The 114438-nt window shown below is 61.8% G+C and carries 100 protein-coding genes, 2 tRNA genes, 2 pseudogenes and 1 riboswitch (2 of these 105 cut by a window edge); of the genes and pseudogenes, 66 read left to right on the top strand and 38 right to left on the bottom strand.

Translation table 11 applies throughout. From position 1 onward, the window contains the following. From L9B60_RS09175 to L9B60_RS09165, 3 genes are all read left to right on the top strand, one after another. Positions 1-33, top strand: the final stretch of a protein-coding gene (locus L9B60_RS09175; protein WP_249678172.1) for a glycosyltransferase family 2 protein. Its footprint begins 873 nt before the window's first position; 33 of the gene's 906 nt are visible here — the last part of the coding sequence; the start codon falls outside the window, past its left edge; the stop codon is at positions 31-33. Between the two features lie 32 nt (positions 34-65). Beyond that, positions 66-1514, top strand: a complete 1449-nt coding sequence (locus L9B60_RS09170) for a hypothetical protein (RefSeq protein ID WP_249678171.1) — start codon at positions 66-68, stop codon at positions 1512-1514. Positions 1515-1731: 217 nt separating this feature from the next. After that, positions 1732-2706 carry a glycosyltransferase gene (locus L9B60_RS09165; RefSeq protein ID WP_249679694.1) on the top strand — a complete coding sequence of 325 codons (975 nt, stop codon included), beginning with the start codon at positions 1732-1734 and terminating at the stop codon, positions 2704-2706. A 36-nt stretch (positions 2707-2742) separates the two neighbouring features. Here the strand turns inward: L9B60_RS09165 and L9B60_RS09160 are convergent, their stop codons facing one another. Next, the gene (locus L9B60_RS09160; protein ID WP_249678170.1) at positions 2743-3399 is read right to left on the bottom strand and encodes a protein kinase family protein; all 657 of its coding nucleotides are present in this window, start codon (positions 3397-3399) and stop codon (positions 2743-2745) included. A gap of 128 nt (positions 3400-3527) precedes the next feature. Here L9B60_RS09160 and msbA point away from each other — a divergent pair, with 128 nt between their 5' ends. The 4 genes from msbA to hldE all read left to right on the top strand — a co-directional run bounded on the left by msbA (position 3528) and on the right by hldE (position 9155). Then, positions 3528-5348, top strand: coding sequence for a lipid A export permease/ATP-binding protein MsbA (gene msbA, locus L9B60_RS09155; RefSeq protein WP_249678169.1), 1821 nt, complete (start codon positions 3528-3530; stop codon positions 5346-5348). Beyond that, entirely contained in the window at positions 5342-6238 is an 897-nt protein-coding gene (locus tag L9B60_RS09150; RefSeq protein WP_249678168.1) for a GNAT family N-acetyltransferase, read from the top strand. The genes msbA and L9B60_RS09150 overlap by 7 nt, the downstream gene beginning before the upstream one ends. A gap of 6 nt (positions 6239-6244) precedes the next feature. Beyond that, positions 6245-7642, top strand: coding sequence for a PIG-L deacetylase family protein (locus tag L9B60_RS09145; protein WP_249678167.1), 1398 nt, complete (start codon positions 6245-6247; stop codon positions 7640-7642). Between the two features lie 91 nt (positions 7643-7733). After that, entirely contained in the window at positions 7734-9155 is a 1422-nt protein-coding gene (gene hldE / locus L9B60_RS09140; protein ID WP_249678166.1) for a bifunctional D-glycero-beta-D-manno-heptose-7-phosphate kinase/D-glycero-beta-D-manno-heptose 1-phosphate adenylyltransferase HldE, read from the top strand. A gap of 50 nt (positions 9156-9205) precedes the next feature. Here hldE and L9B60_RS09135 read toward each other — a convergent pair whose 3' ends face one another. The 4 genes from L9B60_RS09135 to L9B60_RS09120 form a co-directional block, all read right to left on the bottom strand. Continuing rightward, complete coding sequence (locus tag L9B60_RS09135; RefSeq protein ID WP_249678165.1) at positions 9206-10171, bottom strand: metal ABC transporter ATPase; 966 nt, start codon at positions 10169-10171, stop codon at positions 9206-9208. A gap of 50 nt (positions 10172-10221) precedes the next feature. Continuing rightward, positions 10222-11034, bottom strand: coding sequence for an aldo/keto reductase (locus L9B60_RS09130; RefSeq protein WP_249678164.1), 813 nt, complete (start codon positions 11032-11034; stop codon positions 10222-10224). After that, entirely contained in the window at positions 11031-12206 is a 1176-nt protein-coding gene (locus tag L9B60_RS09125) for an NAD(P)/FAD-dependent oxidoreductase (protein ID WP_249678163.1), read from the bottom strand. Before L9B60_RS09125 ends, L9B60_RS09130 begins: the two co-directional genes overlap by 4 nt. Before the next feature lie 67 nt (positions 12207-12273). Next, positions 12274-12606, bottom strand: coding sequence for a DMT family transporter (locus L9B60_RS09120; RefSeq protein ID WP_249678162.1), 333 nt, complete (start codon positions 12604-12606; stop codon positions 12274-12276). A gap of 88 nt (positions 12607-12694) precedes the next feature. On the opposite strand from L9B60_RS09120, the gene L9B60_RS09115 reads away from it, so the two are divergent. Further along, on the top strand, positions 12695-13585 hold the full coding sequence (locus L9B60_RS09115) for a LysR family transcriptional regulator (RefSeq protein ID WP_249678161.1): 891 nt from the start codon (positions 12695-12697) through the stop codon (positions 13583-13585). 18 nt (positions 13586-13603) lie between these two features. After that, complete coding sequence (gene waaA, locus L9B60_RS09110; protein ID WP_249678160.1) at positions 13604-14881, top strand: lipid IV(A) 3-deoxy-D-manno-octulosonic acid transferase; 1278 nt, start codon at positions 13604-13606, stop codon at positions 14879-14881. A 95-nt stretch (positions 14882-14976) separates the two neighbouring features. Here the strand turns inward: waaA and L9B60_RS09105 are convergent, their stop codons facing one another. After that, a complete protein-coding gene (locus L9B60_RS09105; protein WP_249678159.1) occupies positions 14977-16407 on the bottom strand; it encodes a TolC family outer membrane protein in 1431 nt (476 codons plus the stop codon). 134 nt (positions 16408-16541) lie between these two features. Beyond that, positions 16542-16647, top strand: a riboswitch (TPP riboswitch). Positions 16648-16800: 153 nt separating this feature from the next. Here L9B60_RS09105 and thiC point away from each other — a divergent pair. Continuing rightward, positions 16801-18690, top strand: a complete 1890-nt coding sequence (gene thiC / locus L9B60_RS09100; protein ID WP_249678158.1) for a phosphomethylpyrimidine synthase ThiC — start codon at positions 16801-16803, stop codon at positions 18688-18690. Positions 18691-18868: 178 nt separating this feature from the next. Beyond that, positions 18869-20158, top strand: coding sequence for a putative hydroxymethylpyrimidine transporter CytX (cytX, locus tag L9B60_RS09095; RefSeq protein WP_249678157.1), 1290 nt, complete (start codon positions 18869-18871; stop codon positions 20156-20158). On the opposite strand, the gene L9B60_RS09090 is transcribed toward cytX, so the two are convergent. After that, positions 20127-20873 (bottom strand): RsiV family protein, encoded by a 747-nt coding sequence (locus L9B60_RS09090; RefSeq protein ID WP_249678156.1) that lies wholly within the window; start codon positions 20871-20873, stop codon positions 20127-20129. The genes cytX and L9B60_RS09090 overlap by 32 nt on opposite strands. A gap of 202 nt (positions 20874-21075) precedes the next feature. Between L9B60_RS09090 and L9B60_RS09085 the strand changes: the two genes are divergently transcribed. From L9B60_RS09085 to L9B60_RS09045, 9 genes are all read left to right on the top strand, one after another. Beyond that, entirely contained in the window at positions 21076-21693 is a 618-nt protein-coding gene (locus tag L9B60_RS09085) for an NUDIX domain-containing protein (RefSeq protein ID WP_249678155.1), read from the top strand. After that, positions 21684-22136: a DUF1249 domain-containing protein gene (locus tag L9B60_RS09080; RefSeq protein WP_249678154.1), complete on the top strand. Its 453-nt coding sequence runs from the start codon at positions 21684-21686 to the stop codon at positions 22134-22136. Before L9B60_RS09085 ends, L9B60_RS09080 begins: the two co-directional genes overlap by 10 nt. Positions 22137-22305: 169 nt before the next feature. Continuing rightward, positions 22306-23112, top strand: a complete 807-nt coding sequence (gene cpdA / locus L9B60_RS09075) for a 3',5'-cyclic-AMP phosphodiesterase (RefSeq protein ID WP_249678153.1) — start codon at positions 22306-22308, stop codon at positions 23110-23112. Between the two features lie 104 nt (positions 23113-23216). Beyond that, entirely contained in the window at positions 23217-23825 is a 609-nt protein-coding gene (locus tag L9B60_RS09070) for a YqiA/YcfP family alpha/beta fold hydrolase (protein ID WP_249678152.1), read from the top strand. A gap of 39 nt (positions 23826-23864) precedes the next feature. Further along, positions 23865-25769 (top strand): DNA topoisomerase IV subunit B, encoded by a 1905-nt coding sequence (gene parE, locus L9B60_RS09065; protein WP_249678151.1) that lies wholly within the window; start codon positions 23865-23867, stop codon positions 25767-25769. Further along, positions 25769-26752, top strand: a complete 984-nt coding sequence (locus L9B60_RS09060) for an esterase-like activity of phytase family protein (protein ID WP_249678150.1) — start codon at positions 25769-25771, stop codon at positions 26750-26752. Before parE ends, L9B60_RS09060 begins: the two co-directional genes overlap by 1 nt. Next, positions 26749-27270 carry a retropepsin-like aspartic protease family protein gene (locus L9B60_RS09055; RefSeq protein ID WP_438866080.1) on the top strand — a complete coding sequence of 174 codons (522 nt, stop codon included), beginning with the start codon at positions 26749-26751 and terminating at the stop codon, positions 27268-27270. The genes L9B60_RS09060 and L9B60_RS09055 overlap by 4 nt, the downstream gene beginning before the upstream one ends. Positions 27271-27280: 10 nt before the next feature. Beyond that, entirely contained in the window at positions 27281-29539 is a 2259-nt protein-coding gene (parC, locus tag L9B60_RS09050; protein WP_249678148.1) for a DNA topoisomerase IV subunit A, read from the top strand. 176 nt (positions 29540-29715) lie between these two features. Then, positions 29716-30423 carry a PqiC family protein gene (locus L9B60_RS09045; protein WP_249678147.1) on the top strand — a complete coding sequence of 236 codons (708 nt, stop codon included), beginning with the start codon at positions 29716-29718 and terminating at the stop codon, positions 30421-30423. Positions 30424-30490: 67 nt separating this feature from the next. Here the strand turns inward: L9B60_RS09045 and L9B60_RS09040 are convergent, their stop codons facing one another. Then, positions 30491-31378 carry a dihydrodipicolinate synthase family protein gene (locus L9B60_RS09040; protein ID WP_249678146.1) on the bottom strand — a complete coding sequence of 296 codons (888 nt, stop codon included), beginning with the start codon at positions 31376-31378 and terminating at the stop codon, positions 30491-30493. A 42-nt stretch (positions 31379-31420) separates the two neighbouring features. Then, entirely contained in the window at positions 31421-32203 is a 783-nt protein-coding gene (locus tag L9B60_RS09035) for an aldolase (protein WP_249678145.1), read from the bottom strand. 104 nt (positions 32204-32307) lie between these two features. On the opposite strand from L9B60_RS09035, the gene L9B60_RS09030 reads away from it, so the two are divergent. After that, entirely contained in the window at positions 32308-32856 is a 549-nt protein-coding gene (locus L9B60_RS09030) for a helix-turn-helix domain-containing protein (protein ID WP_249678144.1), read from the top strand. Positions 32857-32861: 5 nt separating this feature from the next. Here L9B60_RS09030 and L9B60_RS09025 read toward each other — a convergent pair whose 3' ends face one another. Continuing rightward, entirely contained in the window at positions 32862-34397 is a 1536-nt protein-coding gene (locus L9B60_RS09025; protein WP_249678143.1) for a histidine kinase, read from the bottom strand. Positions 34398-34530: 133 nt separating this feature from the next. On the opposite strand from L9B60_RS09025, the gene serB reads away from it, so the two are divergent. Beyond that, positions 34531-35748 carry a phosphoserine phosphatase SerB gene (serB, locus tag L9B60_RS09020; protein ID WP_249678142.1) on the top strand — a complete coding sequence of 406 codons (1218 nt, stop codon included), beginning with the start codon at positions 34531-34533 and terminating at the stop codon, positions 35746-35748. 81 nt (positions 35749-35829) lie between these two features. On the opposite strand, the gene L9B60_RS09015 is transcribed toward serB, so the two are convergent. From L9B60_RS09015 to L9B60_RS09000, 4 genes are all read right to left on the bottom strand, one after another. Further along, on the bottom strand, positions 35830-37623 hold the full coding sequence (locus L9B60_RS09015) for a cyclic-di-GMP receptor FimW-related protein (RefSeq protein WP_249678141.1): 1794 nt from the start codon (positions 37621-37623) through the stop codon (positions 35830-35832). A 153-nt stretch (positions 37624-37776) separates the two neighbouring features. Beyond that, the gene (gene asd / locus L9B60_RS09010; RefSeq protein WP_249679693.1) at positions 37777-38646 is read right to left on the bottom strand and encodes an archaetidylserine decarboxylase; all 870 of its coding nucleotides are present in this window, start codon (positions 38644-38646) and stop codon (positions 37777-37779) included. Between the two features lie 3 nt (positions 38647-38649). Continuing rightward, the gene (locus L9B60_RS09005; protein WP_249678140.1) at positions 38650-39465 is read right to left on the bottom strand and encodes a rhodanese-like domain-containing protein; all 816 of its coding nucleotides are present in this window, start codon (positions 39463-39465) and stop codon (positions 38650-38652) included. A gap of 46 nt (positions 39466-39511) precedes the next feature. Beyond that, the gene (locus tag L9B60_RS09000) at positions 39512-41050 is read right to left on the bottom strand and encodes an HDOD domain-containing protein (protein ID WP_249678139.1); all 1539 of its coding nucleotides are present in this window, start codon (positions 41048-41050) and stop codon (positions 39512-39514) included. 129 nt (positions 41051-41179) lie between these two features. Between L9B60_RS09000 and motA the strand changes: the two genes are divergently transcribed. Continuing rightward, entirely contained in the window at positions 41180-42031 is an 852-nt protein-coding gene (motA, locus tag L9B60_RS08995) for a flagellar motor stator protein MotA (RefSeq protein ID WP_249678138.1), read from the top strand. Positions 42032-42034: 3 nt separating this feature from the next. Continuing rightward, entirely contained in the window at positions 42035-43078 is a 1044-nt protein-coding gene (gene motB / locus L9B60_RS08990) for a flagellar motor protein MotB (RefSeq protein ID WP_249678137.1), read from the top strand. An 86-nt stretch (positions 43079-43164) separates the two neighbouring features. On the opposite strand, the gene L9B60_RS08985 is transcribed toward motB, so the two are convergent. The 4 genes from L9B60_RS08985 to rsgA all read right to left on the bottom strand — a co-directional run bounded on the left by L9B60_RS08985 (position 43165) and on the right by rsgA (position 46293). Beyond that, positions 43165-43653 (bottom strand): toll/interleukin-1 receptor domain-containing protein, encoded by a 489-nt coding sequence (locus L9B60_RS08985; protein WP_249678136.1) that lies wholly within the window; start codon positions 43651-43653, stop codon positions 43165-43167. Next, positions 43653-44615: a caspase family protein gene (locus L9B60_RS08980; protein WP_249678135.1), complete on the bottom strand. Its 963-nt coding sequence runs from the start codon at positions 44613-44615 to the stop codon at positions 43653-43655. The genes L9B60_RS08985 and L9B60_RS08980 overlap by 1 nt, the downstream gene beginning before the upstream one ends. Positions 44616-44625: 10 nt before the next feature. Then, positions 44626-45027 (bottom strand): TIR domain-containing protein, encoded by a 402-nt coding sequence (locus L9B60_RS08975; RefSeq protein ID WP_249678134.1) that lies wholly within the window; start codon positions 45025-45027, stop codon positions 44626-44628. A gap of 234 nt (positions 45028-45261) precedes the next feature. Continuing rightward, complete coding sequence (rsgA, locus tag L9B60_RS08970) at positions 45262-46293, bottom strand: small ribosomal subunit biogenesis GTPase RsgA (RefSeq protein WP_249678133.1); 1032 nt, start codon at positions 46291-46293, stop codon at positions 45262-45264. Positions 46294-46395: 102 nt separating this feature from the next. Here rsgA and orn point away from each other — a divergent pair. Beyond that, a pseudogene (gene orn, locus L9B60_RS08965) lies at positions 46396-46939 on the top strand (oligoribonuclease). Here the strand turns inward: orn and L9B60_RS08960 are convergent. After that, positions 46936-48237, bottom strand: a complete 1302-nt coding sequence (locus tag L9B60_RS08960) for an aminotransferase class I/II-fold pyridoxal phosphate-dependent enzyme (protein ID WP_249678132.1) — start codon at positions 48235-48237, stop codon at positions 46936-46938. The pseudogene orn and the gene L9B60_RS08960 overlap by 4 nt on opposite strands. A gap of 28 nt (positions 48238-48265) precedes the next feature. On the opposite strand from L9B60_RS08960, the gene L9B60_RS08955 reads away from it, so the two are divergent. From L9B60_RS08955 to L9B60_RS08940, 4 genes are all read left to right on the top strand, one after another. Further along, positions 48266-48961 (top strand): glutamine amidotransferase, encoded by a 696-nt coding sequence (locus L9B60_RS08955; protein WP_249678131.1) that lies wholly within the window; start codon positions 48266-48268, stop codon positions 48959-48961. Between the two features lie 544 nt (positions 48962-49505). Continuing rightward, complete coding sequence (locus L9B60_RS08950; protein WP_249678130.1) at positions 49506-50411, top strand: diiron oxygenase; 906 nt, start codon at positions 49506-49508, stop codon at positions 50409-50411. 327 nt (positions 50412-50738) lie between these two features. Beyond that, entirely contained in the window at positions 50739-51530 is a 792-nt protein-coding gene (locus tag L9B60_RS08945; RefSeq protein ID WP_249678129.1) for an iron-sulfur cluster-binding domain-containing protein, read from the top strand. Between the two features lie 81 nt (positions 51531-51611). Then, positions 51612-52223 carry a trimeric intracellular cation channel family protein gene (locus L9B60_RS08940; protein WP_249678128.1) on the top strand — a complete coding sequence of 204 codons (612 nt, stop codon included), beginning with the start codon at positions 51612-51614 and terminating at the stop codon, positions 52221-52223. On the opposite strand, the gene queG is transcribed toward L9B60_RS08940, so the two are convergent. Next, the gene (queG, locus tag L9B60_RS08935) at positions 52205-53278 is read right to left on the bottom strand and encodes a tRNA epoxyqueuosine(34) reductase QueG (protein ID WP_249678127.1); all 1074 of its coding nucleotides are present in this window, start codon (positions 53276-53278) and stop codon (positions 52205-52207) included. The two genes, L9B60_RS08940 and queG, sit on opposite strands and share 19 nt — an antisense overlap. A 66-nt stretch (positions 53279-53344) precedes the next feature. Between queG and L9B60_RS08930 the strand changes: the two genes are divergently transcribed. The 13 genes and pseudogenes from L9B60_RS08930 (at position 53345) to L9B60_RS30670 (ending at position 68296) form a co-directional block, all read left to right on the top strand. Further along, positions 53345-54844 carry an NAD(P)H-hydrate dehydratase gene (locus L9B60_RS08930; protein WP_249678126.1) on the top strand — a complete coding sequence of 500 codons (1500 nt, stop codon included), beginning with the start codon at positions 53345-53347 and terminating at the stop codon, positions 54842-54844. Next, entirely contained in the window at positions 54832-55302 is a 471-nt protein-coding gene (tsaE, locus tag L9B60_RS08925) for a tRNA (adenosine(37)-N6)-threonylcarbamoyltransferase complex ATPase subunit type 1 TsaE (RefSeq protein ID WP_249678125.1), read from the top strand. The genes L9B60_RS08930 and tsaE overlap by 13 nt, the downstream gene beginning before the upstream one ends. A gap of 17 nt (positions 55303-55319) precedes the next feature. Continuing rightward, positions 55320-56732 (top strand): N-acetylmuramoyl-L-alanine amidase, encoded by a 1413-nt coding sequence (locus L9B60_RS08920; protein WP_283780586.1) that lies wholly within the window; start codon positions 55320-55322, stop codon positions 56730-56732. Next, positions 56729-58627 carry a DNA mismatch repair endonuclease MutL gene (mutL, locus tag L9B60_RS08915; RefSeq protein WP_249678123.1) on the top strand — a complete coding sequence of 633 codons (1899 nt, stop codon included), beginning with the start codon at positions 56729-56731 and terminating at the stop codon, positions 58625-58627. Before L9B60_RS08920 ends, mutL begins: the two co-directional genes overlap by 4 nt. A 2-nt stretch (positions 58628-58629) precedes the next feature. Further along, positions 58630-59601, top strand: a complete 972-nt coding sequence (gene miaA, locus L9B60_RS08910) for a tRNA (adenosine(37)-N6)-dimethylallyltransferase MiaA (RefSeq protein WP_249678122.1) — start codon at positions 58630-58632, stop codon at positions 59599-59601. A gap of 94 nt (positions 59602-59695) precedes the next feature. Continuing rightward, entirely contained in the window at positions 59696-59956 is a 261-nt protein-coding gene (hfq, locus tag L9B60_RS08905; RefSeq protein ID WP_136478409.1) for an RNA chaperone Hfq, read from the top strand. Positions 59957-59968: 12 nt separating this feature from the next. Further along, positions 59969-61270: a ribosome rescue GTPase HflX gene (gene hflX / locus L9B60_RS08900; protein ID WP_249678121.1), complete on the top strand. Its 1302-nt coding sequence runs from the start codon at positions 59969-59971 to the stop codon at positions 61268-61270. A gap of 96 nt (positions 61271-61366) precedes the next feature. After that, positions 61367-62542 carry an FtsH protease activity modulator HflK gene (gene hflK / locus L9B60_RS08895; RefSeq protein ID WP_249678120.1) on the top strand — a complete coding sequence of 392 codons (1176 nt, stop codon included), beginning with the start codon at positions 61367-61369 and terminating at the stop codon, positions 62540-62542. Beyond that, positions 62542-63411 carry a protease modulator HflC gene (gene hflC, locus L9B60_RS08890; RefSeq protein WP_249678119.1) on the top strand — a complete coding sequence of 290 codons (870 nt, stop codon included), beginning with the start codon at positions 62542-62544 and terminating at the stop codon, positions 63409-63411. The genes hflK and hflC overlap by 1 nt, the downstream gene beginning before the upstream one ends. Before the next feature lie 276 nt (positions 63412-63687). Next, complete coding sequence (locus tag L9B60_RS08885; RefSeq protein ID WP_249678118.1) at positions 63688-64875, top strand: ATP phosphoribosyltransferase regulatory subunit; 1188 nt, start codon at positions 63688-63690, stop codon at positions 64873-64875. Between the two features lie 54 nt (positions 64876-64929). Further along, on the top strand, positions 64930-66222 hold the full coding sequence (locus L9B60_RS08880; protein WP_249678117.1) for an adenylosuccinate synthase: 1293 nt from the start codon (positions 64930-64932) through the stop codon (positions 66220-66222). Positions 66223-66334: 112 nt separating this feature from the next. After that, positions 66335-67390 (top strand): annotated as a pseudogene (locus L9B60_RS30675) (methyl-accepting chemotaxis protein); the annotation flags it as partial. Between the two features lie 21 nt (positions 67391-67411). Next, positions 67412-68296, top strand: coding sequence for a methyl-accepting chemotaxis protein (locus L9B60_RS30670; RefSeq protein WP_438866133.1), 885 nt, complete (start codon positions 67412-67414; stop codon positions 68294-68296). Positions 68297-68378: 82 nt separating this feature from the next. Here L9B60_RS30670 and L9B60_RS08870 read toward each other — a convergent pair whose 3' ends face one another. The 4 genes from L9B60_RS08870 to L9B60_RS08855 all read right to left on the bottom strand — a co-directional run bounded on the left by L9B60_RS08870 (position 68379) and on the right by L9B60_RS08855 (position 71489). Beyond that, positions 68379-69947 carry an ABC transporter permease gene (locus L9B60_RS08870; protein WP_249678115.1) on the bottom strand — a complete coding sequence of 523 codons (1569 nt, stop codon included), beginning with the start codon at positions 69945-69947 and terminating at the stop codon, positions 68379-68381. Beyond that, positions 69947-70972, bottom strand: coding sequence for an extracellular solute-binding protein (locus tag L9B60_RS08865; RefSeq protein ID WP_249678114.1), 1026 nt, complete (start codon positions 70970-70972; stop codon positions 69947-69949). Before L9B60_RS08865 ends, L9B60_RS08870 begins: the two co-directional genes overlap by 1 nt. A 164-nt stretch (positions 70973-71136) precedes the next feature. After that, a tRNA-Leu gene (locus L9B60_RS08860) sits at positions 71137-71223 on the bottom strand. A 179-nt stretch (positions 71224-71402) separates the two neighbouring features. After that, positions 71403-71489 (bottom strand) — tRNA-Leu (locus tag L9B60_RS08855). A 227-nt stretch (positions 71490-71716) separates the two neighbouring features. Between L9B60_RS08855 and rnr the strand changes: the two genes are divergently transcribed. The 11 genes from rnr to L9B60_RS08800 all read left to right on the top strand — a co-directional run bounded on the left by rnr (position 71717) and on the right by L9B60_RS08800 (position 88482). Then, the gene (gene rnr / locus L9B60_RS08850) at positions 71717-74365 is read left to right on the top strand and encodes a ribonuclease R (protein ID WP_249678113.1); all 2649 of its coding nucleotides are present in this window, start codon (positions 71717-71719) and stop codon (positions 74363-74365) included. Continuing rightward, on the top strand, positions 74362-75108 hold the full coding sequence (gene rlmB, locus L9B60_RS08845) for a 23S rRNA (guanosine(2251)-2'-O)-methyltransferase RlmB (protein ID WP_249678112.1): 747 nt from the start codon (positions 74362-74364) through the stop codon (positions 75106-75108). Before rnr ends, rlmB begins: the two co-directional genes overlap by 4 nt. 288 nt (positions 75109-75396) lie before the next feature. Then, positions 75397-75822 (top strand): 30S ribosomal protein S6, encoded by a 426-nt coding sequence (rpsF, locus tag L9B60_RS08840; RefSeq protein WP_249678111.1) that lies wholly within the window; start codon positions 75397-75399, stop codon positions 75820-75822. Positions 75823-75850: 28 nt separating this feature from the next. Then, a complete protein-coding gene (gene rpsR / locus L9B60_RS08835) occupies positions 75851-76081 on the top strand; it encodes a 30S ribosomal protein S18 (protein ID WP_008368574.1) in 231 nt (76 codons plus the stop codon). 36 nt (positions 76082-76117) lie between these two features. Then, positions 76118-77008, top strand: coding sequence for a YybS family protein (locus tag L9B60_RS08830; protein WP_249678110.1), 891 nt, complete (start codon positions 76118-76120; stop codon positions 77006-77008). Positions 77009-77027: 19 nt separating this feature from the next. Continuing rightward, entirely contained in the window at positions 77028-77474 is a 447-nt protein-coding gene (gene rplI, locus L9B60_RS08825) for a 50S ribosomal protein L9 (protein ID WP_004883587.1), read from the top strand. Positions 77475-77592: 118 nt separating this feature from the next. Further along, on the top strand, positions 77593-78990 hold the full coding sequence (gene dnaB, locus L9B60_RS08820) for a replicative DNA helicase (protein WP_249678109.1): 1398 nt from the start codon (positions 77593-77595) through the stop codon (positions 78988-78990). A 131-nt stretch (positions 78991-79121) separates the two neighbouring features. Further along, positions 79122-81425, top strand: a complete 2304-nt coding sequence (locus tag L9B60_RS08815) for a YgiQ family radical SAM protein (protein ID WP_249678108.1) — start codon at positions 79122-79124, stop codon at positions 81423-81425. Between the two features lie 302 nt (positions 81426-81727). Then, positions 81728-85012 (top strand): transglutaminase family protein, encoded by a 3285-nt coding sequence (locus L9B60_RS08810; RefSeq protein WP_249678107.1) that lies wholly within the window; start codon positions 81728-81730, stop codon positions 85010-85012. An 87-nt stretch (positions 85013-85099) separates the two neighbouring features. Continuing rightward, positions 85100-87586 carry a circularly permuted type 2 ATP-grasp protein gene (locus L9B60_RS08805; RefSeq protein WP_249678106.1) on the top strand — a complete coding sequence of 829 codons (2487 nt, stop codon included), beginning with the start codon at positions 85100-85102 and terminating at the stop codon, positions 87584-87586. After that, the gene (locus L9B60_RS08800; protein WP_249678105.1) at positions 87586-88482 is read left to right on the top strand and encodes a transglutaminase family protein; all 897 of its coding nucleotides are present in this window, start codon (positions 87586-87588) and stop codon (positions 88480-88482) included. Before L9B60_RS08805 ends, L9B60_RS08800 begins: the two co-directional genes overlap by 1 nt. On the opposite strand, the gene L9B60_RS08795 is transcribed toward L9B60_RS08800, so the two are convergent. Beyond that, entirely contained in the window at positions 88479-89066 is a 588-nt protein-coding gene (locus tag L9B60_RS08795; protein WP_249678104.1) for a cytokinin riboside 5'-monophosphate phosphoribohydrolase, read from the bottom strand. The two genes, L9B60_RS08800 and L9B60_RS08795, sit on opposite strands and share 4 nt — an antisense overlap. A gap of 241 nt (positions 89067-89307) precedes the next feature. Here L9B60_RS08795 and azu point away from each other — a divergent pair, with 241 nt between their 5' ends. Then, entirely contained in the window at positions 89308-89754 is a 447-nt protein-coding gene (gene azu, locus L9B60_RS08790) for an azurin (protein WP_249678103.1), read from the top strand. On the opposite strand, the gene pncB is transcribed toward azu, so the two are convergent. After that, complete coding sequence (gene pncB / locus L9B60_RS08785; protein WP_249678102.1) at positions 89755-90960, bottom strand: nicotinate phosphoribosyltransferase; 1206 nt, start codon at positions 90958-90960, stop codon at positions 89755-89757. It lies immediately after the preceding gene. A gap of 501 nt (positions 90961-91461) precedes the next feature. On the opposite strand from pncB, the gene L9B60_RS08780 reads away from it, so the two are divergent. The 6 genes from L9B60_RS08780 to L9B60_RS08755 all read left to right on the top strand — a co-directional run bounded on the left by L9B60_RS08780 (position 91462) and on the right by L9B60_RS08755 (position 98029). Next, positions 91462-92601, top strand: coding sequence for an ABC transporter substrate-binding protein (locus tag L9B60_RS08780; RefSeq protein WP_249678101.1), 1140 nt, complete (start codon positions 91462-91464; stop codon positions 92599-92601). Between the two features lie 171 nt (positions 92602-92772). Next, positions 92773-93687 carry an ABC transporter permease subunit gene (locus tag L9B60_RS08775; RefSeq protein ID WP_249679692.1) on the top strand — a complete coding sequence of 305 codons (915 nt, stop codon included), beginning with the start codon at positions 92773-92775 and terminating at the stop codon, positions 93685-93687. A gap of 2 nt (positions 93688-93689) precedes the next feature. After that, the gene (gene livM / locus L9B60_RS08770) at positions 93690-94973 is read left to right on the top strand and encodes a high-affinity branched-chain amino acid ABC transporter permease LivM (RefSeq protein WP_249678100.1); all 1284 of its coding nucleotides are present in this window, start codon (positions 93690-93692) and stop codon (positions 94971-94973) included. Then, the gene (locus tag L9B60_RS08765; RefSeq protein WP_249678099.1) at positions 94970-95845 is read left to right on the top strand and encodes an ABC transporter ATP-binding protein; all 876 of its coding nucleotides are present in this window, start codon (positions 94970-94972) and stop codon (positions 95843-95845) included. Before livM ends, L9B60_RS08765 begins: the two co-directional genes overlap by 4 nt. Then, positions 95842-96558 carry an ABC transporter ATP-binding protein gene (locus tag L9B60_RS08760; protein ID WP_249678098.1) on the top strand — a complete coding sequence of 239 codons (717 nt, stop codon included), beginning with the start codon at positions 95842-95844 and terminating at the stop codon, positions 96556-96558. Before L9B60_RS08765 ends, L9B60_RS08760 begins: the two co-directional genes overlap by 4 nt. Before the next feature lie 703 nt (positions 96559-97261). Next, positions 97262-98029 carry an SDR family oxidoreductase gene (locus tag L9B60_RS08755; RefSeq protein WP_249679691.1) on the top strand — a complete coding sequence of 256 codons (768 nt, stop codon included), beginning with the start codon at positions 97262-97264 and terminating at the stop codon, positions 98027-98029. 221 nt (positions 98030-98250) lie between these two features. Here the strand turns inward: L9B60_RS08755 and L9B60_RS08750 are convergent, their stop codons facing one another. From L9B60_RS08750 to L9B60_RS08720, 7 genes are all read right to left on the bottom strand, one after another. Then, complete coding sequence (locus tag L9B60_RS08750; RefSeq protein ID WP_249678097.1) at positions 98251-99339, bottom strand: AGE family epimerase/isomerase; 1089 nt, start codon at positions 99337-99339, stop codon at positions 98251-98253. Between the two features lie 118 nt (positions 99340-99457). Continuing rightward, positions 99458-100030 carry a HupE/UreJ family protein gene (locus L9B60_RS08745; protein ID WP_249678096.1) on the bottom strand — a complete coding sequence of 191 codons (573 nt, stop codon included), beginning with the start codon at positions 100028-100030 and terminating at the stop codon, positions 99458-99460. 134 nt (positions 100031-100164) lie between these two features. Beyond that, entirely contained in the window at positions 100165-100779 is a 615-nt protein-coding gene (ureG, locus tag L9B60_RS08740; protein WP_249678095.1) for an urease accessory protein UreG, read from the bottom strand. Between the two features lie 12 nt (positions 100780-100791). Further along, entirely contained in the window at positions 100792-101466 is a 675-nt protein-coding gene (locus L9B60_RS08735) for an urease accessory protein UreF (protein WP_249678094.1), read from the bottom strand. Further along, positions 101463-101963, bottom strand: coding sequence for an urease accessory protein UreE (gene ureE / locus L9B60_RS08730; protein WP_249678093.1), 501 nt, complete (start codon positions 101961-101963; stop codon positions 101463-101465). Before ureE ends, L9B60_RS08735 begins: the two co-directional genes overlap by 4 nt. 152 nt (positions 101964-102115) lie before the next feature. Next, positions 102116-102748 (bottom strand): TetR family transcriptional regulator, encoded by a 633-nt coding sequence (locus L9B60_RS08725; protein WP_249678092.1) that lies wholly within the window; start codon positions 102746-102748, stop codon positions 102116-102118. Between the two features lie 102 nt (positions 102749-102850). Then, the gene (locus L9B60_RS08720) at positions 102851-103327 is read right to left on the bottom strand and encodes a phage infection protein (protein ID WP_249678091.1); all 477 of its coding nucleotides are present in this window, start codon (positions 103325-103327) and stop codon (positions 102851-102853) included. A 330-nt stretch (positions 103328-103657) separates the two neighbouring features. Here L9B60_RS08720 and L9B60_RS08715 point away from each other — a divergent pair, with 330 nt between their 5' ends. Beyond that, positions 103658-105736, top strand: a complete 2079-nt coding sequence (locus L9B60_RS08715) for an AsmA family protein (RefSeq protein WP_249678090.1) — start codon at positions 103658-103660, stop codon at positions 105734-105736. A 130-nt stretch (positions 105737-105866) separates the two neighbouring features. Here L9B60_RS08715 and L9B60_RS08710 read toward each other — a convergent pair whose 3' ends face one another. Continuing rightward, a complete protein-coding gene (locus tag L9B60_RS08710) occupies positions 105867-106397 on the bottom strand; it encodes a ferritin-like domain-containing protein (protein WP_249678089.1) in 531 nt (176 codons plus the stop codon). Positions 106398-106527: 130 nt separating this feature from the next. Beyond that, a complete protein-coding gene (osmE, locus tag L9B60_RS08705; RefSeq protein ID WP_249678088.1) occupies positions 106528-106872 on the bottom strand; it encodes an osmotically-inducible lipoprotein OsmE in 345 nt (114 codons plus the stop codon). A 123-nt stretch (positions 106873-106995) separates the two neighbouring features. Here osmE and L9B60_RS08700 point away from each other — a divergent pair, with 123 nt between their 5' ends. After that, complete coding sequence (locus L9B60_RS08700; protein ID WP_249678087.1) at positions 106996-107886, top strand: esterase/lipase family protein; 891 nt, start codon at positions 106996-106998, stop codon at positions 107884-107886. On the opposite strand, the gene L9B60_RS08695 is transcribed toward L9B60_RS08700, so the two are convergent. Then, positions 107867-108751 carry a DMT family transporter gene (locus L9B60_RS08695; protein WP_249678086.1) on the bottom strand — a complete coding sequence of 295 codons (885 nt, stop codon included), beginning with the start codon at positions 108749-108751 and terminating at the stop codon, positions 107867-107869. The two genes, L9B60_RS08700 and L9B60_RS08695, sit on opposite strands and share 20 nt — an antisense overlap. A 125-nt stretch (positions 108752-108876) precedes the next feature. On the opposite strand from L9B60_RS08695, the gene L9B60_RS08690 reads away from it, so the two are divergent. Then, entirely contained in the window at positions 108877-109179 is a 303-nt protein-coding gene (locus L9B60_RS08690) for a PsiF family protein (protein ID WP_249678085.1), read from the top strand. A 100-nt stretch (positions 109180-109279) separates the two neighbouring features. Next, on the top strand, positions 109280-110290 hold the full coding sequence (locus tag L9B60_RS08685) for an AI-2E family transporter (RefSeq protein ID WP_249678084.1): 1011 nt from the start codon (positions 109280-109282) through the stop codon (positions 110288-110290). A 97-nt stretch (positions 110291-110387) separates the two neighbouring features. On the opposite strand, the gene L9B60_RS08680 is transcribed toward L9B60_RS08685, so the two are convergent. Beyond that, positions 110388-111653 carry an Hsp70 family protein gene (locus L9B60_RS08680; RefSeq protein ID WP_249678083.1) on the bottom strand — a complete coding sequence of 422 codons (1266 nt, stop codon included), beginning with the start codon at positions 111651-111653 and terminating at the stop codon, positions 110388-110390. Positions 111654-111912: 259 nt separating this feature from the next. Between L9B60_RS08680 and cbpA the strand changes: the two genes are divergently transcribed. Together cbpA and L9B60_RS08670 are read left to right on the top strand one after the other, a co-directional pair. After that, a complete protein-coding gene (gene cbpA, locus L9B60_RS08675) occupies positions 111913-112872 on the top strand; it encodes a curved DNA-binding protein (protein ID WP_249678082.1) in 960 nt (319 codons plus the stop codon). A 2-nt stretch (positions 112873-112874) separates the two neighbouring features. Beyond that, positions 112875-113180 (top strand): chaperone modulator CbpM, encoded by a 306-nt coding sequence (locus L9B60_RS08670; protein ID WP_249678081.1) that lies wholly within the window; start codon positions 112875-112877, stop codon positions 113178-113180. A 66-nt stretch (positions 113181-113246) separates the two neighbouring features. On the opposite strand, the gene ureC is transcribed toward L9B60_RS08670, so the two are convergent. Then, on the bottom strand, positions 113247-114438 hold the 3' portion of the coding sequence (ureC, locus tag L9B60_RS08665) for an urease subunit alpha (RefSeq protein ID WP_249678080.1). 509 nt of this gene lie beyond the right edge of the window; only the last 1192 of its 1701 coding nucleotides appear in the window; its start codon lies beyond the right edge, outside the window; the stop codon is at positions 113247-113249.

Below are 114438 nucleotides of genomic sequence, written 5' to 3'. Positions count from 1 at the left end.
CGCAAGGTTTTGCGCCTGTTGGTTAAATCGTAGGCCGTGCAGGCAACGGGTATCTGGAGATAAGGGTGCACGAACTTTTTTCCCGGCTGAAAGGGTTGTCCCCGGTTCGGCTGGCTTTTTTTGGCAGCTTGCTGCTTTCCCTGGTGGCAGTGCTGGGCACCAGCGTCATCGATCGCGACGCTGCGCTTTACCTCACGATTGCCCAACGGATCATCGAGCAAGGCCCGCAGGTGGCCTTCCAGATATTCGATTGGCCGTGGTTTATTTTCCTGCTGGTGGGCACCCATTCGCTGTTGCACCTGCCGCTGTTGCTGAGCGCTACCCTGTGGTGCGCGCTGTTCATGGCCGGTACCTGCGCCTTGATGGTCGATATCGTGCGCCAACGGGTACCGGCGGCCAGCTACTGGGCCTGCCTGGTGGTGCTGGCGATGCCGGCGTTCAACCAGTTCCGCTATGACATCTTGCGCGAATTCGGCTTCTGGTTCTTCTGCGTGCTGGCGCTGTGGCAGGCCATGCGCTGGCAGGCCAAGGGCGGCTGGCTGCAGGCGCTGCTGATTCACCTGGCCATTGCCGCGGCGGCGCTGTTCCGGCTGGAAGCCTTGATGTTGCTGCCCGCGTTGCTGGCCTGGCAACTGTTGGGGGTGCGCGACGGCCACTGGGGGCGTATCCTGCAATTCGTTGCCTTGCCCGCTCTGGGGGTGGTTTTGGCGGCGGCGTGGCTGTTCAGCCATGGGGGCGTTCACTCCGGGCGCGTCGGCGTTTACTTGAATATGCTCGACCCGCATCAGGTGCTGGGGGCGTTCAATACCTTGTCCGAGCAGTTCGGCAACAGCCTGGTCAACAAGTACTCGCGGGACGAAGCCGGTCGCATCGTCTTCTTTGGCTTGCTGGCCTCGTTGTTCATCAAGTTCGTGATGGTGTCAGGCCCCTTTGCCGCGCCGTTCCTGTACCGGCGCAGTTGGGCTGCGGTACGTGTCTATGGGCGTGAGTTCCGCCCGTTGGCGCTGGCCGCGTTGTGTTACGTGATTGTGTTGATGTTGTTTTATTTGCGCGAACAGTTTCTCAATTCACGCTACGTGAGTTTTTTGAACCTGCTTGCAGTACCGTTGGCAGCTGTCGCGCTAATGGTGTTTGCCGAGCGTTTTCCGCGCCTGGGCAAGGCCGTCGTGGTGCTGGCACTGTTGGTCATGACCGACAACGTGCTGACGCTGGGGGCACAAAAGACCCATTACGTGCAGGCGGGCCATTGGCTGGCCGAGCATGTAGAGGCTGCAACACCGGTTTATTATGATGATGGGCGCATTGCCTATTACGCAGGTCGGGGGTACGTAGTACCCACCATTACCCGCGAGGATGCAATGAGCCCGGCGCATGTCGGGGAGTATCGTTACTTCCTGGTCGAGGCGCGTGGGGATGAGCCATGGCTGCAGGCCTGGCTTGCCCGGGAACACAAGCAGGTACTGGAACATTATGCCAATCGCAAAGGCGCCACGGTGCTGGTGATTGGCGACTGAGCGCTCGGACGCCCTGAAGTGAAAAGGCCGTGAGCGATCCAAGGGTTGTTTCGCCGGCTAATACAATTGCGTCTGCAGGAGCTGAGCGCTTAGAGAGAGTAAGTTGATGTCAGGACTCGATGGTTTTGCATTCAAAGGGAATCATGAACAGGCCCAGGAACATCATCTGGCTGGCAGCCGCCCCGTGCAAGGCGAGCAGCTCGCGGGGGACGTTGCAATGAAGGTCATGTTGCTGGTGATGGATGAGCAGAGAGTCATCCTCGACCACCTCTACGAGGTGCTCCAACAGCATTGCGGGCAGTGCGACATCTACCGCCTGAGCAAGGCCCAGCAGAAAAACCTGGGCAGGTTTTTCCGCGCCAACGATTACCAGGCCTATGACCGGGTGGTGGTGTTCGCCCGCCTGAAATGGCTGATGGACCAGGTGTCATTGCTCAAATGCATTCCGGGGCTGGTGTTCGTCGAACATGACGCGTGCCAGAACTACATGCAGTTCAGCAAGTATCAGGGCAAGTACACCTCGTTTTATCGCCAGTTGCCATCGGCCCGTGTGCTGTGTTCCGGCGCGGTGGTGGCGCGGCGCCTGCGTGAAGACGGCATCGACGCGGTGTTTGTCTCCAAGGGCTATGACGAGCAGATGCTGCAAAACCTGCATGGGCCGCGCGACGTGCCGCTGGGGTTTATCGGCAGCCTCAAGGGCGTCGCCTATACCGAGCGCTTGCAGATGCTCAACGGCATCGCGAAAAGCACCAGCCTGGCCATTACCCGCACCAAGTCTGGCAACCCTTACCGGGATGCCATCAACCGTATCCAGATCTTTGTCAGTGCCGATACCGGCATGGGCGAGTACATGATCAAGAACTTCGAGGCCATGGCCTGCGGTTGCATGTTGGTGACCACCGACCAGGGGCAGGAAGAGGTCTCGCAGTTAGGCTTCCAGGACATGGTCAACGTCGTGCTGTACCGCACCGTCGACGAGGCCGTGGCCAAGATCAAGGTGCTGCAGGCCGACCCGGCCCTGATTCAGCGCATCGCCCAGGCCGGCCAGGCACTTGCCGAGGAGCGCTACAGCTTTTCGGTGGTGGGCAAGCAGTTGGCCCAGTCGGTCAGCTTGCCGGTACGCCCGCGCCCGGCGCTCAGCCTGTTGCAGCGGCTGTGGGTGCGGCTGCGCTACCAGTTGGCCGTCAAGTAAGCGCCAGGCGTTGCTCGCGTGCTTGCGAGCAGCGCTTCAGCAGAACAACTCCTGCAAGCGTTCCATCATGCCCGGCCGGCTCGAGCGTGGGGCCAGGGCTGCCTGATAGGCGGCCAGGAAGGTCTTGCCTCCATCATCGCCGAGCAACCAGCGGTAATCCTGCTCGTAACGCATCAAGTGACGGAAATTGCGCAGGCGCCGACGGATGGTCAGGGGGCTGCGTTGGCACTTGAGGTCGGCAATGTCGATCAGCCCCAGGCGCTGCTCCGGGGTGATTACCACGTTACCCAGGTGCAGCGACCGAAAGTAAACGCCGGCGTCATGCAGTTGCGCGACAAAGCCACCCAGGCGGATGCGCAGCACCGCGGCCAGTTCGGGCTGGTCGATCAAGTGGCGCACGGTGTCGCCGGCCAATGGCTCGTAGTACACCGCATCGCGTTCGATGCTGGCGATGCGGTACACCGCCAGGATGTCCGGGCAGGGGATATCGCGCTCCTGCAGGGCCTTTGTATTGTCGGCGAAACGCTGAGCGTAAGGGTACAGGGCGGCCGAGGTGAGCAAGCGCTTGCGGCGAAACAGTTTCAGGAAACGGCCATCACGCAATTGCAGCACTTTGTCCCCGGAGCCATCGGCTTCCAGCACGTTTGCGCCTTCGCGCAGTGCCAAGTAGGTGCTGTGATCGAGTGGTTGCATGCGGTGTCCCCGGATAGAAGCCGCACATCTTACCCGAACTGAACGTTTCTGGGCTGTTACCAGCTTCATTCGAGGGGCCTGGGGGGTGTGATATCATCTTTCTTTTTTACAGTCATGTATGGAATCCGATGAGCAGTCCTGACCCTCGCGCCCAATCCACGCTGAAGATCTACCTGCGCCTGCTGACTTATGTGCGCCCCTACATCGGCATGTTCATGCTCAGTATCGTGGGCTTTCTGATTTTTGCATCGACTCAGCCGATGCTGGCCTACATCCTCAAGTATTTCGTCGACGGGCTTTCCAACCCCGAGGCCAGCCTGTTCCCCAACAACCCCTACCTGGCCCACCTGCAGCTGTTGCAGGCGGTGCCGCTGATGATCGTACTGATCGCGGCCTGGCAGGGCGGTGGTTCGTACCTGGGCAACTTCTTCCTGGCCCGGGTTTCCCTGGGCCTGGTGCACGACCTGCGGGTGGTGCTGTTCAACAAGTTGCTGGAGTTGCCCAACCGCTACTTCGACAACCATAACTCTGGCCACCTGATTTCGCGTATCACCTTTAACGTGACCATGGTCACCGGTGCCGCCACCGACGCCATCAAGGTAGTGATCCGTGAAGGTATGACCGTGGTATTCCTGTTCGGTGCCCTGCTGTGGATGAACTGGCGCCTGACCTTGGTAATGCTGGCGATCCTGCCGTTGATCGCGGTGATGGTGAACAGCACCAGCCGTAAGTTTCGCAAGCAGAGCAAGAAGATCCAGGTGTCCATGGGCGACGTGACCCACGTGGCCTCCGAAACCATCCAGGGCTACCGCGTGGTTCGCAGCTTTGGTGGCGAGGATTACGAGCAGAAGCGCTTCCTGGATGCCAGCCTGGGCAATACCGAGAAACAGCTGAAGATGACCAAGACCGGCGCGGTGTACACCCCGATGCTGCAATTGGTGACCTACTCCGGCATGGCCATCGTGATGTTCCTGGTGCTGTACCTGCGCGGTGATGCTTCTGCCGGGGACCTGGTGGCCTACATCACCATGGCCGGCCTTTTGCCCAAGCCAATCCGCCAGCTGTCCGAAGTCAGCTCCACCATCCAGAAGGGCGTGGCCGGTGCCGAAAGCATTTTCGAGCAACTGGACGAGCCCGCCGAAGTCGACAACGGCAGCGTCGAGCGCGACAACGTCAGCGGCCGCCTGGAAGTGCGCAACCTGAGCTTCCAGTACCCGGGCACCGACAAGTTGGTACTGGACGACATCAGCTTCGTTGCCGAAGCCGGGCAGATGGTGGCCCTGGTCGGCCGCTCGGGTAGCGGCAAGTCGACCCTGGCCAGCCTGATACCGCGCTTCTACCAGCACGAGCAGGGTGAAGTGCTGCTCGACGGCGTCGAGATCCAGGACTTGCGCCTGCGCAACTTGCGCCGGCACATCGCCCTGGTTACCCAGGCCGTCACGCTGTTCAACGACACCGTGGCCAACAACATCGCCTACGGCGACCTGGCCGGTGCGCCGCTGGAACACATCAAGGGTGCAGCGGCGGCGGCCTACGCCGATGAGTTCATCGAGAAAATGCCCAACGGCTACCAGACCCTGGTCGGTGAGAACGGCGTGCTGTTGTCCGGCGGCCAGCGTCAGCGCCTGGCGATTGCCCGTGCGCTGCTCAAGAATGCACCGCTGTTGATCCTCGACGAGGCCACCTCGGCGCTGGACACCGAGTCGGAGCGCCATATCCAGGGCGCGCTCGACGAAGTGATGAAGAACCGCACCACCCTGGTGATCGCGCACCGCCTGACCACCATCGAGAAAGCCGACCTGATCCTGGTGATGGACCAGGGCCGGATCGTCGAGCGCGGCACCCATGCCGAACTGCTGGCCATGAACGGTTACTACTCGCGTCTGCACGCCAGGCAATTCGAAGAGGGCGGCGACGCCCAGCCAGAGCACGCGGTCGACCTATGCTGAGGGCGTTGCGCGGTTGGCGTGAACGTGGCTGGACAGCAATTGACCCACAGACCTACGCAGACACCTGGCAGCGCCTGGGTGGCAGCGTGGCGACCCACCCCCAGGTGGTTGAGCGCCTGGCCGGCCTTGCGCAGATCCCGGTGCGCTACCTGGGTTGGGTGCAGGGCGGTGAAATCGTCGCCGCCTTACCCTGCTGGGGCCAGCACCTGGCACTGTCCAAAGACGTGCTCAAGCGCCACGGCAAAAAAGGCCTGTTCGACCTGGGCAATGCCGAGATCATCCTGCCGGTGGCCGAAGGCGTGCAGGTGCCTGTGCGCCAGCGCGCGCGTTATGTGTCCGAGCTTAACGCCAATGTGGTCAGCACCCTCAAGCCCCAACCCGAAGGCCTGGCCTTGGCGCGCTTGCCGGAAGACTACTCAAAGAAGTTTCGCTACAACCAACGCCGCGAACAGCGGCTGCTGGAAGAGGCGGGCGGTGCCTTGCAGCCCATCCTCGATTTTACCCCGGCAGAGCTTGCGGCCATGTACGCCGACCTGTTCCAGCGCCGCTGGAATTTCGAAGCACCCGGCAAGGCGCACCTGGCCCAGGTGTTCGAACTGATGCGCGAGTTCATGACTGGCTCCGTGGTGATGCTCGAAGGCGCGCCAGTCGCGATCCAGATCTTGTACAAGGTCGAGGCGCCAGCTTGGGTGTCGCTGGAATACATCAACGGCGGCGTCGACCCGCAAAGCCGCGAGTTCAGCCCCGGCAGCGTGTTGAGCTTCGTCAACACCCAGCAGGCGTGGGAGGCTGCCCGGGCACTGGGCAAGCCATTGCGCTATTCCTTTGGCCGTGCCGACCGTGAATACAAAGACCGCTGGTGCCACACGGTGCCGGTCTACCAGGTGTAATTGCCCATGAGCGACCGCAAGCAAGCTTTGCTCAAGGCCCACCGCCGGGCCAAGCGCCTGACCCTGATCGGCGCGCTGCTGGTGCTGGCGTTGCTCGGCACCTTCATTGCCTGGTGGCTGGTGCCGGTGTTGCTGGTGCTCGGCTGGGTGGCCCATGAGGCGTGGTTTGCCGACCATCTGTTCTACCGCCCCGGTGATGACTATCACTACCGTTTTCCCGAGGGTACGCCCCAGCAGACGGTCAGCCTCGGCACGGTGCTTGGCCTCAGCCAGCCCCTGGCTGAAGGCGAGACACTGATCCTGGAGTTGAGCCTCAAGACCACTTGGCTGGGCCGCTGGATCGACCCTTACGTGCAACTGGGCGATGACCGGCAGGAGTTCGAGCGTGGGGTTGCCGGGCGCCGCTACCTCAACCTGTCCGGGCAGCGCGATGCCCTGGTTGCCGGTGCGCTCGGTGTGCGCGGCGTGTTTTGCAGGTTGCCCGGCAGCGCGCAGTTGTACGTCTTGAGCAACCCGGACCACGCCGGGCGCCGGGTGATGGTGCTGGCACCCCATGCCGATGATGCCGAGTTGGCGGCTTTCGGGCTTTATAGCCGCAGCGCCGAAACCAGTATCGTCACCCTCACCCAAGGCGAAATCGAGGCCCAGGATTACCAGGCGCTGGGGCTGGATAAAGCCCAGGCTGCACGCCTGAAGGGCCGCCTGCGCAGTTGGGACAGCCTGGCGGTGCCGCTGTGGGGCGGGGTGCCGGCCAGCCGTTGCGTGCAGTTGGGTTATTACTGCCTGCAATTGCCGGCCATGGCCGCTGCGCCAGGCACGGCATGCGGGTCTCGCGAGTCGGGCGAGGCGGACGTACGTACCGTACGCCAGCACAACCCGCTGCCGCTGCCCGCCGATGCCGACGGCCAGCCCACCTGGCACAACCTGGTGGCGGACCTGGTGGCGTTGCTCGAGCATTTCCGCCCGCAGGTGCTGGTTACCCCCCACCCGCAACTCGACCCCCACGCCGATCACGTCGCTACCACGCAAGCGTTGCTGCAAGCAGTAGCGCAAAGCCAGTGGAAGCCGGACACCGCCCTGTTCTACGCCAACCATTTGCACGACAACGACCGCTGGCCCATGGGCCCAGCCGGCACTGGCATTGCCTTGCCACCGGCCATCGAGCCGTTGCCGGCCGATGCCCTGTGGAGCCCGCTGTTGTCACCTGCGGTGCAATTGGACAAGGCCATGGCCTTGGGCATGCAGCACGACCTGCAAGGCAAGCGCCCTTTGAAGAAGCGCATCCGCCGGTTGATCCAGCAGGTATTGGCCGGGCGGCGTTGGCCGGCCACTGGCGAGGACGAGTTTTTCCGCAAGGCAGTGCGCCGCCATGAGTTGTTTTGGGTGCGACGGCTTTCTGAATGATAGGACCTAGGCTCTGCTTCACCGTGCTCAGACTGTAGCGAACCCTGTGCTAATATCGCGCCCTTGTTAATTTTTTGTATGTGGGTTGCCCATGAAGTTGTCCATGCCGCGATTCGATCAAGCCCCTGTTCTGGTGGTCGGCGATGTCATGCTCGACCGCTACTGGCATGGCGGTACCTCACGGATTTCGCCGGAGGCCCCGGTGCCGGTGGTCAAGGTCGAACAGATCGAGGATCGCCCAGGCGGCGCGGCTAACGTTGCCTTGAACATTGCAGCCCTTGGCGCACCGGCCTCCCTGGTCGGCGTCACCGGCCAGGACGAGGCTGCCGAAAGCCTTGCCAACAGCCTGGAGGCTGCCGGCGTGCGCGCCATTTTCCAGCGCATCGCCCACCAGCCGACCATCGTCAAGCTGCGGGTCATGAGCCGCCACCAGCAATTGCTGCGCATCGACTTTGAAGAGCCCTTCGCCACCGACCCGCTGGCGCTGGGCGCCGAAGTGGACGGCCTGCTGGAGGGCATCAAGGTGCTGGTGTTGTCGGACTACGGCAAAGGCGCGTTGAAAAACCACCAGAGTCTGATCCAGGCCGCCCGTGACCGCGGCATTCCGGTGCTTGCCGACCCCAAGGGCAGGGACTTCTCGATCTACCGTGGTGCCAGCCTGATTACGCCGAACCTCAGCGAGTTCGAAACTATCGTCGGTGGCTGCGCCGATGAGGCGGAGTTGGTGGCCAAGGGCGCCAAGTTGATGAGCGAGCTTGAGCTTGGCGCGTTGCTGGTGACCCGTGGCGAGCACGGCATGACCCTGCTGCGCCCGGATCACCCGGCGCTGCACCTGCCTGCCCGTGCCCGTGAAGTATTCGATGTGACCGGCGCCGGTGATACCGTGATCTCCACCCTGGCCGCGGCGATCGCTGCCGGTGAAGACCTGCCCCATGCCGTGGCGCTGGCTAACCTCGCCGCTGGCATTGTCGTGGGCAAGCTGGGTACCGCCGCCATCAGCGCCCCGGAACTGCGTCGCGCCATCCAGCGCGAAGAGGGTTCGGAGCGTGGCGTGCTGAGCCTGGAGCAACTGCAACTGGCGATCGAAGATGCCCGTGCGCACAATGAAACCATCGTGTTCACCAACGGCTGTTTCGACATCTTGCATGCCGGCCACGTGACTTACCTTGAGCAGGCGCGGGCCCAAGGCGATCGGTTGATCGTCGCGGTCAACGACGACGCCTCGGTGAGCCGATTGAAAGGCCCGGGCCGCCCGATCAACAGTGTCGACCGGCGCATGGCCGTGCTGGCAGGCCTGGGTGCGGTGGACTGGGTGATCAGCTTTGCCGAAGGCACCCCGGAAAACCTGCTGGCCCACGTTCGCCCGGACGTGCTGGTCAAGGGTGGCGACTACTCGGTGGACCAGGTGGTAGGTGCCGACATCGTCAGCGCCTACGGCGGCACCGTGAAGGTGTTGGGGTTGGTGGAGAACAGCTCGACCACCGCCATCGTCGAGAAAATCCGCAGCCGTTGATGGCGGCAGTGCCTGCTTCCCGGGCGAGCCCGGGCAGCAGTGGCACACAACTACTTGTGCAAGCTACCCCGCGCCAAGCGCAGCAGCGCCCGTGCCTTATGGGTCAGGCGGCGCAAGCCAGAGCGGGGTTTCTTGGCTTCGGCCAGCCCTTGTTGGTGCAGCCAGTCCTTCCATTTGATCCGCTCCTCTCGCACCAGCCAGCCCACCTGAGGGGCAAAGCTTTCGGCCAAGTACAGGCCGCGAGTACTGGCGGGCTGCAACTGGTCCTTTTTCAAGGTGTAGAGCTCGGCGCAGGGCTGGCCGTCCTTGAGGGGCATCAGGTACAGGTCGGGTTTACCACGGTCCAGGCGTGCCACCAGCTCCTCTTTTTCCAGGCGCTCGTCGACGTGGAACAGGCTCACCGACTTGGCCTCTTTCGGGATCTCCAGGCGCAGGTCGTAAATCAATTGCAACGAAGCCGTGGGCAAATGCACGTAGGCCCGTGGCCGTTCGATCAGGTTCAGGCTGCCACAGCGCACCGGCCTTGCCGCGCCTGAACGAGGTGTCAGGCGAAAAGGCAGGGCCTCGCGGTAGTGCAGGGCGCCGGTGTAGGGCGCGGGCAGCCAGGTGTCGTTGAAGCGCCCGCCCAGCCAGCCCTCCGGGGTTTCCACCAGGCACTCCTCGGCCACTTCCTGCACGGCGGTGTGCAGCGGCAGGTTCAACTCGTGGGCCGGCACGTAGCCGGAAATCAGCTTGAGCACCACGTCGCCGCGATCCTGGCGGCGCTGGCGCACCAGTACCCAGTAATCGCGGTTCTGCCAGTTCAGGGTCAGGCGTACCGATACGCCCAGGTTGGCCAGCTCCACGGCAAAGCGCTCGCTGTCGGCGACCTCTACCGGCTTGCGCCGTTGCAGGGTTTGCGCAAAGTTGAGCGGCATGCCCACGCTTTGGTAACTCAGGCCTTCGGGGGTGGCTTCGACGAACAGCGGCAGGGTCTTGAAGTTGCTGGGGTTTTTTCTTATCAGCGTTCGCGGCATGTCGGCTCCTTCTTGCGTCGGGGTCGGCCGCGTGGGCGGCTCAGGGCATATCAGCGCCCGCGGATCACGGCCGCAGCGGTGGCCACGTTGTGCGCCAGGTGCAACGGGTTGATGGTACCGACAATAGCACTGGCGACGCCTGGGTGTTCAAACAGCAATTCAAAGCTGGCGCGTACAGGGTCGGTGCCGGGCTGCAAAATCGCATGGCCGCTGGCCAGCGCTTTCTTCACCAGGATCGCTTTGCCGTGTTCGGCAGCGTAGTCCAGTACCGGCTTTTCGCCCTGTTCGTTGAGATTGTAGGTCACCATCGCGCAGTCCCCCTGGGCCAGCGCTTGTAGGCCTCCGGCCACTGTCTTGCCGGAAAAACCATAGCCGCGGATCTTGCCTTCGGCCTTGAGCTGGGCGAGGGCTGCGTACACGCCGGTGTCATTGAGCACCTGCAGGTCGTTGCCGTCGGAGTGCACCAGCACCAAGTCGATAAAATCAGTTTCCAGACGTTTCAGGCTGCGCTCCACGGACAACCGGGTGTGCTCGGCGCTGAAATCAAAACGCGACAGGCCGTTGTCGAATTCTTCGCCCACCTTGCTGACGATCACCCATTCCTGGCGCTGGCCGCGCAACAACGGGCCCAGGCGCTCTTCGCTGACGCCATAGGCGGGCGCGGTGTCGATCAGGTTGATGCCCAGTCGCCGGGCCTGGTCGAGCAGCATGCGCGCTTGGGCATCATCGGGGATGGTAAAGCCGCTGGGGTATTTCACCCCTTGGTCGCGGCCCAGCTTCACGGTGCCCAGCCCCAGCGGCGAAACGCTCAAACCGGTGCTGCCCAGCGGGCGGTGCAGGTCGTGCAGGGTGGCGATGGTCATGGCAGCAGTTGCTCCCAGACGGGAACCGCCTCGGGCGGCTTGGGCAGGGCGGGTAGGGGCCGGTGTTCGCCTGGCTTGATGGCGTCCCGCTCAAGCGCCGCAAACACGCGGTCGGCGAAGTCCGGCACCAGGGCCAGCTTGGTCGGCCAGCCCACCAGCAACGCACCTTTTTCCGCGAGGAAGGCGTTGTCTGGGCGCACCAGGCCGGACTGCGCAGGCTCGGCGCGGTTCACACGCACGGTGGCCCACTGCACGTGGCTCAAGTCGACCCAGGGCAGCAGCCTGGCGACTTCCTGCTGGGCGGTGGTGATCTGCTGCGCCGGTTCGCGCGCCACGCCTTCGGCCTCGGCGATCTCGCCGCCCATGTACCAGACCCATTGGCCATCGGCCGCTGGGTGGGTGGTCACGGTGATGCGCGGTTTCGGCCCGCCGCCCAGGCAGTGGGCGTACAGCGGCTTGAGGCTTGGCCCTTTGGCCAGCACCATGTGCAACGGACGGCGCTGCATGGCCGGCTGTTCCAGGCCCAATGCCTTGAGCAGATCGGCGGTGCCTTCGCCGGCGCTGAGCACCACGCGTTGGGCGCGGATTTCGCGGCCATCGACGCGCAGGCCTATCAGGCGGTCGTTTTCCAACAGCGGTTCGATGGACTGCCCGGCCAGTAGGCTGTCACCGGCCAATTCGGCCAGGCGCGCCAACAGGCTCGGCACGTCGACCACCAGCTCGGCCAGGCGATACACCTTGCCCTTGAAGGCGCGGTCTTGCAGGGCCGGCGGCAATTGGTCGCCCTTGACCTGGTCGACTCGGCCGCGCACCGCCTTGCTGGCGAAGAAGCTGGTGAGGTTGCCCGCCAGGGTGCCTGGCGACCACAGGTAATGGGCCTCGGACAACAGCCGCACGCTGGCCAGGTCCAGCTCGCCAGTACCGGCCAAGGCCTCGCGCCAGCGCCGGGGCATGTCGGCAATGGCCTCCGAGGCGCCGGTGAGGGCGCCATGCAGGGCGTATTTGGCGCCGCCGTGGATAATGCCTTGGGACTTGAGGCTTTGCCCGCCACCCAGGCTCGCGCTTTCCACCAGCACCGTTGAATAGCCCTGGCCGCGCAGGCGCGCATTGAGCCAGAGGCCGGCAACGCCGGCGCCGACGATCAGTACGTCAGTGGAAATTACGGATGGCATGGAGCAACCTCGGTGGCAGATACAAGCGCCCAGTATACAGCCTGGGGCGCCGGTTACCTCGCCTGGGTCAATGCCCGGTGGTTTTCGAGAACAGCTGGATCACGACCACCCCCAGCACGATCAGCGCCATGCCGAGGATCGCCGGCAGATCGAGCTTTTGCCCATACACCACCAGCGCGGCGATGCTGACCATGACAATGCCCATGCCGGCCCAGATCGCATAGGTGACGCCTACCGGGATCACCCGTACCACCAGGATCAGCATCCAGAATGCGATGGCATAGCCAGCGATCACCAGCAGCAGAGGCAAAGGCGTGCTGAAGCCCTTGACGGCCTTCATGCAGGTGGTGGCAATGACTTCGGCGCAGATGGCGATGGCCAGGTAGTAGTAGGCAGACATTGGATGAACCCTCTCGATAGGCTTGCCATTTTAGTGCGTGGGCGGATGGGGTAAAGTGAATACCTATCTATGTGGGAGATAGGTTTCGATGATTGAGCGCTGGAGCCTGGAGCAGATCCGCCTGTTTGTAAAAGTGGCCGAGCAGCGCTCGTTCTCGGCGGTCGCCCGCGAAATGCAAAAAGCCCAGTCGGCGGTCAGCAGCTCCATCGCGATGCTGGAAGATGACCTGGGCGTGAACCTGTTCGAGCGCAGCAGTGGCCGCGCGCCGGTTCTGACCGCCGCCGGCCAGGCCATGCTGGAGGAGGCCCGCGAGTTATTGCGCCAGTGTGAGCGCCTGGACGGCCGGGCCTTGGCATTGATGCGCGGGCAAGAGGCGCAATTGCGCTTGGCGCAGGATGAAGCCATGCCTTATCAGCCGGTGCTCGATAGCCTTGAAGAGTTGGCCGAACGCTACCCGACGGTCGAGGTGCAATTGGCCAGTGGCGCCCAGGGCGAGGTGGCTCGCAAACTGGTGGAGCGCCGCGCCGACCTGGGCCTGCTGTTCCACCATGAACAGATGCCCACCGAGCTTGAGCGGCGGGCCTTGGGCAGTGTCGAGATGGTGACGGTGTGTGCAATCAATCATCCGCTGGCGACCATCAAGCAAGTGACCCGCCAGCAATTGGCCCGGCACCGGCAATTGCTGATCGCCTTCGAACAGAGCAGCTACCCCGGCGGTGACCCGATCAGCCCGCAAATCTGGCGTGCCGACAGTTTTTACGTGATGGCCGAACTGCTGATGCGCGGCTTAGGTTGGGCCTGGCTGCCACGCCACGTGGTGCAATACCCGGCCTACCAGGGCCAGATGGTGGAGCTGGCCAGCGACTGGATACCGCCTGCGCTGGTGGTAGAGTTGGTGTGGCGCCGCGATGAACCCCTTGGCCCTGCCGCGCGCTGGCTGGCCGAACGCTTTACCCTGCATTTGCAGGCCATCGGTTAACCAGTAGACTTCGCCCCCATGAATAGAACCCTCTATACCCTGCTGTTTCATCTGGGCCTGCCATTGGTGGCCGTTCGACTGTGGCTGCGTTCGCGCAAGGCGCCAGCCTATGCCAAGCGCATCGGCGAGCGCTTCGCCTTCGGCCTGCCGGCCTTGCAGCCCGGTGGCATTTGGGTGCATGCGGTGTCGGTAGGCGAAAGCATCGCCGCCGCGCCGATGATTCGTGAGCTGCTGAAGAGTTATCCACAGCTGCCCATCACCATCACGTGCATGACGCCCACTGGCTCCGAGCGCATCAAGGTGATGTTCGCCGATGAGCCACGCATCCAGCATTGCTACCTGCCCTATGACTTGCCATGGGCCGCCGGGCGTTTCCTGGATAAGGCCCGGCCGGTACTGGGGGTGATCATGGAAACCGAGCTTTGGCCCAACCATATCCACCAATGTGCCAAGCGTGGCATCCCGGTGGCGCTGGCCAATGCGCGGCTGTCTGAGCGCAGCGCTCGCGGTTACGCCCGCTTCGCCAAGCTGACCCAGCCCATGTTGGCCGAGATGAGCCTGATCGCGGTGCAGACCGAAACCGAGGCGCAGCGCTTCCGCCAATTGGGTGCGCGGCCGGAATGCGTGCAAGTGACCGGCTCGATCAAGTTCGATTTGAACATCGATCGCCAGTTGCTCGAGCGCGCGGCCCAGTTGCGCGGGCAGTGGCAAGCCACGGCGCGGCCGGTATGGATTGCCGCGAGCACCCACGAAGGTGAGGACGAAATCGTGTTGGCTGCGCACCGGCAAGTGCTGGCGGTGCATTCGGACGCCTTGCTGATTTTGGTGCCACGCCACCCCGAGCGGTTTGATCGGGTGCACGAGCTTTGCCAGGGCTTGAACACGGTACGCCGCTCGACCGGCGCGCCGGTGAACGCCGAACACAGCGTGCTGCTGGGCGATACCATGGGTGAGTTGCTGTTTCTGTATGCCCTGGCCGACAGTGCTTTCGTCGGCGGCAGCCTGGTGCCGACCGGGGGGCACAACCTGCTTGAGCCTGCGGCCTTGTCCAAGCCGGTAATTTGCGGGCCACACCTGTTCAACTTCCTGGAAATCGCCGCGATGATGCGGGACGCGGGGGCGTTGGTCGAGATTGATGATGCGAGCGGCTTGGCCGTGGCGGTGCAGCGCCTGATCGAGTTGCCGCAGGATGCCCAGCGCATGGGCGCTGCTGGCCTTGTGGTGATGAAGGCCAACCAGGGCGCGTTGCAGCGGCTGCTGAGTGCCTTGGCGCAATTGCTGCGCGTACCCTTGTAGGAGCGGACTTATCCGCGAACAGGACGCCGCTTAGTCATTGGCATACCGCGGCGTTCTGTTCGCGGATAAATCCGCTCCTACAGCGGGCGGCGATCTTACTTGGCGGGCTTTAGCAGGTCTTGCGCCGCCTTGGCCAGGTCCGGCGGCAGGAAGTCCTTGTCCGGGTTGTAGTCGGGTTTGAGGTAGCGGGCCAGGTCCTGCAAGTCCTGCGGGCTCAGGGTGCCGGCCGCTTGCTTGAGCCGCAGGTTGTCGAGGATGTAGTCGTAGCGGCTGTTGTTGTAGTCGCGCACCGAACTGTAAAGCTGGCGCTGGGCATCAAGTACGTCGACGATATTGCGCGTGCCCACCTGGTAGCCAATCTCGGTTGCCTCGACCGCGCTCTGGTTGGAGATGATCGACTGCTTGCGCGCTTGTACCTGTTCCACGTCGGTGTTCACCGCGCGGTGCAGGTTGCGGGTATTTTCCACCACCTGGCGGCGCAGGCTTTCGCGTTGTTGCTCGCTCTGATTAAGCCGCTGGTAGGCCTCGCGTACTTGCGAGCTGGTCAGCCCGCCGCTGTACAGCGGAATATTCACCTGTAGCCCGATGCTGCGCTGCGACACGTCGCTGCCGTACACCACGCCCGGCTGCGGGTTGGAAAAACCCAGGTTGTCGTTGTCGCCTTTCTGGTACTGCGCCACGGCATCCACGGTGGGAGCATGGCCGGCCTTGCGCTGGCGCAGGGTTTCCTCGGCCGAGGTCACGCCGTAGTTGCTGGCCAGCAGGTTGAGGTTCTGCTGTGAGGCGGTCTCCACCCAGGCTTTCGCGTCGTTGGGCACTGGTGCCAATACCGGCAGGGTGTGGACGATGCCCTGGATCGAGTTGTAGTTGCGGTTGGTCAGGGTGATCAGCGCCTCGAAGGCATCATCCACCTGGCGCTGGGCGACAATCCGGTTGGCCCGCGCGGTATCGTAGCTGGCCTGGGACTGCAGCACGTCGGTCTTGTCCGACAGGCCCACGTCGAAGCGCTCGTTGGACTGGTCCAGCTGGCGTTTGAACGCTGCCTCTTCAGCTTTGGTCGAGGCCAGGGTGTCCTGGGCGCGCAGTACCGAGAAATAGTCTTCGGCACTTTGCAAAATCAGATTCTGCTCGGTGGCCGAGAGTTGCAGCTGCGCCTGTTCGTCCACGGCTTCGGCGGCCTTGAGCTGGAACCAGCGATCGATGCGGAACACCGGTTGGCTCAGGGTGGCCTGCCAGGAGTTGCCGCTGCGGGTGGCGACCATCCCGGGCTTATCGAATTCGGTGCGGGTATTCTGGATGTTGGCGCCCGCCGACAGGTTGGGCAGCAGGCCGGCACGGGCCTGGGGCACCACTTCGCGCTGGGCGGCGTAGCCTGCACGGGAGGCCGCCAGGTCCGAGTTGTTGTTGGCCGCTTCCTGGTACACGCTGACCAGGTCGGTCTTGTTGGTCAGCGGGCCTTCGGCTGCCCAGGCCAATCCGTTGGTAGCACACGACACGGCGATGGCCAGTGAGAGTTTGCGCAGCATGAGGCAATCCTTGGTGATAAACGCCCAGCGAGTGTAGTTGTACGCACGTTGCGCAACAATCGGGTATTTACGCCTTTTATCGAACGCCATGAATCAACGCTTGGCTTCAGGGCGTCGTGGTGATTAGACTGTGGGCGTTCTTGTCGGGGTGCCTTGCGTTGAGGCTGAGATCGGATAATTCCGGATCCCGTTGAACCTGATCAGGTTAGCGCCTGCGTAGGGAACAAGATTTCTCGTCCTCCCGGCGAGTCCTCTTGTGCTTGGTCCGGGATGTTGTTCGATTTTTGAGCAGCTTTCGAGCACAAAGCACAGCACCGATACCACAGGTGCAATCCGTGCCCTTTCAGGTTCACTCCGACATCCCACTGCTGGATGCTGTCTGGAGAGCCTGTGATGAGTAAACAAGAAAAAAACCTTGCCCACCTGAGCCAATCGGCCAAGGTCGATGAGCAATCGGTACAGCCTTTTACCCGTTCGCAAAAAATCTACGTGCAGGGCTCGCGCCCCGACATTCGCGTGCCCATGCGTGAAGTCAGCCTGGACGTGACCCCGACCGATTTCGGTGGCGAGATCAACGCCCCGGTTACCGTGTACGACACCTCCGGCCCCTACACCGACCCCGCCGTGACCATTGACGTGCGCAAGGGCCTGGGCGACGTGCGCTCGGCCTGGATCGACGACCGTGGCGACACCGAGCGCTTGCCGGGCCTCAGCTCGCACTTCGGCCAGCAACGCCTGGACGATGCCGAGCTGACCAAGCTGCGCTTTGCCCACGTGCGCAACCCGCGTCGGGCCAAGGCCGGCGCCAACGTCAGCCAGATGCATTACGCCCGCCAAGGCATCATCACCGCCGAGATGGAATACGTCGCCATCCGCGAGAACATGAAGCTGGCCGAGGCTCGCGCTGCCGGTTTGCTCAAGCAGCAACATGCCGGCCACAGCTTCGGCGCGAGCATCCCGAAAGAAATCACCGCAGAATTCGTGCGCGAGGAAATCGCCCGCGGCCGCGCGATCATCCCCGCCAACATCAACCACACGGAATTGGAGCCGATGATCATCGGCCGCAACTTCCTGGTGAAGATCAACGGCAACATCGGCAACAGTGCCCTGGGTTCTTCCATCGAAGAAGAAGTGGCCAAGTTGACCTGGGGCATCCGCTGGGGCTCGGACACGGTCATGGACTTGTCCACTGGCAAACACATCCACGAAACCCGCGAGTGGATCATCCGCAACTCGCCGGTACCGATCGGCACTGTGCCGATCTATCAGGCGCTGGAGAAGGTCGGCGGCGTGGCCGAAGACCTGACCTGGGAGCTGTTTCGCGACACCCTGATCGAGCAGGCCGAGCAGGGCGTGGACTATTTCACCATCCACGCCGGCGTGCTGCTGCGCTACGTGCCGATGACCGCCAAGCGCGTCACCGGCATCGTATCCCGTGGTGGCTCGATCATGGCCAAATGGTGCTTGGCGCACCACAAGGAAAACTTCCTGTACACGCATTTCGACGAGATCTGCGAAATCATGAAGGCCTACGACGTCAGCTTCTCGCTGGGTGACGGCCTGCGCCCGGGCTCCATCGCCGACGCCAACGATGAAGCGCAATTCGGCGAATTGGAAACCCTGGGCGAGCTGACCAAGATCGCTTGGAAGCACGACGTGCAGTGCATGATCGAAGGCCCCGGCCACGTGCCGATGCAACTGATCAAAGAGAACATGGACAAGCAGTTGGAGTGCTGCGACGAGGCGCCGTTCTACACCCTGGGCCCGCTGACCACTGACATCGCTCCGGGCTACGACCACATCACCTCGGGCATCGGTGCGGCGATGATCGGCTGGTTCGGTTGCGCCATGCTCTGCTATGTCACGCCCAAGGAACACCTGGGCCTGCCAAACAAGGATGACGTGAAGACCGGCATCATCACCTACAAGATCGCTGCCCATGCCGCCGACCTTGCCAAGGGCCACCCGGGCGCGCAGATTCGCGACAACGCCTTGAGCAAGGCACGTTTCGAGTTCCGTTGGGAAGACCAGTTCAACCTGGGCCTGGACCCGGATACCGCGCGTTCTTACCACGACGAGACCCTGCCGAAGGACTCGGCCAAGGTCGCGCATTTCTGTTCGATGTGCGGGCCGAAGTTCTGCTCGATGAAAATCACCCAGGAAGTGCGTGAGTACGCGGCCAACCAGAAAATCGCCGCGGTGGATGTCTCCGTGGAAGAGGGCATGCGCGAGCAGGCCGAGCGCTTCAAGCAGGAAGGCAGCCAGCTTTACAAGAAAGTCTAGAAAACGATCAACGCCTGCACATCAGGCTGTGGCACGTTGCGACAAATGTAGGGCCGGATTTATCCGGGAATAGGCCGCGCGGGCGGCCGGTGGTGGCCGTTACACGATCGACTGTCGATCGGTAACGCCACTGCGCCGCCGCCGCCAAATTAAAAAACCATCTCCCCCGAGATCCAAATTGAACACACCCAGCCACTACTCCCCGGACCTCGCCGTCCCCACCAGCCAGCGCGTTTTCGGCGCTCGCGACCTGTTTTCCCTGTGGTTCTCCCTAGGCATTGGCCTGATGGTGCTACAAACCGGTGCCCTGCTGGCCCCAGGCCTTGGCTTGTCCGGCTCGTTGCTGGCGATCTTCCTGGGCACCGCCGTCGGCGTGTTGCTGCTGGCCGCCGTCGGCGTGATTGGCAGTGATACCGGCTTGTCCGCCATGGCAGCGCTCAAACTCACGTTGGGCAGCTACGGTGCCTCGGTGCCTGCCATCCTCAACCTGCTGCAACTGATCGGCTGGGGCGCATTCGAGATCATCGTGATGCGCGACGCGGCCAGCCTGCTCGGCGCGCGGGCGTTCAGCGAAAGTAGCTTGTGGGCAAACCCCATGGTCTGGACCTTGCTGTTTGGCGCATTGGCCACGTTGCTGGCGGTCAGCGGCCCGCTGACATTCGTGCGGCAGATATTGCGCAAGTGGGGCATCTGGTTGTTGCTGGCTGCTTGCCTGTGGCTGACCTGGAATCTGTTTGCCAAGGCTGACCTGGCGGCCCTGTGGGCGCGCGCCGGGGATGGCAGCATGGCCTTTGCCGTGGGCTTTGACATTGCCATCGCCATGCCGTTGTCATGGTTGCCGCTGATCGCCGACTACTCGCGTTTCGGCCGTGCGGCCAAAGGCGTATTCGGCGGTACCGTGGTCGGTTTCTTTATCGGCAATTTCTGGCTGATGAGCCTGGGCGTGGCCTACACCCTGGCATTTGCGCCGAGCGGTGACGTCAATGCCTTGCTGATCGCCTTGGCTGGCGCCGGCATGGGCATCCCGTTGCTGCTGATTTTGCTCGACGAGTCGGAAAACGCCTTCGCCGATATCCACTCGGCGGCGGTTTCCACCGGTTTGCTAATCAAGTTGAAAGTCGAGCACCTGGCGCTGATCATCGGCGTGGTGTGCACGTTGATCGCCTGCTTCTCGCCGCTGGCGCAGTACCAGAACTTCCTGCTGTTGATCGGCTCGGTGTTCGCGCCGCTGTTCGGCGTGGTGCTGGTCGACCACTTCATCTTGCGCAAGCGCAGCGCCCAGGTGCAGCAAGTGCCATTGCGCTGGACTGCGTTGCTGGCCTGGCTGGGTGGCATCAGTACCTATCACCTGCTGGCCAACCTCTACCCCGAGGTGGGCGCAACCCTGCCGTCATTGCTGTTGGCAGGGGTGCTGCAGTATGTGCTCGGGCGGGCGATCAGCCGCGGCCCGGAAACAGCTCAGGCTTGATCACGCCGTTCAGGCGCGGGTAGGCGATCTTCAGCTCCGGGTGGCCCATCGCGTAAGGCGCAATGGCGTACACGTCGTACTTGAGGATCACCCCGCCGTACGTCAGGGCAATGTGCGGGGTTTGCTTGAAGGGCCAGGTCTTCACGAAGTCGGCGTCCTGGTCCAGCTTGGCATTCACCAGCCAGCCCCGGTGGGCTTCCTCGGCGGCTTTCCAAAAGGCCGCTTCCTGGCCCGGTACCAGCATGTCCTGCAAGGTCAGCACTTTGTGCTGCTGGCGCGAGTAGTTGATGAAGCCGCGCCCTGGCAGCCCGTGGGCGCCGCCGGTGTCCAGGTAACTGGACACTTCGACCACCACCAATCCGTCATGCTGCTCGCGTACCTTGGCTTGCAGGTAGCTGCTGTTGCGCGCCTGGGCCTGGCTCAGGTACTGGTCTTCGTAGGCCTTGAGCGAGGCGGGCAGCGGCGCGTCGGGCTCGGTGCGGGTCAGTTGCAGCAGGCGACGCTCCACGATCGAGTCCAATTGCGGCTCAGCGGGGAAGTGCACCGTGTCGATGTTCACCAGCGGGCAATCCTGTGCGGCGCAGCCGGGCTTGACGTGTTCCCAAGCGTCGCGCTTGACCTCCAGCGGGGCGCGCAGGTTAGGCTGGAACAAGCTCTGGCAGGCACCCAGGGTCAGGGCCAGGCAGGCCATGGACGTGAATTTCAGGAGCGACATGGTGATCCTTGCGTAGCGGGGCTAAAGATTATCGTGCTTGGACTGTCGGCATCGCCTTCAGTTCGCCACTAAGCTCAATAGTATCGTTTGATACCGGTGCCGCCTATCCCGCAGGTCTCGCCCGTTCCATCTGGGGGGCTGCAATACCGGCACATCACAGTTAGGATGGCGCGAAGCTGCATGGATGGGTAACGAGGTTTTTATGACTGATAGTGCAAATTCTGTCCCGACCAAGGTCGAGATTCTCAAGCGCGAGAACTGCTACAAAGGGTTCTACAAGCTTGATCGCCTGCACCTGCGTCATGAGCTGTTCGCCGGCGGCATGAGCAATGAAATGACCCGCGAAGTGTTCGTGCGCCACGACGCCGTGTGCGTGCTGTGCTACGACCCGCACCGCGATGAGGTGGTGTTGCTGGAGCAGTTCCGCGTGGGCTGCATGGAGAAGACCGCCAACCCTTGGTTGGTCGAGATGGTCGCTGGTCTGATCGACAAGGACGAGCAACCTGAAGAAGTTGCACACCGCGAGGCGCAGGAGGAAGCTGGGCTGACGCTGAAGGCGTTGTGGCCGATCACCAAGTATTTCCCGTCGCCGGGCGGCAGCAACGAATTCGTGCACCTGTATCTGGGCCGCTGTGAAACCGAGGGGGTTGGCGGTTTGCATGGTTTGAAAGAAGAAAACGAAGACATTCGCGTCAGGGTCTGGGCATTCGGTGATGTATTGCAGGCCGTGCGCGACGGTAAAATCATCAACGCGGCAACGATCATCGCCGTCCAGTGGCTGGCGTTGAACCGCGAAGAAGTCAGGGGTATGTGGTCGTGAACCTTTTGCGCGAACGCTATCGGGTCGATCTGGTCGGCTTGCAGGCAGCCTGCGAGGCCAACTACGCGCGCCTGATGCGCCTGTTGCCGGACATGCGGCAAGAGCAACGTTCGCGCAAGGTGGCCATGACCCAAGGTGAGCAGATGCTGGGCGTGCTGACCCTGGAAGTAGTGCTCGCCTGCCCCTATACCACCACGGTCAAGGTGCGCCAGGAACACAGCCTGCCTTGGCTGCCGGTGCCGCAGCTGGAAGTGCAGGTGTACCACGACGCGCGCATGGCCGAAGTGGTCAGCGCCGAACACGCGCGACGCTTTCGCAGCGTGTACCCGTACCCCAATGCGGCCATGCACCAGCCGGATGAAAAAGCCCAGTTGAACCTGTTTCTGGGGGAATGGCTGAGCCACTGCCTGGCGTGTGGGCATGAGTACGAGTACGTGCGCTGATCATCCCCTGGCGGTTTTCAGGGCCTTTTTGCAGGCCTTGAGGTCCGCTGTATCAAACATCAGATTGCGGCTCTTTTGTCTCTGAATGTGCACCACTTCCCGCTCCGCCATTTGCCCCTTGCCCGCAACCCCACCATAATCGGTGCTGAACCCGCGCAAGGAGACGGCATTGCCGAGCCCATCCCCCCAAACATCGGTACTTGTGGTGCAACTCTCGGACAGCCATCTGTTCGCCGAGGCCGAGGGCTCGTTGCTGGGCATGAACACCCGCGACAGCCTGCAGCGGGTGATCGATACGGTGTTGGCCGAGCAACCGGCGATTGATCTGGTGGTGGCCAGTGGCGACCTTTCCCAGGACGGTACGCTGCAGTCCTACCAGGCCTTTCGGGACTTGAGCGCCCGTATCAATGCGCCCGCCCACTGGTTTGCCGGTAATCACGATGAAATGCCGCAAATGGCGCAGGCCGCCGCCGGTGGCGATTTCCTCGAGCCGGTGATTGATGTCGGCGAGTGGCGGATTACCCTGCTCAACTCGGCGGTCTCAGGCTCGGTACCCGGCTACCTGGCCGATGATCAGCTGCAATTGCTGGCGCAATCTCTGAGCGAGGCGCCAGATCGCCATCACTTGGTGTGCCTGCACCATCACCCGGTGTCCATCGATTGCAAATGGATGGAGCCCATCGGTTTGCGCAACCCGCATGCGTTGTTTGACGTGCTCGACCGCTTCCCGCAGGTCAAGGCGTTGCTATGGGGGCATATCCATCAGGACTTCAACAGCGAGCGCAACGGCGTGCAGCTGATTGCTTCGCCGTCGACCTGTATTCAGTTCAAGCCGCGCAGCGAGGATTTTGCCCTGGATGAGCTGGCGCCGGGGTATCGCTGGCTTCGCCTGTTTAACGACGGGCACCTTGAAACCGGGGTTTCGCGGGTGACCGGCCATCAGTTCACGGTTGATCTGACCGGGGAAGGGTATTGAGCGAAATGGCTGATAAATCGTTGCGAATCATCTGAAGGGGCTTCAAATCGCCCACGGCGCGTTAAACTGGGCGTCTTTGCAGCATTGATGATGGAGGCGGCAACGTGTCGGGTTCGATCCTTTATATCCATGGTTTCAATAGCGCACCGGCTTCCAAAAAGGCCACGCAACTGGTCGACGTGATGCAGCGCATCGGCCTGGTCGAGCATTTGCGCGTGCCGGCCCTGCACCATCATCCCCGCCAGGCCATAGCTCAGCTTGAGGCTGCGATCGCTGAACTGGGCACGCCGTTGCTGGTCGGAAGTTCGCTCGGCGGCTACTATGCGACTCACTTGGCCGAGCGCCATGGCTTGAAGGCTGTGCTGATCAACCCGGCAGTCAATCCGCACCAGCTGTTCGACGGTTACCTGGGCACGCAAGAAAACCTGTATACCGGTGAGAGCTGGGAGCTGACCCACGACCACGTTCAGGCATTGGCCGAACTGGAAGTGCCAGCACCTACCGACCCCCAACGTTTTCAAGTGTGGCTGCAAACCGGTGATGAAACCCTGGATTACCGCCGCGCCGAGCTGTTTTACCGGGCGTGCGCCCTGCGTATACAGGCCGGTGGCGACCATAGCTACCAAGGCTTTGCCGCAAGCCTGCCGGCGTTGTTGAGTTTTGCCGGTATCGGGTCTGCCCAGTATCAGGCCATCGATTTTTCCCTGCTGTAACCTTTATTATTTTTCACGAACAACTGACGACGAGAACCCATGGCCACTCCCAGCGCTAGCTCTTATAACGCAGACGCCATCGAAGTCCTCTCGGGCCTCGACCCGGTGCGCAAACGCCCGGGCATGTACACCGATACCACGCGGCCCAACCACCTGGCCCAAGAAATCATCGACAACAGCGTCGACGAAGCATTGGCCGGGCACGCCAAGTCCATCCAGGTGATCCTGCACGCCGACCACTCGCTGGAAGTGAGTGACGACGGCCGCGGCATGCCGGTGGATATTCACCCTGAAGAGGGCGTATCGGGCGTCGAGCTGATCCTGACCAAGCTGCACGCGGGCGGTAAGTTCTCCAACAAGAACTACCAGTTTTCCGGCGGCCTGCACGGCGTGGGCATTTCGGTGGTCAACGCCTTGTCCAATCAGGTGCGGGTCAAGGTCAAGCGCGACGGCAACGAGTACCAGATGACCTTCGCCGATGGCTTCAAGGCCACCGAGCTTGAGGTGATCGGCACCGTTGGCAAGCGCAATACCGGTACCAGCGTATATTTTGCGCCAGACCCCAAGTACTTCGATTCGCCGAAATTTTCGGTCAGCCGCCTCAAGCACGTGCTCAAGGCCAAGGCCGTGCTGTGCCCGGGGTTGCTGGTCAGCTTCGAAGACAAATCCACCGGCGAAAAAGTCGAGTGGCATTATGAGGATGGCCTGCGCTCCTACCTGGTAGACGCGGTGACCGAGTTCGTGCGCCTGCCCGACGAGCCGTTCTGTGGCAGCCTGGCCGGTAATACCGAGGCGGTGGATTGGGCCCTGTTGTGGCTGCCCGAGGGCGGCGACAGCGTGCAGGAAAGCTACGTCAACCTGATCCCCACGGCCCAGGGGGGTACCCACGTCAATGGCCTGCGCCAAGGCCTGCTGGACGCGATGCGCGAGTTCTGCGAGTTCCGCAACCTGCTGCCGCGCGGCCTGAAGCTGGCACCGGAAGACATCTGGGAGCGCATTGCCTTCGTGCTGTCGATGAAGATGCAAGACGCGCAATTCTCTGGCCAGACCAAAGAGCGCCTGTCGTCCCGCCAAGCCGCAGCCTTCGTGTCTGGTGTTGTGAAGGACGCTTTCAGCCTGTGGCTCAACGCCAACCCGGAGCTGGGTAACCAACTGGCAGAGTTGGCCATCAACAACGCCGGGCGTCGCCTCAAGGCCAGCAAGAAGGTCGAGCGCAAGCGCATCACCCAAGGCCCCGCGTTGCCGGGCAAGCTGGCTGACTGCGCCGGGCAAGACCCTATGCGCTCCGAGCTGTTCCTGGTTGAGGGTGACTCTGCCGGCGGTTCTGCCAAGCAGGCCCGGGACAAGGAGTTCCAGGCCATCCTGCCGTTGCGCGGTAAAATCCTCAACACCTGGGAAGTGGATGGCAGCGAAGTGCTGGCCAGCCAGGAAGTGCACAACATCGCGGTGGCCATCGGTGTAGACCCGGGCGCGGCAGACATGAGCCAGTTGCGCTATGGCAAGATCTGCATCCTCGCCGACGCCGACTCCGACGGCCTGCACATCGCCACGCTGCTGTGTGCACTGTTCGTGCAGCATTTCCGCCCTCTGGTGGATGCTGGGCACGTTTACGTGGCCATGCCGCCGCTGTATCGCATCGACCTGGGCAAAGAGATCTACTACGCCCTGGACGAATCCGAACGTGACGGTATCCTCGACCGCCTGGTGGCCGAGAAGAAGCGCGGCAAACCACAGGTCACCCGATTCAAGGGCCTGGGTGAGATGAATCCGCCGCAGCTGCGTGAAACCACCATGGACCCGAACACCCGTCGGCTGGTGCAGCTGACGCTGGACGATTTTGCCCACGCCTCGGAAATCATGGACATGCTGCTGGCGAAAAAACGCGCCGGCGACCGTAAGAGCTGGCTTGAGTCCAAAGGCAACCTGGCCGAGGTGCTGACCTGATGCGGTTGGGGTTGGCAGCACTGCTGCTGATTGCCTTGCCCGCGCTGGCGCAGCCGGTGCCAGAGCTCAAGTTGCTGTCCGAGCACCCGGTAGACGGGATGCGCGGCGGCAACCTGTCGGGCCTTGCGATGTGCGGCGACCGGCTGTGGACCGAGTCCGACCGCGATGACGACCTGATCTACCGGCTCGATACCAGCGATACCGTGTGGAAGGCAGAGAACGTCCACATCGACGTGCCGCCCGTGCCCGACACCGGGCTGCCGCTAATGCTGCGCGCGGTGGGCAAGGCGGCTTCGGTGATCCGCGGTGGGGTGCTGGACTTCGAAGGCATTACCTGCGACGCCAAGGGCAATCGCTACCTGGTCAGCGAAGGCTTTGCCGCCGTGCTGCAGGTGCCAGTGGATGGCGCGCCAAACTGGTTGAAAATCGACCCGAGCGTGATTCAGGAGGCGCACGCCAAAGGCTTGCTGCGCAAGTTCAACGCCATATTCGAAGGCTTGGCGATCAATGCCGCCGGTGACCAGCTGTGGCTGGCAGCAGAGCGCGAACACCGCGGCATACTGTCGGTGCGCAAGCGTGCGGACGGCAGTTGGGGGTGCTTGCCAGGTACCTGCATCCTGTTGAACGAAGGCGGCACGCGCATGCAGCCCTCGCAGTTCCCGACCCCCAAGCTTGCGTCCCGTGATTTTTCCGACGTGTCGTTGTACAAAGGCAAGCTCTATACCCTTGAACGTAATGTCTATCAGATTTGCCGACGCGACGCCAAGACCGCCGTGTTGGAACGTTGCTGGTCTTATGCGGGCGAGCTGTTGACCACGCCTCGGCAATACGCCCAGGAATACGGCCTGGAAGAAGCGCTGGTGATTGATGCCGACGGCGCCTGGGTGGGGGTCGACAATAACGAGGGAGCTCGCAACGACGGCGAAAAACGTCCGATCGTCTGGCGCTTCGCCGCGCCGGATGGTGGTTGGGAGCAGCCTTGAGTTCACCGGTGCCAGGTAGGCGGGCGGGGCGTTTTTTCTTCCTGCTGGCCTGGATCGCCGGCCTGTACCTGGCCACGCGGTTCTTTGCCGGCTGGGAGCAGCGCGAGGAAAACCCCAATCAGGTGGTGGGCTCGCAACATGGGCAGGGTTATGTAGAGGTCAACCTGCTGAGTAACCGCCAAGGGCATTTTGTTGCCGATGGGCGGGTAAACGGGCAGAAAGTGCAGTTTATGGTCGACACTGGCGCCACCTTCGTGGCGGTGCCAGAGCCGGTTGCCAGGCGCCTGGAGCTGGAACGTGGCATGCCTGTTGCGCTCAATACTGCCAATGGCCGTACCCAAGGCTACCAGACGCAACTGGCCAGCTTGCAATTGGGCGACATCACCTTGAAAGGCGTGCGCGCCGTGGTGATGCCTGGCCTGGACGATGAGCAGATTTTGTTGGGCATGAGTGCCCTGAAACAACTTGAATTTACCCAGCGTGGTGGCAATTTGCTGCTGCGCCAGACTACGAAATGATGAGGCCCGCATGAGCGACTCCCTTGATCTCAGCCTTGATGGCGTAGAACGCCGGTCCCTGGCTGACTTCACCGAACAGGCCTACCTCAACTACTCCATGTACGTGATCATGGACCGGGCACTGCCGCACATTGGCGACGGCCTGAAGCCGGTACAGCGCCGCATCGTCTATGCCATGAGTGAGTTGGGTCTGGATGCCGATTCCAAGCACAAGAAGTCCGCCCGTACCGTGGGTGACGTGCTCGGTAAGTTCCACCCCCATGGCGACTCGGCCTGCTACGAAGCCATGGTGCTGATGGCGCAGCCGTTCAGTTACCGCTACACCTTGGTCGACGGCCAGGGTAACTGGGGGGCGCCAGACGATCCCAAGTCGTTCGCCGCCATGCGTTATACCGAGGCGCGGTTGTCGCGCTATTCCGAAGTGCTGCTCAGCGAACTGGGCCAGGGCACTGCCGATTGGGTGCCCAACTTCGACGGTACCCTGGACGAGCCTGCGGTTTTGCCGGCACGTTTGCCCAATATCCTGCTTAACGGTACCACCGGTATCGCCGTGGGCATGGCCACCGACGTGCCGCCGCACAACCTGCGCGAAGTGGCCACGGCATGCGTGCGCCTGCTTGATGAGCCCAAGGCTACCGTCGAGCAACTGTGCGAGCACATCCAGGGCCCGGACTACCCGACCGAAGCAGAAATCATCACCCCGCGTGCCGACCTGCTGAAAATCTACGAGACCGGCCGCGGTTCAGTGCGCATGCGCGCGGTCTACCGCATCGAGGATGGCGACATCATCGTCACCGCGCTGCCGCACCAAGTCTCCGGCGCCAAGGTGCTGGAGCAGATCGCCGCGCAGATGCAGGCCAAAAAGCTGCCAATGGTCGCCGACCTGCGTGACGAGTCGGACCACGAGAACCCGTGCCGCATCGTCATCATCGCCCGCTCCAACCGCGTCGACCTCGATGAGTTGATGCAGCATTTGTTCGCCACCACCGAGCTTGAGTCCAGCTACCGGGTCAACGTCAACATCATCGGCCTGGACGGCCGGCCGCAGTTGAAGAACCTGCGGGCGCTGCTGGTGGAATGGCTGGAATTCCGGATCAATACCGTCCGTCGCCGCCTGCAGTTCCGCCTCGACAAGGTCGAGCGTCGTTTGCACCTGTTGGATGGCTTGCTGGTGGCCTTCCTCAACCTGGATGAAGTGATTCACATCATCCGTACCGAGGAGCACCCAAAGGCGGTGTTGATCGAGCGTTTTGCGCTCACCGACATCCAGGCCGACTACATCCTGGACACGCGCCTGCGTCAGTTGGCGCGCCTGGAAGAGATGAAGATCCGCAATGAGCAGGATGAACTGGCCAAGGAGCAAGCGCGCCTGAAAGCCTTGCTGGGCAGTGAAACCAAGCTGCGCAAGCTGGTGCGCACCGAGCTGATCAAGGATGCCGAAACCTACGGTGATGACCGTCGCTCGCCAATCGTGGCGCGCAGCGAAGCCAAGGCACTGTCGGAAAACGAACTGATGCCGACCGAGCCGGTAACGGTCGTGTTGTCGGAAAAAGGCTGGGTGCGCTGCGCCAAGGGCCATGATATCGACGCCACGGGGCTTTCGTACAAGGCCGGTGACGGCTTCAAGACTGCGTCCAATGGCCGCTCCAACCAGTTTGCGGTGTTTATCGATTCCACCGGGCGTAGTTATTCGGTGGCCGCCCACACGCTGCCGTCGGCGCGAGGGCAGGGCGAACCGCTCACCGGGCGCCTGACGCCGCCGCCTGGCGCAAGTTTTGAGTGCGTGCTGCTGCCCGATGACGAATCGCTGTACGTGGTGGCCTCCGATGCCGGCTACGGCTTTGTGGTCAAGGGTGAAGACCTGCAAGCCAAGAACAAGGCGGGCAAGGCGCTGCTCAGTTTGCCAAACGGAGCCAAGGTGCTGGCGCCGCGCCCGGTGGCTGATCGCGAGCTGAACTGGCTGGCGGCCGTCACAACGGAAGGTCGCCTGTTGATTTTCAAGGTGGCCGACCTGCCTCAGCTGGGTAAAGGAAAGGGCAATAAAATCATCGGTATCCCGGGTGACAGGGTGGCCAGCCGTGAGGAATACGTCACGGATTTGGCGGTGCTTTGCGAGGGCGCGACCCTTGTATTGCAAGCCGGCAAGCGTACTCTGTCGCTGAAGGCTGACGACTTGGAGCACTACAAGGGTGAGCGTGGCCGCCGTGGCAATAAACTGCCCCGAGGCTTCCAGCGGGTCGATGCATTAATTGTCGAAAACGCTGGCTGATGCGATTTAGAGCGGCCGGTCTGGGTTTTTAAGCGCAGATCGACGCTTAAGCGCTGGAGTCATGGCGCATATTCGCGGATGATATGCCCTCTTGAGGCACCAGCGTGGCTGAGTGTCCAGACGAATTCGTTGAGTATCACTGCGGTTAGCCTTGTGGCAACCGCCTGGATGGGATGATGACTGTTCTGCGCCTTCCTTTGGTTTTATTGCTGACCGGCGTGCTAGGCCTGGCGGGGTGCGCGGTGCACCAGCCAGTCTCGCTGTATCAGCTTGATAGCGGTAACCCGGGCCAACCCAAGCAAAGCGCGGGGATGTCCGTGTTGCTGGGCCCTGTATCGGTTGCCGATTACCTGCAACGCGAAACCTTGCTGCAGCGCCAGCCCGATGGCAGCCTCACCGCCGCTACCGATGGCCGCTGGGCGGGTAGCTTGTCTTCGGACATCGATCAGTTGCTGCTGCGCCAGTTGGCCTGGCGGCTGGACAGCCAGCGGGTAATGCTGGCGCCTTCGGCTACCTCCACGACGCCTGACGTGCAAGTGTTGCTGTCGATTACCCGGCTTGACTCGGGTGACAAGCAACCGGCCATCCTGGACGCCCAATGGCGCCTGCTGGATCGCCGTGGCCAGGTGCGTGACAACCGCATCGTGCATCTCGAAGAGAAGCACGACGGTGGCACGGCAGCCCAGGTGCAGGCGCAAGGCGTATTGTTGCAGCGCCTGGCCGAGCAGCTGAGTGCCGCAGTCAAGCCGCTGGCCAACCAGCCACCGCTGGCCGAGGAAGTGCGCAAGCCTTCCCAGGCCAAGGTCAAGCAGGACGAACCAGACAAGCCGAAAATGCCGTTGGCGGCACCGATCCGCACCGATATGGAAGTGTTCCGCTTCTGATATCGACGGCCAAAAAAAGCCCGCAGCGATGCGGGCTTTTTTATGGCAATTAGTTGCCCGGCTATCCTCAACGCAGCTCGTTCAACAGTTCCCAGAGCTGGCGCTGGTCGTTTTCCGCCAAGGCGAACACCGGCAGCCTGGGGTCGCCAACGACCAATCCGGTCAAGGCAAGCCCGGCCTTGATGGTGGCCGGCAGTCCGCCTTTGAGGATGAATTGGAGTAGCGGCAGTTGGCGGTCGAAGACCTGCTGGGCTGCCGGCAGATCGTTATTTTTTACCGCTTGATACAGTTGAATGTTTTGTTGCGGTATCAGGTTGGGGGCGGCGGTACACCAGCCCTTGGCGCCGGCCTTGAACGCTTCGAGGGCCAGCGGGTTGCAACCATTGTAGAAAGGCAGGCGACCTTGGCTCAAGTCGCGCAGGCGATGCATGCGCTCAATGTCCCCAGTGCTTTCCTTGACCATGGTGACGTTGGGCACTGACCGGTAGATATCCATGATCAGATCCACGGACATGTCGGTGCCACTGGTGGCCGGGTTGTTGTACAGCATGATCGGGATATCGATGCTGTCGCCAATGGCCTGGTAATGCTGGCGAATTTCCGCAGGGCTGAGCTTCCAGTAGGACATTGGCAGCACCATCACGGCGTCGGCCCCATGGGCCTGGGCATATTGCGCGCGGCGGATGGTGCTGGCGGTGGTCAGGTCCGAGACGCTGACAATGGTGGGCACCCTGCGTGCCACCTGATTGAGGCTGTGTTTGCACACCAATTGCCATTCCTGATCGCTCAGGTAGGCACCTTCGCCGGTGCTGCCCAGCGGGGCGATGGCGTTTATGCCAGCGGCGATCAAGCGCTCGATGGAGCGGCTCAGGGCGCCGAGGTCAAGCCCGTCGCTTTCAAGGTCGAACGGGGTGACGGTGTAGCCGATGATTCCATGAATGTCTGCAGTAGGCATGTGAGTCCTTTCGGTTTCAAGTAATTGCAAGTAATTGCAAGGTCAGCTAAGGCAGTCGGCGTGTTGCCGCAGGTGGCGCCTGGCCTGGTAGTTGAAGGCGGCGGTTTCGCGTCGCGGCGTACTGACCCAGTCCCGAGCCTCTCGGCCCAATGCCGGCAAGATGGGCCGAATGGTGCCTGCGGCACTGGCCAGTAACTGCAACTGGGCTGCTCGCTCGATCAGCAGGGCAATGCTGCAGGCCTGCTCGACGGTGGCGCCGGTGCTGACCTGGCCGTGGTGCGAGAGCAGGATGGCGCGCCGCTCGCCCAAGGCCCCGGCAATCAGTTCGCCCTCTTCGTTGCCCACCGGAATACCCGGCCAGGCAGCCAGGAATGCGCATTCCTCATACAGTGGCGCCAGGTCCATGTGCGAGATCTGCAGGGGTACCTCCAGCATTGACAGCGCGGCGATGTGGGTCGGGTGAGTGTGGATGATGCACGTCACGTCAGCGCGTGCCGCATAGATCCAGCTATGGAAGCGATTGGCGGGGTTGGCCATGCCCTGGCCTTCGAGCACCTCCAGGTCTTCGCTGACCAGCAGCAGGTTGCTCGCGGTGATTTCGTCGAAACCCAGGCCTAGTTGCTGGGTATAAAAGGTCCCGGGCTGGGGCCCGCGCGCGCTGATCTGCCCTGCCAGGCCAGCGTCATGGCCATTTTCGAAGAGGATGCGACAGGTGAGCGCGAGTTTCTGGCGCAAGGTCCAGCTGTTGCCGGCCAGGGAGCTGCGCATCTGCAGATGGGCGCGTTCAACCAGTTCGGCCTTGGGCGCTTGCATTGAGTGAGCCATATGAAGTCCATTCCAGTGGTACGGGTAAATGACACGAATGAACTTATAGGACACACTGTGTCATTGGCAACGCTTTATCCTCTTGCCGAAGCATTCGGAAAAACATGTCTACTCAATTGAAGATTTTGCGAAAAAAGTTGGGCCTGTCACTGGAGAGTCTGGCTCAGGCGTGCGGCTTGACCAGGAGCTACCTGTCCAAGGTCGAGCGCGGGCTGGCAATGCCGTCGATTGCCGCTGGGTTGAAGCTGGCGAAGGCCTTGAATGTGAGGGTCGAGGAGTTGTTTACCGAAGAATCCGACACCCCGTTGCAGGGCGGCTACAGCTTGATGCGCGAGCAAGACCGTCGCCCGTGGGGGGCGGATGGCCAGGCATCGGCCTATGCGGTACTCGCTCATCAGGTGGGGCGGCGCAACGTGTTGCCCTTCATGGTGCATCCGCCACAGGAATTCCGTGGCTCCTCGTTCAAGGAGCACCAGGGGGAAGAGTTCCTATTTGTGCATGAGGGCTGCGTGGAAGTGGACTTCGGCAGCGAGCGGATCATCCTGCAGCGCGGCGATGCGCTGCAGTTCAATGCACAAAAGCCCCATCGCGTGCGCTCCTGCGGCGATCAGCTGGCACATTTGCTGGTAGTGGTGGAGGCGGGTCAAGACTGACCCGCTTAAACCCGCGCCTCATGCATGCGCGCCAGTTGCCGCTCCAGCATCGAAGGGTATGGCTCTAGCAGCCGCTCCACGCAGCATGCGCCTTCGGGGCTGGCGATCGGGCGAATGCGTGCGCGCTGGCGGATCAGCGGGTCGTCGCTGATCTGCCGCTCCACCAATAACAAGTTACGGCTGTGCTGGGACAGTGCCAGGGCATCCTGGGCGGTTTCGGTCAGCAGCAGGTCGATCTGGCTCATGCCAGCCAGGTTGCTGTCGCCCAGTACCAGGCCCAATTGCAATTGCAGGGTGATGCCGCTGTCGGCCACCTCGATTTGCAGGGCGTGGCCCAAGGCGCGTAGCAACTCGCCGCAGCAGATGGCGTTGGTCAGGTATTCATCACCGCTGGCCTCGCTATTGAACAGCATCAGCGTGCTGCCATCGTTGAGGGTGTGCAGTTCGCTTTCCCACAGCGACGCGGCCTGGTCCAGGCAGTCGCGGTAGCGCTGCAGCAGCTCCATCAGGCGGGCGCGCGGCAGGCGTCGCAGCTGCTCCTGAGCGCCCAGTTGCACGGCCAAGACTGCGCTGTACTGTGGCTGGCTGGGGGCTGGCGGGATGATCACCGCAGGTGCAGGGCTTACGGGCTTGGCCACCGCTGGCGAGTGATCGCGCAGGTCGGCAAAAGGGTCGTCGCCGTCCTCGTCCTCATCTTCCTCGGCATGCAAGATGCGTTTAGGCGCAGGCTTGGCCGGCAGGGCAGGGGTTTCGTCGAAGCTTGGGTCGCGCAGGTTGCGCACCTCGAACACTGGCTCGTCGTCTTCCGGCTCTTCCTCGGCCTCAGGCTCTGGCTCCGGCTCTGGGCGCTTGATGGCGAAGCGGGTATGCAACTGGCGCGCAAGGTCGCCGATTTCATCCTGGCGGTCGGTGGCCGGGGTGTTTTCGTCCAGGTCGCGCAGCCACACCCGCAGTTGCAGCAGGGGCGTGGAGATGTAGCGGCCCAAACGCAAACTGAAGGCCAGGGACAGGGCCAGCAGGATCGCGCTGAGAATGCCCATGCTCTGCAGGCTGATGGTCATCGGCTGCTGGAACTGGTTCATGTCCAGGCTGATGCGCAGTTGCCCGGCCGTCACGTCCTGGAAGGTGATCTTGGTTTCATACAGGCCGCTTGAAGCATCCAGCAAACCGCTTTTGGGGCGGGTGCCGGCTTCGGCCATGATGCGGTTGTCCACGCTGTAGATGGCAGCGTGGGCCACCAGCGGGTTTTTCACCAGGTTATTGAGTAGCACGTTCAGGCTGAGGATGTCGTTGGACACCAAGAGCTCCGTCGCCGACGTCGCCGTCTGCGTGGTCAGGCTCTGGCCAAGGGCATCGGCCTGTTCGTGCATGGCCTGCTTGAACTGCAAACCCATCACGCAGGCATAGATCACCAGGGCCAATGCGACCAGGAAGACGTTATGGCTGGCAATGCGTAATGCGAGCGGTACACGGCGGTGGCGCAGTGCCCGAAAGATCAGCAGGAAGAAGTTGTCGGTTTTGACTGGCGTGGGCCGGTTCACTGAGCTCGGCTCTTTTGTCCGTGAAGTTGCTGCGCAGTATAGCGAGGCACCCCAGTACGGCAAAGCGCTCGCTGTGCCCGATGGTCACTGAAAGTAGGTAGAATGCGATTTTTTCCACGAAACGGGGTGCGCCTTGCGCGAAATCGTCCTGATTAACATCACCGGTGAGGACCGCCCAGGCCTCACTGCGGCCATTACCGGTGTACTCGCCCAAGGCGGCGTGACCATTCTTGATATTGGTCAGGCGGTGATCCACGACACGTTGTCGTTCGGCCTCCTGGTGGACTTTGCCAGCAACGAACAAGCCTGTGCCGTGTGCAAGGACCTGCTGTTCAAGGCCCAGCAACTCGAACAGCAAGTGCGCTTCACACCTGTTGCGCAAGCGGATTACCAGCATTGGGTAGACAGCCAGGGCAAGTCGCGCCACATCGTTACCCTGATGAGCCGCCAGGTCACTGCCGAGCAACTGCAGCGGGTGAGCTCGATCACTACCCGCTACGGTTTGGACATCGACAAGATTGACCGTCTGTCGGCTCGCGTGGCTTTGGATGCGCCCGCTGACCATGGCAAGGCCTGCATCGAGTTTTCCGTGCGTGGCGAACCGAGCGATGGGCAAGCCCTGCGTGCCGAGTTCCTGGGTTTGGCGCAGGAGCTGAATGTCGACATCGGCTTCCAGCAGGACTCGCTGTTTCGCCGCAACCGTCGCCTGGCCGTGTTCGACATGGATTCGACGCTGATCGAGGCCGAGGTAATCGACGAGTTGGCCAAGGCCCATGGCGTGGGTGAGCGGGTGTCGGAAATTACCGAGCGGGCCATGCGTGGCGAGCTGGATTTCCGTGCCAGCTTCAAGGAGCGCCTGGCCCTGCTCAACGGCCTGGACGTCAGCGTGCTGGACGCCATTGGTGCGTCGCTGCGCCTGACCGAAGGCGCCGAAGTGCTGTTTGCCGAGCTCAAGCGCCTGGGTTACAAGACCGCGATCCTGTCAGGTGGCTTTACCTATTTTGCCAAGCAGTTGCAGGCCAAGCTGGGCATCGACTACGTGTATGCCAACGAACTGGAAGTGGTCGACGGCAAGTGCACCGGCGTTGCGATCGAGCCGATTGTCGACGCTCAGCGCAAGGCAGATTTGCTTCGCGAACTGGCCGCGCGCGAAGGTTTGAGCCTGGAGCAGACGATTGCCGTGGGCGATGGCGCCAACGATTTGCCGATGCTGGCGATCGCAGGCCTGGGCGTGGCGTTTCGCGCCAAGCCGCTGGTCAAGCAATCGGCCAAGCAGGCGATCTCGACCCTGGGCTTGGATGGGGTGTTGTACCTGCTAGGCATGCGCGATCGCGACGGCCGGGGTTTATAGGGGTACCGCACTGTTCGGTTCGCGGATGAATCCGCTCCTACAGGTAGGGGCAGAGTTATCCGCGAACCAGGCGCCGTCGATTCAAAGATCGCCCCACAACGAATCGAAATTCTCGCCCGCGACCTGTTCGCCGCTGGCCACCGCCTTGCTGGCCAAAGGCTCCTGGGTCTTGTACTCGAACTGGTTGAAGCTGCCCGTGCCACTGACACGCTTGCCCAGGCTGGCGCGTTTTTCTTCGCCCTTGGTATTGATCATCACCTTGTTGCCTTCCTGAAAGGGCAGGCGCGGGGCAATCATCGAGGCGGGGATATCGATAGCGCGGATTTCCGGTAGCAGCAACCCGCGTAGGTATTGGCTGCTTTCCTGGGCGTTGCGCAACAGTTGCAGCCCGCACGGCTGGGCGTAGGGGGCGACCAGTTCGATGCCCATCTGGGTGCCGCCACTGCGCACTTGGCGAATCCAGCGCACCACGGCAATGCTCCAGCCCTGCGCGGGCGAGTCCTGAATACCGAGCATTTCGCCGGCTTGCAACTGTGCCGGCACCTCCTTGGGCCACGCCAGGCAGTAACCACCGGGGCTGTGGTTGATGATGTTGAGCGCGTGGATCGGAAAGTCCTGCTGGGCATTGGAGGCGCTGGATGCGCCGTCGCCCTGTTCGTTGTGATACTGGATTTCCTCGTAAGGCAGCATGTGCGCCTGGGTCGAGTTTTGCGGCGCATCGAAGGCCAGCGCCCAGGTGCTGCTGTCATCCTTTCGCGCCTGAGGGCTGGCGAAGTTGGCGCTACCCACTTCCGGGCGCCGGAGCACTTCGCTGAACGAACGCTCGCCGCTCAGGTAGTAGTGCAGCGCGCTCATGCCGATGCACACGCTCAGGTTGCCCTGGCCGGGGGCGCGATGGAAGGTGCGTTCGGCCACATCGCCCCAGGCGGCGTTGAGGTGCTGCAACAGGTCGATCGTGAAGCCTTGGGGCACCAGCAACGGCGAGCCGCTGCGCTGCTCGGCAGGCAGTTGCAGGTAGCTGTCAATGGCTTGCACCAGTTTCGAAGGGTCTAGGCCCAGCAGCGAAGTGGCCTGCGCTTCGACAAACAACGACTTGTAGCGTGGTGGGCCGTCGATGGCCGGCGCCACGGCGAACAGGCTGTTATCGTCGCAGGCCGCCTGCACGCGCACCAGCGCGCCCCAGGATTCGAGCACGTCGGCCAGGCGCGCGATCGAGCCTTGGCGCATCTGGTTGCAGCGCGAACTGCCCATTAACAAGGCGGCGGCGTAGGTTTGCTCGATGCTCAGGGTGCGCGCGTGGCTGGCCAGTTCGTCGGGTACCACCTGTTGTTGCAATTGGTGGTGCAGGGCGACTTGATACAACTGATGCAGCTCGCGCCACAGGCCGTCAGGCACCGGGCAGTAGAGCAGGCTGGCGCGGATCAACGGGCCGTTGAGGCAATGCAGCGCACGCTGGATCGCCATGCTCAACAGCGCGGCGCGGTCTTTGGAAAACTTCGGCGAAAGTCGGCAGATGATCTGTTTGTAGCCCACCGCCAAGTGATTTTGCAGTGCCTGGCACAGGTTGGCGACCTTGCGCGCACGTTCGTCGAGCACGATCGACTGGTTCAGGAAATGCCGTTCCAGGTGCTTGCAGACGTAGTACACCTCGGGGCGCAACAGTTCCAGCAACTGCAGGCGGTTTTCGCTGCGGGTGACCAGTTGGTTCAGTTCAAGCAGGCCTTGGTAGAGCTGGCGCGCAGTTTCCCCCAGGTTGGCCTTGGGCAGCGTGGCGATCCAGCGCTTCATGTCGCGCGGGGTGGCTTCGCAGAACGTCAGGCTCAACTGTGACGGCGTCGGTGCGCGCAGCAACAGGTGGGGACTGGAACTGGACATCAAGCGTTTCCTGGTGTTTAACGGGAGTCTCCGACAGCGGGGCGCTGCCTGTATTAGAGTCGAATGGGCGGACTCTAGCAGCATTGTCGGATAGCTGCAGCATTGCGCAATAATAGCCCGGCCAGTTGGCAGCCGGCCGGGCTGGACGCAAGGTCAAGCCTGGTTGGCGTCGCCCATGCGCTGGCCCATGCGCACCGGGGCACCGGCGCTGAGTTCATGGGCCCATTTGATCTGCTCGGGGCCAAACAGCACGATCGCCGTGGAGCCCAACTTGAAGCGGCCCAGCTCCGCGCCTTTTTCAAGATGGATGGGCGCGCGTGCGGCCTCGTCGTAGCGCACGGTCTTGAGTTCGCGCTTGGGTGGCGTGACCAACCCGGCCCAGACGGTTTCCACCGAGGCTACGATCATCGCGCCCACCAGTACCACGGCCATCGGGCCGCGTTCGGTGTCGAACAGGCAAACCACGCGCTCGTTGCGGGCGAACAGCTCCGGGACATTTTCGGCGGTGGTCTGGTTGACCGAAAAAATACGGCCTGGCACGTAGACCATTTCGCGCAGGGTGCCAGCCAGCGGCATGTGCACGCGGTGGTAGTCCTTGGGCGACAGGTAGACGGTGGCGAATTCACCGCCCATGAACGGCGCGGCATTGGCCGGGTCGCCGCCCAGCAGTTCGACCACGCTGAAACTGTGGCCCTTGGCCTGGAAAATGCGACCGTGTTCGATCGGGCCGAGCTGGCTGATGGCGCCGTCGGCCGGGCTCAGGATCGCGCCAGGGGTTGGGTCCAGCGGGCGTGCGTCAGGTTTTAGGGCGCGGGTGAAGAACGCATTGAAATGCTCGTAGGCGGTCAGGTCTTCGACCAGTGCCTGGGACATGTCGACCTGGTAGCGCTTGGCGAACCAGGCGGTAAAGGCATTCTTGAACCAGCGCACGCGGCACTCGGCCACGCAGCCGGCCAGGCGCGAGAGCAGGTGGTGGGGCAGCAGGTATTGGCTGAGTATGAACAAGCGGGATTTCATCGAGATTCCTTAAACTTCTACCGGGGTATCGGGGTGGTTGCCCCACTCGCCCCATGAACCGGCGTAGCCCTTGACGCGCGGGTAACCGAGCGCCTTGGCCACCAGATAAGTAAAGCCAGAACGGTGGTGGGTCTGGCAGTGTGTGATCACTTCCTTGTCCTTGGTGATGCCAAGGTCCTGGAGGATTTGTGGCATGTCCTGGCGAATGCGCAGCGAGCGGTTCTTGTCCATGCCGGCAGTCCATTCGAAATTGACCGCGCCAGGAATGTGGCCGCCCTTGGCTGCCAGCACTTTCTCGCCGGAATATTCCAGCGGGCCGCGGGCATCCCAGATCGCCAGGTCGGCGGCACCCAGGCGGCTTTGCAGGTATTCGCGGGTAGCCGTAGGTGCTTCGCCGAGCGTCAGCGAGACGGGCCCGCCAACCGGTGCCGGCACCTCGGTGGACAGCGCCAGCCCGTCGGCTTGCCAGGCCATCAGGCCACCGTCGACATAGTGGTACTTGGTGTGGCCGATCACGTCCAGCAGCCAGATGAACCGGCCAGCCCAGCCGCCGCCTTCATCGTCGTACACCACATAGACGGCATCCTTGTCGTGCCCCAATTCACCGAACAGCGCCTCAAGCGCTGCCTGGGTCGGCAGCAGGCCGGGCGCCGGTGGTTGGCCCAGTTGCGTGCGCTTGGGGTCGACGAAGAAAGCCCCGGGGATATGCCCGGCTTGATAACGGGCAGGGCTGGTCAGGTCGACCAGGATCAACTCTGGAACGTCGAGACGCGCATGCAGGTCCCCGGTTTCAATCACCAGGGGCAGGCCCGAAAAATCAGCCATGTGGGGTCTCCAGATCTAAAAGAGAGGGGCGATTGTAGCGCAAGGTTCAGGCGCTGCGGTTGGTAAAGCTGGTCAGCGCGCGCTCAATGCATTGCGCGGTTTTACCGAAGGCCTGCACGCTGATCTCCGAGAACGGCCCGCCGCCCTGGTCGGCCACCACCAACATTACCACCCGACCATTGCTGCCCAGGGAACGCAGCAACACGTGGTCACCCTTGAACAGGGCTCGCAGGTTGCCGGGGATCAGCGCGGAAAACTGTGCGTTATTGGCGGGGGTAAGGCGTATCTGCGCGGGCTTGGCCAGCAGGCGTTGCAGTACCGTGCTCTGGCTGATCAGCAGGCTCAGGTTGGCGGCTTCGGGGGGTAACCCGCCGATCTGGTGCACGCGCAGGTTGGTCATGGCCTTGTCGGTCATGAGCATCATCACCCGCTGCATGCCGCAGGCCAGCAAGGCATCACGGGCGTAAGTGGTCAGGTGCATGGCGTTGTTGAAGCGACTCGGCTCCACCAGCAGTTCAGCGCAGTACTTGCGCCACACCGTCAGCGACTCGGCCGAAGGCGGCGGCGCGGGCAGCAGGCCGCGGTGCAGCTTGCGCGAGTCCCACGGCCACAACAGCGCTTCGGCGGGGTGCCACAAGCCGGGTGCGGCGTGGTTGCGCGCGCTTTGCGCGGCCTGTTGGTGCACTTGCTGCTGCAGCTCTTGGAGGGGCATTTGCAGGTACAGGCTGGTCAGGTACTGCCAGCGGGTCATGTGCGGGCTTTCCCAGCCTTGCTGGGCCGCGAGGGCAATACCGTTGGCCAGCAAGACCGTATTGGCCGGTTGCACCAGCCAGCGACGCAAGGCCGGGTCGTCGTCGAGCTTGTGTTGCTGGCGCAAACGATGCTCATTGTCGCGGGCAATATGCAGCACCCCGACCAGTGAGCGTTTCTCTTCCAGCAGCAGGCGATAGCCGTGGCTTACCCAGGCCGGCAAGCGCCACAGCTCGGCCACGGTCTGGCAGATGTTCAGCAGCCGTACGCCGAACAGTTCATTTTCCACCGCGCAGGCGGGCTCGCCTTTGTGCACCACCCGCAACTCCCATTCTTCCAGCAGCTTGGGGTGTGTCACGGCCAGCGGCCAGAGCGGCGATAGGAACAGCAGGCTGCCCCAGTGAATTTCCTGCCATAGCCGCGCCAGGCGCCCGGCGAATAGCCCGTTGGCCTGCTGTGCGGCATGCTGGCTGATCAGTTGCAGTTGGCGCAAGGCCATCGGGATCTCGCTGGTTTCGACGGCCGGTAGGCGCAGCAGCAACTCTTCGGTACGTTTGAGACCCAGCCGGTTGATCGCGATCTCCAGGCTTTCGGCGGGCTCCGCGAGGCTTGCATGGCTATGGTGGTTGGCCTCGCGGATCACACTCAGCACCAGGGCCGGGCTGTTCTGCATGGCTTCGGCGATATCACGCAGCGAGCGACGGCTATCGGCCATGGTGGCACGTACATGATCGTAACTGGCCTGCGGGACGGGCAGGCGCACGCCGTCGAGCAATTTGACCCAGGCTTCAAGGCTTTGCGGTTTTTGTGTTGGCACGATGGCTTCAATAGGCATGCTGTGGGGGCCAAACTGGCTTTTCGCCTTTCTAGGCTATAGTCTGGCGCAGAACTGCCGATAAGTAGAAGAAGAGTTTTAAGAACTTCCGCCCCGTCTTTCACCTCGACCTGTAAGTGCTTCTAACCTATGGCTAAAATTATCGGCATCATCGTCGTATTCGCGAGCGTGCTCGGCGGATACGTACTCTCCCACGGTAAAATCGCGGCGCTGATCCAGCCTTTCGAGGTGTTGATTATCGGCGGCGCGGCGCTGGGTGCGTTCCTGCAGGCCAACCCCGGCTACATGACCATGCACGTACTGAAAAAGTCGTTGGGCATGTTCAAGTCGCGGTTCTCTCACGCCTTTTATATCGAAGTGTTGAGCCTGGTCTACGAGATCCTCAATAAAAGCCGTCGTGAAGGCATGATGGCGATCGAGAGCGATATCGAGGACGCCTCGGCCAGCCCGATCTTCGCCAAATACCCGGTCATACTCAAGGATGAGCGCATGACCGCGTTCATCTGCGACTACCTGCGCATCATGTCCACCGGCAACATGGCCCCCCATGAGCTGGAAGGGCTGTTCGACATGGAGTTGCTGAGCATGAAGGAAGAGCTCGAGCACCCTTCCCATGCCGTGACCGGCGTGGCCGACGGCATGCCCGGCTTTGGTATCGTCGCGGCAGTTCTGGGTATCGTGGTGACCATGGCGTCCCTTGGCGATGGTGACAAGAACGCCATCGGCGGCCACGTCGGCGCGGCGCTAGTGGGTACCTTCTTCGGTATCCTCGCGGCCTACGGCTTTGTCGGCCCGCTGGCCACGGCGCTGGGCCACGATGCCAAGGAAGAAGTAAACGTGTACGAGGCCATCAAGGCCTCGCTGGTGGCCTCGGCCTCGGGCATGCCGCCTTCGTTGGCCGTCGAATTCGGTCGCAAGGTGCTGTACCCGGCCCACCGCCCCAGCTTTGCCGAGCTTGAGCAAGCGGTTCGCGGTCGCTGATCCATGGAAAATAATCAGCCGATAATCATCAAGCGCGTCAAGCGCTTTGGCGGCGGTCACCACGGCGGCGCCTGGAAGATTGCCTTCGCCGACTTTGCCACGGCGATGATGGCGTTCTTCCTGGTGCTGTGGCTGTTGTCTACCGCCACGCCCGAGCAAAAGCTGGCCATCGCCGGCTACTTCCAGGACCCTGTGGGGTTTTCTGAAAGTGGCTCGCCGTACATCATCGACATGGGCGGCACGCCCAAGCTTGCGCCCGACAAGACCCTGAATCCGCAAATCGAGGAAGGCCCGCCCAAGCCTGAGTCGGACAGCAACAAGGTCACCGAGGACCAGGCCGACAAGGTCGCCGAACAGGTCGAGCACGAGCGCCTGGAGTTGCTGTTGCAGGAGCTGCAGAACAAGGTCGACCAGAACCCGCAATTGCAGAAGTTCAAGGATCAGATCCTGTTCGAGATCACCCAGGACGGCTTGCGCATCCAGATCATGGACGCCGAGAACCGGCCGATGTTCGACCTGGGCAGTGCGCGCTTGCAGCCGTATTTCGAAGACATACTGCTGGCCATGGCCGACACGATCAAGGCCGTGCCAAACAAGATCAGTGTCAGCGGCCACACCGATGCCAAGCCGTACGCCGGCCAAGGTGACTTTGGTAACTGGGAGCTGTCGGCAAACCGTGCCAACGCGGCTCGCCGGGCACTGGTGGCCGGCGGATATCCTGATAGCCAAGTAGCGCGGGTGGTGGGTTATGCCTCTTCTTCGCTGTTTGATCGCAAGAACCCGCTGAACCCGGTCAACCGTCGCATCGATATCGTCGTTTTGACCAAGAAGGCCCAACGCGAGATCGAGGGCGAGCAGGGCGCGCCGGATGCACCAGGCGCAGGCAAACCCGCTGCCCCTGGCGCGGCGGCTCCAGCCGGCAAACCGGGTGCTTCAACGGCAGCGCCAGTGGACCCAACGGCGCCGATGCAGCCGCGGGAGTTGCGGCAAAAGCTGAACATCTTCGAGGACGGCACCTTGAAAATGGATGAGCCAGGGAAGCAGTGAAGCAGCTTCAAGTGGCAAGCTACAAGCTTGGAGCAGGTTAGTGCGGTGCCTGCTTTGGGCTTATAGCTTGCAGCTCATAGCTCAATTCAATACCCCCTGCGAATGCGCTCCTTGAGTGTCTTGTGGAACTGGTCAGCGCTGCCGACACCTTTCGCGCTGCCCGCCGTGGCCCGTTCCATGGACTCCATGCCGATCGAGCGCTTGCTGCTTTCGCGTCGATATTCTTCGATGAACAAATCCAGCTCCAGGGTATTGCTCATCTTCGGCCATTTCTCCAGGTACAGCGGCAGCGCCTCGTGCCCCACCTGAAATGAGCTGATGCGTCGGCCACTGATGGTCGCTTCGCCTATCTCGAAGGGCACCCACCACGACTGCGCGGTCGTGTAGGAAATCACTGCCAGCAAATGGGTGCATTCGGTGATGTTGCGGGTAATGACCTCGGTAATGTTGTCGGTGCTTTGCGACTCGGCATCCAGTACATCGAAATAGGTCTGCACATTGAATTGCTGCAGGCGGTTATTGATGCGCGTGGCAAGGTCTCGGTCGGTGTGGCGATAGCTGATAAACACTGGCATCAGAAATGTCCCTTGCTGGCGAGGTCGCGGTAGTAGGCACCTAGCGCCGTCAGGCGGCAGCCGGTGTGGTGTATGGCGGCGAAGTACATGTGTTCGGCGTTCACCGGCTCCACCAGGCTGTGGCGATTGCAGTTTTGCAACTGCGCGAAGACTTCACCGTTGGGCGGGTAGAACACCTTGGTCTGGGTAGGCTCGAAGCTTGGGTCCAACTCAAACACGCTCTCGGCCTCGGGAAACCATTCGGGCAGCTTGCGCAGGGTTTCAACCGGTACCAGCGGGGTTACATCGCGAAGTGAAATAAACCGTGCGACGTTGGTCTTGAACACGGGGCGCTGCTCCCAGGTGTCCAAGGCGTTGTCGACGAAGGCGTACAGGCTGCCCGGGGTGATGGCGCCCAGTACATTGGCCGCGCCGCCGTGCAAGGCTTGCAACAGTAAACTGGTGAATACGCCGTGGCCTGCCCGCTCCTGGGCCAGTTGGGCCTTGCGGCACGCGGTGAGGATGGTGATGCCCTCGCCAATCGCGCTGACACCGCCTTTCAAACCACGGTTTTCACCCGCTGCACCCGCCTGGCAGCAGTCCAGGATAATGATTTTGTTTTTGATGTCGGTGGCCTTGAGGGCCAGGTTCAAGATGTCACTGATGCGAATGCCGTCGCTGGCGTTGCTGGCATCCTGCGGCAGGATCAGGCCTTCGTCGGCGTCATTGTCGAAGTGGCCGTGGCCTGCAAAATACAGCAGCGCCGTGTCGCAATCGCCGCTGAACAGCTCCTTGATGTAGCCGTCCAGCACATTGCGTGAAAGGTCGTTCTCCGCCGTGGTCAAAATCCTGCTCTTGAAGTTCGGGCTGCCGCTGGCATGCCGTCCCAGTACCGAGCCCATTGCGATGGCGTCGTTGTTACAACCCGTCAATGGCGTAATGTTTTTGTAGTTGTTGATGCCGATAAACAGAGCCTTGCGCATGCTTGATCCCTCACGCATGAAGTTTGATGGCGTTGACAATGCCGCTGGTGCTCCAGGCGCACTCGGCGTGGGCGGCCTGGCGCACCGCTTGGGATATGCGCTCGGCGCCGAAGGGTTTGATGGCGATGATCGGCTTGCCGAACCGCCGCGCGATCGCGATTTCCTTGTTGATCCACGTGCTGTAATGGGCGTACATGCCAGCCATGATCAGCACCGCCGAACAGGGTGCGATCTTGGCCGCGATCGCCCGTTCCAGCGCCTCGTCGGTCGGGGCGTCGATGATCGGGTTGTGCGGCGGCACCGAGAAGTTTTTGAAGGCAAAGGTGGGGTGCAGGTCAAGCAGGTTGACCAGGCGATCGTAAGCGTCGGAGTAATTCCAGGAGTGGCTGATGAACAGGTGGTAAGTCGTCATGTTTGACCTTTCATGTACAGGTGAAAGGTTGACGATTGTTCAACTTTGTCGCATGAACAAGGGACTACGTCCGAAATAGACCTGCCCTACAAGCAACGGTAAAAATTCTTACAGAAATTTCCTGCGCACAGCCCTGTTCGAGCGGATTTATCCGCGAACCGGACGGCGCGGTGTATCAGATACAGGGCGGCGTGCTGTTCGCGGATAAATCCGCTCCTACAGGGGGGGCGGGCGCTAGTAAGTATCTTGCGGCAAGCTGGCGATGATCGAGCGGTAGCTGTTCATGCGTTGCTGCTGCACGCGGCCTTCTTCCAAGGCCTTGAGCAAGGCGCAGCCCGGTTCGCGGTCGTGCTTGCAGTCGCGGAACCGGCAGGTGCCGATCAAATCGTTGAACTCGATGAAGCCGGCCTCGACATCGGCGCGGCTAACGTGGCCCAGGCCGAATTCGCGGATGCCCGGGGAGTCGATCAACTCGCCGCCGCCAGGGAAGTGGAACAGGCGTGCAGTGGTGGTGGTGTGCGTGCCTTGGCCAGACAGCTCAGACAGCGGCCCGACCCGGGTCTGCACTTCGGGCAGCAGGCTGTTGACCAGCGACGACTTGCCCACGCCCGATTGGCCGACGAACACACTGATGTGGCCGTCCAGGCGTTTCTGCAGTTGCTCCATACCGTCGCCGTGGTGCGCCGACACTTCCAGCAACGGGTAACCCAACTGGCGGTACACCGCCAGCAAGGCGTTCAGGGCCGGGGCGTTCTGCTCGTCGATCAGGTCGGCCTTGTTCAGCAGCAACAAGGGGTGGATGCCAGCATGCTCGGCGGCTACCAGGTAACGGTCGATCAGGTTGGCGTGGGGTTCGGGCATTGGCGCGAACACGATCACGATCAGGTCGACGTTGGCGGCCACCGGCTTGAGTTGGCCACGGCTGTCCGGGCGGCACAGCTCGGTGTTGCGCGGCAGTTGCGCGACAATCACCCCGATACCCTGGTTGCCTGCGCGCCAGACCACCGTGTCACCGGTCACCAGTGCGGGCAGGTTAGCGCGTAAATGGCAACGGAATACCTGGCCTGCCAGTTCGCCGTCCTGGGCCTCAACCTCCACTTGCACGCCGAAGTGCGCGATCACCAGGCCTGTTTGCTCAGGGCCCAGGTCGCCGCCTTCCAGGGTTTCCAGGGCCTGCGTCTCGCGTTTGGCGGCGCGGGCAGCGCGTTCGCCCTGGATTTTTTCGATGCGCCAATTCTGACGACGGTTGAGCTGGCGTTTGGCCATGAAGGTTCCGGCTTGATTGAAACGGGGTGTGTGGATGAAACGGCAGCGAGTTTAGCACGCCGCGCTAGGCTAAACTGCGCAGCTACGCCGAGGAGCAGAACCATGCAAAACCCACAGAACCTTATCTGGATCGACCTGGAAATGACCGGTCTGGACCCCGACCGCGGACGTCATCATTGAAATCGCGACGATTGTCACCGACAGCGACCTCAATACCTTGGCCGAAGGCCCGGTATTCGCCATCCATCACAGCGATGAAACCCTGGCGATCATGGACGAATGGAACGTGCGCACCCACGGCGGCTCTGGCCTGACCCAGCGCGTGCGCGAAAGCAAGGTCAGCATGGCCGAGGCCGAAGCGCAGACCATCGCTTTCCTGGAGCAATGGGTGCCGAAAGGCAAGTCACCGATCTGCGGCAACAGCATCGGCCAGGATCGTCGCTTCCTGTACCGCTACATGCCCGCCCTGGAAAATTACTTCCACTACCGCTACCTCGACGTTTCTACCCTCAAGGAGCTGGCCGCGCGCTGGGCACCCGAGGTCAAGGACAGCTTCCAGAAAAGCGGCAGCCACCTGGCGCTGGACGACATTCGCGAGTCCATTGCCGAGTTGCAGCACTACCGCAAGCATTTCATCAAGGCTTAGTACACGGCGCGTCTTGGCGCTTGCAGCGCCTTGGCCAAGTCGTGGGCAAAGGCTTGCAGGTCGGTTGCGGTGCCCAGGCTGATACGTATGGCTGGCGGGCTGCTCAGGCGAAACGGTGCGCCGGCCTGCACGGCCCAGCCGGTCGAGGCTAATGCTTGGGTCACCGAGGTTTCGTCCTGCACGGCCAGCCAAATGTGCAAGCCCTCGCCGGCAGTTTGGGCGCTCACGCCCTCTGCCGCCAGTGCATCACTCAAGCGTTGCCTGCGTCCGGCGTAGTCCTCGCTTGCGCGGGCCAGGCATTGCCCGTCGAGCATCTTCTGCCACAATCGGGCTGCCAGCTTTTGCAACAACAAACTCACCCAGCGCGGCCCCAGCGCTTGTTGATTGCGCATCTGCGAAAGGCTGGCCGAGTCTGCGCTGACAAGTGAGACGCGCAGGTCCGGGCCGAGGAATTTGCTGGTCGAGAGCACGTACATCCAGCGCTGCGGCAGTGGTTGGAGGGCCGGCGCCGGCGCGCGGCTCAAGGGCCCCCAATGATCATCCAGCACCACCAGCAAATCCCCTGCGCCGGCCAACGCCGCCGACCACTGCCGCCAGCGTTGCGCATCGAACGAGCGCCCCGTCGGATTGTGTGCACGGGGGGTTAGAATGACCGCGCTGGCATCCGACAAAACTGCCGCCTCAGGCACCTGTGCACCGTTGGCATCGAGTAGCATCGGCACGGCCTTGAGGCGCAAGCTGGCCAGCAGTGCGAGTACGGGCGGCCAGCAAGGGTCTTCGACCAGTACCTTGTGGCCGGGTCGGCATTTGAGCCGTAATGCCCGTTCGATGGCGTCCAGGGCACCGCAGAACACCCCCACGTCAGCGCCCGGCAAATGCTGTCCGGCCATCCATTGGCCTGCCAATGCCAGCAGTGCAGGGTCGTCGCCCGGCAGGTCGTGCCCATTGGGCATGTTCAACTCAGTGAACCAGCTTGCGTCGTAACGTGGCAGCAACTGCGCATCCACATTGCCCGAGGCCACATCGTGCAGGCCCAAGGGGATGGCGGCCTGGCTTTGCGCAGGTATTGTATTTCCAGATATGCGAGTACCCCTTCGACCATCCGTGGTCACCAGGCCGGCATCGCGCAGTGCCTTGAAGGCTGCAGCCACCGTATTCGGGCTGACCCCCAGGGTTTTCGCCAGTGCTCTGACCGAAGGCAGCTGGTAATCGCTGGCCCATTCGCCACTACGGATACTCGCCTCTATTGCGGCGGCAATCTCGACAGCATTTGAGCCGTTTGTTATTAATGTATTCATACATTCACTATATTGTATTGGTACAAAAATGAAAAGCGCGTTGATTATCCGTCACTTGGCATTCGAAAACCTTGGGACCCTTGAGTCGGTGCTGGAGCATCGAGGTTATGAACTGCACACCGTTGATGCGACGCTGGCCGACCTGACGGCTATCGATATCGTCAGCCCCGACCTGGTGGTGGTGCTGGGTGGCCCAATCGGTGCTTTCGACGAGCAACAGTACCCCTTCCTGATGCACGAGTTGGCGCTGGTCAGGAAACGGCTGGACAGCGGTCGGAAAATACTCGGTATTTGCCTGGGCGCTCAGTTGATTGCCCGGGTGCTGGGCAGCCAGGTCGGCTCGATGGGGGTGAAGGAAATTGGCTTTGCCCCAGTCACCTTGACCGAGAAGGGGCAGCGTTCATATTTGGCGCCGCTGGCCGAAGGCTGGCCCGTGCTGCACTGGCATGGTGACCAGTTCCAGATTCCGGTGGGGGCCCAACGGCTGGCGGGAACGGCGATTTGTCCGAACCAGGCATTTTCCATGGGCAGTGCCGTACTGGGTCTGCAATTTCACCTGGAGGTCGACCCTCTCTGCCTGGAGCCTTGGCTGGTCGGGCATGCCGCCGAGTTGGGAGTGGCCGGTATCGAGCCTGTGGACTTGCGTGACCAGGCCCAAGCTTTGGGGGCGCGGCTGGCGCCGATCGCCCAAGGCATATTCTGCGACTGGCTGGATTTGGCATAAGGGGGGGCGGGGTTCATGTGCGCGGGTGTCTCGCTGACGCTGCTAGGGCGGCCTTATCCGCAATGGCCATTGTGCACCTGCCTTACGAAAAAGCCCTAAACCTGGATGAACTCATTGAGTTCGCACGCTTGCCCTTGTGCCCTCCTGCGGGTCAGTAAAAATGAATTAATTCAGAGTGAGGGCTTCGCATGATCAGCAGCGCTGGTGCGAAATAAATATAGAAGGCTGCAATGCCAAGGCTATCTTGAAAGATACTGTGTCGCGCTATGAAAGCGTGCAAGGTTATGAAGTTGAGGTCTTCAAGAAATGTGCTGAAAAGCGCTTGTTGGAATCTACTGGCGAGGGGTTCGGTTGATGTATGCCGAGTCCATTTTTTGAAGGCTTCACTGAAGTTGGCGAAAGTGGAGTTGCAGCTGTAGGAAGGGTCTGAAACTAAGTTTTTGGCGTTGCAGGCAGGAGCTGAGCCGTTAATATAATTGCCACCCCTCGGTAAGCGCAGTCGCTTTATTGGCGGCAGGCCGGGGTATTCGCCAAGGAAGGACGCATGGACAATAATAATGAACGCGAGCAGCAAGATGCCGTAGGTGAAATGCTTCAGAAATTGTCGACGCTTTGGGATACAAGGGCGGCGGTCAATAATCCGAAAACGCCCTATGCAGAGTTGTTATTCGATCCGCTCAAGGCTGACTTCAGTGAGTCACTGCTGCCTTTCCGGCAACATGAGGCCTGGCTCGGGGCGGCCCCTGAAGTCAAGTCAAACTGCCTGTCCTATGCCTGGGTCATTTATAACCTGAAAACCATTTATATCGAGTGCGACATCGTCACGCCCGCCTGCGAGGACATCATCAAAACCCCGCCACCGGGCTCCGCCAACCGTGAGATACTTCAGGCGGTCATGGCGCAAGCCTTGCTAGACGAGGCGCTACATACCAAAATGTCGATTAGCGCCTGCAATTATGTCTACCGTAATCGAGAAATGCCTTACCTGGACTTTTCCAACTTCAACCTCCTCTCGTGGCGTGACAATTTACTGTCTACTTGCATGGCTGAGTGGGAACGACGCCTGACCCGTTTTGGCATTGCCTGTGCCAGTGAAACGTTGATAACTGATTATCTGAAAACCATGGCAGAAGACACTTCGATTCAAACGGTCTGCCATGAGGTCACGCGAACCCACGCCATGGATGAATGGAGTCATTCCAGTGTGTTCAGCTTCGTCGCCACGGACATCGTTCATCAATTGTCCCGCACTGAAAAAGCGTATTTACAGTCTGTCATCAAAAAAGCCGTCAGCATGTTTGCAAATAATGAATTGGGCGCATGGAAGCAGGCATTTTTGTTGGCGGGGCTTGATGACTATCAAGCAATTATCGAAGACTGCGGCGACTTGGGTGAAATCAACGTTTATACGGACTCTGTCAACACCTTGCTGGAGCGTATCGGCCTTTAAGTGGGTTTGCCAAACAGAAAGCTGGCGCGCTTCAGATGTATAAGGGTGTGCGCTTATTATTGCCTGCAGGAGGTGAGTGTGGACAGCCGCTTATTTTTACGCTGTATACAGATAAGGCATGAGGCCCGGCAAATAAATTCATTTGTTTTCGACGTTCTGGATGCTCGATGGTGCGAAAAACTTGAACTTGGAAAATACCTATCGTTAGAGTATCCGGACTGCTCTGGTATTTCGCGCACAAGGTGTTATTCCATTGTCGCCCTGCCGTCCCCAGGCCGAGTGGAGTTGGCCATTAGGCGCGAGGGGCGCCAAGGTGTTTCCGACGCATTGTTCGACAGCCTGAAAGAGGGGGGCTTGGTGTGCGCTACGGGTGTCGAGGGTAGCGTCACCGTTGATCACTTGCTCGTTCACGAAGACGTCGTCATGTTGGCGGGTGGCATCGGTATAACCTTGCCGGTGGCCCTGATTCGAGGCTTGGCAGTGAGGCACGGCCAGGGCCTGCAAGTACCCCGTGTATCGCTGCTGGTGTGCAGCCCGACCATCACCTCGATTCCTTTTGTCGCCGAGTTGCTGCGATTGGACCTGTGCAGTGATTGGTTCAGTGTTCGGTTCCACATCACCCAGGAAAACATCGGCAGCCAAAGCGCTCAATTTCATTCTGGCCGGCCGTGTTTGCAAGATTTGACGGCGCTCGGGGTTCCGGGCGCCGTGGTGGTCTGCGGTGGCCATGGCTTTGCCTTGGCGCAGCAAGCGGCCGCCGCCAAGGTATATGGCGAGCCTGTCTACCTGGTCGAGGCGTTCAGTACTGCCGAACCCGTCAGCGCAGATCAAGGCGTGCCAGCAACGCAGGCAATCGGCCGGCTACGGATCGAAAATTTGGGTGTAGAGTTCGGCCTGCGCCCTGGGCGCACGTTACTCGATGAGCTTGAACATAACGGGGTCGGTATTCGAAGTCAGTGTCGCGTGGGCATCTGTGGCAGTTGCCGGGTGACGATTGCTTCCGGATCATGCAGGCGTGTTGCAGACTTCGCGCTCAGCCCCTCCGAGCGCAATGATGGTATAGCGCTTGCCTGTTGTACTTATCCGGACGGTGGGGATGTCGTGCTTGAGTTGCATTGACCCAGCGAGTGCCGTCCAATCCACCAGGCCGAAGAAAAACACATCACCGCACATTTGAATTTCCTGGATGGATACACTGCCATGCTGTTGATGCTTTACCTCGTCGCTATTACCGCAGAAGCCATGACCGGCGCGCTCTCCGCTGGCCGCCGTGGCATGGATTGGTTTGGCGTGGTGCTGATTGCCTGCGTCACTGCCTTGGGCGGAGGGTCGGTGCGTGATGTACTGCTGGGCAATTATCCGCTGACCTGGGTCAAGCACCCTGAGTACCTCGCGTTGACCAGTGTCGCCGCGTTGATAACCATCTTCATTGCGCCGTTGATGAAGCGCCTGCGTACGCTGTTCCTGGTGCTGGATGCGATCGGCTTGGTGGCTTTTACCTTGATTGGCTGCATGACCGCGCTGGAGCTGGGCCATGATCGGGTGGTTGCGTCGATCTGCGGCGTCATTACCGGCGTATTCGGCGGTATTCTGCGGGATATTCTTTGCAACGACATCCCGTTGGTGTTCCGCCGTGAACTGTATGCTGCGGTGTCTTTCGCGGCAGCCTGGTGCTATTTGCTCTGCCTGTATCTAGCGGTACCGGATGAGCAGGCGATTTTGATCACGTTGTTCGGAGGTTTCCTGTTCCGGTTGTTGGCGATCCGCTTTCACTGGGAGATGCCCAAGTTCGTCTACAACGACGACCGTTGAGCGTGTTGCTGCAGGGCCCATTCAACGTGCTCGCGGACCAGTTGCGAGGGGTATTCGCGGCGCGCTTTCAGGGCCTCCAGCACCGGGATGCTCGACGGTGCGTTGCCCAGGCCCACCGCCAGGTTGCGTAGCCAGCGCTCATAGCCTGCGCGGCGCAAGGGCGAACCTTCGGTACTGCTCAAAAAGTGTGCTTCGTCCCACATGAACAGTTCGGCCAGCTGCGCGTTGTCCAGGTTGTGCCGGGGCTTGAAGTCCGCCTCGGCCGATGGACGGGCAAAGCGGTTCCAGGGGCAGACAATCTGGCAGTCGTCGCAGCCGAATACCCGGTTGCCAATTAGCGGCCGCAAGTCTTCGGGGATGGCGGTCTTAAGCTCGATCGTCAGGTACGAGATGCAGCGCCGAGCATCCAGTACGTATGGGCCGACAAACGCTGCGGTTGGGCAGATGTCCATGCATGCCGTGCAGCGCCCGCAATGCTCGGTGGCATGGGGCGGGTCCACGGGCAGCGGCAGGTCGACAAACAGCTCGCTGAGGAAGAAGTAGCTGCCAGCCTTGCGGTTCAGCACCAGGGTGTTCTTGCCGATCCAGCCGATGCCGGCCTGCTCGGCGATGGCTTTTTCCAGTACCGGGGCGCTGTCGACGAACGCGCGGTAGCCGAACGGGCCGATGGCTTGCTGCACTCGCTCGGCCAGTTGCTGTACGCGTTTGCGGATCAGCTTGTGGTAGTCACGGCCCAGGGCATAGCGCGATACGTAGGCTTTTTCCGGTTGGGCCAAACGCTGGGCCATTTCCGTGTCGCCGGGTAAATAGTCCATGCGCAGCGACACTACGCGCAAGGTGCCGGGCACCAACTCTTCAGGGTGCGAGCGCTTGCTGCCGTGGGCGCCCATGTAGTCCATTTCGCCGTGGTAGCCGGCCGCAAGCCAGCGTTGCAGGTGCTGTTCATGCTCGCCCAGCTCCACGCCCGCGATGCCGACTTGCTGGAAGCCCAATTCGCGCCCCCATTCTTTGATCGACAGGGCCAGGGCGGGGAGGTCAACGATAGAAGCAGACATGCGAGGCAGGAAACCGGAGCTGAGGTGCGTATAATTCTGCCAGACATCGCCACTGATAGCTGACCCATGCCGCAGGTAAATGACGAGATGCCCGACATTCTGTACAGCGCGGCCCAAGTTCGGGCGCTGGATAGTGCCCTGATCGCCGCAGGTACCGACGGTTTCGAGCTGATGCAGCGTGCGGCCCATGCCACCTGGCGGGCGTTGCGCAGGCAGTGGCCAGAGGCCCGCCAGGTCTGCGTGGTGACCGGACGGGGTAACAATGCCGGCGATGGCTATCTGATTGCGTCATTGGCCAAACGGTCTGGCTGGGAAGTCAGCGTGCTGGCAGTGGGCGACCCTGCGCAGTTGGTCGGTGATGCTGCCTTGGCCTACGGCGAGGCGAAGGCTGCGGATGTTGCGGTGCAACCGTGGGGCGTTGGCGTGCCGTTGGCTGGGATCGTCGTCGACGCTTTGCTCGGCACCGGCTTGGCCGGTGAGGTACGCGCGCCCTACCTGGAGGTCATCGAGGCGATCAATGCCAGTGGCCAGCCCGTGGTTGCAGTGGATATCCCCTCGGGGCTCAGCGCCGACACCGGGCAAGTCCTGGGGGTTGCCATCAGGGCTAGCCTGACGGTGACGTACATCGGCGTGAAGATCGGCTTGCTCACGGGGCAGGCCCCGGACTATGTCGGCACGCTGCTGTTCGACGACCTGCAGGCCGATGCATCGATCGTCGCCCAGGCCCAGGGCGTGGCCACGCGACTGAATCCGCGTAACTTGCCGGTACTGGCGCCGCGCCCGCCAGCCGCCCATAAGGGCCTGTTCGGCCGGGTACTGGTAGTCGGTGGCGATCACGGCACTGGTGGCGCGGCCCTGCTCAGTGCGCAAAGTGCGCTGCGCTGTGGTGCCGGTATGGTGTCACTGGCTACCCGCAGTGAACACGTAGGGGCGGCCCTGGCCCGTTTGCCAGAGGTCATGACGGCCGGCATTCATTCGGCCAACCAATTGATGGGCATGGCCCAAGCCGCCAGCGTGCTGGTGGTAGGGCCTGGCCTTGGCCAAGGCAGTTGGGCGCGCAGCCTGCTGTCGGTGGCCGCCAACAGCGCTAAAGCCCAGGTCTGGGATGCCGATGCCCTTAATCTGCTGGCCAGCCAGGGCTTTACGCTGCCAGCGGGCGCTATCATCACCCCGCATCCGGGGGAGGCTGCACGGTTGCTGGGCGTGACCACGGCGCAGGTTCAGGCAGACCGCCTGGCTGCCGTGAAACAATTGGCGAAGAAATACTCGGCGGTATGCGTGCTCAAGGGCGCCGGCAGCCTGGTCGCCGATGCCGATGGCCAGGTCGCTCTGTGCGATCACGGCCATCCGGCCATGGCCACGGCGGGCCTGGGCGATGTGCTGGCCGGATTGCTGGGCGCTTTGCTGGCCCAAGGCCTGGCACCGTTCCAGGCTGCCTGCCTGGGCGTGTGGCTACACGCCCGCGCCGGCGAAATACAAGGTAGGCAGGGCCGGGGGATGGCCGCTACCGATCTGATACCCACCATCCGTCAGTTAATCGAGGAACAAGCACCGTGTCTGAAGTAGAGCTGCACCTGGCTGACGAAAGCGCCATGGTCGAATTTGGCGGGCGCCTGGCCCAAGTGACACAAGGCGTGGGCGTGATTTTCCTGGAAGGGGACCTGGGGGCCGGTAAAACCACGCTGTCCAGAGGCATCATCCGGGGCCTGGGGCACACCGGCGCGGTCAAGAGCCCGACCTTTACCCTGGTAGAACCTTACGAGTTCGAGAGCTTTCGCGCCTATCATTTTGATCTGTATCGGCTTGTCGATCCTGAAGAACTGGAATTTCTTGGCATTCGGGATTACTTTGAAGGGGACGCTCTCTGCCTGATCGAATGGCCCCAGCGCGGTGCAGGCTTTTTGCCAAAGCCTGACCTGACCATTACCATACGCGCCCAAGCGGGCGGTCGTTCGCTGAGTTTGTCGCCACAGGGCTCGCGTGGCGAGTCGTGGTGTGCCGTTCTGGCACAGGAATTCAAATAATTTTGGTGGGGTTTGGTATGCGCATTCGCGCGCTGGTCGCGATCGTGGGGGTGTTGTTGGCGTCTTTGGCCATCAACGCGGTGGCTGCAACGCAGGTCAAGAGCGTGCGTTTGTGGCGAGCTCCGGATAACACGCGGCTGGTATTCGACCTGTCGGGCCCTGTGCAGCACAGCGTGTTCACCCTGACGTCGCCAGACCGCCTGGTGATCGACATCAACGGTGCCACCCTGGCGGCGCCCTTGCAGGTGTCTACCGCCAACACGCCCATCACCAGCATGCGCTCGGCGCAACGCACGCCGACCGACCTGCGGGTGGTGATCGACCTGAAAAAGGCCGTCACCCCGAAAAGTTTCTCCCTGGCGCCCAACCAGCAATACGGCAACCGCCTGGTGGTCGACCTGTTCGACAACCCCGCCGATGCCGCGCCTGCGCCGCCGGAGCCCACCGTGGCGACCACGCCGGCGGTGCCGGTCACGCCGTCGCAGCCGTCGATCAAGCTGGAACCGGTACCGAACGGCAAACGCGACATCATCGTGGCCATCGATGCCGGCCACGGTGGCGAAGACCCAGGTGCCTCGGGTTCGCGCGGCCAGCACGAAAAAGACGTGGTATTGGCCATCGCCAAGGAGCTGCAGCGCCAAATCAACGGTGAAAAAGGCTTTACCGCCGTGCTCACCCGTACCGGCGACTATTTCATCCCGTTGCGTGGGCGTACCGAGATCGCCCGCAAGAAGGGCGCCGACCTGTTCGTCTCGATCCATGCGGATGCCGCGCCGTCGTCGGCGGCGTTCGGGGCGTCGGTGTTCGCCCTGTCTGAGCGTGGCGCCACCTCGGAAACCGCGCGTTGGCTGGCAGACAGTGAAAACCGCTCCGACTTGATCGGTGGTGCCGGTGCCGTGAGCCTGGACGACAAGGACCGCATGCTCGCAGGCGTGCTGCTGGACCTGTCGATGACTGCGTCGCTGACCTCCAGCCTCAACGTCGGCCAGAAAGTGTTAAGCAACATTGGCCGGGTCACGCCGCTGCACAAGCGTCGGGTCGAGCAGGCCGGGTTCATGGTGCTCAAGTCGCCGGACATCCCGTCGATCCTGGTGGAAACCGGGTTCATCTCCAACGCCAACGAAGCCAACAAGCTGCAGTCTTCTGGCCACCAACAAGCTCTGGCCAAGTCGATTGCCAGCGGCGTGCGGCAGTTCTTCCAGCAGAACCCGCCGCCGGGTACCTACATTGCCTGGCTGCGTGACAGTGGCAAGATCGCCCGCGGGCCGAGCGACCACGTGGTGCGCTCGGGGGAAACCCTGGCGATGATCGCCGTGCGCTATCAGGTCAGCCCGGCCACCCTGCGCAGTGTCAACAAACTGCAGAGCGATGAGCTGAAAATCGGCCAGACCCTGGAAATCCCGGGCACCACCCTGGCGTCGCAACCATGACCACTTCGGCCCGTATCGAGCTGCTCAGCCCCCGCCTGGCCAACCAGATTGCCGCCGGCGAGGTGGTCGAGCGCCCGGCTTCGGTGATCAAGGAGTTGCTGGAAAACAGCCTGGACTCCGGTGCCAAGCGCATCGATGTCGAAGTCGAGCAGGGCGGCGTCAAGCTGCTGCGGGTGCGCGACGACGGCGGCGGCATCTCATCCGATGACCTGCCGCTGGCCCTGGCCCGTCACGCCACCAGCAAGATTCGCGACCTGGAAGACCTGGAGCGAGTGATGAGCCTGGGCTTTCGTGGTGAGGCATTGGCGTCTATCAGCTCTGTGGCCCGCCTGACCCTGACCTCCCGCACCCGCGATGCCGATCAGGCCTGGCAAGTGGAGACCGAAGGCCGCGACATGGCCCCGCGCGTGCAGCCGGCCGCTCACCCCGTTGGCACATCGGTGGAAGTGCGTGACCTGTTTTTCAATACCCCGGCGCGGCGTAAGTTTCTCAAGACCGAAAAAACCGAATTTGACCACCTGCAGGAAGTGATCAAGCGCCTGGCGCTGGCCCGGTTTGACGTGGCGTTCCACCTGCGGCACAACGGCAAGACCATCCTCAGTTTGCACGAGGCCAAGGACGAGATCGCCCGCGCCCGGCGCGTGGCCTCGATCTGTGGCTCGGGCTTCCTTGAGCAGGCGATGCCGATCGAGATTGAACGCAACGGCCTGCACCTGTGGGGTTGGGTCGGTTTGCCGACCTTTTCGCGCAGCCAGGCCGACTTGCAGTACTTTTTCGTCAACGGCCGCGCGGTGCGCGACAAACTGGTGGCCCACGCGGTACGCCAGGCCTACCGCGACGTGTTGTTCAACGGCCGGCACCCGACCTTCGTCCTGTTCCTGGAGGTCGATCCCACCGGCGTCGACGTCAATGTGCACCCTACCAAGCATGAAGTGCGCTTTCGTGACGGGCGCATGGTGCACGACTTCCTCTACGGCACGTTGCACCGCGCCCTGGCGGACGTGCGCCCGGAAGACCACCTGGCTTCGGCGGCGCCGGCCGGTGAAGTTGCGCCACGCCTGACCGGTACGGCTGCAGGCGAGTTCGGCCCCCAGGGCGAAATGCGCCTGGCCGCCAACCTGTTGGAGCAACCGGCCCAGCAACCGCAGGCGAGCAGTTACAACCCAGGGGCCGGCGCCGGCTACCAATATGTGCCGCGCCCCGCCCAGCCTTACCCCGCGGCCGAGGCGCAGGCGGCCTACCGTGAATTCTTTGCGCCCTTGCCCAATGCGGCAGAGGCGGCCCTGACCTTGCCTCAGGGCCAGGGCGACATACCGCCGTTGGGTTACGCCTTGGCGCAGCTCAAGGGTATCTACATATTGTCGGAAAACGCCCAGGGCCTGGTGCTGGTCGACATGCACGCCGCCCACGAGCGCATCATGTACGAGCGCCTGAAAATCGCCATGGCCAGCGAAGGCCTGAGCGGCCAGCCGCTGTTGGTGCCCGAGTCCATTGCCGTCAGCCAGCGCGAAGCCGATTGCGCCGAAGAGCATGCGGTGTGGTTCCAGCGCCTGGGCTTCGAGCTGCAACGCCTGGGCCCGGAAAGCCTGGCCATTCGGCAGATCCCGGCGCTGCTCAAGCAGGCCGAGGCCAATCGGCTGGTGCATGACGTGCTGGCCGACTTGATGGAATACGGCACCAGTGACCGGATCCAGGCACACCTGAACGAGTTGCTGGGTACCATGGCCTGCCACGGTGCCATCCGCGCCAACCGGCGCCTGGCGATCCCGGAAATGAACGGCCTGCTGCGCGACATGGAAAACACCGAGCGCAGCGGCCAATGCAACCACGGCCGACCGACCTGGACCCAGATGGGCCTGGACGATCTGGACAAACTTTTCCTGCGCGGCCGTTGATCATGAGTGCGTTACCCCCTGCCATCTTCCTGATGGGTCCTACTGCGGCCGGCAAGACCGACCTTGCCATCGAGCTGACCAAGGTCTTGCCGTGCGAACTGATCAGTGTCGATTCGGCGCTGGTCTACCGGGGCATGGACATCGGCACTGCCAAGCCCTCCAAAGACCTGTTGGCCCAGTACCCACACCGGCTGATCGACATCCTCGACCCGGCGCAGAGCTACTCGGCCGCTGATTTTCGTACCGACGCCCTGGTGGCAATGGCCGAAATCACCGCACGTGGCAACATTCCGTTGCTGGTGGGCGGCACCATGTTGTATTTCAAGGCATTACTTGAAGGTTTGGCCGACATGCCGCCTGCCGATGCGGATGTGCGTGGGCAATTGGAGGCACAGGCGCAAGCCCAGGGCTGGCAAGCCTTGCACGACGAATTGGCGGCCGTGGATCCGGTCTCGGCTGCGCGTATTCACCCCAATGACCCCCAGCGCCTGATCCGTGCGCTGGAGGTTTACCGAGTGAGCGGCATGACCATGACCGACCTGCGCGCCCGTCAATCTGCGCAAAGTACCGACGCAGGCGCTTCGGCGGGCAAACAATTGCCCTATACTGTCGCCAGCCTGGCGATCGCGCCACAAGATCGGCAGGTGCTGCACGAACGGATCGCCCTGCGTTTTTCGCAGATGCTGGAACAGGGCTTCGTTGATGAGGTCAGAGCACTGCGTGCACGAAGTGACTTGCATGCGGGGCTGCCGTCTATACGTGCAGTGGGTTACCGCCAAGTCTGGGATCATCTGGATGGCAAGCTAAGCTCGATTGAAATGCAGGAGCGCGGCGTTATTGCCACTCGCCAATTGGCGAAGCGGCAATTTACCTGGTTGCGCAGTTGGGCTGATCTTCACTGGTTGGACAGCCTTGCATGTGACAATCTGCCACGCACCTTGAAATACCTCGGATCGGCCTCCATATTGAGCTGAGTCGTTGCAATTGCCGTCTATCCTTGGGGGTGGGGCGGCTTAAGCCATCAAATTTCTGATTTTCTTACTATTGATCCTTAAAGGAGTGCGGCACATGTCAAAAGGGCATTCGCTACAAGACCCTTACTTGAATACTTTGCGTAAAGAAAAGGTTGGGGTTTCGATCTATCTGGTCAACGGTATCAAGCTGCAGGGCACGATCGAGTCGTTCGACCAGTTCGTTATCCTGTTGAAAAACACCGTCAGCCAGATGGTTTACAAGCACGCTATCTCGACAGTAGTACCTGTGCGCCCGATTCGTCTGCCTAGCGCAACCGAGTCCGAGCACGGCGACTCTGAGCCAGGTAACGCCTGATAGGAGTCTGCTTTGTTCTTTGAGCGCCACGGTGGTGGTGAACGGGCGATCCTCGTTCATTTGGATGGCCAGGACCCTGAGGCGCGCGAAGACCCGCAGGAGTTTCAGGAGCTGGCAGTTTCTGCCGGCGCCGAAACAGTCGCGTTCGTTACCGTAACGCGTCATCAGCCTACAGCCAAATACCTGATTGGCAGCGGCAAGGTCGAGGAGTTGCGCGACCGAGTCAAAGCCGAACAGGTAGATTTGGTCATTTTCAATCACACCCTTACGCCCAGCCAGGAACGTAACCTCGAACGCGTGTTCGAGTGCCGCGTGCTGGACCGTACCGGTTTGATTCTCGATATTTTCGCCCAACGGGCGCGTACCCATGAAGGCAAGCTGCAGGTCGAACTGGCCCAGCTCGAGCACATGAGCACGCGGCTGGTCCGTGGCTGGACTCACCTTGAACGCCAGAAGGGCGGTATTGGCCTGCGTGGCCCGGGTGAAACCCAGCTGGAAACCGACCGGCGCCTGTTGCGGGTTCGCCTGCGGCAGATCAAGGCCCGCCTGGACAAGGTGCGCAGCCAGCGCGAGCAGGCTCGGCGGGGCCGTCGTCGTGCCGATATTCCTTCGGTATCGCTGGTGGGCTACACCAACGCCGGCAAATCGACCCTGTTCAATGCCGTTACTCAATCGGACGTCTACGCCGCCGACCAACTGTTCGCCACCCTCGACCCGACCCTGCGTCGCCTCGAGCTCAACGACCTTGGGCCGGTGATCCTCGCCGATACCGTGGGTTTCATTCGTCACTTGCCGCACAAGCTGGTCGAGGCTTTCCGGGCTACGCTCGAAGAGTCGAGCAACTCTGACTTGCTGCTGCACGTGATTGATGCCCATGAGCCGGAGCGCATGGCGCAGATCGAGCAGGTCATGGCAGTACTCACCGAGATCGGCGCGCAAGGCTTGCCGATCCTGGAGGTGTATAACAAACTCGACCTGCTCGAAGGCGTAGAGCCGCAGATCCAGCGTGACGCCGATGGCAAGCCGCAGCGGGTCTGGGTGTCGGCCCGTGACGGGCGGGGCCTGGACCTGGTCAAGCAGGCCGTGGCCGAACTGTTGGGCGACGACCTGTTCGTCGCCACGCTACGCTTGCCACAGCGCCTGGGGCGTTTGCGGGCGGCGTTTTTCGAATTGGGGGCTGTTCAAAGCGAGACCCATGATGACGAGGGCGTCAGCCTGCTGGCGGTTCGTCTGCCGCGCGTGGAGCTCAATCGACTGGTCAGCCGTGAAGGGATGAAGCCGCTGGAGTTCATCGAGCAACACACTTTGCAATAAAAGCCTGGCAAAGCGGTTGTGCCGCGAGCACAGGCATTCTGTAGCATTGGTCGGCGCGCCGTGGGTGCGTCTTTGCTTTATCAGATGGAGAGCGCTATGGCTTGGAATGAGCCGGGTGGCAACTCGAACAATCAGGATCCTTGGGGTGGTAAACGCCGTGGGGGCGACCGCAAGGGGCCACCGGATCTCGACGAGGCCTTCCGTAAGCTGCAGGAAAGCCTGAACGGTTTGTTCGGCGGTGGTAAAAAACGCAGTGGTGATGGGGGTGGTTCAGGTTCGTCCAGGGGCGGTGGCTTCGGCCTGCTCGGGATTGGCCTGGTCGTGCTCGCTGCCATTTGGCTGTACAGCGCCATTTACGTGGTCGACGAGCAGGAGCAGGCCGTAGTGCTGCGCTTCGGCAAGTACTACGAAACGGTCGGTGCGGGTCTGAATATCTATTTCCCGCCCATCGACCGCAAGTACCTGGAAAACGTGACGCGTGAGCGTACGTACACCAAGCAGGGCCAGATGCTCACCGAAGACGAGAACATCGTCGAAGTGCCGCTGACCGTGCAATACAAAGTGACTAACCTGCAGGATTTCGTGCTGAACGTTGATCAGCCTGAAGTCAGCCTGCAGCATGCGACCGACAGCGCCCTGCGCCACGTGGTGGGTTCCACCAACATGGACCAGGTGCTGACCGAAGGCCGCGAGCTGATGGCCAGCGAGATCAAGAAGCGCCTGCAGGGCTTCATGGACACCTACAAGACCGGTATCACCATTACCCAGGTCAACGTGCAGAGCGCTGCCGCTCCGCGTGAAGTGCAAGAAGCATTCGATGACGTGATCCGTGCCCGTGAAGACGAGCAGCGTTCGCGCAACCAGGCGGAAACCTATGCCAACGGCGTCGTGCCGGAAGCGCGTGGTCAGGCCCAGCGCATCATCGAAGACGCTAACGGCTACCGCGATGAGGTGGTATCCCGTGCCAAGGGTGAGGCAGACCGCTTTACCAAGCTGCTAACCGAATACCGCAAGGCTCCGGAAGTGACGCGTGAGCGTCTGTACCTGGAAACCATGCAGGACGTTTACAGCAACACCAGTAAAGTTTTGGTCAGCAGCCAGAAAGGCCAGAGCAATCTGATCTACCTGCCGCTGGACAAAATGACCGATGGCAGCCGCAACAACACCGCGCCTGCCGCAGCCCCTGCTGCGCCAGCCAACGATGCAGGCGCTCGCGCCGCCGCCGATCTGCAAAACCAACAGCGTGAGCTGCGTTCAAGGGAGAGTCGCTGATGGGCAATAAATCACTGATCGCCCTGATCCTCGCGGTGGTGCTGGGTATCGTTGCGTGGAACAGCTTCTACATCGTCGCGCAAACCGAACGTGCCGTGCTGCTGCAATTCGGCCGTGTGGTTCAGGCCGATGTGCAGCCAGGCCTGCACGTGAAAGTGCCGTACGTTAACCAGGTGCGCAAGTTCGACGCACGCCTGATGACCCTGGATGCTCCGACCCAGCGTTTCCTGACCCTGGAAAAGAAAGCCGTCATGGTGGATGCCTACGCCAAGTGGCGGGTGAAGGACGCTGAGCGTTTCTACACCGCGACTTCGGGTATGAAGCAGATTGCCGACGACCGTCTTTCCCGTCGTCTGGAATCGGGCCTGCGCGACCAGTTCGGCAAGCGCACCCTGCATGAAGTGGTTTCCGGTCAACGGGACGAACTGATGGCCGGGATCACCGAATCGCTGAATAAAATGGCCGGCGACGAGCTGGGTATCGAAGTGGTCGACGTTCGCGTCAAGGCCATCGACCTGCCCAAGGAAGTCAACCGCAGCGTGTTCGAGCGCATGAGCACCGAGCGTGAGCGTGAAGCTCGCGAGCACCGCGCCAAGGGTAACGAGCTGGCCGAAGGCATCCGTGCCGACGCCGATCGTCAGCGCCGCGTGTTGCTGGCAGAAGCCTATCGCGAGTCTGAAGAGGCCCGTGGTGATGGTGATGCCCAGGCTGCTGCCATCTACGCCAAGGCATACGGCACGGACCAGGAGTTTTACTCCTTCTACCGCAGCCTGCAGGCTTATCGTCAAAGCTTCTCCAGCAAAAGCGATGTGTTGGTGCTCGACCCGAGCAGCGATTTCTTCCGCTTCATGGAAAAGTACAAGCCTTGATGACTCACCCGCCGGGCGGCTAAAACGCCCGGCGGGGTGATCATTTTGTAAAACGTGTTATGATGCGGCAGCCGGGAAATTCCCGGCTTTTTTGCGTCTGCAAGATAGATAGCCGAGTCAAGGTTGTCTTTTGCGAAGTGTTTCAAAAGCGTTTTCGAGGATATCGGCATCAGAGGGCAGGGTGGTCACAACATGACCGCCACGGTGCCCGCCGCTATCTGCTTCACTCAAGGCTGGCCGCAGGGCCTGCCGCCCGGATCACAGGGGAAAGGCGTAATGGCAACGGTAGACCGCTGGCTGCTGCCAGATGGCATCGAAGAAGTACTGCCACCTGAGGCTGCGCGCATCGAAGTGGCGCGTCGTCAGGTGTTGGATCTGTTCCAGAGCTGGGGCTATGAGTTCGTCGTCACCCCGCATATCGAATACCTGGAGTCGCTGCTGACCGGCGCGGGCCAGGATCTGGATTTGCGCACCTTCAAGGTCATCGACCCGCAATCGGGCCGGCAGATGGGCTTTCGTGCAGACATCACCCCGCAGGTCGCGCGCATCGATGCGCACACCTTGCGTCGCGAAGGGCCGAGCCGCCTGTGCTACGCCGGCAGCGTGCTGCATGCGCAGCCACGGGCCTTGTCGTCCTCGCGCAGCCCGATCCAGCTGGGCGCCGAGTTGTACGGCGATGCAAGCCCGAGCAGCGATGTTGAAGTGATCAGCCTGATGCTGGCTATGCTTCAATTGGCCGATGTGCCGGATGTACACATGGACCTGGGCCACGTGGGTATCTACCGCGGCCTGGCCCGCGCTGCCGGTTTGTCGGGCGACGTGGAGCAACAGTTGTTCGACGCCCTGCAACGCAAGGCGATCGATGAAGTGATCACCCTGACCGAAGGGCTGCCTGCGGACCTCGCTGGCATGCTGCGTTCATTGGTCGAACTGTGCGGTGGCGCCGAAGTGTTCGCCGAGGCGCGCGTGCGCCTGGCCAACGCCCCGGCGCCAGTGATTGCAGCGCTGGACGACCTGCAGGCGATCGCCGATCGCCTGGCGGCGCGCTTCCCTGAGCTGCCGTTGTATTTCGACCTGGGCGAGTTGCGCGGCTACCACTACCACACCGGTGTGGTGTTCGCCGTGTTCGTGCCGGGTGTCGGCCAGTCGATCGCCCAGGGCGGTCGCTACGACGACATCGGCGCCGACTTCGGTCGTGCGCGCCCGGCCACGGGGTTTTCCACGGACCTCAAGACCCTGGTTACCCTGGGTCGGGCCGAAGTGGAACTGCCGAGCGGTGGCATCTGGATGCCGGACAGCACCGACGCGGCACTCTGGCAGCAGGTCTGCCAGTTGCGTCGTGAAGGCCAGCGCGTGGTTCAGGCCCTGCCTGGCCAGGCGTTGAGCGCGGCCCAAGAGGCCGATTGCGACCGCCAATTGATTCAGCAGAACGGGCTGTGGCAGGTACTGCCGCTGGCTTCTTGAGTTTCCTTGCCGGCCGCCGCCGGCACCAAGTTTGCGCGAATGAGGACAAGTGTTATGGGTAAGAATGTCGTAGTCCTGGGCACCCAATGGGGTGATGAGGGCAAAGGCAAGATCGTTGATCTGCTGACCGAACATGCTGCCGCCGTAGTGCGCTACCAGGGTGGCCACAACGCTGGCCACACGCTGGTCATCGACGGCGAGAAAACCGTGCTGCACCTGATCCCTTCGGGCGTGCTGCGCGAAGGCGTGCAGTGCCTGATCGGCAACGGCGTGGTGGTTGCACCGGACGCCCTGCTGCGTGAAATCGTCAAGCTGGAAGAGAAAGGCGTACCGGTGCGCGAGCGCCTGCGCATCAGCCCTTCCTGCCCGCTGATCCTGTCTTACCACGTTGCCCTGGACCAAGCGCGCGAAAAAGCCCGCGGCGAGTTCAAGATCGGCACCACCGGCCGTGGCATCGGCCCGGCGTACGAAGACAAGGTCGCTCGTCGCGGCCTGCGCATCGGTGACCTGTTCCACCGCGAGCGTTTCGCCGCCAAGCTGGGCGAGTTGCTGGACTACCACAACTTCGTCCTGGTGAACTACTACAAAGAGCCGGCCATCGACTTCCAGAAAACCCTGGACGAGTGCATGGAATACGCCGAGCTGCTCAAGCCGATGATGCTCGACGTCACCGCCGAGCTGCACGCCCTGCGTCGCGCTGGCAAAGACATCATGTTCGAAGGTGCCCAAGGTTCCTTGCTGGACATCGACCACGGTACCTACCCGTACGTGACCAGCTCCAACACCACTGCGGGCGGTATCGCCACGGGTTCGGGCGTAGGTCCGATGTTCCTGGACTACATCCTGGGCATCACCAAGGCCTACACCACTCGCGTGGGTTCGGGCCCGTTCCCTACCGAACTGTTCGACGACGTTGGCGCGTTCCTGGCCAAGCGTGGCCACGAGTTTGGTGCCACCACCGGTCGTGCCCGTCGTTGCGGCTGGTTCGATGCCGTCATCCTGCGCCGCGCCATCGACGTCAACAGCATCTCGGGCTTGTGCCTGACCAAGCTGGACGTGTTGGACGGCCTGGAAACCATCAACATCTGCGTTGGCTACAAAAATGCCGACGGCGCGGTCATCGAAGCACCGACCGATGCCGACAGCTACATTGGCCTGGAACCAGTGTACGAGCAGATGCCAGGCTGGAGCGAGTCGACCCTGGGCGCCAAGACCCTGGAAGAGCTGCCTGCCAACGCTCGCGCCTACATCAAGCGCGTCGAAGAGCTGGTCGGTGCGCCGATCGACATTATCTCGACGGGCCCGGACCGCAACGAAACCATCGTGCTGCGTCATCCGTTTGCTTGATAAGCCGTTGATGTAATACAGCAAAGGGCCCTCATGGGGCCCTTTGTCGTTTCTGCCTGCTGTACGGCATGCGGTTTGCTGTGATTATCTCTTGTGAAGTGCCATCACTATAATGGCGTCAAAAAACAGGGGATTCCCAGTGTCGGCCGTACTTTCGCTTTTGCGCAGCCGTTTGTTGCGCCCCGTGTTCATCGCCCTCGGCATTGCCCTTTTGGTGCAGGTGCTGGTCGCCGTCGCTCTGACTCGGAGCACTGTCGCCGCCCTGGAGACCGACCTGGGCATCAGCTTGAGTGCCGACAGTCAAAAACTGGGCAATGAGCTGGATCAGGCCAGCCACGAGGTCACCTCAGGCCTGGACACCCTTTCGGCCAGTACCCGTCAGCGATTGACTGCCGGTTTGTCTTCGCGCCTGGAAGAAGAGCAGGCGCAGTTGCGCAAGACCCTGGAGCAGGACCTGAAGGACTCGGCCAACGACATGGCCAATCTGCTGGCCTCGGTGGCACCGCGGGCCATGTGGGACAACGACGTGCCGACACTGTCCGAGTTCGCCCGGCAGGCGCAGCGTAACCCCAACGTGCTGTTCGTGATCTACGACGATGCTCAGGGCCAACACCTGACCCGCTACTTGAACCGCGAAAACCCCATCAACCAGGCGCTTTTGGCCAAGGGCGAGGGTGAGCGGCCCTTGGACAAGGTATTGAGCGCGGCCAAGAACGATCCGTCGGTGTACTACGTCGAAGCCCCCATCAGCCCTAACGGCGCGGAGATCGGCAAAGTGCTGATGGGCGTTTCCACGGCGGGTGTCGAGGCCGAGCTGGCCGCGTTGGACAAGCGTTTCGCCGCGCTGATCGCCAGTGGCGACCAGTTGGTGGGCGACAGCCTGATGGGCGCTTCGGCAGACAGTTCAAAGGCCTTGAAGTCGCGTCTGCAGGCGGCGCAAACCAGCGCGTCCGCCATGCAGGCGAACACCTCGCGCAGCGTGCAGCAAGCCGCTGATACCCTGCGCTGGCGCATCGGTGTGGGCTTGGCGATCGTTGGCCTAGGGGTGTTGCTGATGCTGGCCGTGGTGCTGGGCCGGCGCGTGGTCAGTAAATTGTTGTTGCTGATCCGTGCGCTGGACGATCTGGCAGCGGGCGAAGGCGACCTCACCAAGCGCATCCAGCTCAATAGCAACGACGAGATCGGCGACATGGCGTCTGCCGTGAACCGCTTTGTGGATAAGTTGCAGCCCATCGTGCGTGAAGCGGGGGAGGTGGCCCAGCGCACGGGCGTTGAAATAGGCGCCATGACCCAGCGCAATGCCGGCGCCAGCGCCGCGGCAGAGTTGCAGCGCGACGAGGTTGCGGCCAGCCTGCAGGCCTTGTCGACCATGGCTGACGAGGCGCAGGCCGAAAGCCACGCCATGCAGTCGGCATTGCAGCAAGTGGCTGAGATCCGTCAGGCCACTGATGCCAACACCAAGGCCTCGGCCCAGGTCGGGGGCTTGATCGAGGCGCTGGCCGGGCAGGTGCAGACCGGCTCCAAGGTGATCGAGCGGTTGGCCGAGCAGAGCCAGCAGATCGAAGTGGTGCTGACGGTGATCCATGGTATTGCCGAGCAGACCAACCTGTTGGCGTTGAACGCGGCAATCGAAGCTGCCAGGGCGGGTGAGACCGGGCGTGGCTTTGCCGTGGTGGCGGATGAGGTGCGCGCCCTGGCGAGTAAAACGCAGAGTTCGACCGGCGACATTCAGGCGCACATCGGCGCGCTGCAGGCAGGTGCCAAGGAGGCGGTTGCAGCCATCAGCCAGGCGGGGCGCCAGGCCAGCGAGGGTTTATTGGTGTTGCGTGACAGCGCCAAGTTGCAGCAAACGGTACAGGCGTCCGTGGAGCAGGTGCACAGCGCCATTGGCCTGGCGACCCGTGCTGCCGAGCACCAGGCCAGCGGTGCGCAGGCGGTGAAGGGGCGGGTGGAGAACATCCATGCCCAGGCGGAGAAAGCGGCGAAAGTGGTATCCGCGACGACGGCCAGCGGGCAGGTGCTGGATGGCCTGGCGGCGCAATTGAAGGCTAGCTTGGGGCAGTTCCGGGCGTGAATGGCGGTGCGGCCTTCGCGGATGAATCCGCTCCTACGGGGTGATGGGTATGCCTGTAGGAGCGGATTTATCCGCAAAAAGGTCACCCCCGATTCAAATACATCCGCGTAGTCAGCAAATAAACCGGCAACCCCGATATTAGAATCAGCAACGCTGCATAAGGCGCCGCCGCCGCGAACTCCATGTTTGCCGTGTGGGCCCACACCTCGGTCGCCAAGGTGCTCATCCCGGTCGGGCTGAGCAGCAGGGTGGCGGTCAACTCCTTCATGGCATCCAGGAACACCAAGGCAAACGCTGCCGCCAGCGCCGGGAAGATGATCGGCAGGGTCACCCGGCAAAACGCGCCGAACGACGACGCACCCAGCGTGCGAGCGGCCTCTTCAAGCTGCGGCGAGGCCTTGTTCAATGCCGTGCGCACGGGTGCTTGGGCCAGTGGCAGAAACAGCAGCGCGTAGGCCAGCAATAACAACCCGGTGGTCTGGTACATGACTGGCACGTAGTGCAGGGCGAAAAACACCAGGGTCAGGGCGATCACCAGGCCGGGCAGGGCGTGCAGCAGGTACGGCAGGCGCTCGGCCCAAATGGCCAGCCGGCCCTTGTAGCGAACCACCAAAAGGCCCACTGGCAATGCCAGTGCCAGGCACAGCGCGGCGCCACCGAGTGCCAGTGACAGCGAAGACAGCAAGGCCTGGCTGATGGCGGCGACCGGAAAGGCGGCGGAGCTACCCTTGACCAGCCAATAGCCCAGCATGGCCAGGGGTATGCCGCTGCCTAGCACCGCCAGCGCCAGGCAGTAGAACTGGCCAAGCGGGCCCAGCGCCCCAAGGCGCACCACCGGTGCGCGACGTGCCACGCCCTGGCCAATCCGCACATGGCGGCTGGTGCCGCGCACGCGCAACTCCAGCCACAGCAGCAATAAGCACATAAATAGCAAGACCGCCGAGAGCATCGCCGCGTTGGCGTTGCTGAACTCCAGTTCGAACTGTTGGTAGATCGCCGTGGTGAAGGTCTGTAGGCCCAGGATCGACAGCGCGCCGAACTCCACCAGCATGTGCAGGGCGATCAACAGGCTGCCGCCCAAAATCGATGGCCAGAGCATCGGCAGGGTGATGCGAAAGAACACCCCCCAGCGATTCTGCCCCAAGGTACGCGCCGCCTCTTCAACTGAATTGTCGAGGTTGCGCAGGGTGGCGGCCACTGGCAGAAAGATCAGCGGGTACTTTGACAGGGTCATCACCAGGATCGCCCCGCCCAGGCCTTCGAAGCGCGGGCTCAGGGAAACCCAGGTAAAGCCGCTGACAAAGGCCGGCACCGCGAACGGCAGGCACAGGATCACCCCCCACACCCGTCGCCCGGCCAGGTTGCTGCGCTCCAGCAACCAGGCCAGCGACAGCCCGACCACCGCGCAGGCAACCGTCACGCCGCACATCAATAGCAGCGTGTTGATCATCAAGCGCAGCACGTACGGCCGCCACAACAGGTGCCAGGCCAGTTGCCAGCCGGCGTCCCAAGCCTTGATGCCCACATACAGCAGCGGCAACAGGCTCAGGGCCACCAAAAACAGCACGGGCAATACCACCCAGATCGAGGGTCGTTTGCGCTTGGGTACGTAGCTGTTCTTCAGCAGGGTGACGGGTAGTGGGGTGTTCATCAGTTCAGGCCGACATCACGTTCCATTTCCAGGGCTTCCTCGGCGTTGCCCAGGTCCGCAGGGGTCACTTTCGGTGGCTCCAGCTCGCTGAACGGCTTCAGGCCGCGGTTCGATTCCATGCCCTTGTGCAACGGGTATTCGGCCGTGGTGTTGGTGATCACGCGCTGGCCTTCTTCGCTGGCCATCCAGTTCAGCAGCGCTTGGGCTTCCTTGGGGTGCTTGCTGGACTTGAGTGCCGCTGCGCTGGAGATGGTGACCAGGCTGCCGACGTCGCCACCTTTGAAGTAGTGCAGTTGGGAGTCCAGTTGGCCTTTTTCTTTTTTCAGGGCAAACCAGTAGTAGTTGTTCACCAGCACGGCAGCCACTTCGCCGTTTTCCACGGCCTTCAGGGCAACCATGTTATTGGTGTAGGTCTTGCCGAAGGCGCGCAGGCCGGTCAGCCATTCTTCGGCAGCGTCACGACCATGCAGCTTGATGATGGCCACGGCCTGCTCCTGGAATGCACCGCTGGTGGGTACGAAGCCGACTTTGCCTTGCCACTGGGGCTGGGCGAAGTCCATCACCGACTTGGGTAGGTCTTTTTCGGCGATCAGTTTCGGGTTGAAGGCCACCACGCGTACGCGGGCAGTCACACCCATCCAGGTATTGTTCTTGGCCACGTAGTCGGCGGGCAGCATGTTCAGGGTGGCATCGTCAATCTTGGCCAGCAGGCCCAGCTCGCCGAGGTTATTGAGCGGCGGCGACTCTTCGGTATAGATGACGTCGGCAGGGGAGCGGTCGCCTTCCTCGATCACCTGGCTGGCCAGCTGGTTGCTGCTGCCCTTGCGCACATTGATATGGATACCGGTCTTGGCCTCGTAGGCCTTGGCGATGGCTTCGCCGATTTCCTTGTGCTGGCCGTTGTACAGGGTCAGGGACACGGGATCGGCCGCCTGGGCGAGTGGGGTTGCCAGTACCAGGCCCATGATGGAAAGGGCCAGGCCACGGAGCAACGGGTTCGCTGCCAAGGTTTTACGCATCGACATTGGAGAGTTTCCTCGCTCATGTACTTCAAAATGTTGAAGAATTATAAACGAAAGGGGTTCTCAATTGAGACTTGGATGCGGATTTTAGAGGGGCAGAAACGCAAAAACCCGCTTTCGCGGGTTTTTGTGAGAATTCAAAGACCGTGTGATCTGTGAATCTGAATTGGTGCCCAGAAGAAGACTCGAACTTCCACGACCGTAAGGTCACCAGCACCTGAAGCTGGCGTGTCTACCAATTTCACCATCTGGGCAGCTACATCGACAGTGTTGTCCGTCGTTGTGGTGCGCACTATACGGACGACATTTTGATCTGTAAAGCCCCTGCCGATAATTTTATTATCGCTGGTTTTTCAAGGGCTGCAAACGCAAAAACCCGCTTTCGCGGGTTTTTGTGAGAGGCTCAAGATTGATGTAATCTCATGCCTTGAATTGGTGCCCAGAAGAAGACTCGAACTTCCACGACCGTAAGGTCACCAGCACCTGAAGCTGGCGTGTCTACCAATTTCACCATCTGGGCAGCATCTTCAACACCGTTGTGTCGTCGATGGCGCGCACTATACGGAGCGTGTTTTCACCTGTAAACCCCTGTTGTGAAAAATAATTGTTTTTTACGACGCGGTGATTCAAAGGCGTGGTTTTTACGTCTGATGAGCAGAAAAAGCAGGGAAGCATCGCCCTGAAATTTCCCGTTTCAATACGCGTATGCCAAACTAACCCTTATATAGACAAGGTGAATTCTCTCTAATGGCCGATTGGCAGACCCTCGATCCCGAGGCCGCTCGTGAAGCGGAAAAATATGAAAACCCTATTCCCAGCCGTGAGCTGATCCTCAAGCACCTTGACGAGCGTGGCTCCCCAGCCAGCCGCGAGCAGCTTGTGGAAGAGTTCGGGCTCACTACCGAGGACCAGTTGGAGGCCCTGCGCCGCCGCCTGCGTGCCATGGAGCGCGACGCGCAACTGATCTACACCCGCCGTGGCACCTATGCGCCGGTCGACAAGCTTGACCTGATCGCGGGTCGCATCAGCGGCCACCGCGACGGCTTCGGCTTCCTGATCCCGGACGACGGCAGCGATGACCTGTTCATGAGCCCTGCGCAAATGCGCCTGGTGTTCGACGGTGACCGTGCCCTGGCGCGCGTTTCCGGCCTGGACCGTCGCGGTCGCCGCGAAGGCGTGATCGTCGAAGTGGTGTCCCGTGGTCACGAGACCATCGTAGGTCGCTATTTCGAAGAAGGCGGCATTGGCTTCGTCACCCCGGACAACCCCAAGGTGCAGCAGGAAGTGCTGATCACGCCGGGCCGCAATGCCGGGGCCAAGGTTGGCCAGTTCGTCGAAGTGAAGATCACCCATTGGCCAACCCCGCGCTTCCAGCCGCAGGGTGATGTGGTCGAAGTGGTCGGCAACTATATGGCGCCGGGCATGGAAATCGACGTCGCGTTGCGCACTTACGACATTCCGCACGTGTGGCCCGAAGCGGTGCTCAAGGAAGCTGCCAAGCTCAAGCCGCAGGTCGAAGAGAAAGACAAGGCCAACCGCATTGACTTGCGCCACTTGCCGTTCGTCACCATCGACGGCGAAGACGCCCGCGACTTCGATGACGCAGTCTACTGCGAAGCCAAGAGCAAGCTGCGCCTGTTCAATGGCGGCTGGAAGCTCTACGTGGCCATCGCCGACGTGTCCAGCTACGTGAAGCTCGGTTCGGCCCTGGACGAAGAAGCCCAGGTGCGCGGCAACTCGGTGTACTTCCCCGAGCGCGTGATTCCGATGCTGCCCGAGGAGTTGTCCAACGGCCTGTGCTCGCTGAACCCGAATGTCGATCGTTTGGCCATGGTCTGCGAGATGACCATCTCCAAAACGGGCGAGATGACCGATTACCAATTCTACGAAGCGGTGATCCACTCCCATGCGCGCCTGACCTACAACAAAGTCAGCACCATGCTCGAGCATTCGCGCTCCACCGAGGCCAAGACCTTGCGTGGCGAATTCGGCGACGTGCTGCCGCACCTCAAGCAGCTGTATGCGCTGTACAAGGTGTTGCTGGGTGCCCGTCACGTGCGTGGCGCCATCGATTTCGAAACCCAGGAAACCCGTATCGTCTTCGGTTCCGAGCGCAAGATCGCCGAAATCAAGCCGACCGTGCGCAACGACGCGCACAAGCTGATTGAAGAATGCATGCTGGCGGCCAACGTGGCCACCGCCGAGTTCCTCATGAAGCATGAGATTCCCGCGCTGTATCGCGTGCACGATGGCCCGCCGCCAGAGCGTCTGGAAAAACTGCGTGCCTTCCTCGGCGAGCTCGGCTTGTCGCTGCACAAAGGCAAGGACGGTCCGTCGCCCAAGGATTACCGCGCGCTGCTGGAAAGCATCCAGGGCCGCCCGGATTTCCACGTGATCCAGACCGTGATGCTGCGCTCCTTGAGCCAGGCGGTGTATAGCTCGGACAACCAGGGCCACTTCGGCCTGAACTACGAGGCCTACACCCACTTCACCTCGCCGATCCGTCGTTACCCGGACCTGCTCACCCACCGCGCCATCCGCAGTGTGATCCGCTCCAAGCAGGACACCCCGCACGTCAAGCGCGCCGGTGCCATGACTATTCCGAAGGCGCGGATCTATCCGTACGACGAGAACAGCCTGGAGCAACTCGGCGAGCAGTGCTCCATGAGCGAGCGCCGCGCCGACGAGGCCACGCGTGACGTGACCAACTGGCTCAAGTGCGAGTTCATGAAAGACCGCGTGGGCGAAAGCTTCCCGGGCGTGATCACCGCCGTGACCGGTTTCGGCCTGTTCGTCGAGCTGACCGATATTTTCGTCGAAGGCCTGGTGCACGTCACCGCGCTGCCGGGCGACTACTATCACTTCGACCCTGTACACCACCGTCTGGCGGGCGAGCGCACCGGTCGCAGCTTCCGCCTGGGCGACACCGTTGAAGTGCGCGTAATGCGCGTGGATCTGGATGAGCGCAAGATCGACTTCGAGATGTCGGAAAAGACCACCTCGGCGCCGGTCAACCGCAAGAACCGCCCGGCCGGTGCGCCTGCCGCTGGCAAGCCAAAGAGCTACGAAACCGAAAAGCCAAAGGCAGCAGCCGCAAAGGCCAGCGTTAAGTCCGAAGCAGCACCCGTTGCCAAGCCGGCTGCACGCCGCAGTTCCGGCAAGGTTTCGGAGTCCAAGGACGCGTATCGCTCTTCCGACGCCGCGGCGAAAAACGCCGAAGTGCGCAAGAGCCGTGAGATGAAGCAAGCGCTGTTGGCTGAAGCCAAGGCGGGCGGCAAGCCTGCCCGGTCGAGTAAGCCGTCGGAGGCCCCGCGTGGCGACACCGGCAAGGCGCCGACCAAGCACCGTAAGGGCCCGTCCAAATCCGGGTCGCGTAAACCGAAGGCGAAGTCATGAGTCAGTTGGAAAAAATCTACGGCGTTCACGCCGTGGAAGCGCTGTTGCGTCACCACCCCAAGCGGGTCAAGCAGATCTGGCTGTCGGAGGGTCGCAACGACCCTCGCGTGCAGCCGTTGCTGGCCTTGGCTGCCGAAAGCCGTGTGTCGGTCGGCCAGGCCGAGCGCCGCGAGATGGATGCCTGGGTTGATGGTGTGCATCAGGGTGTGGTTGCCGAAGTCAGCCCTAGCCAGGTCTGGGGCGAGGCGATGCTCGACGAGCTGCTCGACCGTACCGAAGGTGCGCCACTGCTGCTGGTATTGGATGGCGTAACTGATCCGCACAACCTCGGCGCTTGCCTGCGCACCGCCGATGCTGCGGGCGTGCTGGCGGTGATCGTGCCCAAGGACAAGTCGGCCACCCTGACCCCGGCTGTACGAAAAGTAGCCTGCGGTGCGGCAGAAGTGATTCCGCTTGTTGCCGTGACCAACCTGGCGCGCACCCTGGAAAAACTCCAGCAGCGCGGCCTGTGGGTGGTGGGCACTGCCGGTGAAGCCGAGCAGGAAGTCTACCAGCACGACATGACCGGCCCGACCATCCTGGTGATGGGCGCCGAAGGCAAGGGCATGCGCCGCCTGACCCGCGAGCACTGCGATTACCTGGTCAAGCTGCCGATGCACGGCAGCGTGAGCAGCCTGAACGTGTCGGTGGCCACCGGTGTGTGCCTGTTCGAAGCCGTGCGCCAGCGTGGCCTGAAGAAGTAACTGTCCGCTTTATATCTGCGGTGGCTGTTTCCCAGGCTTGCCTGGTCCCACACCCTGTGGGGCCAGGCAAGCCTGGGAATATCGCGCAACAGGTCTTGATGGGTACCTGTTCAAATAATCACCAATCCCCTTGCTTGTGCCCCCTCCCTTCTCTACAATTGCGCCCCTTGCCTCGACGGCAGGTGCCTGGCTGTTCATCGCCAACACCTCCCCTCAGCAAGACATACAGTGTCATTCACTCCTTGTCTGACCGCCCTGGCGGCAGGCTACAACCCGTAAGGAGCATTCATGCGTCATTACGAAATCATCTTTCTGGTCCACCCTGACCAGAGCGAGCAAGTCGGCGGCATGGTTGAGCGTTACACCAAGCTGATCGAAGAAGACGGCGGCAAAATCCACCGTCTGGAAGATTGGGGCCGTCGTCAACTGGCCTACGCAATCAACAATGTTCACAAGGCTCACTACGTGATGCTGAACGTTGAATGCACCGGTAAAGCCCTGGCTGAACTGGAAGACAACTTCCGTTACAACGATGCCGTGATCCGTAACCTGGTCATCCGTCGCGACGAAGCCGTTACTGGCCAGTCCGAGATGCTCAAGGCTGAAGAGAACCGCAGTGAGCGCCGTGAGCGTCGCGACCGTCCTGAGCACTCTGACAGCGCCGATGGCGATGACAGCGACAACAGCGACAACAGCGATAACGCTGACGAGTAATCCACGGACCACTTGAGGAGCCTATAACATGGCACGTTTCTTCCGTCGTCGTAAATTCTGCCGCTTCACCGCTGAAGACGTGAAGGAGATCGATTACAAAGATCTCAACACTCTGAAAGCCTACGTATCCGAAACCGGCAAAATCGTTCCAAGCCGTATCACCGGTACCAAAGCTCGTTATCAGCGTCAGCTGGCCGTCGCTATCAAGCGCGCCCGCTTCCTGGCCCTGCTGGCCTACACCGACAGCCACGGCCGCTGAGACCGGGCAGTCGACAAGTAGCAAAGGATCGAATGCATGCGTGCCATAGCTGATTTCATCATGCGCGGGCGCATGCAAGCCACTCTTGTAGTGGCGGGATGTGCGGCATTGCCGCTGTTGTTCTGGTTGGGTGCTGCCGCAGGTTGCCTTGTGTTCCTGCGGCGCGGTATGAGTGGCGCCATTGGCGTCCTCGCTTGGGCAGTGTTACCGGCCTTGGTCTGGTGGCACTTCGGTGACCCGCGCATCTTGATGGTGTTGCTGGGTTCGCTGGGGCTGGCAGCGCTTTTGCGCGCCGGCCACTCCTGGGTCCGCGTGCTGCTGGTCAGCATAGTACTGGGCCTGGTGTATGGATTGGTTCTGGGTGAAGTGTTCCGCGAACCCATCGAAGCGATGTCGCAAGAGCTGCAGAAGCTCTTGCCGAAATTCCTCGATGGGCTCTACCAACAGATGTCGGTAGAAGAGCGAGTTCGCCTGGGTGCCCTGATTACACCGGTGCTCAACGGCCTGATGGCAGCCTTGCTGCAAGCCTTCAGTGTGCTGGCCCTGATGTTGGGCCGTTACTGGCAGGCGTTGTTGTACAACCCGGGTGGGTTTGGTCGCGAGTTTCGCGCCATTCGCATCCCGCTGTGGCCGGCGATGTTGCTGCTGGCGTGCATGCTGATCGGGCCGAATTTCGGTACCCAGTTGGCCATGTTGACGCCGATGTGCAGCGTACCGCTGGTGTTCGCCGGGCTGGCCCTGATCCATGGGCTGGTGGCTGAAAAGCGCCTGGGCCGGTTCTGGCTGGTGGGGATGTATGTCACGCTCCTGCTGTTTATGCAGCTGATCTATCCGATGCTCGTGGTTATTGCCATTGTCGACAGCCTGATTGATTTTCGCGGTCGTTTGGCGTCAAAAGACGCCGATAACGCGAACGGTGAAGGTTAAAAGTTAAGAGGATTTTCACATGCAACTGATCCTTCTGGAAAAAGTCGCCAACCTGGGCAACCTGGGCGACAAGGTAAATGTTAAGGCCGGCTACGGTCGTAACTACCTGCTGCCGTACGGCAAAGCTACCGCTGCGACCGCTGCCAACCTGGCTGCGTTCGAAGAGCGTCGTGCCGAGCTGGAAAAACTGGCTGCTGACAAGAAAGCATCCGCCGAAACTCGCGCTGCCCAACTGGCTGAGCTGGAAGTGACTATCACTGCCACCGCTGGCGACGAAGGCAAGCTGTTCGGTTCGATCGGTACTCACGACATCGCTGACGCACTGACCGCCTCCGGCGTTGAAGTGGCCAAGTCCGAAGTTCGTCTGCCGAACGGCACCATCCGCAATGTTGGCGAATTCGACGTAGCCGTGCACCTGCACAGCGACGTAGAAGCCACCGTTCGCGTTGTGGTTGTAGCTGCTTAAGTAATACCCAACCGGCTGGCACCTCGCGTGCAGGCTGGTTAACATGGGGCACGTCCTGTTCACAGGCCGTGCCCTTTGTCTTTTTGTATCCTGATACTCCCCTCATTCAAAAGTGGCCATGAACGAGATATCCGCTCCAGAGCAATACGATCTGCAAACCGCTGCCCTCAAGGTGCCGCCGCATTCCATCGAGGCTGAACAGGCCGTGCTCGGTGGTTTGATGCTGGACAACAACGCCTGGGAACGCGTGCTCGATCAAGTCTCTGATGGCGATTTCTATCGGCATGACCATCGCCTGATTTTCCGCGCCATTGCCAAGCTGGCTGACCAGAACACGCCGTTCGACGTGGTTACCCTGCACGAACAATTGGACCGGGAAGGGCAAAGCACCCAGGTGGGTGGTCTTGGTTACCTGGGTGAGCTGGCAAAAAACACGCCGTCCGTCGCCAACATCAAGGCCTATGCCCAGATCGTTCGCGAGCGAGCCACGCTGCGCCAGCTGATCAGCATCAGCACCGATATCGCCGACAGTGCGTTCAACCCGCAGGGGCGTAACGCGGCCGAGATTCTCGACGAAGCCGAACGGCAGATCTTCCAGATTGCCGAGGCCCGGCCAAAAACCGGCGGCCCGGTAAGCGTGAACGACCTGCTGACCAAGGCTATTGACCGCATCGACACCTTGTTCAACACCGACGAGGCCATCACCGGCCTCTCCACCGGCTACACCGACCTGGACGAGAAGACCAGCGGCTTGCAGCCGGCTGACTTGATCATCGTGGCCGGTCGGCCGTCGATGGGTAAAACCACCTTCGCCATGAACCTGGTGGAGAACGCCGTATTGCGCAGCGACAAGGTCATCCTGGTGTACTCGCTGGAGATGCCAGGTGACTCGCTGATCATGCGTATGCTGTCTTCGCTGGGCCGTATCGACCAGACCAAGGTGCGTTCCGGCCGCCTGGAAGACGACGATTGGCCACGGCTGACCTCGGCGGTCAACCTGCTCAACGATCGCAAGCTGTTCATCGACGATACCGCCGGCATCAGCCCCTCGGAAATGCGCGCCCGTACCCGCCGCCTGGTGCGCGAGCACGGCGAGGTTGGCCTGATCATGATCGACTACCTGCAGTTGATGCAGATCCCGGGTTCCAGCGGCGACAACCGTACCAACGAGATTTCCGAGATCTCCCGGTCCTTGAAGGCCCTGGCCAAAGAATTCAACTGCCCGGTGGTGGCGCTCTCGCAGCTCAACCGTTCCCTTGAGCAACGCCCCAACAAGCGCCCGGTGAACTCCGACTTGCGTGAATCGGGTGCAATCGAGCAGGACGCCGACGTGATCATGTTCGTGTACCGCGACGAGGTGTACCACCCCGAGACCGAGCACAAGGGCATCGCCGAGATCATCATCGGCAAGCAGCGTAACGGCCCGATCGGCTTTATCCGCCTGGCGTTCATAGGCAAGTACACCCGCTTCGAAAACCTCGCACCGGGCAGCTACAACTTCGACGACGACGAGTAATGTAGGGGCGGCGGACCGCCGCGCCTACAGGTCAGCGTTCGATCCTTTTCCGACCACCATCGTCGGATTTGATCAAAAAATGTGCTATATTCCGCGCCCGCGAATTTCCATTGCCAACACCGGTCATCGACATGCAAGCAGCCAAGCCGTTATTCGACTATCCAAAGTACTGGGCCGAGTGTTTCGGGCCAGCGCCATTCCTGCCCATGAGCAGGGAGGAGATGGATCAGCTCGGCTGGGATTCCTGTGACATCATCATCGTCACCGGCGACGCCTATGTCGATCACCCCTCGTTCGGCATGGCCATCATCGGCCGCCTGCTGGAGTCCCAGGGTTTCCGCGTGGGCATCATCGCCCAGCCGAACTGGCAGTCCAAGGACGACTTCATGAAGCTCGGCGAGCCGAACCTGTTCTTCGGTGTCGCGGCCGGCAACATGGACTCGATGATCAACCGTTACACCGCCGACAAGAAAGTCCGCTCTGATGACGCCTATACCCCGGGTGGCCAGGCGGGCTCGCGCCCCGACCGCGCCAGCCTGGTGTACAGCCAGCGTTGCAAGGAAGCCTACAAGCACGTGCCGATCGTGCTCGGCGGCATCGAAGCCTCGCTGCGCCGCATCGCGCACTACGACTACTGGCAGGACAAGGTCCGCCATTCGATCCTGATCGACGCCTGCGCCGACATCCTGCTGTACGGCAACGCCGAGCGCGCCATCGTCGAAGTGGCCCAGCGCCTGTCCTACGGCCAGAAGGTCGAAGACATCACCGACGTGCGCGGCACCGCGTTCATCCGCCGTGACACGCCCAAAGACTGGTACGAAGTGGACTCCACCCGTATCGACCGGCCGGGCAAGATCGACAAGATCATCAACCCGTACGTGAATACCCAGGACACCCAGGCCTGCGCGATCGAGCAAGAGAAAGGGCCGGTCGAAGACCCCAACGAAGCCAAGGTCGTACAGATTTTGGCCAGCCCGCGCATGACCCGCGACAAGACCGTTATCCGCCTGCCGTCTTACGAGAAGGTACGCAGCGACGCGGTGTTGTATGCCCACGCCAACCGCGTGTTGCACCTGGAAACCAACCCGGGCAACGCCCGTGCGCTGGTGCAACGGCATGGTGAAGCGGACGTGTGGTTCAACCCGCCGCCCATCCCGATGACCACCGAAGAAATGGACTACGTGTTCGGCATGCCTTATGCGCGCGTTCCGCACCCGGCGTATGGCAAGGCCAAGATCCCGGCCTACGATATGATCCGTTTCTCGGTGAACATCATGCGTGGCTGCTTTGGCGGCTGCACCTTCTGCTCGATCACCGAGCACGAAGGCCGCATCATCCAGAACCGCTCGGAAGAGTCGATCATTCGCGAAATCGAAGAGATCCGCGACAAGGTGCCAGGCTTCACTGGCGTCATCTCCGACCTGGGTGGCCCCACCGCGAACATGTACCGCATCGCCTGCAAGAGCCCGGAGATCGAGTCCGCGTGCCGCAAGCCATCGTGTGTGTTCCCAGGCATTTGCCCGAACCTGAACACTGACCACTCCTCGCTGATCCAGTTGTACCGCAGTGCGCGTGCGCTGCCGGGCGTGAAGAAGATCTTGATCGCTTCGGGCCTGCGCTACGACCTGGCCGTGGAGTCGCCGGAATACGTGAAGGAACTGGTGACCCACCACGTGGGTGGCTACTTGAAGATCGCCCCGGAACACACCGAGGAAGGGCCGCTGAACCAGATGATGAAGCCGGGTATCGGCTCATACGACAAGTTCAAGCGCATGTTCGAGAAGTACTCCAAGGAAGCGGGTAAAGAGCAGTACCTGATTCCGTACTTCATCGCGGCGCACCCGGGCACTACCGACGAAGACATGATGAACCTGGCGCTATGGCTCAAGGGCAACGGCTTCCGTGCCGACCAGGTGCAGGCGTTCTACCCCTCGCCCATGGCGTCGGCGACCGCCATGTACCACTCGGGCAAGAACCCGCTGCGCAAGGTCACCTACAAGAGCGACTCGGTGACCATCGTCAAGAGCGAAGAACAGCGCCGCCTGCACAAGGCCTTCTTGCGCTACCACGATCCGAAAGGTTGGCCGATGTTGCGTGAAGCACTGGTGCGCATGGGCCGTGCCGACCTGATCGGCCCGGGCAAGGACCAGTTGATCCCGCTGCACCAACCGGCCACCGACAGCTACCAGAGCGCCCGTCGCAAGAACTCGACGCCGGCTGGCAGCCACAAGGTGGCGGCGACCACCAAGATCCTGACCCAGCACAGCGGCCTGCCGCAGCGTGGCAGCGATGGTTCCAAGCCATGGGACAAGCGCGAAGAAGCCAAGGCCGCCGCGCAAGCGCGTAACAAGGAAGCCGCCAAGGCCCGCCACGATGCGAGCAAGCCGGCCAAGGGCAAGAAAAAGCCCACGCGCCAGCCAGTCCTCCCGCGCTAACACGCCCCCCTGTAGGAGCGGATTCATCCGCGAATAAAACGCTGCGGTGCACCTGATGCACCGCGGCGTTTTTTTTCCGGATAAACCGGCGCGCCGGTCCGCCTCTCCGACAGGGCTCCTCGTAGAATTTCAAATGCCGACATCCCGTCGCCCCGTTTCTGTGCGACGCTTGCACCGCTGATCGGGCGTGGCGCGATTTTGGTGCTGTGCTTGACTGAGCAAGCGTTGAACTGCCTGATTTAGCCAGCTGGCATAAGTCTTGCGCGGCTCAATTTACCGTCCAGGCTAGCAGGAGGCACGCCGTGTCGATTCATGTCGCATTGCACCATGTCACGCATTACCGTTACGACCGCGCGGTAGAACTCGGCCCGCAGATCGTCCGCCTGCGCCCGGCTCCCCACAGCCGCACGCGGATACTCTCCTATGCGCTGAAAATTGCGCCTGAACAGCATTTCATCAACTGGCAGCAAGACCCCCAGGGCAATTACCTGGCACGCCTGGTGTTCCCGGAAAAAACCGAGGAGCTGCGTATCGAGGTTGACCTGGTCGCCGAGATGGCGGTGTTCAACCCCTTTGACTTCTTCCTTGAGCCCTACGCCGAAAAAATCCCTTTTGCCTACGCCAAGGACGAAAAGCACGAGCTGGCGCCTTACCTGGAAACCCTGCCGCTGTCGCCCAAGTTCCAGGCCTACCTGGCCAGCATCGACCGTACGCCGGTGCCCAGCGTCGACTTCCTGGTAGCGATCAACCAGCGGCTTAGCGAAGACATCGGTTACCTGATCCGCATGGAGCCAGGCGTGCAAACGCCCGAGCAGACCCTGGAAAACGCCTCGGGCTCGTGCCGCGATTCGGCCTGGCTGCTGGTGCAACTGCTGCGCCACTTGGGCCTGGCGGCACGCTTCGTGTCGGGTTACCTGATCCAACTGACGGCCGACGTGAAGTCCCTGGACGGCCCTTCGGGTACCGAAGTGGACTTCACCGACCTGCACGCCTGGTGCGAGGTGTACTTGCCCGGTGCCGGCTGGATCGGCCTGGACGCCACCTCCGGGCTGTTTGCCGGTGAAGGGCATATCCCATTGGCCTGTAGCCCCGATCCTTCGTCGGCGGCACCGATCAGTGGCTTGGTAGAGCCTTGCGAGTGCGAGTTCGTCCACGAGATGTCGGTGGAGCGGATCTGGGAGGCGCCACGGGTCACCAAACCCTACAGCGATGACGACTGGCAGGCGATCCAGGCCCTGGGCCGGCAGATCGACGGCGACCTGTTGCAGGGCGACGTCCGCCTGACCATGGGTGGCGAGCCCACCTTCGTGTCCATCGATGACCCCGATGGCGCCGAATGGAACACTGCGGCGCTGGGCGATAAAAAGCGCGAGCTATCCGCCCAGCTCTATCAGCGCATGCGTAAACACTACGCGCCCAAGGGCCTGGTGCACTTTGGCCAGGGCAAGTGGTACCCCGGCGAGCAATTGCCACGCTGGTCGCTCAATTGCCACTGGCGCCTCGACGGGCTGGCGGTATGGAAAAACGACGCCCTGATCGCCGATGAACACGAAGACTACGGCGCCACCGGCGAATTGGCTGGCCGCTTCCTCGCCAGTGTGGCCGAGCGGCTGAAAATCCCGACGCGCTTCGTGTTCCCAGCCTACGAAGACAATTTCTATTACCTGTGGCGCGAAGGCGCCTTGCCCGTCAACGTCACGGCCGAGGATTCGCGCCTGGGCGAAGAAATGGAGCGCAAGCGCCTGCGCAAGGTGTTCTCCCAAGGCCTGGATAAGGTGATTGGCCAAGTGCTGCCGCTGGCGCGCACCGCTCGCGGCGATCAATGGCAGAGCGGGCGCTGGTACCTGCGCGACGCCCATTGCCGGCTGGTACCGGGTGATTCGGCGTTGGGCTATCGCCTGCCACTGGCGTCGCAGCCGTGGGTGACGGCGGCCGAATACCCGTTCGTGCACCCCACCGATCCCAACCAGGACTTGCCCAGCCTGCCAACCCTGGCGCAGATGCAAGCCGCCACCGCCAGCCAGTTGAAGATCAACGAGGAAGAGCGCGCGCCTAAAATCGACGAGTCGGCTGACTGGCTGACCCGTACGGCCTTGTGTGCCGAGGCGCGGGATGGCCGGTTGTACCTGTTCATGCCGCCCTTGGAACGCCTGGAAGACTATCTGGAGCTGGTGACCCTGATCGAAGCCACCGCCGAAGAATTGCATTGCCCGGTGTTGCTGGAGGGCTACGAGCCGCCCCACGACCCGCGCATGGCCAACTTTCGCGTCACCCCGGACCCTGGCGTGATCGAGGTCAACGTGCAGCCGTCCGCCAGTTGGGACGAGTTGGTGGAGCGCACCGAGTTTCTTTACGAGCAGGCCCGGCAAACCCGCCTGACCACCGAGAAGTTCATGATCGATGGGCGCCACACCGGCACCGGCGGTGGCAACCACTTTGTGCTGGGCGGTGCCACGCCCAAGGACTCCCCGTTCCTGCGCAGGCCCGATCTGCTGCGCAGCCTGATCAGCTACTGGCATAACCACCCCTCGCTGTCGTATCTGTTTTCCGGGCTGTTCATTGGCCCGACCTCGCAGGCGCCACGGGTGGATGAGGCGCGCAACGACTCGCTGTACGAGCTTGAAATTGCCTTTGCGCAAATGCCTGCGCCAGGCCAGGAGTGCCCGCCGTGGACAGTCGATCGGCTGCTACGCAATTTGTTGATCGATGTGACGGGAAATACGCATCGTGCGGAGTTCTGCGTCGACAAGCTCTATTCGCCAGACGGTGCCACCGGCCGCCTGGGCCTGTTGGAGCTGCGTGGTTTCGAGATGCCGCCCCATGCCCGCATGAGCCTGGCCCAGCAGCTGTTGCTACGGGCCCTGGTCGCGCGCTTCTGGCGTGAGCCCTATGCACCAGCCAAGTTGGCGCGCTGGGGCACCGAGCTGCATGATCGCTTCATGCTGCCGCACTTTATCGAGCAGGACTTTGCCGACGTGATCGTCGAGCTCAACGCGGCCGGCTACCCGTTCCGGGCCGAATGGTTTGCCTCGCACCTGGAGTTCCGTTTCCCCAAGGTGGGCGACTACGCGGTCAGTGGCATCGAGCTGGAACTGCGCCAGGCGCTGGAGCCCTGGCACGTGCTGGGGGAAGAGGGCACCGGCGGCGGCACGGTACGTTACGTCGACTCGTCCTTGGAGCGCCTGCAGGTCAAGCTCAACGGCCTGCCGCCGCAACGTTACCAACTGACCTGCAACGGCATCCCGGTGCCGCTGCAGCCGACGGGGCGGGTGGGCGAGTTCGTCGCGGGCGTGCGTTTCCGCGCCTGGCAGCCGGCCAACTGCCTGCAACCGACCATCCCGGTGCACGCGCCGCTGACCTTCGATCTGGTGGACACCTGGATGAACCGCTCCCTGGGCGGTTGCCAGTACCACGTGGCCCATCCCGGCGGGCGCAACTACGAAACCTTGCCGGTCAACGCCAACGAGGCCGAAAGCCGGCGCATGGCGCGCTTCTTCCGCCTGGGCCACACCCCAGGTGTGTTGAGCGTGGCTAAACTTGAGATTAACGACGAGCTGCCGATGACCCTGGACCTGCGCCGTTTTTAAAAAGAACCAGCCAGTGCACGGGCATCCGTATCCGTGCGCTGGCCGCCTGCTTTAAACTGCGTTCCTATTGCCTGTGCCGAGCGTTCCATGCCTGACCTGCTTGATCGATATCCGCTTGGCGCGGATACCTACCATGAAATGCTCGAGGCCAAGGGTGCAGTACGACCGCACTGGCAACGGGTGTTCGATTACTTGCAGCGCAGCGGGCCCTCCCAGCTGGCGCAGCGTCAGGCCTTGCTGAGCCGGCAAATCCAGGAAAACGGCGTTACCTACAATGTTTACGCCGACCCCAAGGGCGCAGACCGCCCGTGGGAGCTGGACCTGCTGCCCCATGTGATCCCGGCCGCCGAATGGGCCCAGCTGTCAGCGGGCATCGCCCAGCGCGCGCGCTTGCTCAACGCCGTGTTGGCAGATATCTACGGCCCGCAAACGCTGATTCGTGACGGCTTGCTGCCGGCCGAGCTGGTGTATGGGCACAACAACTTCCTGTGGCCGTGCCAAGGGGTCAAGCCGCCACAAGACACCTTCCTGCACTTGTTTGCCACCGACCTTGCGCGCACGCCGGACGGGCGCTGGTGGGTGACCGCCGACCGCACCCAGGCACCTTCCGGCGCAGGCTACGCGCTGGAAAACCGCATGAGCGTGTCGCGGGCCTTTCCCGACCTGTACCGCGACCTGCGCGTGCAGCACCTGGCCGGGTTCTTCCGGACCCTGCAGGAAACCATGGTGCGCCTGGCGCCCCATGGCAACGAGGCACCGCTGGTGGTGCTGCTGACGCCTGGGCGTTTCAACGAGAGTTATTTCGAGCACCTGTACCTGGCGCGGCAGTTGGGTTACCCCCTGGTGGAAGGCGGCGACCTGACCGTGCGTGATGCCACGGTGTACCTCAAGACCCTCAGCGGCCTGCGCCGGGTGCACGCGATCATGCGCCGGCTGGACGACGATTTCTGCGACCCGCTGGAGCTGCGCACCGATTCGGCGCTGGGGGTGCCCGGGCTGTTGCAGGCCGTACGCCAAGGCCGGGTGATGGTTGCCAACGCCTTGGGCAGCGGCGTTTTGGAATCGCCGGGGCTGCTGGGCTTTCTGCCCAGGATCAACCAACACCTGTTTGGCGAGGCACTGATCCTGCCGTCCATCGCCACCTGGTGGTGCGGCGAGCCGCCGGTATTGGCCCAGGCCCTGGAAAAACTCCCGGACCTGCTGATCAAGCCGGCTTTCCCGTCGCAAAGTTTCGCCCCCGTGCTGGGCCGCGACCTCAATGAAAAACAGCGCGCCGAGCTTGCCGCGCGCATGCAGGCACGGCCATATGCCTACGTCGCCCAGGAGCTGGCGCAGTTGTCCCAGGCGCCTGTCTGGCAGGCCGAAGACAGTCAGTTGCAGCCCCGCGCCATCGGCATGCGCGTGTACGCGGTGGCCGATGCCGAGGGTTACCGAGTGCTGCCCGGTGGCTTGACGCGGGTCGCCGCAGAGGCCGATGCCGAAGTGGTGTCGATGCAGCGCGGTGGTGCCAGCAAGGACACCTGGGTATTGGGCGAGCGGGCGCCCAGCGGCGAGCAATGGAAGGCCCAGCGAACCATCGGCGCACGCGACCTGGTGCGGGTCGACCCCTACCTGCCATCGCGGGTGGTGGAAAACCTGTTCTGGTTCGGCCGTTACTGCGAACGCTGCGATGACGCCGCCCGGTTGCTGCGCATCATCCTGGTCCGCTACATCGACGGTAACGACCCGCTGGCGTTGCAGGCTGCGGTAGACCTCGCGGAAAAACTCTCGTTGCTGCCCGAAGAGGGCGAGCTGGAAGAGCGCCTGTTGGCAGCCCTGCTCGGCGACGACTGGGCGTTCAGCCTGCGCGCCAACCTGCAGCGTTTGCAGTGGGCGGCTTCCCAGGTGCGCGGCAAGCTTTCGCGGGAGAACTGGCAGGCTCTGGTGGAACTGCAGCGCGAGGCGTTGAGCCTGGAAACCGAGGAGCCGGATTTCGGCGAACTGCTCGACTTCCTCAACCGCCTGGTCATGTCGCTGGCGGCGTTGTCCGGGTTCGCCCTGGACGACATGACCCGTGACGAGGGCTGGCGCTTCTTGATGATCGGCCGGCGCATCGAGCGCCTGCAGTTTCTCAGCACCAGCTTCTCGGCGTTCCTCAGCGGCGTCGCCATCGACGACCAGGACGGCCTGGAGTGGCTGCTGGAACTGGGTAACAGCAGCATCACCTACCGCTCGCGCTACCTCGCGGTGCCACAGTTGATTCCGGTGCTGGACCTATTGCTGCTGGATGAGCAAAACCCCCATGCGGTGTTGTTCCAGCTCAAACTGGTGTCGCGCTCGCTGCGCCGGCTCAACGAAGATTTCGGCGCACCCAAGGAGCGCGGGCTGGCCATGCTGATCGAGCGCCTGGGGCATTTTGACCTCGCCAGCCTTGAGCACGGCCTGTTCGGTGCGCCCAGCGTACGCGCGGTGCTCGATGGCTTGGCGGACCTGTTGCAAACCATCGCCATCGCCAGCAATCAGGTCTCTGACCGGCTGGCCTTGCGGCATTTCGCTCACGTCGACGACGTCAGCCAACAAACGGTATCCGTGTGATGAGCGCGCAGTATCAGATTACTCACGACACCCACTACGAATACGACAGCCCGGTGTCCCTGGCCCAGCAACTGGCGCACTTGTGGCCGCGCCCCTGCGCCTGGCAGGTGTGCCAGGCGCGGGACTTGCAGATCAACCCCGAGCCTACCCGTCGCGTTGATGAGTTGGACGTGTTCGGCAACCCGCTGACCCGCCTGGTATTCGAACGGCCCCATGACGAACTGCGGGTGTGTGCCGAACTGCTGGTCCAGGTGTTGCCGCGGCCGGCGCTGGACTTCAGCCTGTCATCGCCGTGGGAACACACCCGCAGTGCGCTGTGTTACAGCGGCGGGCCGATGAACGATGAGCTGCTGGAAGCCTGTCGCTATCGGTTCGAGTCGCCCTACGTACGCTTGAAGCGCAGTTTCGTCGAGTTCTCGCAAAGTTGCTTCGCCCCTGGCACGCCGACGCTGCAGGGTGTGCAGGCGCTGATGGAGAAGATTTTCGAGGAGTTTACCTTCGACGCCGAAGCGACCCAGGTAGCCACGCCTCTGGTCGAAGTGCTGGAGCGCCGTCGGGGCGTGTGCCAGGACTTCGCCCACTTGATGCTGGCCTGCCTGCGCTCGCGCGGGTTGGCGGCGCGCTATGTCAGCGGCTACTTGCTGACCCAGCCGCCGCCCGGCCAGCCGCGCCTGATCGGCGCCGATGCGTCCCATGCCTGGGTCTCGGTATTTTGCCCGGTGTTGGGGTGGGTGGATTTTGACCCTACCAACAACATCCAGCCGGCGCTGGAGCACATCACTCTGGCCTGGGGCCGGGACTTTTCCGATGTGTCGCCGCTGCGCGGAGTGATCCTGGGCGGGGGCAGCCACGACCCGGACGTGCAGGTCACGGTCATGCCCCTCCACGAAGCTTAAGTGGGTGTTTGCCCAACCCACTTGGGCAGTACCACCGGCTGCCAGGCGTCCAATGCATCGAGCAGGGCGTCTGGCGATTCGTCCATCTGCAGCATGCCGCGGTGGTGCTCTCGCACGAAGCCTTCCTGCACCAAGTGGTCGAGAAAACCGCTGAGCTTGCTGTAGAAGCCGTTCACTTCCATCAGGCCCAGCGGCTTGCCGTGGTAACCCAGTTGGCCCCAGGTCCACACCTCGAACAACTCCTCCAGCGTGCCCAAGCCGCCGGGCAGGGCGATGAATGCATCGCTGAGTTCGGCCATGCGGGCCTTGCGCGCGTGCATGCCGTCGACCACTTCCAGGCGGGTGCAGCCCTTATGGCCGATTTCCAGGCTGTTCAGGCTTTCGGGGATGATCCCGATCACTTCACCGCCGGCGGCCAGCGCGGCATCGGCGACGATACCCATCAGGCCGACGGCGCCGCCGCCGTACACCAAGGTCAGCTTGCGCGCGGCCAGCGCCTGGCCCAAAGCCTGCGCAGCTTGGCGATAGGCAGGGTTGCTGCCGGTGCTGGCGCCGCAGAACACGCAGACGGATTTCAAAGGCATGGGGGCGACTCCAGAGAAAATTGGCCCGACAGAGTACACCGATGGCTGCTTGAAAAAATGCCTACAGTTTCATGTGAATTTATCAGATTGATATTGTATACAATGCAAGGTGCGTGCAATTATCCATGTCGTCAAGGCTTCTAGAACACACCTTCTGCATGAGCAGAGACGATTCAGGTCATTTGAACCTGCGCCAGTCTCATGCAGTCTTCAACTTATAAAAACTGCCCTGGAGATTCACATGTTTGCCAAAGTTGTTGCTGTTTCCGTGCTGACCCTGGCTGCCAGCACCGCCTTCGCCGCCGAATGCAAGATCGATGTCGACTCCACCGACTCCATGACCTTCGACACCAAGGCCATCGCCATCGACAAGAGCTGCAAGACGTTCACCGTAAACCTGGGCCACTCGGGCTCGCTGGCCAAGAACGTCATGGGCCACAACTGGGTGCTGTCCAAGGCTGCCGACGCGCAGCCGATCGCTGCCGACGGCATGGCCGCCGGCATCGACAAGAACTACCTGAAAGAAGGCGATGCGCGCATCCTCGCCCACACCAAGATCATTGGTGCCGGCGAGAAAGACTCGGTGACTTTTGACGTGTCCAAGCTGACCGCAGGCGAAGACTATGCGTTCTTCTGCTCCTTCCCCGGCCACATCTCGATGATGAAAGGCACCGTCACCGTCAAGTAATCAACCGACGGCAGGCACCTTGAACACATGGCGCAGGTACGCGACGAAGTTTTCGTCGCGGCACTGCGTCTTGGCTGCTTCATCGGAAATCTTCGCCACCGGCTGGCCGTTGCAATCGGTCATCTTCAGCACGATGCTCATGGGCTCCACGCCCGGTATGTCGCACGTCAGGTTGGTACCGATACCAAAGCTCACATTGATCCGCCCACGCAGTGCCCGGAATATTTCCAGGGACTTGGGCAGGTTCAACCCATCTGAAAACACCAACGTCTTGCTCATCGGTTCGATGCCGAGCTTTTGATAGTGGGCGATGGCTTTCTCTGCCCAGATGATCGGGTCACCCGAGTCGTGGCGCAGGCCGTCGAACAGCTTGGCAAAGTACAAATCAAAATCGCCCAGGAAGGCGTCCATGGTGATGCAATCGGTCAGGGCGATGCCCAGCAGCCCGCGGTACTCGCGCACCCAGCAATCCAGCGCGGCAATCTGGCTGTCGATCAGCCGCGGGCCCAATTGCTGGTGGGCCATGATCCACTCGTGGGCCATGGTGCCCAGGGGCTTGAGGTCCAGTTTGCGCGCCAGATGCACGTTGCTGGTGCCGACAAATCGCCCCGGGAAGTCGCGCTTGAGCAACGTGACTACTTCTTCCTGCACTGTGTAGGAGAAGCGACGGCGGGTGCCGAAATCAGCCACCTGCAGTTCAGCCAACTCATCGGCACTGGCGTTGGCATTCAGCCAATCGAACTTGCGGTACAACTGGTCCCGCGCCTGGTCCAGTTTGACGGTCTGGTGGCGGTAGCGGTTGCGCACTTCACTCACCAGTGCCAGCAGCGGCACTTCGAACAGAATCACGTGCAGCCACGGCCCACGCAAGCGGATGCACAACTGATCATTTTCGATGCTGGTGTGCAGGTAGCGCATGTTGAAGCGGAACAGCCCCAGAAAGCGCAGGAAGTCCGGCTTCATGAAGTTGATGCGCTCCAGAAAAGCCAGCTCTTCAGCCGTCAGGCTCAGTTCGCAAAGGCGTTCGATCTGGTAACGGATTTCGGCCAGGTAGGGGCGCAAGTCTTCGCCATTGCGACAGCGAAATTCCCATTCAACCTCGACGTTGGGGTAGTTGTGCAGCACCGCCTGCATCATTGTCAGCTTGTACAAATCGGTGTCGAGCAGGTTCTGCACGATGCGGTCGGCGAATACGCTCTCGCTCATTGGGGTCTCCAGCGGACCTGACTGCGGGTTCATGGGTCAAGTGGCGCACAGTAACGGCACATTTTGCCAGTTTTTTCTCTGCCCATGGCGGCGCCGCATTCTAACCCGCGAGGCTCTGGCATCACGACTTCGCTGCTATTTTAAGTAGTTTCCTAACGAACTCTGTGTTTTTTCCTACAGCGTCTAGCCTGTAATGGTGCGAGCTGTAGCAGTTGCGCACCGCCACTGTGCACTTCGGTTACGCATGTTGTTACAGCTCGGTTGCACGCTCTGGCGCGAAGGGGTTGCAATGATGGCACTGATGGGTTGCTCCTTTTTAAAAAGGTAGCGCCACCTGGCGCGTTCTAGACGGTTGCACAGCCCGCAAAAATGGCCTGCAAGCGTGCCTGCCGAGCATCTGCCAGTCTGATTTCCAGGAATGAAAATCTACTGGCACGCCCCTTGCTCTGAGCAATTGCTGAAGTTGAAGTGCCAACCAAAAAAACTCAGGAGCACCACCTCATGTCGCAGACGTTTTACAGGAAAGGTTTTCTGGCTCTCGCAGTGGCTACTGCGCTGGGTGTTTCTTCGTTTGTACAGGCAGCCGACATCAAGATCGGCGTGGCAGGCCCAATGACCGGTGCCAACGCATCGTTCGGCGAGCAATACATGAAGGGGGCGCAGGCCGCTGCTGATGAAATCAACGCCCATGGCGGCGTGAACGGCGGCAAGATCATTCTGGTTCAAGGCGACGACGCGTGCGAGCCAAAACAGGCCGTGGCGGTGGCCAACAAACTGGCCGACCAGGACAAGGTTGCCGGTGTAGTAGGGCACTTCTGCTCGTCTTCGACGATTCCCGCTTCCGAGGTTTACGGTGATGCCGGCATCATCGCCATCACGCCAGGCTCCACCAACCCGCAAGTCACCGAGCGTGGCCTGACCGCAATGTTCCGCATGTGCGGTCGTGACGATCAGCAGGGCATCGTGGCCGGTGACTACATCGTCGACGTGCTCAAAGGCAAGAAAGTCGCGGTCATCAACGACAAGGACACCTACGGCAAGGGCCTGGCTGACGCCACTGCTGCCCAGTTGACCAAGCGCGGCGTGAAGCCGGTACTCGAAGAAGGCCTGACCCGTGGCGAGAAAGACTTCAGCGCCCTGGTGACCAAGATCCGTGGCGTCGGTGCCGACGTCGTCTACTTCGGCGGCCTGCACCCGGAAGCCGGCCCACTGGTTCGCCAACTGCGCGAGGCAGGCCTCAAGGACGTGAAGTTTATGTCCGATGATGGCGTGGTGACTGACGAGCTGGTAACCACCGCAGGTGGCGCACAATTCGTCGATGGCGTGTACATGACCTTCGGCGCCGACCCACGCCTGCTGCCAGACAGCAAGGCGGTGGTAGACCAGTTCCGCAAGTCCGGTTACGAGCCTGAAGGCTACACCCTGTACGCCTACGCCTCGATCCAGGCCCTGGCCGCAGGCTTCAACGGTGCCAAGTCCGACAAAGGCGAAGACGCCGCCAAATGGCTGAAGGCCAACCCTGTGAAAACCGTGATGGGCGAGAAGACCTGGGACGCCAAGGGCGACCTGAAAGTCTCCGACTACGTGGTTTACCAGTGGGACAAGACCGGCAAATACCACCAGTTGGAAAAACAGAAGTGACATGAAACAGGCCGGGCCGGCGCCACAAGCGCAGGCCTGGTCAAGCTGGGCTGAAGCCTTACTCGGGCCACGCCCGTCAGTTTTCTTACTACCGCTTCTACGTCGCGTGGGCAGGTCTGGCTTGCCCGCACGGTGCGGCTGTGCGGTCTCAGAAGTTCGTGAGCGTGCATGATGGATGGTATTTTCCTGCAACAAATGATCAACGGCCTGACCCTCGGTTCGGTCTACGGCCTGATCGCCATCGGCTACACCATGGTTTACGGCATCATCGGCATGATCAACTTCGCCCACGGCGACGTGTACATGATCTCTGCCTACCTCGCCGCCATCGGCCTGGCAGTCCTGTCGTTCTTCGGCGTTGAATCCTTCCCTTTCCTGATACTCGGCACACTGGCGTTCACCATCGTGGTGACCGGGGTCTACGGTTTTGTCATCGAGCGGGTGGCCTACAAGCCCCTGCGTAACTCCACCAGGCTGGCACCGCTGATCAGTGCCATCGGTATCTCGCTGATCCTGCAAAACTATGCACAGATCGCCCAAGGCCCCAACCAACAAGGCGTGCCCACGCTGCTGAGTGGTGGCTGGCGGTTCGATATCGGCACCGGCTTCGTGCAAATTACCTACACCAAAATGTTCATCCTGGTTGCGGCGTTCCTGGGCATGGGCGTGCTCACCTACATCATCAAGTACACCAAGCTGGGCCGGATGTGCCGCGCCACCCAGCAAGACCGCAAGATGGCCTCCATTCTGGGCATCAATACCGACCGGGTGATCTCCTACGTCTTCATCATCGGTGCCGCCATGGCCGCGCTGGCCGGCGTGCTGATCACGGTCAACTACGGCACCTTCGATTTCTACGCCGGTTTCATCATCGGCATCAAGGCCTTCACCGCCGCCGTACTGGGCGGGATCGGCTCGCTGCCGGGCGCCATGCTCGGCGGGTTGATCCTGGGGGTTGCCGAGTCGCAGTTCTCCGGGCTTATCAACTCTGACTACAAAGACGTGTTCAGCTTCGCCCTGCTGGTGCTGATTCTGATCTTCCGACCCCAAGGCCTGTTGGGTCGTCCACTCGTGGCGAAGGTATAAGTATGTCTGCTGCCATTAATAAACCGATTGAAATCAAAAAAAGCCTGATCGACGCAGTGATGGCCGGCTTGCTGGCACTGATCGTGTTCGGGCCGATCGTGGGCGTGGTGTTGCAGGGCTACAGCTTTAACCTGGAGCCCACTCGGGTGGCTTGGCTGGTGGCTGCGGTGATGCTGGGGCGGTTTCTGATCAGCCTGTTCCTGCAGACCTCCAAGGGCATTGCCCTGAGCCACGGCATGGAGCGCGGCGGTTCCGGCGTGCACGTGCTGGCGCCCGGCCACAAGTCGGCGCTGCGCTGGGTGATCCCGTTGATCATCGTGCTGGCGATCGTGTTCCCGGTGTTCGCCAACAAATATATCCTCACCATCGTCATCCTAGGTCTGGTCTACGTATTGCTGGGCTTGGGCCTGAACATCGTGGTGGGCCTGGCCGGCCTGCTCGACCTGGGTTACGTGGCGTTCTACGCCATCGGTGCCTACGGCCTGGCGCTGGGCTATCAATACCTGGGCCTGGGCTTCTGGTCGGCGCTGCCCTTGTCTGCCATCGCGGCGGCCTTGGCAGGGTGCATATTGGGCTTCCCGGTGTTGCGCATGCACGGCGACTACTTGGCCATCGTGACCTTGGGCTTTGGTGAAATCATTCGCCTGATCCTCAACAACTGGCTGTCGTTCACCGGTGGCCCGAATGGCGTGCCAGTGCCGTCGCCGACGTTCATGGGCCTGGAGTTCGGGCGCAAGGCGAAAGAGGGCGGGGTACCGATCCACGAGTTCCTGCACATCGACTACAACCCCAACCTCAAGTTCGTATTCATCTACGCGGTGCTGTTCCTGGTGGTGCTGGCCGTGCTGTACATCAAGCACCGGTTGACCCGCATGCCCATCGGACGCGCTTGGGAAGCACTGCGTGAAGACGAGATCGCCTGCCGCTCCATGGGCCTGAACCACGTGCTGGTCAAGCTCTCGGCGTTCACCCTGGGGGCCTCGACCGCAGGCCTTGCCGGTGTGTTTTTCGCCAGCTACCAAGGCTTCGTCAACCCCACCTCGTTCACCTTCTTCGAGTCGGCGCTGATCCTGGCCATCGTGGTGTTGGGCGGCATGGGTTCGACCGTGGGCGTGGTGATCGCAGCCTTCGTGCTCACCGTGGCCCCGGAACTGTTGCGCAGCTTTGCCGAATACCGCGTGTTGCTGTTTGGCTTCCTGATGGTGCTGATGATGATCTGGAAACCACGTGGCCTGATACGCATCAGCCGCACCGGCGTGGTCCCGCGTAAAGGAGTTGCGCCATGAGCGAAGAAATCGTTCTGTCGGTCGAGAACCTAATGATGCACTTCGGCGGGATCAAGGCCCTCAGCGATGTGAGCCTGAAGGTGCGTCGCAACTCGATCTTTGCTCTGATCGGCCCCAACGGCGCCGGCAAGACCACCGTGTTCAACTGCCTGACCGGCTTCTACAAAGCCACCGGCGGACGCATCGAGCTGTCCACGCGCGGCATCAAGACCAACGTGATTCAGTTATTGGGCGAGTCCTTCCAGGCCACCGATTTCGTCTCGCCAAAAAGCTTTGCCAGCCGCCTGTACTACAAGATGTTCGGCGGCACCCACCTGGTCAACCGCGCGGGTTTGGCGCGTACCTTCCAGAACATTCGCCTGTTCAAGGAAATGTCGGTGGTAGAGAACCTGCTGGTAGCCCAACACATGTGGGTCAACCGCAGCATGATCGCCGGCATCCTCAACACCAAGGGCTACCGCCAGGCCGAGAGCAATGCGCTGGACACCGCCTTCTACTGGCTGGAAGTGGTGGACCTGGTGGACTGCGCCAACCGCCTGGCCGGCGAATTGTCCTACGGCCAGCAACGGCGGCTGGAAATCGCCCGGGCCATGTGCACGCGGCCCCAGGTAATCTGCCTGGATGAACCGGCGGCAGGCCTCAACCCCCACGAAACCGAAGCGCTGAGCGGGATGATCCGCCTGCTGCGCGACGAACACGACATGACCATCGTGCTGATCGAGCACGACATGGGCATGGTGATGGGCATTTCCGACGATATTGTGGTGCTCGACCACGGCAACGTGATTGCCGCCGGTGGGCCGGAACAGATCCGCAACGATCCGAAAGTGATCGCGGCCTATCTGGGCGCTGATGAAGAGGAGTTGGTATGAGCAGTCCGATCCTCGAACTGAAAGACCTGGACGTGCATTACGGGCCTATCCAGGCCTTGAAAAAAGTCTCGATGCACATCAACGAAGGCGAGACCGTCAGCCTGATCGGCTCCAACGGCGCGGGCAAGTCCACGTTGCTGATGTCGATCTTCGGCCAGCCGCGCGCCAGTGGCGGGCAGATCGTCTACCGGGGCATCGACATCACCCAGAAGTCCTCCCACTATATTGCCAGCAACGGCATCGCCCAGTCGCCGGAAGGCCGCCGGGTGTTCCCTGACATGAGCGTGGAAGAGAACCTGATGATGGGCACCATCCCCATCGGCGACAAGCACGCCAGCGAAGACATGCAGCGCATGTTCGAACTGTTCCCCAGGCTTAAGGAGCGCCGCAACCAGCGCGCCATGACCATGTCGGGCGGCGAGCAGCAAATGCTCGCCATCGCCCGCGCCCTGATGAGCCGGCCCAAGCTGCTGCTGCTGGACGAGCCGTCGCTGGGCCTGGCGCCCATCGTGGTCAAACAGATCTTCAGCACCCTGCGCGAGCTGGCCAAGACCGGCATGACCATCTTCCTGGTGGAGCAGAATGCCAACCACGCGCTCAAGCTGTCGGACCGGGCGTACGTGATGGTCAACGGCGAGATCCGGCTGACGGGCACGGGCAAGGAGTTGCTGGTGAATGATGAGGTGAGGAACGCCTACCTCGGCGGGCACTGACGCCAGCGTGGTAAATCAACGCCTTGGCATGCAGATGCCAAGGCGTTTTTGTTTGCCCACAGGATTGTGGAAAACAAATTCGCGGTGCTCGCAAACTGCGACATAAAACCGCTGTAATTCATTGTTTTGTCATGAAATGAAGTTGTCCCCCGTTGCTGTGGAGGTGGCTGTGGGTAACATGGGTGTAGCTGGCTGAAAGCCTTTAGTTACGTGGCCTGTAGCCTTGTGGTTGTTTTTTGATCAAGCGTTTTCGGACGACCGGTGGGTCGCTTTGTCAACCCTTTTATCCACCGCGATATCGCCGCCGTGCCACCTGTCAAAGCCTGTGGATAACTCTGTGGGCAAGCTTTGGAAAGACCGCCCGAAGCGGCGTGGTTACTGGCCTCGCGCCATTGCCCGACAGTATGCTAAGTGTATCGATCTGCCATGTGTGCATGAGTGTGTCTATCGGGTCAAGCCAAAAACTTTTCAGAATGGCCTGAATGCCTTCATTCAAGGGGCTTGGCGTTGTGCGCAGTTGCCCCCGGATTCTGTGCAAGGGGCTGTGGATAAGGTGCGTATAGGTTGCGCCGGGCCAGCTGGGGCAAGGCTTAGCGGCCGGTGATCAGTTTTTGATCAGCGGTCTAAGTTGCTTGCCCACAGGCGTCACGGCGGGCATGCTTGGGGCAGACTTGCCCACTTTGGCCTTACCCTGGAGAACATGATGACTTCCACAGTGTTTATCACCGGCGCCACTTCCGGTTTTGGCGAGGCCTGTGCCCGTCGTTTTGCCGAGGCCGGCTGGTCGCTGGTGCTCACTGGGCGCCGTGAAGAGCGCCTGAGCGCGCTGGCGGCCGAGCTGTCCAAGCAGACCAAGGTGCACACCCTGGTGCTGGACGTGCGCGACCGCAAGGCCATGGAAGCCGCCATCGAGGGCCTGCCGCCCGAGTTCGCCAAGCTGCGCGGGCTAATCAACAACGCCGGCCTGGCCTTGGGCGTGGATCCGGCGCCCAAGTGCGACCTGGACGACTGGGATACCATGGTCGATACCAACGTTAAAGGCCTGATGTACAGCACCCGCCTGCTGCTGCCGCGCCTGATTGCCCACGGCAAGGGCGCGAGCATCGTCAACCTGGGGTCGGTGGCGGGTAACTACCCGTACCCAGGCAGCCACGTGTACGGCGCCACCAAGGCGTTCGTGAAGCAGTTCTCGCTGAACATCCGTTGCGACCTGCAGGGCACTGGCGTGCGCGTCACCAACCTTGAGCCCGGCCTGTGTGAAAGCGAGTTCTCGTTGGTACGCTTTGGTGGCGACCAGGCGCGTTATGACGCGACCTATGCCGGTGCCGACCCTATCCAGCCGCAGGACATTGCCGACACTATCTTCTGGATCATGAACACGCCGGCGCACATCAACGTCAACAGCCTGGAGCTGATGCCGGTGACGCAGTCGTGGAGCGGGTTTGCCATCGAGCGGCCGAACAAGGGCTGAGTTACTGACCGCTCCTACCGGCATACCCCATCACCCTGTAGGAGCGGATTGATCCGCGAACGCCATACTGAAGAGCATCAGACTCACCGCGCTGCTTTCTTCGCGGATAGATCCGCTCCTACCGGCATACTCATCACCCTGTAGGAGCGGATTGATCCGCGAAAGCCATACTGAAGAGCATAAGACTTACCGCGCTGCTTTCTTCGCGGATAAATCCGCTCCTACAGGGCTTGGGCCAAGCCCATGTAGCACGTCGCCAAGTGGTAGGGCGTGGTCGAAGGCATGTCCTTGCGGCTAACGGCCCCACTCGCATCCCGGCACTCATACCACCCACCCGAGTGCAGAAACCCCTCGCGCAAGGCTGCCAACTGCTCGGCCACACGCTGTTCGCTGCCTGGGCGCAGGGTCAGGGCGCGCAGGTATTCTGCCTGCGCCCAGATGCGCTGGGTGGCATCGCGCACGCTGCCATCCACTTCCAGCATCGACAGAACAGCGCCCTCGCGAACGCCGATCTGCTCGGCGTAGGCGAAGGAGCGATCCACCGCTTGATGCAAGGCATTGCCGCGTAGTAGGTCGGAAGATTCCAGCAAGTAGAACCACTCGAACTGATGGCCGGGTTCAAACCAGTTATCCACAGCCGTGCGTGGTTTTTCTAGCATCACGCCGTTGGCAGGTTCGATAAAGTGCGTGTGCATGGCTGTGCATAAGTCGTGCAAGGCCTGGGTCACGCGGGCGTCCTCACGCACTTGCACCGTGGCCAAAAAGGCTTCTGCCAAGTGCATCAAGGGATTTTGCAGGGCGCCGCTGCCCAGTGCCGACCAGTCTTGGCCCAGCGTGGCTTCATACAGGCCGTCATCCGTGGCGAAGCGTTCCAGCACCACGTTCAGGGCGGCGTTGAGCACTGACTCCACCAAGGGCTCGCGCACTTTGGCCCAGTAATGGGCACAGGCGAAGATAATGAAAGCGTGGGTGTACAGGTCTTTGCTGCGGTCCAGCGGTTCGCCCGCCGCATTGATGCTGTAGAACCAGCCGCCGTGCTCGGCGTCGTGAAAGTGCTGCTGCAGGGAGCGGAACAACGCTGCCGCTCGGGCTGGCGCGCCGGGTTGCTCGATCAGGCTGGAAAACAGGAACAACTGCCGCGCGCAGGCCATGGCCCGATAGCGTTGCACGGGCATGGGCCGCTGTTCGGGGTCCAGCGCTTCATAGGGCAGCGCCATGTCGGCGTTCCAGCCGGGGCCTTGCCATAGCGGCACGATGGTTTTCAGAAAGTGCTGGTGCACCGCCGAAAAGGCGTCAGACAGGTCAGGCATGGGTCAAGGTCGTCACGGCGGATAGGGCGTAGACGACAATGGTACCAGTTGAGCATGGCTCGCGGACAAATCCGCTCCGTGTGGGAGCGGATTCATCCGCCATGCTGGCGCTGCGAAATCAGGCCGCCAACATCCACGCACCCGCCATCGCCGACAACGCCCCCAGCGCCCGCACCAGCGGGGCCGCCGCCTGTGGCAGGAAGCGCACCACGCCATAGCCTATGGCGTGCAATGTCGCCGTTGCCGCCACGAAGCCGCCGGCAAACGCCCAAGGGCTGGACATGTCCGGCAGCTCCAGGCCATGGGCTACGCCGTGGAACAAGGCAAACAGAGCCGTGGCGGCAACCGCCAATGCCACCGGTGGGCGAACGGCCAGGGCCACGGCCAGGCCTAGCGCCAGCACCGAGGCGGCAATCGCGTTTTCCATCGCTGGCAGGTGCATGCCTTCAAAGCCCAGCACGCCGCCGATCAGCATGGTGCCGACGAAGGTGCACGGCAGGGCCCAGCGCGCGGCGCCTTTCTGCTGTGCAGCCCATAGGCCCACGGCGATCATGGCCAGCAGGTGGTCCATGCCGGTGAAGGGGTGGCTGATGCCGGCGAGCAGGCCGTTGTCACCGTGGCCAGGGTGGGCAAAGGCCAAGGCGGGGGTCAGCAGCAGGGCGGCGGCTGCCAGGAGTTTTTTCAGGGTCATTTGCAGGCTTCCTTATTGAATAATGTGCACGTACACACGCCTGTAGGAGCGGATTTATCCGCGAAAAGAACGCCGCGGTTTATCCGGTAGACCGTGGTGAGGCATTCGCGGATCAATCCGCTCCTACAGTGGGGTCAGGCCGCGGTCAGCAGGCCTTGGCGCTCGATGAAGGCGATGATGGCTTCAAGGCCCTGGCCGGTTTTCTGGTTGCTGAACACGAACGGCTTGTCCCCGCGCATGCGCTTGGTGTCGCTGTCCATCATTTCCAGTGACGCGCCTACCAGCGGCGCCAGGTCGATCTTGTTGATCACCAGCAGGTCAGACTTGCAGATGCCCGGGCCGCCCTTGCGCGGTAGTTTGTCGCCGGCTGATACGTCAATCACGTAGATGGTCAGGTCCGACAGTTCCGGGCTGAAGGTCGCCGACAGGTTGTCGCCGCCGGACTCCACCAGAATCAGGTCCAGGCCCGGGAAGCGGCGGTTGAGCTGGTCCACGGCTTCCAGGTTGATCGAGGCGTCTTCGCGAATGGCCGTGTGCGGGCAGCCGCCGGTTTCCACGCCGATGATGCGCTCGGGGGCCAAGGCTTCGTTGCGCACCAGAAAATCGGCGTCTTCGCGGGTATAGATGTCGTTGGTGACCACGGCCAGGTTGTAGCGTTCGCGCAGCGCCAGGCACAGGGCCAGGGTCAGCGCCGTCTTGCCGGAGCCGACCGGGCCGCCAATGCCGACGCGCAGGGGTTGGGTGTTCATCGTGTGTCTCTCCTAGGAACGGAACAGGCGGCTGTACTGGCGCTCATGGGCCATGCTCGCCAGGGACAGGCCAAACGCGGCGCTGCCGTAGTGGTGGGGGTCGAGTTGGGTAGCAATATGTTGGGCCTGCTGCAACATCGGCAGCATCTGGCTGGTCAGGCGCTGGGCAGCCTGCTGGCCCAGGGGCAGGGTTTTCATCAGCACGGCCAACTGGTTTTCAAGCCAGCTCCATAGCCATGCGGCCAAGGCGTCTTGCGGGCTGATGTCCCAGGCGCGAGCGGCCAGTGCCCAGCCCAAGGCCAGGTGCGGCTCCTCGATGGTTTTGAGGAACGCGCGCGCGGCGTCGTCCAGCTCGGGCAGGCCGTCGAGCAATTGTTTGAGTGAATAGCCCATCTGCCGGCTTTCCTGCAGCAGTTCGCGGGTTTCGCGGCTGGCGCGGTGTTCCTGGCAATGTTGCAGCAACAGCGGCCAGTCTTGCTCGGCGGCTGCCAGGCAATGGCCCAGCAGCAGGGGGGCTTCGAAACGGGCGAGGTTGAGCAGCAATTGGTCACCGATCCAACGCCGCGCGCCCTCGGCGTCCTTGACCGTGCCTTGCTCCACTGCCATCTCCAGGCCTTGGGAATAGCTGTAGCCGCCAATCGGCAACTGCGGGCTGGCCAGGCGCAACAGCGCCCAGGCGCGATTCACGTGCGCACGCCGAACTGGTGGAGTTTGGGCGCGTAGTTGTAGGCCTCTTCGCCATGACGGGAATGGTGATGGCCGCCGCCGTAGGCGCCATGTTCTGGCTGGAACGGCGCTTCGATGGCCTCGGCGCTGGCGCCCAGCTGTTCGAGCATGGCCTTGAGTACGTAGTCATCGAGCAGGCGCAGCCAGCCGTCACCCACCTGCAGCGCCACATGGCGATTGCCCAGGTGATAGGCGGCACGGGTCAGCTCGAAGGCATTGCTGCAGGTGACGTGAAGCAAGGCTTCGGGGCGGGCGCAGACGCGCACGATACGGCCGTCTTCGGCCTCCAGGAATTCACCGTCATGCAGCGGCGGTTGGCCGCGTTCCAGGAACAGCCCGACGTCTTCGCCCTCGGCACTAAAACAGCGCAAGCGGCTTTTGCTGCGAGCTTCGAAATTAAGGTGTAACTCGGCCGACCAGTCAGGTTTTGGCGCGGTTCTGCGGTGGATCACCAGCATGAGTGGGCTTCCGGCTAATAGCGATGGCTATTGCAGAGCAAGTGTCTTGCCAATTGAGGCAAGCCACCAAATTAGCCATCACGCTTGAAGATAGGGCGCAGAAATGAATCGTTACAGTGCAATAGGAGTGTAGTTGCACCAAAATGTAACATTCATGAAGATTCGCTCAGCCCCTGCCAGTGCTTGGCGCCGACGAAGATGAAGCGCAGTTGCTGGGTGATCTTGGCTTGCGGAGAGAGATGCTCGGGCAGTGGGGCGTCGGGCGAGTCGATCAGCTCGGGCAGGGTGGCAAACACGGTCTTGACCACAAGGTCAGCCATTACTGCCAGGGCGGCGCTGTCCAGGTGCTGCCACTTGGGCATTGTGTTGAGGTCGGCGGCCAGGTCCGAGCTGATGCCATCGCGCAGGCACGCGATGGCCTGGCGCACGGGGTGCGAACCGCCATATTGCTCACGAGCCAGAAACAGGAACTGCGCACGGTTGGCGGTGACCACGTCGAGAAAGATGCGCACCGAAGCGTCGGTGATGCCGCCCAGTTCGAATTCGTTGTGGCGTACCAGGCGAATAGTTTCACGAAAGGTTTCGCCCACTTCGCTGACCAGCGCCAGGCCGAGTTGGTCCATATCGCTGAAATGGCGATAGAAACCGGTAGGGACGATGCCAGCCGTCTTGGCCACTTCGCGCAGGCTGATGCTGCCGAAGCCGCGGCCAGACTCCATCAAATGCCGGGCGGCATCCAGGAGGGCGTGGCGGGTCTGCTGTTTTTGTTCGGCGCGGGGGAGCATGGGGCGGCTGATTTCTCAGGAGGGCAGCGCAGCACTCTAACAAATCACCGAAAAAATCAAAGCCCGGTGCGGGGACCGGGCTTTTTTCAGGGCCATCATGGATCAGACTGCGCGGTTGAGGGTGCGATCGGAACCGTCTTGAGCAACGCGGTTCAGGGTGCGATCGGAACCGTCTTGAGCAACGCGGTTCAGGGTGCGATCGGAGCCGTCTTGGGCCACGCGGTTGAGGGTACGATCGGAACCGTCTTGGGCAACGCGGTTGAGGGTGCGATCGGAACCGTCTTGGGCAACGCGGTTCAGGGTGCGATCGGAGCCGTCTTGGGCCACGCGGTTGAGGGTGCGATCGGAACCGTCTTGGGCAACGCGGTTCAGGGTGCGATCGGAACCGTCTTGGGCCACGCGGTTCAGGGTGCGATCGGAACCGTCTTGGGCCACGCGGTTCAGGGTACGGTCAGAGCCATCCTGAGCGACGGTGATTACGGCAGCGCTTGGAGCAACCTGTGCGGAAGGCTGGGTGGCGGCGAAAGCGTTGGCAGCCAGAATGGACAGGGTCAGGGTAAGCAGCAATTGGCGTTTCATGGTTGGGCGCTCCTTTGGAGGGCTGGAAAGTGGGTACAGAGCCAATGCTACTCCTGAGAATTAGATATAAAAGTTTATAAACGTAATGTTAACAATCAACCAAATTGATTGTTCAGTGCGAGCCTTCTAAATCAACGGTTTAGCGGGGGGCTTTATGCACTGGTGCAGGGAACGGCACCGTCTGGGTGCGCCTTCTTCGAGCATCGAATCGATGAAAGTGATGGCTAATTTGCGATTCGGTTAAACCCCACTGGCTTTTGTCAGTCCTAAGCTTTAAGCCTTTACCCGCCGCCCAAGCTTGCGCGCGGGCTGTCATTTGGAGATCAGTGCATGACGCGCACCCGTAAAATCCTCGCCTGGACCTTGGGCAGCCTGGTTGTCGTGATTGCCGTGCTGGTGGTGGTCATCGCGACGTTCGACTGGAACAGGGTAAAACCCACCCTTAATGCCAAGGTGTCCGAAGCGCTGCACCGACCGTTCGCCATCAATGGCAACCTGGCCGTGCTATGGGCCCGGGAGCCCGAAGAGGGCGGATGGCGGGCCTGGGTGCCGTGGCCGCACTTTGTCGCCGAAGACCTCAGCCTGGGTAACCCGGACTGGTCCAAGGAGCGGCAAATGGTCGGCCTGAAGAAGGTGGAGTTCCGCCTGTCGCCGCTGCCCCTGATCGCCCAGCGCATTGTTATCCCGCGTATCGACCTGACCGAGCCTGATGCCAAGCTGCAGCGCCTGGCCGATGGCCGCGCCAACTGGACGTTCGACTTCGGGCCCAAGGATGAGAACGCCGAGCCCTCCAAGTGGGTGATGGACATTGGCGCCATCGGTTTCGACAAGGGCCACGTGACCTATAACGACGCCATCGTGAAGGCTGACATGGACGTGCTGATCGATCCGCTGGGCAAACCCATCCCGTTCAGCGACATCGTCGGCAGCGGTGCGGCTAAAAAGGTCAGTGATAAAGGCGCCTCCGCGCAGGACTATGCCTTTGGCTTCAAGGCCAAGGGCAAATACAAGGACCAGCCGGTCAACGGCACCGGCAAAATCGGCGGTCTGCTGGCCCTGCAGGATGAAAGCAAGCCCTTCCCGGTGCAGGTGGACGTGCGGGTCGGCGATACCAGCATCGCCGTCGCCGGCACCCTGACCGACCCGCGCAATCTTGGCGCCCTGGACTTGCGCCTGCGCCTGGCCGGGCAGAGCCTGGGCCACCTGTACCCGCTGACCGGCGTTACCCTGCCAGACTCCCCGCCGTATTCCACCGACGGCCACCTGATCGCCAAGCTGCACGACCCCGCGGGCGCCAACTTCAAATACGAGGCGTTCAACGGCAAGATCGGCGACAGCGATATCCACGGCGACCTGGGCTTCGTTGCCAGCCAGCCACGGCCCAAGTTGAGCGGCGCGTTGGTGTCCAACCAGCTGTTGTTCAAGGACCTGGCGCCGCTGATCGGCGCAGACTCCAAAACCGAACAGAAGGCCCGTGGCGCCGACACCGTGCAGCCCACCGGCAAGGTGCTGCCCGTGGAGGAGTTCAAGACCGAGCGCTGGCGCACCATGGACGCTGATGTCGAGTTCACCGGCAAGCGCATCGTGCACAGTGAGAAGCTACCGTTCACCGACCTTTATACCCACCTGATCCTGGACGATGGCAACCTGCGCCTGGAGCCGCTGCGCTTTGGCGTTGCCGGCGGCAAACTGGACGCGCGCATCGGCCTGAACGGGCGCACCACGCCGCTGCAAGGCAAGGCCGAGCTGACCGCGCGCAACTTCAAACTCAAGCAGTTGTTCCCGACTTTCGAGCCCATGAAGACCAGCTTTGGTGAGCTCAATGGCGATGCCGACATCACCGGTACCGGTAATTCAGTTTCGGCCCTGCTGGGCACGGCCAATGGCAACTTGAAGATGCTGGTCAACGACGGCGCGATCAGCCGCGATTTGATGGAGATTGCCGGTTTGAACGTGGGTAATTATTTGGTTGGCAAGATCTTTGGCGACAAAGAAGTGAAGATCAACTGCGCGGCGGCAGACCTGGGCATCAAGGATGGCCTGGCCAGTACGCGGCTGTTTGTGTTCGATACCGAGAACGCGATCATTTATATCGACGGCAACACCAACTTCAAGACCGAGGCGCTGGACTTCAAAGTCACGCCAGAGTCCAAGGGCTTCCGCCTGCTGTCGCTGCGTTCGCCGCTTTATGTGCGCGGTACTTATGCCAAGCCGAGTGCGGGCGTGCAGGCAGTGCCGTTGATGCTGCGCGGCGCCGGGATGGTCGCGTTGGGCGTGGTGGCCGGGCCTGCTGCAGGCTTGCTGGCGTTGGTGGCGCCCAGCGGCGGGGAGCCTAACCAGTGCACGCCGTTGCTTGAGCAGATGAAGGCTGGGAAGGCGCCGAAGACCGTGCAGGCGACCAAGGGGTGACAGATAAATCGAGTCGTCGGGTTCGCGGATGAATCCGCTCCTGCATGGGATTGGGTTGCCAATTCATTCGTGAACAGCGCCCACAAAAAAACCAGGCACACCGCCTGGTTTTTTCATCCCGCTCTAAATATCAAATCCCTTCGAGCAAATCCGCCATGTCATCGGCGTGCTCTTCTTCCTGGGCCAGGATGTCTTCGAAGATGCGACGAGTCGTCGGGTCTTTCTCGCCAATGAACTGAATGATCTCGCGATAGCTGTCGATGGCGATACGCTCGGCCACCAGGTCTTCGAAGATCATTTCCTTGAGGGTGTTGCCCGCCACGTATTGGGCGTGGGAGTTCTTGCTCAGGGTATCGGGATTGAACTCCGGTTCGCCGCCCAGTTGCACGATGCGCTCGGCCAGTTTGTCGGCGTGCTCGGCTTCTTGCCCGGCGTGTTCCAGGAACTCGGCCGCAGCCACGCTGGCCTTGATGCCCTTGGCCATGTAGTAGTGGCGTTTGTAGCGCAGCACGCAGACCAGCTCCGTGGCCAGCGAGCCATTGAGCAGGCGCAGGATTTCTTCGCGGTCGGCGTGGTAGCCCTCGGTCACCGCGCCGTCTTCGACGTTTTGGCGCGCGCGTTGGCGCAGGGTGCTGATATCGGTCAGTTGAACGTTGCTCATCACAATCTCCAGGCTAATACGGTAAGTGGCTCGTCGCGCTCTATCTGCGCCCCAGCATCAGGGCGCCCGGCGTGATCGCTACTAAAGGTGTGAGTAGTCGCGGTGCAGAAAAGTTTTATGCCGTTGGGCATCAAGGCATCGACTTCTCGTTGACCTTGCGCTGCTCGCAGGTCATGAAGCCCTTGGTGTCGACATGGCCGCCGCTGTCGAAGCTCACGTAATAGGCTTGCTGCTTGCCGTCGCGGTTCAATACGTAGTTATTGCAGGTGCCGTGCACCGAATTGGCGGTGCCGTCGACCACCGAAGAGGGTGAGCCGCCGATGGCGATGACCTGTTGCATGGTCATGCCGGTTTCCACTTGCTTGACCAGCGGTTCGTTGCGGTAGGTGACGAAGTCCACCGGGTTTTCCGCTTTGGTTGCACAGCCGGTGACCGATGCCACTACACACAGGGCTGCCAGGGTTCGCTTGTACATAGTGTCGCTCCTTCGAATGGGCCAGGGTTGAGCCCCGTATTCATAGGAACCCCTTGGCAGGCCAGTAGTTCGATATCAGTGCGCTAGTATTCAAGCTTCGCCTCACTGCAAGGACGTCACGCCATGTCGCAGCCCTTTGCCACTCGCTACCCCTTGGTTTTCGTCCCCGGCATGCTCGGCTTTGTGCGGATGCTGCTGTACCCGTACTGGTTCGGCATTCTCAAGGCCCTGCGCAAGGGCGGCGCCACGGCGATTGCCGTGCAGGTCTCGCCCATCAACGCCACCGAAGTGCGCGGCGAGCAGTTGTTGTTGATCATCGAGCGTATCCGCCGCGAAACCGGTGCCGACAAGGTCAACCTGTTCGGCCATAGCCAGGGCGCCCTGACAGCGCGCTATGCGGCGGCCAAACGGCCGGACTGGGTCGCTTCGGTGACCTCGGTAGCCGGCCCCAACCACGGTTCGGAGCTGGCCGACTACCTGGAAAGCCACTACCCCCACGGCACGGCGCGGGGGCGCTTGCTCAAGGCCGTGCTTCACGCGCTGGCGCACCTGATGGGCTGGCTGGAGACCGGCTGGCGTGGGCCGAGCTTGCCGATCGATGTGCACGCCTCGCACTTGTCGCTCACGTGCGCCGGCGTCGCCCGCTTCAACCTGCAGTACCCGCAGGGCATTCCACTGACTTGGGGCGGCCAGGGTGAACCGCTGGTCAATGGCGTGCGCTACTACTCCTGGTCGGGGGTGTTGCAAGACCGGCGTAGCAATGAGGGCGGCAACCGGTTGGACGGCACCCATGTCAGTTGCCGGCTGTTCGCCAAGACCTTCGTGCGCGAGGCGGGTTATTGCGATGGCATGGTGGGCCGCTACAGCTCGCACCTGGGGCAGGTGATCGGTGACGATTACCCGATGGACCACTTTGACATCGTCAACCAATCCCTGGGGCTGGTGGGCAAGGGCGCCGAGCCTGTCCGGCTGTTCACCGAACAGGCTGCCCGGCTCAAGGCTGCCGGGCTTTGACCAGCGGGGTTTTCCAGCGCTCGGCCAGCACCACGCCAGCTAGGGTCATCAGGCCGCCGACCAGGTGGTACAGCGCCAATTGTTCGTGCAGCGCCATGGCTGCGATCAACGCGGTGATCAACGGCAACAGGTTGAAAAACAGCGTGGTGCGGCTTGGCCCCAGGCGGCTGACGGCCTGCATCCACGCCAGTGGCGCAAGCATCGAGGCCAGCAGGCAGGCATACAGCACCAAACCGATGTTGTTCAGGCCCAGGCCCACCTTGGGCGACACCAGGTACAGCGGGAACAGCACGACAATGGCCACCAACACCTGCAAATACAGCAATTGCAGCGGTGGCAGGCGCAGCTGCCACTTTTTCAGCAGCGTGCTGTACACCGCGTAGGCCAGCGTTGCGATCAGCATCATGCCGTCGCCACGGTTCAGGCCATGGTCCAGCAGCACGGCCAGGCTGCCCGCCGAAACCACCACCAGCACACCGGCCAGCGACACCACCGCACCCACCAGGGCGCCGGCCGTGAGCCGCTGGCCCAGGCTGACAATGGCCAGCGCCAGGGCCATCAATGGCATCAACGACAGAATGATGCCCATGTTGGTGGCGGTGGTCAGTGAGGCGGCAAAGTACGCCAGGCTCTGGTACACCGCCATGCCCAGCACGCCCAGGATGAAGATCTTGCCCAGGTTGGGGCGGATCACTGCCCAATTCGCCAACACCGGCCGCAGCATGAATGGGGTGAACAACAGTCCCGCCAGTAGCCAGCGATAGAAGCCGATTTCGGCCGGGAAGATCGCGCCGACCGCGAGTTTGTTGATAACGGTATTGCCCGCCCAGATCAGGATGGCCAATAACGGAAACGCATATTGCATGAGCACATTCACATCAGTTTCAAAAAGCGATTATCCGCTTTTAAGCCTGCGGTGGAATGTAAAAAAGTTTGTCTACACTCATGGCAAGGCCGTGCGGACCTGCGCGGCGACCAGGAGAACACTCCATGAAGATGCTGCACGTACCCTTGCTGGTGGTGGGTTTGCTGCTTTGTTCGCAAGGCTTCGCGGCCACTGCGCAACAGAACAAGATGACCACCTGCAACGCCGACGCCACGGCCAAGAGCCTGAAGGGCGATGAACGCAAGGCCTACATGAGCACCTGCCTCAAGGCCGCGCCGCCTGCAGCGGCCGCGACGGGCACGCCGCAGCAGGAGAAAATGAAAGCCTGCAACAAGACCGCCGGCGACCAGACGCTAAAGGGCGACGCGCGCAAAACCTTTATGAGCGACTGCCTCAAGAAAAAATAGTCGTCGCCGCTACCAGTGGGTAACCGAGTTGCCCACTGGCCCTGCCTGACGAACGCTGGCAGACTGCCTGTCCTTTCGTGTCGTTCGTGTTCGAGGCTGTATGCCAACGTTTTCCCAGCGTCATGTGGTGTGGGCCAGTCTGATCCTGGTGTTTGGTGGGTTGCTGCTGGTCATGCCGCTGCGTTTGCTGCCCAGCCTGTTGGCCGGCCTGCTGGTGTTCGAGTTGGTCAACATGCTCACCCCGCAGTTGCAGCGACTTATCGCCGGCCCCCGTGCCCGGTGGGTCGCCGTGGCGCTGCTGGGCACCTTCGTGGTCAGCCTGCTGGCAGTGATTTTTGCCCTGGCCATTAGCTTTTTGATGCACGAGGCCGAGAACCCGGGGGCGTTCCTGGACAAGTTCATGGGCGTGCTCAACCGCGCACGGGCCCAACTGCCACCTTCCATCGATGCCTACCTGCCGGCCAACGCGCTGGAGTTCCGCACCGCCCTGGGCGATTGGGTGAGCAAGCACCTGGCTGACCTGCAACTGGTGGGCAAGGACGCGGTACACACCTTCGTGACCCTGCTGATCGGCATGGTGCTGGGCGCCATCGTGGCGCTTAACCGCATTCCACCTGGCGCCGACCACAAGCCCCTGGCCGGAGCACTGCTGGTGCGCATGACCCTGCTGGTGCAGGCGTTTCGCAACATTGTCTTCGCCCAGATCAAGATCGCCGCGCTGAACACCCTGTTCACCTCGGTGTTCCTGCTGATCATCCTGCCGCTGTGCGGGATCAAGCTGCCACTGACCAAGACCATGGTGGTACTGACCTTCATCCTCGGCCTGCTGCCGGTGATCGGCAACCTGATGTCCAACACGCTGATCACCATCATCGGCTTGTCGGTGTCGATCTGGGTGGCGGCGGCAGCGCTGGGTTGGCTGATCTTGATTCACAAGGTCGAGTATTTCCTCAACGCCAAGATCGTCGGCGGGCAGATCAGTGCCAAATCGTGGGAGCTGTTGTTGGCGATGCTGATCTTTGAGGCAGCGTTCGGGCTACCGGGGGTGGTGGCGGGGCCGATTTACTATGCGTATCTGAAAAGCGAACTGCGCCGCGCCGAGCTGGTGTAAATGCCTGTAGGGGCGGATTTACCCGCGAAAAGCGTGCCACGGTACGTCTGAACCACCCCGGCGGTCTTTTCGCGGATAAACCCGCTCCTGCAGGGCGTCAGCCGTAGCGCTTGCGCGCTTCGATCGCCAGCCCGCTGCCGATACTGCCAAAGATATTGCCTTCCACGTGCCGCGCATTGGGCAGCATCGCCGCCACGCTGTTGCGCAGTGCCGGGATGCCGCTTGAACCACCGGTGAAGAACACCGTGTCCACCTGCTCCACGGCTACGCCGGCCTTGTTCAGCAATTCGCTGACACTGCCGCGCACCCGCTGCAGTAGGCTGTCGATGGCGCTTTCGAACAGTTCGCGGCTCAGGTCCACGCTCAGGCCCGGTTCGATGCGGTCCAGCGGCACCAGGCGGCTTTGTTCGTGGGTGAGCTGGATCTTGGTTTCTTCCATTTCCATGGCCAGCCAGTGCCCGGCGCGCTGCTCGATCAGCTTGAACAGGCGGTCGATGCCGTCGGTGTCCTGGATGTCGTAACGCATGCTGCCCAGCGACAGCTGGGACTTTTGCGAGTACACCGAGTTGATGGTGTGCCAGGTCGCCAGGTTCATGTGGTGGCTGGTGGGCATGTAGGCGCCGCTTTTCATGCGGCTGCCGTAGCCGAACAGCGGCATGGCACCTTGCAGGCTCAGTTGCTTGTCAAAGTCGGTACCGCCGATGTGCACGCCGCCGGTGGCCAGGATGTCATCGTGGCGGTTATCGACAAAGCGCCGTTCCGGGGCCAGGCGCACCAGCGAGAAGTCCGAAGTACCCCCGCCGATGTCGACGATCAGTACCAGCTCTTCGCGTTCGATGGTGGACTCGTAGTCGAAGGCGGCGGCGATCGGTTCGTATTGAAACGAGACTTCCTTGAAGCCGATCTTTTTCGCCACCTCTTCCAGGGTGTCCTGAGCTTCCTGGTCGGCGGCGGCATCGTCATCGACGAAATGCACCGGGCGGCCCAGCACCACTTCGTCGAACGCGCGGCCGGCGTTGTCTTCGGCGCGCTTTTTCAGTTCGCCGATGAACATCCCCAGCAAGTCCTTGAACGGCAGGGCAGTGCCCAGCACGCTGGTATCGTGCTTGATCAGCTTGGAGCCCAGCAGGCTTTTGAGCGAGCGCATCAGGCGCCCTTCGTAGCCTTCCAGGTACTCGTGCAGGGCCAGGCGGCCGTACACCGGGCGGCGCTCCTCGATGTTGAAGAACACCACCGATGGCAGGGTGATCTTGCCGTCCTCCAGGGCGATCAGCGACTCGACACCCGGCCGGTGCCAGCCGACGGTGGAGTTGGACGTACCGAAGTCGATGCCGCAAGCGCGGGCTGGAGAATCGTTTTTCATGTCTTTCAGGTTCTGTTTAAAAAACGGCCGCGCAGTGTATGCCAGTGGCAGACAGAAGCAAGGGCGATAAAGGGTTTAATTACGCGCGCCATGGCCTTGAAAGCGCAAGGCGCACCCCCAATCTTCTGCTCATCCTTCGTGGCCGCCTTCTATACTCCCTCATCCAGAGGGCTGCGCGGCCGATAAACTTCCACCGCGCCGCCGAGTCTGAAGGTTGAGACCGACCGCGCGATCTCGAACATTGGATGGTGATCCTTAGATGGACTTCAAAGATTATTACAAGATTTTGGGCGTAGAGCCGACGGCGGACGAGAAAGAGATCAAGACCGCCTATCGCAAGCTCGCGCGCAAATATCACCCCGACGTGAGCAAGGAAAAGGACGCCGAGGACAAATTCAAAGAGGCCAGCGAGGCCTACGAAGCGCTGCACAACCCGGAAAAACGTGCCGAATACGACGAACTGCGCAAATACGGCCAACATGGCCGGCCGTTCCAGGGCCCACCGGGCTGGCAGGGCCGCGGTGGCGGCGGTTTCGAAGAAAGCGGTGGCGACTTCTCGGACTTTTTCAGCTCCATCTTCGGCTCGGCCGGGCGTGGCGGCAATGGCAACCCCTTTGGTGGTGGCCAACAACGCAGTGCCGGAAGGCGAGGGCAGGACGTGGAAATGGAACTGGCGGTTTTCCTTGAGGAAACCCTGTCGAGCGAATCAAAGCAGATCAGCTTCCAGATCCCGCAGCACAACGGCCGGGGCCAGCATACCGGCGATACCACCAAAACCCTGAACGTGAAGATTCCCGCCGGGGTGACCGACGGCGAACGCATCCGCCTCAAGGGCCAGGGCGCGCCGGGCGTGGGTGGTGGCGCCAATGGCGACCTGTACCTGATCATCCGTTTGGCACCGCACCCGCAATTCGATGTCGAAGGCCATGACCTGATCATCACCGTGCCGCTGGCACCGTGGGAAGCGGCGCTGGGCACCAAGGTAGCGGTGCCGACCCTGACTGGGCGCATCAACCTGACCATCCGCCCCGACAGCAACAGCGGCCAGCGCCTGCGCGTCAAAGGCAACGGCTTGCTCGACAAGCAAGGCCAACGGGGTGACCTGTACGCACAACTGAAAGTGGTGATGCCGCCCAGCGCTGACGAAGCGACCCGCGAGCTGTGGACTAAACTGGCGGAACAGGCGGCATTCGACCCGCGAGCACACTGGAGCCGTTAACGATGCACAGTACCCTGCTGGTTCAACTGGACATGAAAACCTTCTGTCAGGCGACCGACATGTCGGCGGCCTACGTGATCGAAATCGTCGAGCACGGCATTCTTGAACCACAGGGGCGAACGCCGGATGACTGGCTGTTCGACGACCGTGCACCGGTCATCGCCAGGCGCGCGGCCAAGCTGCACAACGACCTGGAGCTGGAGTGGGAAGGGGTGGCACTGGCCCTGGAGTTGCTGGAAGAGGTGCAGCAGCTGCGCGCTGAGAATTCGATGTTGCGCCAGCGCTTAGGGCGGTTCGTGAAAAATTGAGGGGCCGCTTCGCGGATGAATCCGCTCCTGTGGGAACGGATTTGTCCGCGAAGAACACACCAAGGTCTAGAACAGGAAATACCGCTGCGCCATCGGCAACGTCTCGGCCGGCTCGCACCACAACAACACCCCATCGGCTTTCACCTGGTAGGTCTGCGGGTCTACCTCGATGTCCGGCAGGTAATCGTTGTGGATCAGGTCGGTTTTCTTCACGTCACGACAGCCTTTCACCACGCCGATTTTCTTTTTCAGGCCCAGCGCTTCCGGCACGCCGGCGTCCATGGCTGCCTGGCTGATAAAGGTGATGCTGGTGGCATGGCGAGAGCCGCCGTAGCTGGCGAACATAGGGCGGTAGTGCACCGGCTGCGGGGTGGGGATCGAGGCGTTGGCGTCGCCCATCAGGCTGGCCGCGATGGCGCCGCCCTTGAGGATCAGCGTGGGTTTCACGCCAAAGAACGCCGGGCGCCACAGCACCAGGTCGGCCCACTTGCCCACCTCGATGGAGCCCACTTCATGGCTGATGCCGTGCGTGATTGCCGGGTTGATGGTGTATTTGGCGATGTAGCGCTTGGCGCGGAAGTTGTCGTTGCCTTCGCCGTCGCCCGGCAGCGCACCGCGTTGTTTTTTCATCTTGTCGGCCGTCTGCCAGGTACGCGTGATCACTTCGCCCACGCGGCCCATGGCCTGGCTGTCGGAGCTGATCATCGAGAACGCGCCCAGGTCGTGCAGGATGTCTTCGGCGGCGATGGTTTCACGGCGGATGCGGCTTTCGGCGAAGGCCACGTCCTCGGCGATGCTGGGGTCCAGGTGATGGCACACCATCAGCATGTCCAGGTGTTCGTCGATGGTGTTGCGGGTGAATGGCCGCGTCGGGTTGGTGGAGCTGGGCAGCACGTTGGCAAAGCCGCACGCCTTGATGATGTCGGGCGCGTGGCCGCCACCGGCACCTTCGGTGTGGTAGGTGTGGATGGTGCGGCCCTTGAACGCGCCCAGGGTGGTTTCGACGAAGCCTGACTCGTTCAGTGTGTCGGAGTGGATGGCCACCTGCACGTCGTACAAGTCAGCCACGTTCAGGCAGTTGTCGATTGCCGCTGGCGTGGTGCCCCAGTCTTCGTGCAACTTCAAGCCGATGGCGCCGGCTTTGACCTGCTCGATCAACGGTTCCGGCAGGCTGGCGTTGCCCTTGCCGGTGAAGCCGATGTTCATCGGGAACGAGTCCGCGGCCTGCAGCATGCGCGCCATGTGCCACGGGCCCGAG

This window comes from Pseudomonas abieticivorans (assembly GCF_023509015.1).
Taxonomy (GTDB): Bacteria; Pseudomonadota; Gammaproteobacteria; order Pseudomonadales; family Pseudomonadaceae; genus Aquipseudomonas; species Aquipseudomonas abieticivorans.
Note: the sequence above shows the minus strand (reverse complement) of the source record. Positions and strands in the feature narration are given on the sequence as shown.

Bases quoted from the DNA above. Each gene is read 5' to 3' on its own strand.
- parC (WP_249678148.1), top strand. From the start codon at position 27,281: ATGAGCGACTCCCTTGATCTCAGCCTTGATGGCGTAGAACGCCGGTCC.
- L9B60_RS08760 (WP_249678098.1), top strand. From the start codon at position 95,842: ATGAGCAGTCCGATCCTCGAACTGAAAGACCTGGACGTGCATTACGGG.
- L9B60_RS09030 (WP_249678144.1), top strand. From the start codon at position 32,308: ATGTCTACTCAATTGAAGATTTTGCGAAAAAAGTTGGGCCTGTCACTG.
- L9B60_RS08710 (WP_249678089.1), bottom strand. From the start codon at position 106,397: ATGAGCAACGTTCAACTGACCGATATCAGCACCCTGCGCCAACGCGCG.
- L9B60_RS08700 (WP_249678087.1), top strand. From the start codon at position 106,996: ATGTCGCAGCCCTTTGCCACTCGCTACCCCTTGGTTTTCGTCCCCGGC.
- L9B60_RS09000 (WP_249678139.1), bottom strand. From the start codon at position 41,050: ATGCCTATTGAAGCCATCGTGCCAACACAAAAACCGCAAAGCCTTGAA.
- pncB (WP_249678102.1), bottom strand. From the start codon at position 90,960: ATGAGCGAGAGCGTATTCGCCGACCGCATCGTGCAGAACCTGCTCGAC.
- rnr (WP_249678113.1), top strand. From the start codon at position 71,717: ATGGCCGATTGGCAGACCCTCGATCCCGAGGCCGCTCGTGAAGCGGAA.
- L9B60_RS08685 (WP_249678084.1), top strand. From the start codon at position 109,280: ATGCCAACGTTTTCCCAGCGTCATGTGGTGTGGGCCAGTCTGATCCTG.
- L9B60_RS09135 (WP_249678165.1), bottom strand. From the start codon at position 10,171: ATGCCGCGAACGCTGATAAGAAAAAACCCCAGCAACTTCAAGACCCTG.
- L9B60_RS09125 (WP_249678163.1), bottom strand. From the start codon at position 12,206: ATGCCATCCGTAATTTCCACTGACGTACTGATCGTCGGCGCCGGCGTT.
- L9B60_RS08980 (WP_249678135.1), bottom strand. From the start codon at position 44,615: ATGCGCAAGGCTCTGTTTATCGGCATCAACAACTACAAAAACATTACG.
- rsgA (WP_249678133.1), bottom strand. From the start codon at position 46,293: ATGGCCAAACGCCAGCTCAACCGTCGTCAGAATTGGCGCATCGAAAAA.
- L9B60_RS09040 (WP_249678146.1), bottom strand. From the start codon at position 31,378: ATGCCTACTGCAGACATTCATGGAATCATCGGCTACACCGTCACCCCG.
- L9B60_RS09120 (WP_249678162.1), bottom strand. From the start codon at position 12,606: ATGTCTGCCTACTACTACCTGGCCATCGCCATCTGCGCCGAAGTCATT.
- L9B60_RS08975 (WP_249678134.1), bottom strand. From the start codon at position 45,027: ATGACGACTTACCACCTGTTCATCAGCCACTCCTGGAATTACTCCGAC.
- queG (WP_249678127.1), bottom strand. From the start codon at position 53,278: ATGTCTGCTTCTATCGTTGACCTCCCCGCCCTGGCCCTGTCGATCAAA.
- L9B60_RS09115 (WP_249678161.1), top strand. From the start codon at position 12,695: ATGATTGAGCGCTGGAGCCTGGAGCAGATCCGCCTGTTTGTAAAAGTG.
- motA (WP_249678138.1), top strand. From the start codon at position 41,180: ATGGCTAAAATTATCGGCATCATCGTCGTATTCGCGAGCGTGCTCGGC.
- hflK (WP_249678120.1), top strand. From the start codon at position 61,367: ATGGCTTGGAATGAGCCGGGTGGCAACTCGAACAATCAGGATCCTTGG.
- livM (WP_249678100.1), top strand. From the start codon at position 93,690: ATGTCTGCTGCCATTAATAAACCGATTGAAATCAAAAAAAGCCTGATC.
- ureG (WP_249678095.1), bottom strand. From the start codon at position 100,779: ATGAACACCCAACCCCTGCGCGTCGGCATTGGCGGCCCGGTCGGCTCC.
- L9B60_RS09145 (WP_249678167.1), top strand. From the start codon at position 6,245: ATGAGCGACCGCAAGCAAGCTTTGCTCAAGGCCCACCGCCGGGCCAAG.
- L9B60_RS08720 (WP_249678091.1), bottom strand. From the start codon at position 103,327: ATGAAACGCCAATTGCTGCTTACCCTGACCCTGTCCATTCTGGCTGCC.
- hldE (WP_249678166.1), top strand. From the start codon at position 7,734: ATGAAGTTGTCCATGCCGCGATTCGATCAAGCCCCTGTTCTGGTGGTC.
- L9B60_RS08920 (WP_283780586.1), top strand. From the start codon at position 55,320: ATGCGCATTCGCGCGCTGGTCGCGATCGTGGGGGTGTTGTTGGCGTCT.
- msbA (WP_249678169.1), top strand. From the start codon at position 3,528: ATGAGCAGTCCTGACCCTCGCGCCCAATCCACGCTGAAGATCTACCTG.
- rpsR (WP_008368574.1), top strand. From the start codon at position 75,851: ATGGCACGTTTCTTCCGTCGTCGTAAATTCTGCCGCTTCACCGCTGAA.
- L9B60_RS09105 (WP_249678159.1), bottom strand. From the start codon at position 16,407: ATGCTGCGCAAACTCTCACTGGCCATCGCCGTGTCGTGTGCTACCAAC.
- L9B60_RS08815 (WP_249678108.1), top strand. From the start codon at position 79,122: ATGCAAGCAGCCAAGCCGTTATTCGACTATCCAAAGTACTGGGCCGAG.
- L9B60_RS09085 (WP_249678155.1), top strand. From the start codon at position 21,076: ATGACTGATAGTGCAAATTCTGTCCCGACCAAGGTCGAGATTCTCAAG.
- mutL (WP_249678123.1), top strand. From the start codon at position 56,729: ATGACCACTTCGGCCCGTATCGAGCTGCTCAGCCCCCGCCTGGCCAAC.
- L9B60_RS08750 (WP_249678097.1), bottom strand. From the start codon at position 99,339: ATGCCTGACCTGTCTGACGCCTTTTCGGCGGTGCACCAGCACTTTCTG.
- L9B60_RS09090 (WP_249678156.1), bottom strand. From the start codon at position 20,873: ATGTCGCTCCTGAAATTCACGTCCATGGCCTGCCTGGCCCTGACCCTG.
- waaA (WP_249678160.1), top strand. From the start codon at position 13,604: ATGAATAGAACCCTCTATACCCTGCTGTTTCATCTGGGCCTGCCATTG.
- rplI (WP_004883587.1), top strand. From the start codon at position 77,028: ATGCAACTGATCCTTCTGGAAAAAGTCGCCAACCTGGGCAACCTGGGC.
- L9B60_RS08795 (WP_249678104.1), bottom strand. From the start codon at position 89,066: ATGCCTTTGAAATCCGTCTGCGTGTTCTGCGGCGCCAGCACCGGCAGC.
- L9B60_RS08695 (WP_249678086.1), bottom strand. From the start codon at position 108,751: ATGCAATATGCGTTTCCGTTATTGGCCATCCTGATCTGGGCGGGCAAT.
- L9B60_RS09160 (WP_249678170.1), bottom strand. From the start codon at position 3,399: ATGCAACCACTCGATCACAGCACCTACTTGGCACTGCGCGAAGGCGCA.
- L9B60_RS08960 (WP_249678132.1), bottom strand. From the start codon at position 48,237: ATGAATACATTAATAACAAACGGCTCAAATGCTGTCGAGATTGCCGCC.
- L9B60_RS09045 (WP_249678147.1), top strand. From the start codon at position 29,716: ATGACTGTTCTGCGCCTTCCTTTGGTTTTATTGCTGACCGGCGTGCTA.
- dnaB (WP_249678109.1), top strand. From the start codon at position 77,593: ATGAACGAGATATCCGCTCCAGAGCAATACGATCTGCAAACCGCTGCC.
- azu (WP_249678103.1), top strand. From the start codon at position 89,308: ATGTTTGCCAAAGTTGTTGCTGTTTCCGTGCTGACCCTGGCTGCCAGC.
- L9B60_RS08745 (WP_249678096.1), bottom strand. From the start codon at position 100,030: ATGACCCTGAAAAAACTCCTGGCAGCCGCCGCCCTGCTGCTGACCCCC.
- L9B60_RS08870 (WP_249678115.1), bottom strand. From the start codon at position 69,947: ATGAACACCCCACTACCCGTCACCCTGCTGAAGAACAGCTACGTACCC.
- L9B60_RS08775 (WP_249679692.1), top strand. From the start codon at position 92,773: ATGGATGGTATTTTCCTGCAACAAATGATCAACGGCCTGACCCTCGGT.
- motB (WP_249678137.1), top strand. From the start codon at position 42,035: ATGGAAAATAATCAGCCGATAATCATCAAGCGCGTCAAGCGCTTTGGC.
- L9B60_RS09005 (WP_249678140.1), bottom strand. From the start codon at position 39,465: ATGGCTGATTTTTCGGGCCTGCCCCTGGTGATTGAAACCGGGGACCTG.
- L9B60_RS09130 (WP_249678164.1), bottom strand. From the start codon at position 11,034: ATGACCATCGCCACCCTGCACGACCTGCACCGCCCGCTGGGCAGCACC.
- L9B60_RS08830 (WP_249678110.1), top strand. From the start codon at position 76,118: ATGCGTGCCATAGCTGATTTCATCATGCGCGGGCGCATGCAAGCCACT.
- L9B60_RS08780 (WP_249678101.1), top strand. From the start codon at position 91,462: ATGTCGCAGACGTTTTACAGGAAAGGTTTTCTGGCTCTCGCAGTGGCT.
- L9B60_RS08715 (WP_249678090.1), top strand. From the start codon at position 103,658: ATGACGCGCACCCGTAAAATCCTCGCCTGGACCTTGGGCAGCCTGGTT.
- L9B60_RS08725 (WP_249678092.1), bottom strand. From the start codon at position 102,748: ATGCTCCCCCGCGCCGAACAAAAACAGCAGACCCGCCACGCCCTCCTG.
- L9B60_RS08950 (WP_249678130.1), top strand. From the start codon at position 49,506: ATGGACAATAATAATGAACGCGAGCAGCAAGATGCCGTAGGTGAAATG.
- L9B60_RS09060 (WP_249678150.1), top strand. From the start codon at position 25,769: ATGCGGTTGGGGTTGGCAGCACTGCTGCTGATTGCCTTGCCCGCGCTG.
- L9B60_RS09150 (WP_249678168.1), top strand. From the start codon at position 5,342: ATGCTGAGGGCGTTGCGCGGTTGGCGTGAACGTGGCTGGACAGCAATT.
- rpsF (WP_249678111.1), top strand. From the start codon at position 75,397: ATGCGTCATTACGAAATCATCTTTCTGGTCCACCCTGACCAGAGCGAG.
- L9B60_RS08930 (WP_249678126.1), top strand. From the start codon at position 53,345: ATGCCGCAGGTAAATGACGAGATGCCCGACATTCTGTACAGCGCGGCC.
- L9B60_RS08880 (WP_249678117.1), top strand. From the start codon at position 64,930: ATGGGTAAGAATGTCGTAGTCCTGGGCACCCAATGGGGTGATGAGGGC.
- L9B60_RS08805 (WP_249678106.1), top strand. From the start codon at position 85,100: ATGCCTGACCTGCTTGATCGATATCCGCTTGGCGCGGATACCTACCAT.
- L9B60_RS09015 (WP_249678141.1), bottom strand. From the start codon at position 37,623: ATGTCCAGTTCCAGTCCCCACCTGTTGCTGCGCGCACCGACGCCGTCA.
- L9B60_RS08940 (WP_249678128.1), top strand. From the start codon at position 51,612: ATGCTGTTGATGCTTTACCTCGTCGCTATTACCGCAGAAGCCATGACC.
- rlmB (WP_249678112.1), top strand. From the start codon at position 74,362: ATGAGTCAGTTGGAAAAAATCTACGGCGTTCACGCCGTGGAAGCGCTG.
- hfq (WP_136478409.1), top strand. From the start codon at position 59,696: ATGTCAAAAGGGCATTCGCTACAAGACCCTTACTTGAATACTTTGCGT.
- ureE (WP_249678093.1), bottom strand. From the start codon at position 101,963: ATGCTGGTGATCCACCGCAGAACCGCGCCAAAACCTGACTGGTCGGCC.
- L9B60_RS08670 (WP_249678081.1), top strand. From the start codon at position 112,875: ATGCACAGTACCCTGCTGGTTCAACTGGACATGAAAACCTTCTGTCAG.
- parE (WP_249678151.1), top strand. From the start codon at position 23,865: ATGGCCACTCCCAGCGCTAGCTCTTATAACGCAGACGCCATCGAAGTC.
- L9B60_RS08755 (WP_249679691.1), top strand. From the start codon at position 97,262: ATGACTTCCACAGTGTTTATCACCGGCGCCACTTCCGGTTTTGGCGAG.
- miaA (WP_249678122.1), top strand. From the start codon at position 58,630: ATGAGTGCGTTACCCCCTGCCATCTTCCTGATGGGTCCTACTGCGGCC.
- L9B60_RS08885 (WP_249678118.1), top strand. From the start codon at position 63,688: ATGGCAACGGTAGACCGCTGGCTGCTGCCAGATGGCATCGAAGAAGTA.
- L9B60_RS08680 (WP_249678083.1), bottom strand. From the start codon at position 111,653: ATGAAAAACGATTCTCCAGCCCGCGCTTGCGGCATCGACTTCGGTACG.
- osmE (WP_249678088.1), bottom strand. From the start codon at position 106,872: ATGTACAAGCGAACCCTGGCAGCCCTGTGTGTAGTGGCATCGGTCACC.
- L9B60_RS09165 (WP_249679694.1), top strand. From the start codon at position 1,732: ATGAAGGTCATGTTGCTGGTGATGGATGAGCAGAGAGTCATCCTCGAC.
- L9B60_RS08765 (WP_249678099.1), top strand. From the start codon at position 94,970: ATGAGCGAAGAAATCGTTCTGTCGGTCGAGAACCTAATGATGCACTTC.
- L9B60_RS08800 (WP_249678105.1), top strand. From the start codon at position 87,586: ATGAGCGCGCAGTATCAGATTACTCACGACACCCACTACGAATACGAC.
- L9B60_RS08690 (WP_249678085.1), top strand. From the start codon at position 108,877: ATGAAGATGCTGCACGTACCCTTGCTGGTGGTGGGTTTGCTGCTTTGT.
- L9B60_RS09035 (WP_249678145.1), bottom strand. From the start codon at position 32,203: ATGGCTCACTCAATGCAAGCGCCCAAGGCCGAACTGGTTGAACGCGCC.
- thiC (WP_249678158.1), top strand. From the start codon at position 16,801: ATGAGTAAACAAGAAAAAAACCTTGCCCACCTGAGCCAATCGGCCAAG.
- cbpA (WP_249678082.1), top strand. From the start codon at position 111,913: ATGGACTTCAAAGATTATTACAAGATTTTGGGCGTAGAGCCGACGGCG.
- hflC (WP_249678119.1), top strand. From the start codon at position 62,542: ATGGGCAATAAATCACTGATCGCCCTGATCCTCGCGGTGGTGCTGGGT.
- L9B60_RS08865 (WP_249678114.1), bottom strand. From the start codon at position 70,972: ATGTCGATGCGTAAAACCTTGGCAGCGAACCCGTTGCTCCGTGGCCTG.
- L9B60_RS30670 (WP_438866133.1), top strand. From the start codon at position 67,412: ATGGCGTCTGCCGTGAACCGCTTTGTGGATAAGTTGCAGCCCATCGTG.
- L9B60_RS08955 (WP_249678131.1), top strand. From the start codon at position 48,266: ATGAAAAGCGCGTTGATTATCCGTCACTTGGCATTCGAAAACCTTGGG.
- L9B60_RS08985 (WP_249678136.1), bottom strand. From the start codon at position 43,653: ATGCCAGTGTTTATCAGCTATCGCCACACCGACCGAGACCTTGCCACG.